Below are 113,401 nucleotides of genomic sequence, written 5' to 3' on the forward strand. Positions count from 1 at the left end.
GCAATTCATGCTAAAATGGTAAGAGGCATCACGATGGTTCCTGCAAAAGGGGCCTTTACTAACGAACAAAAGGACATGCTGATGATCGTGATCACGCGCTACGAACTTTATGATTTAGAAAAAATCATTAAGGAAGTGGATCCAAAGGCATTCACAAACATTCTTCAGACAACAGGCATCTTTGGATTCTTCCGCAAAGAATAGGAGATACGCGCAATGAAGAAACTTTTGTTCATTCTTGGCTTTTTGATTCTTGCAGGCTGCGGCCAAAGTGCTGAACAGCCGGAAGAAAAAGAACAAGCGGAAGAGGTGTCGGGTGATATGGAAGAAAAAGATGTCGAGCTTTCAGTTGAAACGAAAGAAGAATCAGGTGTTGTCCAAATCACCATGACGGTTAAAAACAACTCAGATGAAGAAAAAAACTTTGAATTCTCGTCCGGACAAAAGTACGAAATCATTATTTCCGATCCGAACGGGGCAGAGGTCTACAAATATTCTAAAGGCAAAATGTTTACACAGGCGCTTCAGTATCTAACCATTCCTCCGGGTGAAAGCAAAACCTACCAGGAGACATGGGACATGAAATCAGCAGGAAGCATGCAGGCGGGAGACTATACAGTAACCGCTCAGTTTGCCGGAAAAGCTGAAGGAGCCAAGCCTCTTCAGGAAGTTAAAACCTTTACAGTTTCAGAATAAAACGGCTGCGGTTTATCCGCAGCTTTTTTTGTTCTTTCAGCACTTAAAATCCCCGGAATACAGATTCCGGGGACCGCCATCATACCTACATGTTCTTCAGTTCATCCTGAAGTTCGCTGAGCTGTTTTTGCTCTGCGGGTGAAGCGTTGGCAAATGCGGACATAAGTGCATTTTCGGCTTTTGCTTTAGAATCTGCGTCTACGCTTTCGCCGCCATGCTGCTGAGCCCCGCCTTGCTGTCCGCCATGCTGAGAGCTGTAGTTTTGATGTTCATTGTGATTTGCACCGTAGCTATGGGGCCCATTTTGCTGAGCTCCTTGCTGCGAGCTGTACTGATTTTCTTCAGAACGGTGTTCATGACCATGGTCATGACCCATTTTGCCGGTTAGAACTTCTCCGGCTTTTTCGACTGCTTTGCGTGCTGCCTGAAATAGTTGGTTACCCATAATTTAAAAGCCTCCTAAAGAGGATTTTTCTGCCATTTGAGCTTTGCGCTCTTCTGACTCAGCCATTGTTGTATGATAAGGGAAACGTTCATCATGTTTCGAAACGGAATCTTTACCTTGCTGAACAAAGCGTTTAGATTTATTACTGCTCATGCGAAATTCCCCCTAAGATGAATGGTTGACGCTGCTGCTGCGTCCTCATTATTTTGTCTCATGCGGAGGCGTTTTATGGATGGAAAACTTCACTAAAAAAAGACGCCTTACAGAGATAGGGCGTCTTTTAAGTATACGGCAATGCCGTCTTCTTCGTTTGTTTTCGTTTCGCGGTTTGCGACTTCTTTCAGTTTCGGGATGGCATTACCCATTGCCACTCCCTGTCCTGCGTATTCCAGCATTTCAAGGTCGTTGTCTTCGTCTCCGAAGGCAATAATTCTTTCTGCGGGAATCGAGTAGGAATCGGCAATGATTTTCAGGCCGACGGCTTTGTTCATGCCGCGCTTGATTAATTCGATGACGTGCCAAGGAGCTGCCCAGCGTCTGTGGTCAACAAGCTCTGCATGCACATCCGACAGATAGGTGCGGATGTTTTCCACTTCCTCTTCTGATGCATGAATCAGAATACTTGTCACATCATCACCGAGATTTTTGCGGAGATCTCCCACTGTAATGTCGGATGTATTCATTGTAAATACATCGAGTAATTTTTCGTCATGATAGTGAAAATAAACATGATCGATTATTTCGGCCAGGATGTTTTTCACGTTGTGCTTTTCACATACTTCAACAATCTGTTTGACGGTTTCCACATCGAGAGTAGTGTGGAAAGCTCCCCATTGATCGTCTTTCGGGTGATGGACAAAAGCCCCGTTGAAATTGACAATTGGTGTATCAAGCTCGAGCTCTTCATAATACATGGAGCTTGCTCTGTATGGGCGGCCTGTTGAGATGCAGACGATGTGTCCCGCTTCTCTCGCTTTTTTTAAGATTTCTTTTGAGTAGCCAGAAATCGTTTTATCATCCTTTAATAAAGTACCATCTAAATCGAGTGCAATTAAATGAGGTAGTGTCGTCATAGAAGCTCCTTTATTTTATGATTGGAGGGACGGCTGAAAAACAAAGTCCCCTTACAGTGTATCTTTTTTCCAAGATTATTGTCTACATGTTACACTTATGTTCAGGAAAAGAAAAGAAGTCTTAAAAAGGAGGTATGCCTCATGATCGCTGTTGAAAAAATGAACATAGATGGAATTCCCGTCCTGCACATCGCAAGGGATGCGGATAAAAATAAAAAGACGCCGTTTGTCCTGTTTGTCCACGGCTTTACGAGCGCAAAGGAACACAACCTTCACTATGCCTACCTTCTTGCGGAAAGAGGAATTCGCGTTGCTCTCCCTGATGCTCTTCACCACGGTGAACGAAGCGGGAAAGTTCAGGGTACGGAGTTAAATATGCAATTTTGGAGCATTGTAATAAATGAGATCAAGGAACTCGATGTCATAAAGAGTCATTTTGAAAAAAACGGCCTGATTGATCCCGAAAACATAGGCGTAGCCGGAACATCGATGGGAGGCATCGTCACTCTTGGAGCTCTGACTCAGTATGAATGGATCAAAGCTGCAGCAAGCCTGATGGGCAGCCCTTATTATGAGCAGTTTTCCCGTCAGCAAATACAATATGTACAAAAAATGGGCATGAAGGTTCCTCTTACAGATGAAGAGCTGGAGAAGCATTTTCTCAGCCTCCAGGAATATGACCTCAGCCTGCATACAGAAAAGCTTGCATCACGGCCGCTGCTTTTCTGGCATGGCAAAAAGGATAATGTGGTGCCGTTTGACCCGACTTACACATTTTTCAAGGAAATTCAATCTGCTTATGAGACAAAACCGGAATATCTGAAATTTATTGCCGATACGAACGCCGATCATAAAGTATCGCGCGAGGGACTGATAGCAACGGTTGACTGGTTTGCTGATTTTCTTTGCGGAAGCAAATCAGTTTAGGCCGGTCACTTTGTCAGGTATACTAGATAAGAGGAGTGATAAAAATGGATGAAGCATTGAAAGAGAATATATATGGCGCGCTTGAGCTTGTGGTTGACCCTGAGCTTGGAGTCGACATTGTCAATCTTGGTCTTGTGTATGATGTTGACCTTGATGAAAACGGCACAGCGCTTGTCACAATGACATTAACTTCAATGGGATGCCCTCTTGCAGGCACGATTATCGATCAAGTCAAAACGGCGCTTCGCGATATCCCTGAAATTAAAGAAACAGAAGTGAACATTGTCTGGAATCCGCCATGGACGAAAGACAGAATGAGCCGAATTGCTAAAATTGCTCTCGGTGTTCAATAAGATGTAAATCCCGGTCCTTTAAGGATCGGGATTTTTTTGATTAAAAATATATAAAAATACAATTGATTTTATTTTTATGCAGTATTATAATGGGTACTAAATCTCACATATGTACGATATAAATTAAAGGGTGATTTCAATTGAAGGTAGGTATAATAGGTGCTACAGGCTACGGAGGGAATGAACTATACAGGCTTCTCTCAAAGCATCCGCACGTAAAAGAATGTATTTTATATACATCATCGGAAGCTGAGAAGGCATACAGAGATTCTTATCCCCATCTGACTGGCATAAGCGGGGAAAGCTTAACTGCCATTAACACGGCAGGAATCGATTCCGAAGTGGATGTCCTGTTTATGGCATCCCCTCCCGGTGCAGCGGCAGAGCTGCTGCCTGAGATCTGCATGGAAAAGGTAAAGGTCATTGATTTGTCGGGTGATTTAAGATTAAGAGATTCAAAGACTTATGAAAGCTGGTATAAGCGAAAGGCGGCAGATCCGGCCATCACCCGGAAGGCGGTTTACGGTCTTTCTGAACTGAATAAAGAAGCAATCAGAGGAGCGTCCGTCATCTCAAATCCCGGCTGCTTTCCAACGGCAGCAATCCTTGGACTTGCGCCTGCGGTCAGCGGGGAATTAATTGATGAATCTTCTATTATTATTGATGCGAAAACCGGGGTTTCCGGTGCTGGACGCAAGCCTGGCGCCGGCGTCCATTATGCCGAGACAAATGAGAATTTCAAGATTTATAAAGTAAATGAACACCAGCATATTCCGGAGATTGAACAGGTTCTGTTAGAAATGAACAGCGCAGTAAAGCCTCTTACGTTTCAGACTCACCTTGTTCCGATGACTAGGGGAATTATGACGACCATTTACGCAGGTGCGAAAAGCGGAAGCTTAAATGAGTGGCATGATCTCTATAAGGAGTTTTACAAAGATTGCTATTTTGTAAGAGTGAGGCCGGTCGGGGAATTTCCTTCAACTAAGGAAGTATACGGTTCAAACTACTGTGATATCGGAATTGCCTTTGATGATAGAACAGGCAGGATTACCGTTGTGTCTGTGATTGACAATTTAATGAAAGGTGCAGCAGGGCAGGCAGTGCAGAATTTCAACCTGATGAACGGGTTTGATGAAACAGCAGGTCTTGAAATGGCGCCGCTGTATCCATAAGGAGGCTTATCGATGCTAAAAGTAAAAGAGTCCGCTGGGATTCAGAAAATAGAAGAAGGTTCAGTCACATCACCGAAGGGGTTTAAGGCGGACGGAGTACATACCGGCTTGAGATATGCAAAGAGAGATTTGGGTGTCCTGATCAGCGAGGTTCCGGCAAGCTGTGCAGCAGTTTACACACAGAGTCATTTTCAGGCCGCTCCATTAAAAGTGACGCAGGAAAGCACAAAGGCAGAACAAAAGCTGCAGGCTCTGATTGTAAACAGCGCGATTGCAAATGCCTGCACAGGGGAGCAGGGGCTGAAAGATGCGTATGAAATGAGATCGCTGTGCGCGGAAGCATTCTCATTGAAAGAAGAATATGTGGCGGTAGCATCAACAGGTGTCATTGGAGAATTCCTGAAAATGGACTGCATCCGCAGCGGAGTAGGGGCCGTTTCTCCTGCAAAGCTTGGAGCATCTGCTTTTGAAGAAGCGATTTTGACAACAGACACTGTGACAAAGAAAACGGCCTATGAGATTATCGTCGGCGGAAACAAAGTAACCATCGGAGGGTGTGCGAAGGGTTCGGGGATGATCCATCCGAATATGGCCACGATGCTTGCCTTTATAACGACAGATGCAGCAATTGAAAGCGATGTGCTCCAAGGGGTTTTGGGCGAGCTGACGGATGTTTCGTTCAACCAGATTACGGTGGACGGGGAAACATCGACAAATGATATGGTGCTTGTCATGGCAAACGGCCTTGCAGGCAATGCTATGCTCACTCCGGAACATGAAGATTGGGATGACTTTAAGCTTGGACTGAAAAAGGTATGCGAAGATCTAGCAAAAAGCATCGCAAAAGACGGCGAAGGTGCAACAAAGCTGATTGAAGTGACAGTTGAGGGTGCTGCTTCAGATGAGGAAGCTAGAATAACGGCCAAGAAAGTCGTCGGATCAAGCCTCGTGAAAACAGCTGTTTATGGCTCTGATGCCAACTGGGGCAGAATCATCGGGGCAATCGGGCACAGTGATGCAAAAGTAAATCCAGATGGGATCGGCATCTTTTTAGAAGACCAGTGTCTTTTTCATAATGGCCAGCCGCAGGCATTTTCAGAGGAACTGGCGAAAAAAGCGCTGGAAAAAGAAACGGTTGCCATTCATATCGATCTCCGGGTTGGAAACGGTGAAGGAAAAGCATGGGGCTGCGACCTGACATACGATTATGTCAAAATCAACGCAAGCTACAGAACGTAAGGAGCGGATTATGGAAAGAACAGTGGTGCTGAAATGCGGAGGAAGTACAGTGGATGAGCTGTCAGGCGATTTTTTTGAAAGCCTGCACGAGCTGATCAGTAATGGACACCGGGTTGTCATTGTTCATGGAGGCGGGCCTGCCATCAATGCGGCCTTAAAGTCAATGAATGTGCAGACGGAGTTTATCGGCGGCCAGCGGAAGACGACAAAGCAGGTTCTTGATGTAGCGGAAATGGTGCTTGCAGGACAAATCAACAAACAGCTGGTAAGAGCCCTGCAGCAGCACGGATTTAAAGCAGCGGGCATTGCCGGCTGCGATGGAGGGACTCTGACAGGAGAGCATCTGAATGAACAGGAGCTTGGGCACGTAGGCCAGATTACAGCCGTCGATGACCATCTTATTGAAACACTGCTGAAAGGCGGATATATCCCGGTCATCGCACCGCTAGCTAAAACAAAAGATCACGGCACGCTGAATGTGAATGCGGACACGGCAGCTGCGGCTGTAGCAAGTGCACTTGGGGCAAACCAGCTTCTGTTTGTCACAGATGTAGAGGGCATTATGAAGGAACAAGTCGTCATCCAGCATACAACTCCCGATGAAATAGCAGAAATGATCGGCACAGGCATTATCAGCGGCGGAATGATTCCCAAGGTTCAGGCTGCCATAAAATCACTTTCCCAAACGCTGAAAGAAGTGATGATCGTCAGCGGAAAGAGGAAGTTTGCATCTGAAGCATCCATCTTTGGAACAAAAATAACTGCCGGCAAGGAGGCTGCATTAAAATGACTCATTTATTCCCTACATACGCCCGTTATGATGTTGAAATAAAAGATGCAAAAGGCGCGGTCGCAGTTGATCAGAATGGAAAAGAATACTTGGACTTTATATCCGGCATTGCCGTGTGCAATTTAGGCCATTGCGATGAGGATGTAAAAAAAGCTGTAAAACAGCAGCTTGATAAGGTATGGCACGTTTCCAATCTTTTTCAAAGCTCAATCCAGGAGGAAACAGCCCGGCTGCTTACTGAAAACAGTTCAGGAGATGCGGTCTTCTTCTGCAACAGCGGGGCAGAAGCGAATGAAGCGGCGATCAAGCTTGCAAGAAAGCATACCGGAAAGTCGAAAATCCTGACATTCAGACAGTCCTTCCACGGAAGAACGTTCGCGACGATGTCTGCGACCGGCCAGTCAAAGATTCATGACGGTTTCGGCCCGCTGCTGCCGTCGTTTGAATACCTTCCGTATAACGATTCTAAAGCATTGGAACAGATTGCCGGAGAGGACTATGCAGCCATTATGCTTGAAGTGATTCAGGGAGAGGGCGGGGTCGTTCCGGCAGAGCAGACATTCATGGATGCAGTAAAAAAAGCCTGCACAAGACTTGGAGCCCTGCTGATTATTGATGAAGTGCAGACAGGCATAGGACGGACAGGAAAACCGTTCGCCTATCAGCATTACGGTGCAGACCCCGATATCATTACATCAGCCAAGGGGCTTGCCAATGGATTTCCGGCAGGGGCCATGATCGGGAAAAAAGAGCTGGTTTCCTCCTTTCAGCCAGGCTCACACGGAACCACATTCGGAGGCAATCCGCTTGCAATGGCAGCAGCCAAAGCAACACTTGAAAAAATCTTTGACCCTGTCTTCCTCGAAGACGTGAACAGAAAAGCTGAAAAAATGACAAATCTTCTGAAAAATGTCCTATCAGGTGCAGAAGAAGTGGAAGGAATCAGAGGAAAAGGCTTCATGATCGGCATTCAGCTGAAACAGGAGGCAGCTCCCCTCATTGCAGAACTCCGCTTGAGCGGGCTGCTTGCACTCCCGGCCGGAGCGACAGTGATCAGGCTGCTGCCGCCGCTTACCGTAACAGATGAAGAAATGACTGCAGCTGCAGACATTATCGGAAAAACGTTGAGGAAAACGGCTGGAAGCTTGAGCTAGAACATTGGACTGGGATGGTGCCAGGAGGCGGTGCAAGGCACCAAACAGGGGAAGAGTGCCATCAAAGAACAGAAAATCAGATTTGATGGCACTGAACATCGAGAATGGGACCACCAACGAGCAGAAAATCAGTCTTGATGGCACTGAACATCGAGAATAGAACCATCAACGATCAGAAAATTAGTTTTGATGGCACTGAACATCGAGTATAGTACCACCAACGAGCAGAAACCCTGTTTTGAAGGCACTCAACATCAAGAATAGAACCATCAACAATCAGAAAATCCTGCTTAATGGCACCACCCATCACCACACTAAATTTTTTTACACACCAATGCATAAATATACTTTAATTTATATAAAAATTCATTTCGAGGTGAACGGAACATGAGCGGCTACCTGCTTCTTGAGAACGGCACAAGCTATAAAGGAAATTTAACCGGCGCGGACGTCGGGGGCGAGATCGTTTTTTATACCGGCATGACCGGCTATCAGGAGGTGCTGACAGACCCGTCCTACCAAAATCAGATTATCGTCTTTACGTATCCGCTTATCGGAAATTACGGGATTAATGCTTCAGACTTTGAAAGTGAAAGACCTCAGATTAAAGGCGCTGTCTTTTATGAATGCTGCGAGCATTTTTCCCACTACGAGGCAGCTTACAGCGTGAAGGAGTACTTGAGCAAATGGAATGTTCCGTTTATCAGCCATGTGGACACAAGGTCTGTCGTGAAACAAATCAGAAAGTACGGGACAATGAAAGCAGAGCTTTCGGCCGTAAAAAAAGATCTTTCTATGTTTCCGGAAAAACAGCTGCCGAGCATCAATGAAACTCTTACAACGGCAGGCGATGGGGATGTCCATGTTGCCCTCATTGATTTCGGTTTTAAAAAATCCATTGGGGCTTCCTTTTTAAAGAGGGGCTGCAAAGTGACCACTATTCCTTATACAAAGTTACATGAGCTCAGCTCAGTAAAGCCGGATGCCATTGTTTTTTCAAATGGACCAGGAGATCCGAAGAGTCTTGCCATGTATTTGCCGGCGATCAAGAAAGCGACGGAAGAATACCCTTCACTCGGTATTTGCCTTGGCCATCAGCTGATTGCTCTTGCATACGGGGGAGATACGAAGAAGCTGCGGTTTGGCCACCGGGGAGCGAACCATCCGGTTGCTGATCAGGTTAAGGGGAAAGTGTTCATGACCTCCCAAAATCACAGCTATGTCGTGACGTCGCATCAAGATGCGTTTAAGGTCCGTTTTCTGAATGTGAATGATCAATCAGTGGAAGGCATGCTTCATAAGTCGCTTCCGATTCTGTCCGTTCAGTTTCATCCGGAAGCACATCCGGGACCGGCAGAGAGTGAATACTTGTTTGACGAGTTTTTGGAAATGGTGAAAAAGACAAGGAGAGAAACGGTATATGCCTAAACGACATGATCTTAAAAGCATCTTGGTAATTGGTTCAGGACCTATCATTATCGGTCAGGCAGCAGAATTTGACTATTCAGGAACGCAGGGGTGCATCGCGTTAAAAGAAGAAGGCTACAAAGTCATCCTTGTGAATAACAATCCTGCTACGATCATGACGGATCATGAGTACGCTGATGAAATTTACTTTGAACCTCTGACGGTGAAAAGTCTCACAAAAATTATTGAAAAAGAACGCCCGGACGGTCTGCTTGCGTCGCTCGGAGGACAAACAGGATTGAATCTTGCCGTCAAGCTGCATGAGGCAGGCATTCTTCAAAAATATGGGGTGGAAGTGCTTGGAACGAGCGTCGATTCGATTCAAAAAGGGGAAGACCGGGAGAAATTCAGAAAGCTCATGTATGAATTAAATCAGCCCGTTCCTGCGAGTGAAATCGTGACAGACGCAGAGGGAGCAGTCGCTTTCGCAGAAAGTATCGGCTACCCAATTATCGTCCGGCCAGCCTATACGCTTGGAGGCAAGGGAGGCGGCATTGCGGAGGATGAGAAAAAGCTGATGCAGCTGATGAAAAGCGGGCTGAATGCGAGTCCCATTCATCAGTGCCTCGTTGAAAAGAGCATTGCAGGGTTTAAGGAAATTGAATATGAGGTGATGAGAGACCGCGCCAATACGTGCATAACGGTGTGCAACATGGAAAATATTGATCCGGTGGGTATTCATACCGGTGATTCAATGGTTGTTGCCCCTTCCCAGACATTGACCGATCATGAGTACCAAATGCTCCGGTCTGCATCTCTCACGATTATTTCAGCGCTTGAAGTAATCGGCGGATGCAACATTCAATTTGCGCTTGATCCTGTAAGCAAACAATACTATGTCATCGAAGTAAATCCGCGTGTCAGCCGTTCCTCAGCTCTTGCATCAAAAGCAACCGGCTATCCGATTGCCAAACTTGCTGCGAAGCTTGCTTGCGGCTATACGCTGGATGAACTGAAGAATCCGCTGACACAGTCAACGTTTGCAAGCTTTGAACCTGCACTTGACTATGCAGTGGTTAAATTTCCGAGATGGCCGTTTGATAAGTTTAAAGATGCGGACCGTGTTCTGGGCACAAAAATGAAGGCAACGGGCGAAGTGATGTCAATCGAACGGAACCTGGAGGCAGCGATTCAAAAAGCAGCAGCTTCTCTTGAGCTCGGAAACATTGGAATCTGGCATGAAGATACGGCCGGTCTATCTGATGTGGAGCTTCTGAGCTTGCTGAAATACGCTACCGATCAGCGCTTCTTTGCCATCATGGAGCTATTGAGAAGAGGCGAAACCATCCATGTTATTCATGAAGAAACCGGCATTGATTATTATTTTCTGAACATCTTTGCCTCTCTTATCGAGCTTGAACAGCAGCTGAAGACTTCTTCCCTTGATACAATGACACGCGAGTTTTTCACCCGCATCAAGGAAAAGGGCTGCTCAGATGCATATATTGCCCACGTGCTGAATGAAAAAGAACCGAAAGTGTCAAAGGTGAGAAAATCACTTGGCATTACCGCTAAATATAAGCTGGTAGATACATGCGCCGGGGAATTCGAAGCGAGAACGAACTATTATTACTCTGCGTACTTTGGAGAGTGCGAGCTTGAAAAAGAAGCTTCTCCTCAAAAGAAGAAGGCACTTGTACTGGGTTCAGGCCCCATCCGGATCGGGCAGGGAGTTGAGTTCGATTACAGTGCTGTTCAGGGAATTAAAGCCCTGCAAAAGCTTGGATATGAAGCCATTATGATCAACAACAACCCGGAAACCGTCAGCACGGATTTTGAAACCGCAGACCGTCTTTATTTTGAACCCCTGACAGTAGAGCACGTTATGAATGTGATTGAGGCTGAGGGCATTGATGTGACGATTGTTCAGTTTGGCGGACAAACGGCAATCAATCTGGCTGCCGCCCTTGAGGCCGAAGGAGCGGTTCTCCTTGGGACAGACTCAGAAACCCTTGATATTCTTGAAGAACGTGAACGGTTTTATCACCTGCTTGACGAACTTGAAATCCCCCATCTGCCTGGAGCGACGGCCCATCACGAGGAAGAGGCGCTCGCGGAAGCTGAGAAAATCGGCTATCCGGTTCTGATCAGACCGTCCTATGTGATTGGAGGAAAAGGAATGCTCGTTCTTGAAACAAAAGAGCAGCTTCAAAAGCAGCTGGAAACAGCAGGGAAGCACGCGTTTCCTGTGCTGATCGACCGTTTTGTCATCGGAAAAGAAGCAGAGCTTGATTTAGTGGCTGATGGAACAGGCATTTTCGTTCCGGCGGTGATGGAGCACATTGAGCCTGCAGGAGTCCATTCAGGTGACAGCATGGCGATTATTCCTTCCCGGTCAATCAATGCTGAACTTAAAGCAGACATGCATGAAGCTGCCCTGAAAATCGTGCAGAAACTCCAATATAAAGGCATGATGAATATTCAATTTTTAATAAAAGATGATGAGATTTTCGTACTTGAAGTCAATCCTCGTGCAAGCCGGACTGCACCTGTTGTCAGCAAAGTGATGGATGTGCCTATGATTCGCCTTGCCGCAGAAGCGCTTGACGGAAAAATGCTCTCTCATCATTCCATAGAAGAAAAAGAGTATGTAGCTGTAAAATATCCTGTTTTCTCAAGTCACGCTCTTCAGAATGTTGATTTGCTGCTTGGACCTGAAATGAGGTCAACGGGAGAAGGCATGTGTCTGGCACCGACAATTGAAGAAGCACTCGGCAAAGTATTTGATGAAGAAGGCGGGAAGGAAACAAATGTGTTTTTGGATACGCCTGATCAGCAGCTTCTCAGCCAGATGAAAGACGCAGGAATAACGGCTGTCACAGAAGATTTTGATGAATGGGCCGAAAATGCCCGCAATGGTTTGCTTGTGAGTCTTATGAAGGAACAATCAGCAGATTTAAGGCTGAAAGCATTGGATAAAGGAATTAAAGTGTTCTCAAATCGGGAAACATTTGCCGCTTATCTGCAGGCTGCACAAGATTACAAAGTGTATTCAATAAAAGAATTAACACGAACAGGAGTGAAGGCGTGATGAGTTCAGTGAAACTTGCCCGGGTGGAGTCCTCTTTCTTTGGAAGAGATTGTCTGACCCTGCTTGATTATACAACCGAAGAAATTCTTCACATCATACACGAGGGCATAGAGATGAAAAAAAATCCGATTCAGTCGGTGCTCTCAGGCAAAATCCTTGCAATGATTTTCGAAAAATCATCAACCCGCACCCGTGTCTCATTTGAAGCCGGCATGCAGCAGCTTGGAGGAAATGCTCTGTTTTTAAGCAGCCAGGATCTTCAGCTTGGACGCGGTGAGAGCATTGCGGATACGGCTAAGGTTTTATCGGGTTACGTGGACGCTATCATGATCCGGACATTCCAGCATGAAAAAGTCGAGGAGCTTGCCCGCCACGCATCAATTCCGGTCATCAACGGACTGACCGATACGTATCATCCTTGCCAGGCGCTGGCTGACTTAATGACCATCCTTCAGCTGAAAAAGACATTTAAAGGAACGAAGGTCGCCTACATAGGTGATGGCAACAATGTTGCGCATTCCCTGCTTATCGCATGTGCAAAAGTCGGAATGGATGCAGTCATCGCGCATCCGGAAGGGTATGGGCCAGATCCTGAAGTCATGAAAAAAATCCAGCAGGTCTGTAAACAAACCGGAGCAGCTGTTACGGCTGTCACGAATCCTGCAGAAGCGGTGCAGGGTGCTGATATCGTCTATTCGGATGTCTGGACGAGCATGGGGCAGGAAGAAGAAAATGAAATCCGGCTAGCTGCCTTTGATGGATATCAAATCAACAGCAAACTCATGGCAGGCGCCAAGGCGGACAGCAGCTTCCTTCACTGCCTGCCGGCCCACCGCGGCGAAGAAGTTACAGCCGAAGTCATTGACGGCAGCCAGTCAGCGGTCTTCCAGCAGGCCGAAAACCGGCTGCATGTGCAAAAAGCATTGCTGAAGGAGATTCTTGCTGGATAAAAAGGTTTAAATGTGAGCTCAGTCCGCCCGGTTAAGGGCTGACTGGGCCATTTTTATCTGCAAACACCTTCTGAACATGTATGATCTCTAGCTAATTCTCTGTTTACAGCCAACCTTCCAACATTTACGTACAACAATCGCAAATTAACAACCAACAATTGTGTATTTACTACCAACTTCACCGCTACAGGACTATTACTGCAGACAAAACACCCCCGAATGAAAAGCTCATTCAGGGGTGCTTTCCTCTATCAAGAAAAAAGAGTCAAAATCAAAATAACCGGGCCAACAATAAAGCAATAATAAGCAAAGTACTTCAGATTTCCTTTTTCCATAATGCCCATAAACCACTTCAGTGAAAAATAGGACATGATGAGCGATCCAGCAAAGCCTGCTGCATATGGCATAATGAGCTCATTAAAATGTTCATCTGCCAAAAGATCGCTGATGCCGAGGATCATACCGCCTGCACTGACGGGGATAAACAAAAGGAACGAAAATCTTAGCGCTGTTTCTTGCTTTGTCCCGAGAGCCATGGCTGCTACGATTGTAGCTCCGGACCGGCTGATTCCCGGTATCAGGGCTACAGCCTGAGCAAAACCGATTAAGACAGCATCCTTTACGGTTAAATCTCCGTCTTTTTTATTGCCGCGCAGATTTCGGATTAAATAAAGGGCAATGCCCGTTACAATCAGGGATCCTGCAGCAAGCCTGACATCCTTGCTTGAAAGGACATCTTTAAATAAAATTCCGAGAACAGCGGCAGGGATTGTAGCGATAATCAGATAAAGAATAAATTGAAAATCCTTTTTATTCTCCGGGTTTCTGTTTACTGCGTAACTGGCACCATTGACAGACAGCCTGATGAGGTCTTCACGGTAGATAAGCAAAACAGCAAGGAGCGAGGCAGCGTTAACAAGGAGTTCAAAGCTCAGTCCTTCAATTTTCACGCCAAGAAAGTGCTGGGCAAACACCAGATGGCCGCTGGAGGAGACAGGGATTGGCTCTGTAAAACCCTGAAACAGCCCAAGCAGTAAATATTTCAGTATCAAATAAAAGTCTTCCATAAAGATAAAATCCTCCATTTCCCTTCTTATTTAACTACAGGTAAAAGAAGAGTGTAAAGACAAACTTAACCCGTGTTTTACATGGATTACCCTCGTTTAAACCATACTACAGGTGTATGAAACCTTTAAGGAGGGAATTAATTTGGGGCAGCAGCACCGCTTTAAATCAGGCCAAAAAGCACCTAATAACGGTGTGTATGTAGAAATTGGGGAGACAGGATCAATGGTCAAAAATCCCCGTAAAATAAAGCTTCAGGCAGGAGACCATTTTCCGGAAACGTCAAATGACGACCGTGAATGGACATACCAGCGCAAACCTTGACATCCGGTCATACAAAAAAACCCTACTGTTTTCAGTAGGGTTTTTTGCATGCAGAGTCGAAGTCAGGTATTAATGATGTCCTTCTGCCGATTTGTCAGGAACAATTTCACCCAAGATCAGGATGACAACGGTTACAGCTACAGCGAGGATAGAAGCTGTAACAAAGTTATAGGCGACACCTGTCATAGAAGCAACAACGTATGCCATCATTTGCATTAATAAAAACGTCCAGAAAAAAGTCCAAAAATAGCGCAATCTGTTCACCTCATTCTTCAAACAATTCTATGTCCATATTATCATACATAGATTGAGGAATAAAAGCATTATTTCTGCTGAACGTGACCATTTGATGAACGTTAATGGATGGCGGGACTGGGTATAAATCCATTCGTTTTATGCTAAGTGAACATACGTTGTATAGAGATTCAAAGTACGACTGAAAGGAGGTGGGCAAAGATGGGCATTACAAAACGGTTTTTTCAGCTTGATTCCGAATGGAGCATTATTCACTATCCGTATCAGCCGAATGGGTTTGGGGTCTATATTTTTGGGGACAAAACTCATTTCGTCGATTCGCAAACAAGCTTCTGGCTTCAGCACTATGGAAGAAATCAGCTGCTTGGCGTCCTTCTGGAAGCGGGCTACACGGTCTTTACGTCCAATTTGTACGGGGCGAATTGGGGAAGTCCGAAAGCACTGCAGCTCGCAATGAGGATTTATCATATTGTCATGAAAAAAGAGATATTAAATGAGCGTGTACACATTCTTTGCGAGGGAATGGGCGCGCTTGTTGCAAAGGAACTTATGAAATCAAGCGATAAAATCAGATCTGCTGCCATGTTTAATCCCTGCCTGAATCTAAACGCCCACCTTGAAAAAGAGAGAGAAAACAAATTTTTCTACAAACGGCTTTCCCGCGAAATAGCCCTGGCATATGACAAGGATCCAAAAGAGGCAGGGAGCATGACATTTGATGAAAGCTTTGATACAGCAGACATCCCGGTTCATATATGGCAGCGGATGAACAGCATCACCTACCCTTATCAGGATCACAGCAAAATGTATGAGGAGCACAGAAGCAAGCATGGAAATCCGATTGATCTCACGTTTCATCTTGCCGACAATCAATACAGATTGCATCACTCGGTCGTGAAATTTTTTAAAGAAAATGAAAAAAATTTGTAGCCGGAATCGTTCCTGCATCAGGAACGATTCTTTTGCGCTGTTTTTTAGCATACGATTACTATAACGCTCTTATAAGGAGGATTCGTAACATGAAAAAAGCGTTCATTGCGGGCACCCTGCAGTTTGTCGGTTTTTCCCTCTGCAGCAGGCTGCTTGAAGAGGGCGTATGTGTTGATGGCATCAGCAATGATTATGAGGATGAACTCGAACAGAGAGTTGCTGAAGAAAAGCTGATGATGATCGGGAGAAATGCTCTGTTTCAAAGTGTGGAGTCTGTTCCAAAAGAAAAAGAGCATGATCTTATTTTCTGCTGCATTCAGGATCCTGCTGACAAAGAAAGCAGGATTCATGAAAATCTTCTAAAAGAGTGTGCTTCTCTTTCCCTTACTCACAAGATTCCTCTAGTATTAATTTCATCGATGGAAGTATACGGGGAGAATCAGCTTGTCATTGATAAAAACACGGTACCGGTTCCAACAACTATTAATGGAGCTGCTCATTTAAAGCAGGAACAGACATTGAAAAAGCTTTTTAACCAGTCAGGGCTGCTGAAAATCATCCGGTTTCCAGGTCTTTACGGTCCGTGGCAGCCAAATTCGGGCAGCATTCATAAACGCATTGTTGCTTCTTTAACTGGAGGGAGCCCTGTTCAGGATGAAAGAGAGGAAAGAAGAGACCTGCTTTACATTGAAGATGCTGTTAATGCCCTGATTGAGCTGTCTAAACTTGAAACATTTACAGGAGATACCGTTCATTTGTCGTCCGGAAAAGAAAATCAGTGGAGGGAGGCTGCAATGCTTTTAAATGAAAAAAAGGAGAGCGGGATCGCCTGCAAAGTTTCAGAGGACATAAAATATACTGTGCGCAGGAGCGTATCACTAAAAGAGGGATTAAGCGCCCAAACCGAGTGGATCAGGCAAAACCTTTATATTTTTCAGTCCCTTTAGATAAAATCTCTCATTTGCTTGTTTTTTGGGAAATATATCCTTGTGCCGAATGAACCATACAGTCTAAAATATAGAGGAATCTAGACTAGCACAAGCTTAAAGGAGCTGCTTGCCATGCTGAAGAAAAGTATTCTCTTCGCGATGTGCCTTTTTTTTCTGGCTGGATGCGGACAACCCCGTCAGAATGAGCTGGAAAAAGTAGGCTTGCTTGTACCTGATACGATCAGCGATCAGGTTTGGGGAACGAAAGGATACAAAGGGCTTTTGAAAATACAATCGCAATACGGGGCCGAAGTTTTTTATAAAGAAGGCATGAATAATGAAGATGCCGTGAGAGAAGCCGTCAATGAGATGAGCGGCAAAGGAGTCAATCTCATTTTTGGCCATGGAAGCGAATATGAAGCCTATTTTGAAGGGCTGAATGAAGAATATGAAGATATCCGGTTTGTTTTTTTCAATGGTGATGCAGATGGAGAGAATGTGACGAGCCTTAACTTCAATGCGAATGCCATGGGGTTTTTTGGGGGCATGATCGCCGGGGAAATGACGAGCACCAATAAAGTGGGAATTCTTGCTGCGTATGAATGGCAGCCGGAAATTGACGGTTTTTATGAAGGGGCTTTCTATCAAAACCCTGATATTGAAGTGAAGATTCAATATGTCGAGAGCTGGGATGATGTGCGGACAGCTCTGAATTATACAGATGAAATGCTTGCCGAAGGCGTGGATGTTGTATATCCGGCAGGCGACGGCTATAATGTACCTGTAATCGAAAGAATGAAAGAAAAAGGCCTGTATGCCATCGGCTATGTGTCCGATCAGTCAGACCTTGGAGAAAATACCGTTCTGACAAGCACAATTCAGCATGTGGACAGGCTTTATGAGCTTGTTGCAAAGAAATACGAGGCCGGAGAACTGGCCAGCGGAAATCTCTATTTTGATTTTCATGATAATGTGATAGAAATGGGTACATACAGTCCGAAAGTCGACAAAGCCTTTCAGGAGAAATTAGAGCAGCAAATTGAAACCTACCGGCAAACAGACAAATTGCCAAATCAGCTGTAAAGGAGAAATTTAGAATGAGCCAGGATACTAAAACACTTGAATTTATGCAGATTGCCATGAAATATCTTCCAGAGGCAAAAGCGAAGCTTGATGAAGCAGGAATTGAAATCAGAGCTGAACACCTTCAGCCAATGATGGAGCTTTTAACGAAAGTCATGAACGATGCATACGAACTTGGAAAAAATGAAGCAGGAAAATAAGAAAAAGCGCAGCCGGTGAGATAAGCTGCGCTTTTTTATTTGAGCTTTTGTTTGAAATAATCCAGTATCGGTGAAAACTCTTTTACGACCGGCTTTAATTCTTTTATCGAGTCCATAATGTCATCAATCTGCATGAAAATGCTAAAATAATCGGTTCCGGACTGAGGTTCCTGCTCATCAAGAGCGGGCCTTTTTTCTGTTTCCTCCTGATCTGTGCGCAGCTCACGTCTATCGCCGAACATGAAGGAGTTGAAAAAATCTCCGGACTCATCCGCCTGTCTTTTTTCGCTCAACATAAACACCTCTCTTAGTTTTCCTTACTGACAGTGTATGTTCTGATTCAAAAGCGGAGCGAGGCAAACGCACAGATTTGGATTGAAATTTTGAAAAGAATACGATAAAATTAGTACCAGGTAATAATAATTGATTCTAAAAACAAGCGAAAAAGGAGCTGCATATATGAGTGCTGGAATTATTGGGATTGCACGGTATACTCCGGACCGTACTGTAACAAATGCTGATCTTGAGAAGGTGATGGATACATCAGATGAATGGATCCGCACACGGACAGGTATTGAAGAACGCCGTCTTGCAGATGATGATATGGATACTTCCGATATGGCTTACTATGCAGCTGAAAAAGCGATTGAAAACGCTGGACTGACTGCAGAGGATTTGGATATGATTTTAGTGGCCACTGTAACGCCCGATCAGCCATTTCCTACGGTTGCATGCATGCTGCAGGAAAAACTCGGGGCAAGGAAAGTAGCTGCCATGGACTTGAGCGCGGCATGTGCGGGCTTTATGTACGGACTGATTACAGCTCAGCAGTTCATTGAAACGGGCGCTTATAAAAATGTGCTCGTTGTAGGTGTTGAAAAACTGTCAAAAATTACAGACTGGGATGACCGCAACACAGCCGTCCTTTTCGGAGATGGTGCCGGAGCGGCCGTTGTCAGCAGTGTATCAGAAGGCAAAGGATTTCTTTCTTTTGAGCTCGGTTCAGACGGTTCTGGCGGAAAACACTTATATCAGGATGAAAAAATTGTGATGAACGGCAGGGAAGTTTTTAAATTTGCCGTCAGACAGATGGGTGAATCGAGTGTTAATGTCATTGAAAAAGCGGGCCTTAAAAAAGAGGATGTTGACTTTTTAATTCCGCATCAGGCAAACATTCGGATCATGGAAGCAGCGAGAGAGCGTCTTGAGCTTCCAGTTGAAAAAATGTCAAAAACGGTTCATAAATATGGAAACACCTCAGCGGCATCCATTCCGATTTCACTTGTAGAGGAAATTGAGGCAGGGACGGTCAAGGACGGAGACGTTGTAGTCATGGTAGGTTTTGGCGGCGGATTAACTTGGGGCGCCATTGCTATGCGCTGGGGAAGATAAATTTTCAAAAAAACAAAAAAGGCAGGGTGTATACAGATGACAAACAGGCGAGTTGTTGTAACTGGACTTGGAGCCATTACTCCAATTGGAAGCGATGCAGCGTCCACTTGGGACAATGCAATTAAAGGGGTATCAGGTGTCGGCCCGCTGACGCGGATTGATTCTGCTGATTACCCTGCAAAAGTGGCGGCAGAAATTAAGGACTTTGATGTTGAGAAGTATATGGATAAAAAAGATGCAAGAAAGATGGACCGTTTTACTCAATATGCAGTAGCAGCCTCTTTTATGGCAGTTAAAGATGCAAAGCTTGAAATTACAGATGAGATTGCACCTCGTGTTGGAGTATGGATCGGATCAGGCATCGGCGGGATGGAAACCTTTGAAAATCAGTTTGAAACATTGCTGACAAAAGGTGCAAGACGCGTAAGCCCATTCTTTGTTCCAATGATGATTCCGGATATGGCAGCAGGCCAGGTGTCGATTGCTTTAGGGGCAAAAGGATTTAACTCATGTACGGTAACAGCATGTGCTACCGGCACAAACTCAATTGGTGATGCATTTAAAGTTATTCAGCGCGGTGATTCCGATGTAATGATCACAGGCGGAACAGAAGCACCGATTACAAGAATGGCGTTTGCCGGCTTCAGCGCAAGCAAAGCCCTATCCACAAATCAGGATCCGGCAACGGCAAGCAGACCGTTTGATGCAAACCGCGACGGATTTGTCATGGGAGAAGGAGCGGGAATTCTTGTTCTTGAAGAGCTGCAGCATGCACTCGACCGCGGAGCGCCGATTTATGCAGAAATCGTCGGCTACGGAGCTACCGGTGATGCTCACCATATCACGGCTCCAGCACCTGGAGGAGAAGGCGGCGTGCGCGCAATGAGAATGGCGCTTGAAAACGGCGGCCTGTTACCAGAAGACGTTGATTACGTAAATGCCCATGGCACAAGCACTCCTTATAATGATAAATTTGAGACGCTTGCCATTAAAGAAGTATTTGGAGAGCACGCATACAAGCTTGCCGTTTCATCAACAAAATCCATGACAGGGCACTTGCTTGGAGCAGCGGGCGGTGTTGAAGCCATTCTTTCGATTCTTGCCATCAAAGAAGGCATCATTCCTCCAACCATTAATCTTCATGAAAAGGATCCGGAATGTGACCTTGACTACGTTCCAAACGAGGCAAGAAAAACGGAAGTGAATGTTGCTCTGAGCAATTCACTGGGATTCGGCGGACATAACGCAACGATTATCTTTAAAAAATATCAATGATTTTAAATGCCTCTTTTCTCCGGAAAGGAGGCATTTTCATTTCCCCTTTCACCCTCTCGCCCGCCTCTTCATAAGATACCGCAGAGGGGAGTGCGGATGTTTTATGACTGTAATCAAGACAAATGAATGGCTCGGGGAATCAACCGATCATCTTAAAATTTGCGGACGGCTGAAGCCGTACTTTCATAAAAGCAGCACAAGGGAAATCAGCGGCTATTTGCATTCTTTCGGTATGTACAAAGGGGAAGAAGCAGGTCGCCTGCTCCTTGCAGATTTGAAAAAAAACAAGGTGTGGGATATTGTGAGGGCGGATGAAGCACTGCTCAAAAAGGAATGGTCAGGTCCGGATGTGCCTGTATTCATTCTGCCTGCTGATGCGGCCAACAGGAAAATGCGTGATGAATTTGGCGGGAAATCAGGTCTTGCCTTTCATGATAAACTCTTTTTGTTTCTGTCGGATAACAGCAAAAAAGACATTCAGACAATCCTGACTCATGAATATCATCATGTCTGCAGGCTTGCAAAAGACCCGAAAAAGGAAAGGGACTATACGCTGATGGATGCGGTCATTCTTGAGGGCTTGGCAGAGAATGCAGTCAGGGTGAGGATGGGGGAAGAATATGCAGGATCCTGGACGAAGCGCTATACCAAGGATCAGGTTCAGTCTTTCTATGAGAAAATCTTAAAACCCAATCTTGAGCTGAAAAGCGATTCAAGAAAGTTCACTCAAATCATGTTCGGAACAGGCTTTTATCCAAAGATGCTGGGGTACGCAGCAGGCTATCATATCGTGAAGGACTATATGGAAAAGACAAAAATAAACATGACAGATCTCTTTTTTGTTGGTATTTTTTCCTAGTAAAGACGGGAATTTATTAAAAAAATTACAATATTTTAAAAATTCGCTTGCTTTTGTAAAACTTTTGTAATACTATACAAATATATATTTTCTGACTATTCTATGTTTACAAAAAGTTAAGATGATTTATATAATTAATAAGGGAATTCTTTACATCATAGGGCGGTGAAGGGTATTGTCAGTACTGTTGGAAGTTAAGAATCTGAAAACATATTTTTACAAAAAGAAGCAAGCTGTTCCTGCTGTGGACGGCGTTGACTTGAAAATACATAAAGGTGAGACGGTTGCACTTGTAGGGGAATCGGGATCGGGCAAAAGTATTACCTCTCTTTCGATTATGGGACTTGTGCCAAGTCCAGGAGGAAAGATAGTTGATGGAGAAATTCTGCTTAACGGCAAGGATTTGGCCAAGCTTTCCGAAAAGGAATTGTGCAAGGTGCGTGGAAATGACATCTCAATGATTTTCCAGGAGCCGATGACCTCTCTGAATCCTGTTCTGACCATCGGCGACCAGATCACAGAAGTGCTGATGTACCATCAGAAGCTTCCAAAAAATCAGGCTGTCAAAAAAGCAATTGAGCTTTTGAGATTAGTAGGGTTCAGCCGGGCTGATGAAATTATTTATGATTATCCTCACAGATTATCAGGCGGAATGCGCCAGCGTGTTATGATCGCGATCGCGATGAGCTGCAACCCGAAGCTCCTGATTGCGGATGAGCCGACAACGGCACTGGATGTTACCATTCAGGCACAGATTCTGGACCTGATGAAAGATGTCAGCCAGAAATTTGATACTAGTATTCTCTTAATCACTCACGATCTCGGCGTTGTATCTGAAATAGCCGAGAGAGTAGTAGTCATGTATTGCGGACAGGTAGTTGAAGAAGCGTCCGTAGATGATTTGTTTGATGCACCGCTTCACCCTTATACTCAGGGACTCATGGCTTCCATTCCTTCAATAGACGGAGAAATTGAGAAGCTGAATTCAATTCCAGGCAACGTTCCAACACCGGATAATCTTCCTGCAGGCTGCAGGTTTGCACCAAGATGCCCAAAAGCATTTGATAAATGTTTCAGCGCTCTTCCTGAGTTGACGCAGCATTCAGCTCATCGCTCTGTCCGGTGCTTTTTATATGATGACGAGGAGGCTGCCGTTCAATGAAAGTTGCAGATGCAGAAAGAAAGACAGCGCAGCTGAAAAACGATGAAACGATTCTTCAGCTGATAGATGTACAGAAGCATTTTCCGATCAAATCGGGAATTCTTCAAAAAACGGCAGGGTATGTAAAGGCCGTAGATGGAATCAACCTGACTGTTAAAAAGGGAGAAACCATCGGAATAGTAGGTGAATCAGGCTGCGGAAAATCTACTGCAGGGCGGACGATTATCCGTCTGTATGAGCCAACCGGCGGGAAAATTCTGTTCGACGGACAGGATATCTCCCATTTACCCGAAAGTGAGCTCCGCAAAACCGTCCGGAAAAATATTCAGATGGTGTTTCAGGATCCGTTCGCTTCATTAAATCCGAGAAAAACATTAGGTTCCATCATTAAAGAACCGATGAACACCCATAATCTTTACAGAGGAAAAGAAAGAACTGAAAAAGTAGAAGAGCTGCTTGAAAAGGTAGGATTGAATGCAGCCTTCATCAACCGCTATCCTCATGAATTTTCAGGAGGACAGCGCCAGAGAATCGGGATCGCGCGGGCCATTGCCCTGAATCCTCAGATGGTCATTGCGGATGAAGCCGTGTCGGCGCTTGATGTGTCGATTCAGGCACAAATTATTAATCTATTAGAAGATCTGCAGGATGAGTTTAACCTGACCTATATGTTCATCTCGCATGACTTGAGTGTTGTGAGACACATAAGCGACCGTGTCGGAGTGATGTATCTCGGCAAAATGATGGAACTGGCTGATAAAAACAGCCTCTACTCTGAGCCGCTGCATCCTTATACCCAAGCACTGCTTTCAGCCGTTCCGGTTCCAAGAAAAGCAGGTATGGCAAGACGGGAGCGGATTGTCCTGAAGGGAGAATTGCCGAGCCCGGCAAATCCTCCGCAAGGCTGCGTATTCCATACAAGATGTCCGGCTGCAACAAGCGCCTGCCGCGAAGCCGTTCCGCAATTTAAAGAAGTAAAGAAAAATCACTTTGTTGCTTGCCATCTTTATTGATGGCAAGATCAGCATACATCACGCTCTTGAAGGGGGGAGATGGCAGAAGCCATAACTTGTCAGTCAAGAAATCTAAAAATTAAAAATTTTTAAGGGGGAAATACGAAGTGAAACAACGTAAAGGTTTATTTACACTGCTTAGCTTACTGCTGGTATTCTCTTTGTTCCTTGCTGCATGCAACAGCGGCGCAGGCGACAAACCAGCTTCAGGTTCTGGCGACAAAGACAAACCGGCTGAAGATGCCGGCGAACCGCAAATGGGCGGAGATTTAGTAGTTGGAACGATTGGCGGACCAACATTGTTTAACCCAATGTATTCTACAGATGCTTCAAGCTCTGATATCGAAGGCTTCATCTTTGACGGACTTGTGTCTTCTGACACTGAGTTCAACCCGACTTTGCACCTCGCTGAAAAAATCGACGTGTCTGAAGACGGTTTAACGTACACTGTAAAAATCAGAGAAGACGTTAAATTCCATGACGGCGAACAGCTTACTGCAGATGACGTAGTATTTACATACGGCATCCCTAAAAGCCCTGACTATGTCGGTGAGCGCGGATCTGGTTTTGAATCTTTAGAAACAGTTACTAAAAAAGGCGACTTTGAAGTAGAATTCAAGCTTAACAAGAAAGATGCTTCATTCTACCCTGTTTCTCTAAGCTACGGAATCCTTCCTGAGCATATCCTTGGAAAAGTTCCAGTTGGCGAGCTTGGCGAAAACGAATTCAACACAAAATCTCCAATCGGTACAGGCCCATTCAAATTTGTTGAGTGGAAAGACGGAGAATATGTAAAAGTTGAAAAGAACAAAGATTACTTCCTTGGCGAGCCATACCTTGATTCAATCACGTACAAAATCGTTCCTGACCAGGATGCTCTTCTTGCACAGCTTCAAGCTGGCGATGTTCAATTCACAGAAGTTCCAGGTACTGACATTGAAACAGTAAAAAGCACATTCAGCGGCGTAAAAGTTGAGTCTGGCTTAGGTCTTTCTTACACTTACATCGGCTGGAACCAAAAGAACGACCTTTTCAAAGATGTTAAAGTACGCCAGGCTCTAACAATGGCGCTTGACAGAGAATCTATGGTTTCATCTGTTATGAACGGCGACGGTGAAGTAGCTCACGTTCCTGAGAGCCCGCTTTCTTTCGCATACAGTGACGATGTAACAAAGTTCTCTTATGATGTAGAAAAAGCAAAATCAATGCTTAAAGAAGCTGGATGGGAAGATACTGACGGCGACGGCATTCTTGACAAAGACGGCAAGAAATTCTCATTCTCACTAAAAACGAACCAAGGTAACAAAATCCGTGAAGATATCGCGGTTGTTGTACAGCAGCAATTAAAAGAAATCGGTATCGAAGTTAAGCCTGAGATCATCGAGTTCTCTGCTTTCATCGAGCAGGTTTCAGCACCAAACTGGGATTTCGATGCAATGATCTTAGGATGGAGCTTGTCTACATTCCCTGATCAATATGACATCTTCCACTCAAGCCAAATTGCTGAAGGCTTAAACATGACTGATTACACAAACAAAGAAGCAGACAAGTTAATGGAAGAAGCGAAACAAATTCTTGATCAAGATGAGTATGCTAAAAAGTATGCTGACATCTACAAGCTTATTGCTGAAGACCAGCCTTACACATTCCTGTACTATCCAAACGTTCACCGCGTAATGCCTGAAAATCTTCAAGGCTACGAGTTTAACGCGAAGTCTGAGTACTACAACATCCACAAATGGTGGTTAAAACAGTAATTAGTTACTGAAACACTTCAAGGAACGTGCAGAGGGAAGGGAGCATCCCTTCCCTTGTTTTTATGAAGAGAAATGTGCACATTTCTTACTAATTTCGAAAATTGAACGAGTCTGTTTGTTTCTGGACCCTGTTTTTACCTATAGAAAATTGAGAAGGAAAGGGGAGATCTAGCTGTGCTTACTTATATCGTCCGCCGAACATTGATGGCTATTCCCTTATTGTTAGGTATTACAATTATCTCTTTTGCGATTATCAGACTTGCACCTGGAGACCCGACAACACTTTTAATGGACCCGACTATCAGTCCTGCTGATAAGGCGAAATTTATGGAGAAATACGGATTAAATGATCCTGTACACGTTCAATACTTGAAATGGCTTGGAAGCATGGTGCAGGGTGACTTCGGGACATCTCTTATCCGTAAGGGTGTGCCTGTAAGCGAAATGATCATGAACCGTTTGCCTAATACGCTGTTGCTTATGGTTGTCTCTACTGTTCTGGCTCTGATCATTGCCATTCCTTTTGGCATCATTTCTGCAGCAAGACCTTACACAAAAGTTGATTACACTGTATCTGTCACTTCATTCCTTGGACTGGCTACCCCTAACTTCTGGCTCGGGCTGATTTTAATCATGGTCTTTGCCGTTCAGCTCAACTGGTTCCCGACCGGAGGGACCTCAACCTTGAATGCCGAATTCAGCATATGGGACAGGATTCACCATCTCATGCTGCCTGCATTTGTTCTTGCCTCTGCCGATATGGCGGGCTTGACGAGGTATTCAAGGTCAAGCATGTTCGACGTCCTGAAGCAGGATTATATGAGAACTGCCCGTGCAAAAGGGTTTAAAGAATCGAAAGTCATTATTAAACACGGCGTGCGCAATGGTTTGATTCCAATCATCACTATTTTCGGTCTGATGATTCCTTCCTTTATTGGAGGAGCTGTCGTTGTTGAGAAAATTTTCTCATGGCCTGGAATTGGACTTCTTTTCATTGATTCTGCATTCCAGCGTGATTATCCGGTTATTATGGCGTTAACTGTTATTTCAGCTGTTTTTGTCGTCATCGGAAACTTAATTGCTGACATTCTTTACGCAATCTTCGATCCGAGAATCGAGTACTAGGAGGGGGAGCACAATGGCACAAACAAACCTTACACCGGAAACTTCTGGTCAGCTGGCGGTTCACGGGATCAAAGCGAACCCTGACACGTTAACGAAAATATTCTTCAGAAAGTTTGCCAAAAACAAACTGGCTGTTGCAGGTGCTGCATTCCTGATCTTTATCATCTCTGCAGCCATTCTGGCACCTGTCATTGCACCATATGCTTATGAGACACAGGATTTGACGAAAAGACTGGTTCCGCCAGGCGGAGCCGAGAACTTGCTTGGAACAGACCGGTTTGGACGGGATTTGCTGACGCGTCTGCTGTACGGGGCGCAAGTATCCCTGCTTGTTGGATTTGCTTCCGTGCTTGGATCCATTACAATCGGTACAGTAGTCGGAGCTGTAGCCGGTTATTTTGGAGGCATTATTGATGCCATTCTGATGAGATTTGTTGATATTGTTCTTTCAATCCCGCAAATCTTTCTTCTGATTACGCTTGTAACCATCTTTAAACCGGGTGTAGACAAGCTGATCATCATTTTTGCGGTACTTGGCTGGACGACAACTGCGCGTCTTGTCCGCGGTGAATTTCTGTCGCTGCGAACACGTGAGTTTGTTCTTGCTTCCAAGACAATTGGAACAAAAAGCTTTAAGATTATTTTCTCTCACATCCTGCCGAATGCGATTGGGCCGATCATCGTTTCTGCCACCCTTTCAGTAGGCGGAGTTATTCTTGCCGAGTCAACGCTCAGCTACCTTGGTCTAGGCATTCAGCCTCCGACAGCAAGCTGGGGCAATATGCTGCAGGATGCACAGAACTTTACCATTCTGCTGAAATCACCTTGGTACCCGCTATTGCCGGGTTCATTGATTCTCCTGACAGTTCTTGCCTTCAACTTTGTAGGGGACGGTTTAAGAGACGCGCTGGATCCAAAAGTAAACGAATAACAAGAAGAACAGCCAAGATATTGTTTCTTGGCTATTTTTTATTGTAAAAGTAAAATAGTTTTTCCACGTCCAGCTCCAGCGCCTAGATCCTCTGTCAGAACAAGGCGCTTCCGCTTTTGGATTTTGTCGAAAGAATTCAACCATAAAATGAACGAATTGGAATATATTTTCTTTTCCCTGCCTATACTGAAAGACAAAAGCATCGGAAGTGAGGGGTAAGAAATGTTGTTTCTTCATGATGTATGGGTGAATTGGTTCGAGGGTGAAGAAAACGGGTACAACGTGTGTCATTTTCACGAATGGAGAAAAGACGACAGTGTTGAGCTTTTGGATCAGGTTCCTCTGTTTAGAGTAAATTCGGTTTTATTCCATTATATTGAAAACGATTTGTCGGAGCTGCCGCAGGGACTGCTTAAGGACGCCTTTCAAAAGGCATATATCAGAAAAAATCATGAACGGATTCAGCTTGATTATTGTTTTGTCGTCACAGACGGCGAAGGAATTCTTGCCGTTGATACAATCGGCTACAGTATTCCTGTCCGCAAAAGCCGGCTCATTCCAAGACAGGAACAGCTGGTATATGAAATGATAAAAGAAGTAGAAGCTGAAGAATATACGTATGAGGCAGAAATTCTTGAAAAAGAATTTCACATCCTCTCTCCAAGTCCATCTCAAATGAACGGGCTGACCCGCAAGGAGAGACAGCTTAAGCAGCTGCTGTTTATGGCCCTGGATCAGCTTCAGTCAACTAAGAATGCAGCAGAGGTGAAATACTGGTATACAGAATGGAATCCGTCTATGTACGAAACCATTCAGGATTTAAGCTTTGAGGATGTGTGGCAAAAGCTTTACAATGAGACTGTTTCAGGCTGGAGCCCGAAACACATGATTCTTACAGAAAACTTGATTAAAGGCCAGCCCTTTTTTGAAAAACTGTGGGATATGGAGCATGAATCAAAAGTAAATTGAGACAAGCTTAAAAGAAGCCAAAATTGGCTTCTTTTCTGTTTTTGCATTCTGTCCAGAAAAGAATCCGAAAAAACGTTCCAAAAACTTCAATTTACAGGTAAACAAGCTGAAACAATGGTAAAATGAAAGAAAGTCATTCATTTGAGCGAGGGCATATATGATAAGTGAAAAAGAAAAAGTGGAAGAGCTGCAGGCAGAGATATTCGAATTGAAACGGCAGCTTTGGGAACAAGAAGAACTGATCAGAGAAATTTCTGTTCCGATTATTCCTTCGATCATACCGGAAACCATTCTTGTGCCGATTACCGGGAAGCTTTCATCAGATCGGTTTGATATGATTACATCTAAAATTCTGGAAACATCTCACGCAAATGAAGTTGCCACTGTCATCATCGATTTTACCGCTATATCAGAACGGGAAATCGGGGAGGTTGAACTGTTTGGATCCTATATCCAGCAATTGACGGCTGCAGTAAGGCTCATGGGCATTCAGATTCTGTTCGTCGGTTTTGGCCCTGCTGTCATCCAGCTGTTAATTTCATCTGGCTTATCAAACAGCCAGGACATCAAGACGTTTTTAACCTTCCGGACGGCACTGCAGTACTTAATGATGGAAAAAGGCATGGAATTTGAAAAAATGTAGCAGGTAAAAAAAGGGGGAGAGCTCTTAATGAGCCCTCTCCCGTTTTTATTTTCGTTTTCTTCCAAGACCCATTGCGCTTTCCATCTTTTTAATCATTTTTCCCGCCTGTGCGTTTGCACGCTCAGCCCCGCGGTCAAGGATTTCGTCAAGTTCATCTGATTCAACAAGAGAATAATATTTTTCCTGAATTGGCTGCAGGGCGTTGATCACGGCAGCAGCGGTGTCGGCTTTAAAATCTCCGTAGCCTTTTCCTTCATATTTTTTCTCCAGGTCTTCGATGGAAATGCCTGAGAGAATAGAAAAGATGGAGAGGAGGTTAGATACGCCAGGCTTATTCTCTTTATCAAATTTCACGATGCCCTCTGAATCGGTAACCGCACTTTTGATCTTCTTTTCAATCACTTTCGGATCGTCCAGCAGTGTGATAAATGCTTTCTGGTTTGGATCTGATTTGCTCATTTTTTTCGTCGGATCTGCAAGGGACATAATTCTTGCACCGATCTTTGGAATGCGCACTTCAGGGACGGTAAAGATGTCATTGTATTTTTTATTGAAACGTTCGGCTAAGTCTCTTGTGAGCTCCAGATGCTGTTTCTGGTCTTCGCCGACTGGAACGAGATCCGTTTTATATAGTAGAATGTCGGCAGCCATCAGAGGCGGATAGGTTAACAGTCCGGCAGAAACGGCTTCTTTGCCAGCTGATTTGTCCTTGAACTGAGTCATTCGCTCAAGTTCGCCGATATAGGCCACACATTGCATCATCCATCCAGCCTGTGCGTGTGCCGGAACCTCTGACTGAATGAACAATGTTGCTTTTTCAGGATCAAGTCCTACAGCTAAATATAGTGCTGCAAGGCTTTTTATGCTCTTGCGGAGCTGCAGGCGGTCCTGCGGCTGTGTGATGGCATGCTGGTCAACAATGCAAAAATAGCAGTCATAATCATTCTGCAGGTCAACAAACTGTTTCATAGCTCCGATATAGTTTCCTAATGTGACATTACCTGTGGGCTGGATGCCCGAAAAAATAGTTTTCATATCCTCACTCCTTCTTAAAATAACGCAAAAAAGCCCATTCGTCCCCTTGACTAAAAGGGACGAATGGACCGCGGTGCCACCCTGATTATTTCTGCAGCAGAAATCACTTAGCGTCTTTTATCGCAAGACGAAACGGCTGATCCTACTTTGAAGTTCAGTCAGCTGCTCAAAAGTCCATTCCGCAGTGTTTATTGTCCGCCTTTCACCAGGCAGCAGACTCTCTGAAAAATAAGGTCACTGTGTACTACTCTTTTTCATCGCATTTACATGTTATTTCCTATATTATAGTGGCTTTCGGACTCGTTTTCAACTGTTCAAAAATAATAAACAGCAAGAGCTGCAAGCATTGTAGCTGCAAGAACCAGTCCGGCAAACAAAAACGGGGTATATTCAACCCGCAGGAGTTCAGAGAAGAGTCTCATTTCCTCTACTTCCTTCTTATCAAGGTCCCGGCCTTTGGATTGAAAGGTCCTTCTGAACCCCTGAGTGATGCCGTCAAAAAATCCGCCTTCAGCAACCAGAAGAAATAGGGAAGTAAAGAGCAGAAGCCCGGAAATGTAAAATGAAATATTGATATAATGCAGCAGGCTGATCTCCTGATAGAAAAGCAGCGAAAGTAGCAAGACTAGAACAAATGACACGGTGAAGGCTGATAAAAATAATTTTCGGTTCATAAATACCCTCTTTTTTCTTTTTATATTACTAAATTACGGGGATGATCAATAGTTTTTTTATATTGAAATATATAAAAAAAATTATTGTGAGAAAAGTAATACTACTCAGAATATTGTCAGTTTCCCTGCAAAATAGTTTATTAGCTATTGTTGTATATTGTATACATTTTTAATTTTACTTACAATTTAAAATCTTTACAAAGGCAGTGCTTCTGGCCATTTTTATGTTAAATGAATGAAATATCATGAAGAAATACTGTGGATAATATAGGTATAAAGGACTATTTTTGCTTTAAAAAAGTCTTAATTTTATTGCATTTGTGTAAATTTTATTAAAAAAATGAATGTACAAAAATTCGAAAGCTTGTATAATAGTGTTTGTAAGAATTTTTTAAAAATAAAAGGGAGGGTAATAAATGAAAAAGTCAAAATTTTCATTGCTTTTAGTCCTTTCGCTTGTACTGAGCGTTTTCTTAACTGCTTGCTACGGCGGAGGCGGATCCAGTTCTTCTGATGGAGGAGACAAAGACAAAGACTCTAAAGAAGCAGCTAATGTGCCTCAGGAGCTGAAAGTACTTGAATCTTCTGAGATTCCATCTATGGACTCAGTTCTTGCAGAAGATACAATCAGTTTATCTCAATTAAACAATACGAATGAAGGTTTATACCGTATTGATGAAAACCAGGAGCCAATCCCGGGTATGGCTGACGGCGAGCCGGAAGCTAACGAAGACGGCACTGAGTACACAATCAAAATCAAAGAAGACGCTAAATGGTCTAATGGAGAGCCTGTAACAGCTAACGACTTCGTTTTTGCATGGCAGCGCGCTCTTAACCCTGACACAGGATCTGCTTACGGTCCATACATGATGATGGGTAAAATCAAAAATGCTGAAGCATTATATAATGGTAAAGCTAAACCTGAAGATCTTGGAGTTAAAGCTCAAGACGAAAAGACACTTGTTGTGACTCTTGAAAAACCGATTCCTTTCTTCAAGTCATTAATGGCATTCCCTACGTTCTATCCTCAGAACCAAAAGTATGTTGAAGAGCAAGGCGAAAATTTCGGTAAGAAGTCTGAAAATTTAGTGTTCAACGGACCATTCGCAATCAATGGATGGGAAGGACCTGCTGATACTGAGTGGACTTTAGAGAAAAACGCTGAGTACTGGGATGCAAAAAATGTAAGTCTTGAGAAAATTACGTTCAACGTATCTAAAGATCCTCAAGCTGCAGCTAATGCGTTCGAAGCTGGAGAAGCTGATGTAACTCCTAAGCTTTCAACTCCTGCTGTTATCGCTCAATATGAAGGTGACGACCGTCTTGAAAGATGGCTAGAGCCGACAATCTTCTGGCTTAAATTGAACCAAAAGAACGAAGCTCTTGCTAACGTGAACATCCGTAAAGCAATTGCAATGGCATTTAATAAAGAAGATTTAACGAACGAAATTTTAAACAACGGTTCTAAACCGGCTAACTATGCTGTACCTGCTGAATTTGTTACACACCCTGAAACGGGCGAAGATTTCCGTGAAGTTAACAAGGACCTTCTGACTTACAACCCTGAAGAAGCTAAAAAACTTTGGGAAAAAGGCTTAGCAGAAATCGGCAAGAAAGAAGTTAAACTTGTGTACCTTGGCGGAGACACTGAAACATCTAAAACAGTTGACTCTTATATGAAAGACCAGCTTCAAAACACGCTTCCTGGTTTAACTATCGACGTTCAAAGCGTACCTTTCAGCGTGCGTCTTGACCGTGACAAAACGATGGATTATGACATCCAGGCTGCTGGATGGGGTCCTGACTACCTTGACCCGATCTCATTCTCTGATCTATGGATCACAGATGGCGGAAACAACAGAATGGCTTATTCAAACGAAAAATATGACAAGCTCTTAAAAGACGCTCAAACAACACTAGCTAACGATCCTGCTAAACGTTTTGCTGCTCTTCAAGAAGCTGAAAAAGTACTATTAGAAGAAGATGCGGGTATTGCTCCAATGTATCAGCGTGCCTCAAACCTTCTGATTAACAAAAAGGTTGAAGGCTTTACGTACCACCTTGTAGGACCTGAGTACAGCTACAAGTGGATTAAAATCACAGACGCTGAGTAATTTTTAGTTGCAGTTACCAGAAAAATGATTATAATCAAAAAGAATAAGAAGAGAGTATATACGATATACTCTCTTTTTACCTGCTAAAGAATTGTCGAATTATGTAGATGATTCTGAATTTTTTATATAGTTCCAGGAGGTGCACACATGGTCAAATATTTAGGGCAACGCATCATTTATATGTTAATTACATTAATATTAATTGCCTCTTTCACATTTTTCCTAATGAAACTGATCCCCGGTACTCCATTTAACAGTGCCAAGCTTTCTGACTCGCAAATTGAGATTATGAAAGAAAAATACGGGCTGGACGAACCTGTACCAGTGCAGTATATCACCTATATGACCAATATTGTAAAAGGTGATTTTGGAGTATCTTTCCAATTCGACAACACTCCGGTATCTGAGCTTTTAGCTGCTCGTATCGCCCCTTCTGCAACCCTCGGATTTCAGGCAATGTTTGTGGGAACAATTTTTGGTATTTTTCTTGGTGTCATTGGAGCTCTCCGCCAGAATACCTGGATTGATTATGGTGCAACATTTTTCGCTGTTATCGGTAAGTCGATCCCGTCGTTCGTTTTCGCGGGACTGCTTCAATACTATATTGGTGTTAAAGCCGGCTGGCTCCCTGTTGCCTTCTGGCGCGGACCTGAGTACAGCATTCTGCCGACAATCGCTCTTGCGATGTTCCCGATTGCGATTGCTGCACGTTTTATGAGAACGGAAATGATCGATGTTTTAAATTCTGACTACATCACGCTTGCTAAAGCAAAAGGTGCAAGCTACTTTGAAATTGCGTTTAAGCATGCGCTCAGAAACGCGCTGATTCCTGTTGTAACGGTTCTTGGACCGCTTGCAGTAGGTTTGATGACAGGATCTCTTGTCATTGAAAAGATTTTCTCTGTACCGGGTCTTGGAGAGCAGTTCGTTAAATCGATCACTGTAAATGATTATCCGGTCATCATGGGTACAACCTTGCTGTTTGCATTCCTTTTTGTCGTCATCATTCTTGTTGTCGATATCCTTTACGGCATCATTGACCCACGAATTCGTTTAGCGGGAGGTAAAAAATAATGGCAGAAAAAGAAATCAGCAAAGAATTGTTCCAGCCCGCTAAAATTGATTCCTCTAAGAGTGAAGAGATTAACAAACCAAGTTTAAACTACTGGCAGGACGCGTGGCTTCGCGTCAAAAAGAATAAAGCTGCAGTAGTAAGCATGATTGTCATTGTATTATTGGCGCTGCTTGCTTTTATAGGGCCTGCTGTCAGCGGATATGATTCAGCCCGCCAAAAAGCAACGCACTCCAATCTGCCGCCGCGCATACAGGGACTTGAAAATGTGAGCTGGCTTCCATTCGACGGGACAAGAACCCTTAACAATGGGGAAGAAGTTAATGTTTATGAACAAAAACAAATTAAAGAGTACTACTGGCTCGGAACAGATAACCTTGGACGCGATCAGTTCACGCGTATCTGGAAGGGAACGCAGATCTCACTTTATATCGCTTTCCTTGCAGCCTTTATTGATATGGTGATCGGAGTTGCCTATGGAGCTATTTCAGGCTACTTTGGCGGCCGCATTGACAATGTCATGCAGCGTATTATTGAAGTGCTAATGGGAATACCGAACCTTGTTGTTGTTATTCTCATGATCCTGATTTTGAAACCTGGTATCATCTCAATTACTGTAGCCCTGACCATAACTGGATGGGTCGGAATGGCGCGGGTTGTGCGTGCGCAGGTTCTTAAACTTAAAAATCAGGAATTCGTTCTTGCTTCCAGAACGCTTGGTGCAAGTCACTCGAAAATTATCTTTAAACATTTAATCCCGAACCTGGTCGGTGTCATTATCATCAATACGATGTTCACAATTCCGAATGCGATCTTCTTTGAAGCATTCCTGAGCTTTATCGGTCTTGGACTTCAGGATCCTCTTGCTTCACTTGGAACGCTGATTGATGAAGGATTCAAATCGATGAGAGCATTCCCGTATCAAATGATTTACCCTGCGATCGTAATCAGTGTCATTATGGTTGCATTCAATATGATTGCTGACGGACTGCGCGATGCGCTTGATCCGAAAATGAGAGACTAGAGGGCAGGTGAATAGACGATGGAAAAAATACTTGAAGTAAAAGACTTGCACATCTCCTTCCATACATTCGGAGGAGAAGTACAGGCAATCCGCGGAGTTGACTTTGACCTGAAAAAAGGAGAGACACTTGCTATTGTTGGTGAATCCGGGTCAGGGAAATCGGTTACGACTAAGTCAATCATGCGTCTGCTGCCTGAAAGCAACTCTGAAATTAAAAAAGGCCAGATTCTTTTTAACGGAAAAGATCTTGCTAAACTGAATGACAAACAGATGCAGAAGATTCGCGGAAAAGACATCTCTATGATTTTCCAGGATCCGATGACCTCTTTGAACCCGACTATGATTGTCGGTAAACAGATTATGGAACCCATTGTAAAACATCAGAATATGAGCAAATCACAGGCAAAAGAAAGAGCGATTGAGCTTCTTCGTCTTGTTGGAATTCCAAAGCCAGAGCTTCGGTTCAAACAATATCCGCACCAATTTTCAGGCGGTATGAGACAAAGGGTTGTTATCGCAATTGCTCTTGCCTGCAATCCTAAAGTCTTAATTGCGGACGAGCCGACAACAGCTCTTGATGTTACGATTCAGGCGCAAATTCTTGAACTGATGAAGGATCTTCAGAAGAAAATCGATACATCCATTATTTTCATTACGCATGACCTTGGGGTAGTGGCAAACGTTGCTGACCGGGTTGCTGTCATGTACGGCGGCAAGATAATTGAAATCGGCACGGTCGATGAAATTTTCTACAATCCGCAGCATCCATATACTTGGGGATTAATCAGTTCGATGCCAAGTCTTGATTCTCAGGATCAGGAGCTTTATGCGATCCCTGGAACGCCTCCGAACTTGCTTAACCCTCCAAAAGGAGATGCATTTGCTGCCCGTAATGAATATGCAATGCAAATTGACTTAGAAGAGCAGCCGCCAATGTTTAAAGTGTCTGATACGCATTATGCGGCAACATGGCTGCTTCACCCGGACGCTCCAAAAGTAGAACCGCCGGCAGCTGTAAAACTGCGCCAGCGCAAATTCCCTGAAATCAAGGAGGGAAATTAACACATGCAAAAAGAAAAACTTCTTGAAGTGAAAAATCTGAAACAGCACTTTAATGTAGGGAAATCGAATGAAGTGAAAGCTGTTGACGGTATTTCGTTTGACATTTATAAAGGTGAAACACTTGGACTTGTCGGAGAATCCGGATGCGGAAAATCGACAACAGGCCGTTCAATCATCCGTCTGTATGAAGCAACCGGCGGTGAAGTGAAGTTTGGCGGTGTCAATGTCCATGGAAAAAAATCAAAAGCGGATCTGAAAATCTTTAACCGTAAAATGCAGATGATATTCCAGGATCCTTATGCCTCACTTAACCCAAGAATGAAAGTTTCTGACGTTATTGCCGAGGGAATTGATATTCACGGTCTTGCAAAATCAGATAAAGAGCGCATGGAGCGGGTATATGAACTGCTTGAAACAGTAGGTTTGAACCGTGAGCATGCGAACCGCTATCCCCATGAGTTCAGCGGAGGGCAGCGCCAGCGTATCGGAATCGCCCGCGCGCTTGCTGTAGATCCTGACTTCATTATTGCCGATGAGCCGATTTCAGCACTTGATGTTTCGATTCAGGCTCAGGTTGTCAACCTGATGAAAAAGCTTCAGCAGGAAAAAGGTCTTACGTACTTGTTCATTGCCCATGACCTTTCCATGGTTAAATACATCAGTGACCGCATTGGTGTTATGTACTTCGGAAAGCTTGTAGAGCTTGCAGATGCTGAAGAGCTTTATAACAATCCGATTCATCCTTATACACAGGCCCTATTGTCTGCGATTCCGCTTCCGGATCCGGATTATGAGCGCACGCGCATCAGAAAAAAATATGATCCTGCCCAGCACCAGTACACGGCAGGAGATGAACCGCAGTTCCGCGAAGTAAAACCAGGACATTTCGTTATGTGTTCAGAAGCGGAATTCAAACAATATCAGGCAAAATATACGAACTAATAGTGTTGAAGTGACCTCTTTTAAAGGGGTCGCTTTTTTTGGGTCCATGGGAAATCGTGTATAAAAATTAGCAAATCCTGTTGGAATTTGTAAAAATAAGTCTCATTACATGTATGAACCTCCATACATGTCATTTATAATAAGAAGAAACTAGCCAAAGAGGGGTGGTAACATGGCTTTTTATAAGAAGGTTTTGCCTGCCGCTTTGCTTGCATTCATACCTGTATTAGCAGGGGGACATCAAGCGCAAGCGGAACCTGTTTTAACCGCATCCGTTCATGAATCTAAAGAAATTGTTCATCAGCTGAAAGAGCTTCCTGAAGACATGCCCCGTTTTCTGTTTGATTCAGGTCTCGTGTTTCAATACCCTGATGCAATCAGAGGGATCTATGTGACAGGCCATTCAGCAGGCGGCAGCAAGTTCAGCCAGCTAATAAACCTGATTGATCAAACCGATTTAAACGCTATGGTTATCGATGTAAAAGATGATTTTGGGAATCTGACCTACATGCCTGAAAAAACGTCGCCCTACTACGGGATCAGTAAACAGTACATAAAAGATCCGGTTGCTATGCTTGAACAGCTTCAAAAAAAGAACATCTATCCGATTGCAAGAGTCGTTGTATTTAAGGACTCAGTTCTAGCTCAGCAGAAACCTGAATGGTCATTTCAGGACGGCAGCAGCGTATGGAAAAATGGCAGGGGTGAATCATTTGTTAATCCTTTTATGAAGGAAGTATGGGACTATAATGTAAACATCGCCATTGAGGCAGCTAAACTAGGATTCCAGGAAATACAGTTTGACTATGTACGTTTTCCGGAAGGATTTGAAAACAAAGATGCAGCCCTTACCTACAGCCAGGGCGAATATGGCCAGTTAAAGCAGGATAATGTTCAAAAAAGGGTAACAGCGGTTACGGACTTTGTAGCGTATGCAAAGGAAAAATTGAAGCCGTACGGCGTAAAGGTTTCTGTTGATATCTTCGGATACACAGCAACCCTTCCGGAAGCACCGGGCATCGGTCAGAACTTCTCAAAAATTTCAAGCCATGTAGATGTCATCTCCTCTATGATTTATCCGAGCCACTGGACGTCCTATTTCGGCATAGAAAAGCCCGATCTTAAACCATATGAGCTGATTACAGAATATGCAAAGCTTGAAAAGATAAAACTTGCAGAGCTGAAAAACAGTCCGGTCTCAAGACCATGGCTTCAGGACTTCACCGCCTCTTGGCTTGGCTCCGGCAATTATAAAAAGTACGGAAAAGAAGATGTAGAAGCCCAGATCAGGGCGCTTCAGGATCAGGGAATCAATGAATATCTCTTATGGAACGCCGGGAACAATTATACAAAGGGCGTTGATTATACTCCGTAAAAAAACCGGCCAGGTAATGGCCGGTTTTACTCGTTTTAACCTATTGTTTCCGTCCGCCGACTTTTCTCCAGCCGGCCTGTGTTTTCAGGGTGTGATCCACGTTTTCATTCTTCTTTTTGCCGGCAAAGATGGTTTCTCCAATTCCGTTTGCCATGACTCCCATAAAGGCGGTAATTCCGATAACGAGTGCTGCCACAATCAGAAAATCCATTGCATATTCAGCCAAATCCATCACCATCCCATTATTTACTATATTTTTATAGTAGCTCATGTTTAACACTAAGGAAAGAGGGTATATCTAATTTAGAGAGAAACGAACGTTAATGAACAGCAAGGAGCGGGTCAATGAACTGGTATGAGAAGCTTAATCAATACTTTCCTGTTGAGGAAATGAAATCAAAAGAACATATGGAAACTCTTCTGAAAGAGCGGGGTGATATTTACCATAAAGATGAAGGAGAGCATCACGTTCTCATGTATGCCGAGCTTGATGATTTTATCTTCATTGATTACTTATTTGTTGCCAAGACAGCTAGAGGCCAGGGACTTGGCCATAAGCTGATTGCCAAACTGAAAGAACTTGGAAAACCAATACTTTTAGAGGTGGAACCTGTGGATGAAGATGTACTTGATACAGGCAAGCGGCTGAAATTTTACCAGAGAGAAGGCTTTCAGCATGCAAAAGCGATTGGATACAGAAGAAAATCCCTCGCCACGAATGAAGTCAATCCAATGGAAATTCTGTACTGGTCACCTGATGATGCAACCGAAGAGAAAATCTATGAAGCGATGAAAAAGACGTATTTGCTTATTCATACTTACAAAGATAAAGAATTCTACGGGAAAAAATATCAGGATGTTCAGGATGTCCTGTCGATTAACGACCGTGATGATTCAAAAGACATTTTTGAGGATCTGAATTAATTGAGAATCCGGCTGTCCACTTGCGAATGACAAAACCTGCAGAACGCAGGAATTGGCGAGTGTAAAGAGAGTTTTCCCGTCACTTTACGGAATTGTAACTGTTTTGTCAAACATTTGTATTTAAAAAGTGTATACTTACTTACTTTTCTATAGTATAATCCTTTATAGATATTACTTATTTAAAGTAATTTCAATCTAAATACAATTCATCTTACTTATATAGCAGTATGCTCATTTACACATAAAGGAGTGAAAGGTTTATGGTAACGTTATATACATCACCAAGCTGTACTTCTTGTCGTAAAGCTAAAGCATGGTTGGAAGAACATGAAATTCCTTATACAGAGCGCAACATTTTCTCAGAGCCTTTGTCAGTAGACGAAATCAAAGAAATTCTGCGCATGACAGAGGATGGAACGGACGAAATCATTTCAACGCGCTCTAAGATTTTCCAGAAATTGAACGTGAACGTTGAAACGATGCCTCTTCAAGATCTGTATGATTTGATCCAGGAGCATCCGGGACTTTTGAGACGCCCGATCATTATTGATGAAAAGCGTCTGCAGGTCGGATACAATGAAGATGAAATCAGACGATTCCTTCCAAGAAAAGTACGCACATACCAGCTGCGTGAAGCACAGCGTTTAGTTAATTAACTGACAGAAAACCTTCCTTATCATTTAAGGAAGGTTTTCTTTTTTTTCCATGCGCTGATAGATAAAGCCCGCTGCTGTCAGGAAGAGAATCAGCAAGTACGGAAGCAGCGTACCCATGCTTGGGTGGGTATGGAAGATTGGAGCAAGCTTATGCTCATGAATAATCATTTTGCCGGCCGTATAGGCAAGCATGCCTCCCCCGATGTAGACGAGAGCGGGATATTTGTCCAAAAGCTTTAAAATCAAATTGCTTCCCCAGATCATAATAGGAATGGAGATTAAGAGCCCGATGACGACCAGTACCGTTTTTCCCCCTGCAGCACCTGCAACGGCAATGACATTGTCCATGCCCATCAGCATATCCGCCGCCACAATCGTCTGTACAGCTTTTCTCAGAGACTGGTGGCTTTTAATTTCTCCTTCCTTTTCTTCTGACCCGACAATAAGATGATAGGCGATGTAGAGAAGAAGAATCCCGCCGATCAGCTGTACGAATGGAATCTGAAACAAATAGACCGCGACTGTTGTAAGCAGAATCCGGACGACAATGGCAAAAACCGTCCCGAGCACCACAGCTTTTTTCCTCTGCTTTGGCGGAAGGTTGCGGCTGGCCATTGCAATGACAATCGCATTGTCCCCGCCGAGCAGAAGATCAATGCCGATAATCATAACTAAAGACATGAGAAATTCCTGTTCCATTCAAGTACCTCTTTCTGTGTATTAGACTGCTCGTACCAAGTATATGAACGAAAAGATGAATTATGAGCTTATCCTTCTGGGCAAATAACTGTTTTTGTAAATCCTGAGGTTTTTTTATTTCATTCAGAGCAGTTTTATCATAAAATAGGATTACAAGAAGCTTGAAAGGCAAGTCTCATTTTCAAGACAAGTTTTAAACGCCTGCGAAGCGCTGCGCTGACGATTAAATAGGTGCTGATTTGGGTAAAGTGTAAAAAAGTGCAACTTATTTAGGGGTTTAGTTGTCCCTTCAACATCATATAAAGAAGGGAAGGTTGTAAAGATGGAGATAGAACGTATTAATGAATATACCGTAAAGTTTTATATTTCATATCTTGATATAGAAGAGCGCGGTTTTGACAGAGATGAAATCTGGTACAACCGCGAAAGAAGCGAAGAGCTTTTTTGGGAAATGATGGACGAAGTGCATGACGAAGAAGATTTTATGGTCGAAGGACCGCTCTGGATTCAGGTTCAGGCGCTCGACAAAGGGCTTGAAGTGATCGTGACAAGAGCCCAGCTTTCAAAAGACGGCCAGAAAATTGAGCTTCCCCTGTCTGAAGATAAAGTAAAAGAACTTCCTGTTGATGAAAATATTGAATCCATTCTCGATCATCATTTCAGCGATGACCTTGATGAAAAATCAGAGTCGCAGGAGGAGGAGGAACAGCAGCTTGAGTTCCTTGTGAAGTTCAATGATTTTGAACACCTTATTTCCTTGTCGAAAGTACAGCTCAGCGGGTTTACAAACGCGCTTTATTCCATGGAGAACCGGTATTACCTCTTTGTGGAATTCAATGATGAGCATTCAGACGAAGACATTGAAAATATGCTCAGTGTTATACTCGAGTATGGACAAGAATCACGCATGACGATTCACCGCGTTGCCGAATACGGGAAACAAATTATTTCCGAGGACGCTTTGAGTGTTATTAAGCAGCATTTCAGCTGAAGATTTAAAAGCCGATTTCATTCTGATTGAAGTCGGTTTTTTTTTAGCAGGCAGCTGCCATCATCTTTATAGAGTCAGGGGAATGACATGAAGAATACAGTCCGTGTCTTTTTATTTACAGCATTAATAGGAGTCAGCATTTACCTTCTTCAAAACGTGACAGGCAGTATTTCAAGCGAATGGCTTCTGACGGCTGTGACCGTTTTGTTTACATTTTCCATTATCTTCATCGGATTTGTCATCTTCCTGGAAAACCGCAAGCCATCACAGACGATCACATGGCTCGTTGTCCTCGGAAGCTTTCCGCTGATTGGTTTTCTGTTCTACCTTGTGTTCGGAAGGAATGTAAGGAAGCGGAAACTGTTTGACAGAAAGGCGCTTGTTGATGAAAAAATCATGTTTGAAATTGAAGGGAATCAGCGTTCTTATGAAGATAAGATCGACTTAATGGGAGACCACCAGCAAATGCTTTTCAATCTGGCCCACAGGCTCGGCCATACACCGATTTCATTTGCAACAAGGTCAAAAACATTAACGAACGGGAAAGAAACGTTCGACCATATCTTCAGCGAAATTGAAAAAGCCGAGCATCATGTTCACTTGGAATACTATATTGTCAGACACGATGAAGTAGGCTGCAAGCTTAAAGATCTCCTGATCAAAAAAGCAAAGCAGGGTGTTGAAGTCCGCTTCTTATATGATTCAGTCGGCAGCTGGAAGCTGTCTAAATCCTACATAAAAGAAATGCAGGCAGCGGGCATTGATGTCGTCTCTTTTTTGCCTGTTAGAATGCCGTTTTTAAATAATAAAGTAAACTTCCGCAACCATAGAAAAATCATCGTTATAGACGGAACCGCAGGGTTTGTCGGCGGGCTGAATGTCGGAGATGAATACTTGGGGAAAGATGCGTACTTTGGCTTCTGGAGGGATACGCACTTAATGGTGCGGGGTGAAGCCGTCCGTACTCTTCAAATGATTTTTCTGCAGGACTGGTACTATATGACCGGGGAAAACCTTGTGAAGAAGGAGTATATGACACCTTCTGTGCAGCTGGAAGAACATGAAGGCGGAGTTCAGATTATTGCAGGAGGGCCCGATAATAAATGGGAAGTCATCAAAAATCTGTTCTTCTCCATGATTACATCGGCCAAGGATTCCATTTGGATTGCATCTCCTTATTTTGTTCCGGATGAGGATATTCTTTCTGCGCTTAAGGTAGCAGCCTTGAGCGGTGTGGATGTCAGACTCCTGGTACCTCGCCGTCCCGACAAAAAAATTGTCTTTTATGCGTCAAGATCGTATTTCCTTGAACTGCTTGAAGCAGGGGTGAAGATCTACGAATATAAGGAAGGCTTCATGCACAGTAAAATAGTCATCGTCGATTATGAGCTTGCCTCAATCGGAACAGCAAATATGGATATGAGAAGCTTCCACCTTAATTTCGAAGTCAACGCTTTTCTGTACAGAACAAGAAGCACACAGAAGCTTGTGAATGATTATGAAAAAGATATTTTAGACTCTCATGAGATTATTTTGGATGAGTTTGAAAACCGGCCGTTCAAACAGAAATTGTTTGAATCTATGTCAAGGCTGCTTTCGCCATTGCTGTAGGGCATACCTGAAGAGGTGTGTCTTTTTTTGTGCTTTCTTTTTCCTGTTTATTGTATAATGGAAAAGAATTCTAAATAGGAGCTGATAGATAATCATGCTTATAGCTAAAGATGCTGATGGCAGGCTGATCAATCTGACCTCGATAAGGCACGATCATTCAGATCTCCACCGCATGCGCGAAAAAAAGCATTACTGTCCCGTGTGTGACCATCCCCTTGACCTGAAAGCGGGAAGCATTGTAATTCCTCATTTTGCCCATCAGAAACTGAAATCCTGCCTCATTGACCACGAACCTGAATCAGACTATCACCTGAACGGAAAGATCCAGCTGTACCGATGGCTGAAAAGCCAAAACCTGGTTCAAACAGAAATGGAGCGCTATTTTCCTGAGATTATTCAGAGGCCGGACATTTACGCAGACACAGGCCAAAGGAAGATTGCCGTTGAATTTCAGTGTTCATCCATACCTGCTGTCCAGTTTTACAAACGAACTTCGCAGTATAAGCAGGCAAACATTGAACCGCTCTGGATCCTTGGAGCAAAAAACACGGTAAGATTAAGCAGCACCACCTTTCGTATTTCCCCTTTTCAATGGCTGTTTGCAAAACAGGGTCCTGATATTCTGGCTCCCCCGCATCTCCTGACTTATTGTTCATCCCTTCAGGCTTTTCTTCTCATCGAGCATCTCATCCCATTTTCCAAGCAAGTGTTCACATCCATTCCCGCAGTCAAACCCATCCGTCACATCACCCTCCGTGATGTAACTCCGCAGGCAGTGCCTTCATCAAAAAATTGGATCCAGTGGCTTAACCTCATCAAAATGCACCGGCTTAAACCGCACATCCACTTATCAGAAGAATTGAAATCCCTTCAGCAAACTCTCTATGAAAAAAAGCAGATTCCGCTTTCATGTCTTCCTTCCGAAGCCTTCATTCCTTTAGCGACTGGATATCTTTTTCATACTGCTGTTTATGTTTGGCAAACAAGGATCCTGCTTTTTATAGACTCTTTATCTGGACATTCGGTCTTTCGCCTGGAAGATGCGGTAAATGAAATGAAGCGGGACCGCCATATTGTAAGACGTGATATCACACATATGAAGCACGTATCAATCGGAGCTCCTGTCCGGGCTTACCTGGAAGCACTGACTCATACAGGACTGATCGCGAAGGAAAACAAGTATTCTTATAGAAAAACGGCAGATCTTAAATGGAGTCATAATCAGGAGGAGCTTTTGAAAAGAGACAATGAGCTTTTAAGCAAAAGATAGCTGGAAAAGTATGAACAGGGGTCAGATGCAGCAACCTAAGGACAAACAGAAAAATGGAGGAATGAGTATGTTTTATAAGAAGAAAAAGAAAGCGACTTTATTTGATTTTACCGTAACAGCAGCAAGCACGGGAGCCATTGCGTACATCCTGGCAAAATCGATGCAGAAACACGGGGAAGAAAATCACGGACCCCGTCGGGAAATGTCTGATATAGAGTGAAAATAGCAAGACTCTTCAATTGATTTGATAGAAAATATAGAATATTATTGGAGTAATCATGTTTAAAAGGGGGATATTTCCATGACAGAACAAACAGCTGCAAAAACGCTGCCGAAACGGTCTGAAGTTGCTGCAGAAGATACGTGGAGACTGGAAGATATTTTTAAAAACGACGAGGCATGGGAAGCGGAATTTAAAGAGGTAAAAGCAGCCCTGCCGAAAATGGAAGAATATAAAGGAAAGCTTGGAGATTCTGCAGATGCATTTCTTGAAGCCTTGACGTATCAGGATTCAGTAATGGAGAGACTTGGCAAGCTTTATACATACGCGCATATGAGATACGATCAGGATACCGGGAACTCCCACTATCAGGGGCTGAACGACCGCGCCGCAAACCTTTATACGCAGGCAAGCAGCGTGTCATCCTACATGATACCGGAAATCCTTGAAATGGATGAAGCAAAGATTAAGGAATTTCTTCAGGAAAAAGAAGAGCTGAAGGTGTACGGACATACACTGGATGAAATTAACCGCCAGCGCCCGCACGTTCTTTCAGCCGAGCAGGAAGCCATGCTTGCACAGGCATCGGATGTTCTCAGTTCTTCAAGCAATACATTCGGCATGCTGAACAACGCAGATCTTGAATTTCCATCCATCAAGGATGAAGACGGCGAAGAAGTGGAAGTCACTCACGGCCGCTATATCCGCTTTCTTGAAAGCGAAGACCGCAGGGTAAGAGAAGACGCATTCAAAGCTGTATACGGCACGTATGACAAATACAAGAATACATTCGCAAGCACGTTAAGCGGAGCCGTTAAAAAAGATAATTTCTACGCAACAGTAAGAAACTATTCTTCTGCACGGGAAGCGGCACTCAGCAACAACAACATTCCGGAAGAAGTGTACGAAAACCTTGTGAAAACAGTGAATGACAACCTGCACCTGCTGCACAAGTACATTGAACTCCGCAAAAAAGTGCTGGGACTCCAAGAGCTTCACATGTATGATCTGTTCACACCGCTTGTAAAAGACGTGAAGATGAAGGTGCCGTATGCAGAAGCAAAGGATTACTTGCTAAAAGGTCTTGCTCCTCTTGGAGAAGAGTACATCGCGATTTTAAACGAAGGGTTTGAAAACCGCTGGGTCGATGTTCATGAAAACAAAGGAAAACGAAGCGGCGCCTATTCTTCAGGCACGTACGGAACAAATCCTTATATCCTCATGAACTGGCAGGATAACGTAAATAATCTCTTTACACTTGCACATGAATTCGGGCATTCTGTGCACAGCTATTATACACGCAATTCACAGCCTTATCAGTACGGCCACTATTCAATCTTTGTCGCAGAGGTCGCCTCTACCTGCAACGAAGCACTATTGAATGATTACCTGCTGAAAACAATCGATGATAAAAAGAAACAGCTGTATCTGTTAAATCATTACCTTGAAGGATTCAGAGGCACGGTCTTCCGCCAGACGATGTTTGCGGAATATGAGCATGCCATTCATAAAAAAGCACAGGACGGAGAGCCGCTGACTCCGGATCTTCTGACTGAACTGTACTATGATCTGAATAAAAAATACTTCGGCGAACATTTGACAGTAGATGAAGAAATCGGGCTTGAGTGGGCAAGAATACCTCATTTCTACTACAACTACTATGTCTATCAATATGCAACAGGCTTCAGTGCAGCTACGGCGCTCAGCAAACAGATCCTTGAAGAAGGGGAGCCAGCTGTTAAACGATACATTGAGTTCCTTAAATCAGGAAGCTCTGACTATCCAATTGAAGTTCTCAAAAAAGCCGGCGTAGACATGACTTCCAAAGAGCCGATTGAAGAGGCGCTGAAGGTGTTTGAAGAGAAACTGAACGAAATGGAACAGCTTCTGTCTGAATAAAAGAAAAACCTGCAGCGTTCATGGCTGCAGGTTTTGTTCTTTCTATTCGTCCAGCTCCAGCACCTAGATCCTCAGTCAGAACAAATCCGGCAAAAAAGTCAAAATCGGACTTTTCTGCCGGATTCTCATCTGCCTTTCGGATCTAATCAAGGCGCTTCCGCTTTTGTTCCTAAAACCCTTTAAACGTATTCCGGTGATTAACAAAGTACAAAGTCACAAAGATTGAAACAAACAAAAGCGGCGAAGAAATCAGCAGAGGAAACATTTCCATCAGTCCAAGAACGTTCAGGAAAAAGCTGATAAGCAGGATGACAATGCTGATAAGCAGGGGAATGCGGTTATTCATAATCTCCTCCCGGATTGTCCTTTTTAAAAAACTATGAAGTGCCGGGCATTTTTATGTTTGTGACAAATTTGTGAAATGAAGATCAATGGGTTGTCATAAGTCGACAGAATCTGATATATTATAGATGTGAAATTAATCACAAACAAACATTTACCCCTTTGTTTGACCGTGAAAAATTTCTCCCATCCCCTTTGTTGTCGTTAAGACATACAGAAGACTCCGTATTACCCGTGCGGAGTCTTTTTAATTTATAGTTTGTAAGCGTTTTTTATTTGAGAGTTCAGCATAATGCAGAACTCTTTTTTTGATATGCACATCATCTGGTTTTTTATAGGTGTACAAAGGGAATAAGAAAAAAGACCCGTACATGAGTACAGGGTCCGTTCATCCGATATATCTCCAGAAAGTGCCGTGTTTGAGCGGGACACGTTCTGCTTTTTGAGCAAGCATGTACTTTTTCATTTCCCTCTCTGCATCTTCGTGAGTCATATTGTAGACAGCGGCAATTTCGGCTGTGGCTACAAAACGGTAATAGCTCAGGAAAATTTCAAGCGGGGGAGCGACAGATTTCTTCGGCAGGTCTCCAATCATTTCGGACAGGATGCCTACATACATTTCGTAAGGATAGATCCCGCTAATCTTCAGCCCTTCTTCATCCACATTCTGATTGAAGAACGTAAGAGTTGGATTCTCCTGAACCTCCATCTCGGCAGAAATCTTCAAATCGCATTGAAGTGCTTTCGCGGCGCTTGGCGAGTGAAGGTCTCTTACGAATTCATCCTCATCAAGTCCTACTTCTTTTGCAATCTCAAGGAGAACTTTTTCATCTGAGATGTTTCTCGTTTCCAGAAAGAGAACTTCCTGAAGCTTCCGCAAATATTTGATTCCGGCTTTTCTTCCCTGAAGCTCAGCAGCCTTAACCGCAAGGGATGCTGCAAAGGGCGCTGAGATGCTGCTTTCTGACTTAAGGATGCCGTCGCAGGACATGCCGGTCAGGCTGGCCGTTTTTTCCCATGCTTTTGACTGATTGGCGGGTGTTTTCTTTTTAAATTGATTGAGCGTGTTGATACGGCCGCTGATAATATGTTTTAAAGTGAAAAAACGTCCGTATTCAATCTGGAGTTTTTTAATGATCGGCTCAAGAGCCCAGCATTCAGGACATAAAGGATCGATAAACATGTATATTTCAAGCGGTTTTTTTGAGTTTCCCTGGCAGTGAGAGAAAAAAGGTGCTGTATTCTCTCTGTGGCTTATCATCATTGGTGTATCCCTTTCTCGTGACGTTCTGTGTCAGGTGTGTTCACCATATGCCTGGCTGTAAGCTCCAGCCGTTCAAAAAACCATGCTTGAAATCGTTCATCCAGATCCAGTTCATCCATTGCTTCTTCCATGCAGGACAGCCACGCGCGAGCTCTCTCAGGCGTTATTTCAAATGGCAAATGCCTGGCGCGAAGCATGGGATGTCCGTGTTCTTCTGTATATAAAGACGGTCCGCCCAAGTATTGCGTTAAAAATTGTTTTTGTTTTCTGGCTGTTTCCGATAAATCATCCGGAAAAATCGGAGAGAGCAGAGGATGCTTATGCACTCTTAGGTAAAAGGCATCAACCAGCTGCGAAAGTGCATCTGCTCCGATCGCCTCGTACGGTGTTGCAAATTGATCAGCCATTCCAGTGATCTCCTTTATTTCGTAATAAGCTTATTGTAACAACTGGCTTGCCATTGCTCAAACAAACTGCTCTGAATGTCTTTAGTTCTTTCTCATTATATAAGGAATTATGCTTTTAGGCGACAGGGATTTTTCCAGGCTTCCTGTCATGTAATGGCATTAAAAAAAGCCGATTCATTAGAATCAGCTCTCTATCAGGCGTAATAGGCATCTGTAATTTTCTGCACGTAGCTGCGTGTTTCTTTAAAAGGGGGAATTCCGCCGTATTTATCCACATTTCCCGGTCCTGCATTGTAGGCGGCAAGAGCAAGCGATACGTTTCCGCTGTATTTCGTGAGCATTTGCTTCAGGTATTTCGTGCCGCCTTCCACATTCTGAACCGGGTCAAAAGCGTTGTGCACGCCAAGTGACCGGGCGGTGGCCGGCATGAGCTGCATGAGTCCTGCCGCCCCCGCATGACTGACCGCGTCCGGATTGAAATTTGATTCCTGCCTGATGACTGAACGGATCAATTTCTCGTCAACGTCATATTTGGCTGCCATTTCAGAGATAATGCCGTCAATGTGTGAGGGGGCATTATCCTTTACCGGTTTTGGAGCAGTCTGTACTTCGACCTGATCATATTCTGCAAGCAGCGGCTGAGTCAGCTGGACCGGCAGTCCAATCGGTGTACGGACAGAAACGGAATCGTTCTTCTGGTCTTCGTTGATAAAAGACTGAAAAACATCCTTGAAATAACTATGGGAGGACAGGGGGGATGCCATTGTTTCTTCTCCTGAAAGACTCCGCAATGCCTGCAGCTGCAGGGCTGATTTGAGATGGGTGATATCCATTTGCTTTATACTCCTTACTTGTTTTCCGTCAGAAGTTTTTGGTCGTAAAAACGTTTGATTTTATTAGGGGTTTTGCGAACCGGAATCTGGTGAGAGGCAAGCAGGTTCTGAAAAGAACGAAATCCCTCTTCCGCATGTGTCACTTCAACTTCAATTTCGTAATCCTCTTTATTTAAATATCGGCTGTGATCAAGCACAATTAAGCCTTCATCCGTATTTTTTTCAGCCCTTGAGGTGGACAGCGTGCCGAAAAATCTCAAATTATCTGAATTGACTCCGAGGTTTTGGAGCTGTCTAGTAATGGTTCCCTCTTTCAGCCGTTCATTCGAATTCAGCAGCCCTTCTGCTTCTTCTTTGTTCAGCTGCTGGTGTGTTTCAAGCAGTCCGATTTTTGCAGGCTCTTTCAGTGTAAGCACATAGCTTCCGTTTTTAAAACGGATGCGAAGGGCCGCCCCGCTTGCTTTCAGCTGAAAGTCGGGGGTGTCAAAGTAATGGTTTTCCTGTAATTTGAATGCATCTTTTGTAAAGCCGAAAAAATCGGTCAATCTGTCGAATTCTTGTTTTGTAAGCAGGTTTTTATATTCAATTTCAATTTCCTGGGTCATATACGATGTTCCTTTCAGATCTGACAATATCTTCTTCCATTATCGCAATTAAAAAACGGGTTTTCAATGTTTATCATGTAAAGGGGGAATATGTTAGAATAGACGTGGAATTGATTTGGAAGGAGATTGCTATGAAACAGAGAATTGAAGTAACAGGGGCAGTACGCGAAAATGACCGGATGATCTTTCAGGCACAGCCTTTTGAAGAGTCAGACCTTGCAGGACTGACTGCAGTGGGCCAGGTGCTTGCAGATTCGGATCAGCTTTCATTTATATACATATTGGATTATCAAGAAGAATTTATCTACGCTAATCTTCCTTCAAAGATTTGGCCGGAACTTAAAGAAACACTCGACAGCAGCATACCGGCATATTTGGCGGTCAATGGGCTTGCGATTGAGCTTAAAGATCTTCATGATGAATTATCAGCCCTTCTTGAAAACATTAAAGGAAATGCAAACTACGGGGAAGAAATGGAAAGAAGAGCAGTAGAAACATTCGGTTTAGAAGATTGATACATAAGGGATTTTCTTAAAAGAGAGAACAAAAGCAGTCTATGCTGCAGCTTCGTTTTTTACAAAAGGGGGAAGGTTATGATCGGCAGAAACTGGGAAGTGTTTTTAGCTCCGTACCGCCAGGCGGTGGATGAGCTGAAAGTAAAGCTGAGAGGAACCAGATCTCAGTATGAGTTAGAAGGGACGCATTCCCCAATTGAATTTGTTACAGGCAGGGTGAAGCCAATCGCGAGCATTCTGGATAAAGCGAAGAGAAAAGAAATTCCGCTTGACGCTCTGGAACGCGAGATGCAGGACATTGCAGGCATCCGCATGATGTGCCAGTTTGTTGATGATATTAAAATTGTTGTGGAGATGCTCAGGAAGCGGAACGACTTTAAGATCATTGAAGAACGGGATTACATTACACAGAAAAAAGCAAGCGGATACCGCTCCTATCACGTTGTGGCTGAGTATCCTGTCCAGACGGTTTCAGGGGAGAAGAGCATCCTTGTGGAGATTCAGATCCGGACGCTTGCGATGAACTTCTGGGCTACTGTTGAGCATTCCCTGAATTACAAATACAGCGGGAATTTTCCGGAGGATATTAAAATCAGGCTGAAAAGCTCTGCGGAGGCTGCCTTTCTGCTGGATGAAGAGATGTCTAAGATCCGCGGGGAGATAAGGGATGCACAAGTCATTTTTTCAAGAAAAACGGACAAGAATGATAAATGATGAAAAAAGGGGCATGCTGCTATGAAATTTGCAGTGACATCTAAAGGTGACACGGTATCTAATACATTGATGCATAAAATGAAGGCCTATTTGATGGACTTTCAGCTTGAGTATGACGAGGACAAGCCTGATATCGTGATTTCTGTAGGAGGAGACGGAACGCTCCTGTATGCGTTTCACAGATACCGAAGCAGACTTGATAAAACGGCTTTTGTAGGGGTGCATACGGGACATCTCGGGTTCTATGCAGACTGGGTCCCTGATGAAATTGAAAAGCTTGTGATCGCCATTGCCAAAACGCCTTATCAGGTTGTGGAATACCCGCTTCTTGAGGTCATCATCAGACATAATGACGGCGGACGCGAAGCAAGATACCTTGCTCTCAATGAATGCACAGTGAAGGCCATAGAAGGCTCTCTTGTCATGGATGTAGAAATCAAAGGGCAGCTTTTTGAAACGTTCAGAGGAGACGGGCTCTGCATGTCAACGCCATCCGGCTCGACAGCCTATAATAAAGCACTTGGTGGAGCCATCCTCCATCCCTCTATCCCTGCCATTCAAGTGGCTGAAATGGCTTCCATCAACAACAGAGTGTTCAGAACGGTCGGCTCTCCGCTTGTGCTGCCGGACCATCACACATGTCTGCTGAAGCCGGTTAACGATGTGGATTTTCAAATCACAATCGATCACTTAACTCTTCTCCACAAAGATGTAAAATCGATTCAGTGCAGGGTGGCAAACGAAAAAATCAGATTTGCGCGGTTCAGGCCGTTTCCGTTCTGGAAGCGTGTCCGCGATTCATTTATAACGGAGTGACATGCCTGTGGACGCGTTTTTATTATCATGGACAGTTCCTTCTGAAGACGAAGGCAAAACCATCAAAGACTATCTGAAAGAGAAAAAAATTTCAAAGCGTGCCTTAACGGATATCAAGTTTGCAGGCGGAAGCATCCTGCTGAACGGGGACCATGCGACCGTCCGCGCCTCGCTATCTGCCGGAGATGACCTGAAGGTGATGTTTCCTCCTGAAGAGCCAAGCCCGGGCATCGTTCCGGAAAAAATGAATCTTGATATTGTGTATGAAGACGAATGGTGCCTTGTTATCAACAAACCTCCGTTTGTACCCACCATTCCGTCCAGAGAGCACCCGGGAGGAACCCTTGCAAACGGCCTGCTGGACTATTACAGTGAAAACGGAATCGCTGCAACCATTCATGCTGTGAACCGCCTGGATAAAGATACTTCGGGACTTATGCTTGTCGCCAAGCACCGCTTTGCCCATTCCCTCTTTTCTTCCATGCAAAAGCAGGGAAGCATTAAGCGGACATATGCCGCTTTAGTAGAAGGGGCTCTGACAGAGGAGAATGGAACCATTGATGCTCCAATCGGCCGCAAAGAGGAAAGCATCATCGAACGGACTGTGCGGGAAGACGGGCAGCATGCCGTTACGCATTATAAGGTGCTGTCTTCTGCGGAAAAGTACACCCTTGTAACTCTCCGGCTTGAAACCGGCCGCACTCATCAGATCAGAGTGCATATGGCGTACATCGGGCACCCGCTTTGCGGAGACAGCCTCTACGGAGGGAGCAGGGACCTTATCCGGAGACAGGCGCTGCACAGCAGAGTACTCTCCTTTTTTCACCCGCTTCTTGAGAAGGAAATGACGTTTGAAGCGGAGATTCCAGCAGATATGCAGACAGTGCTTAAAAGCTTATAATTGAAAGAAAACCGCCGTCGATTATGATGGCGGTTTTTTGATAGTGGGAGATGGCATCCTAAGAGAGTTGGCAGTAAAACAAGGTAAGTTGGTTGTTATGCATGGATTGTTGGTTGTAAACCGAATGAATCTGGTTGTGTTGGCCGGATTGTCGGTAGTAATGCACTTTTTTCGAAGAGCGGATCTGCGGCTGACCATGATTTAACTGCCTTGCATCATTCAGGGACGCAAATCAACTGGAAAATGATCAAGATTTTGCTAGAAAAAGAGGCATTTAATGTGGTAAAAAAATTTGGATGGATGAAATGCAACCTTATAAAAAGCACCCTCCGAAATATAGGGGAGTAAAACATGAAAATGCAACCCTATAAAAAGCACCATCGGAAATATAGGGAAGCAAAACATGAAAATGCAACCCTATAAAATGCGTCATCTGAAATATAGGGCAGCAGAATGCAAAAATGCTCCCCTATAAAAAACACCCTCCGAAATATAGGGCAGTAAAACATGAAAATGGAACCCTATAAAATGCGCCATTTGAAATATAGGGCAGCAAAACATGAAAATGCAACCCTATAAAATGCGCCGTCTGAAATATAGGGAAGTAAAACATGAAAATGCGACCCTAAAAATAACTCCCTTCTGAATATAGGGCAGCAAAACCGTATAACGCTACCCTATAATAAATTCCTGCAAAAATATAAGACACCATTCCATCAAAATGAAACCCTATAACCCTTCACATCCAAAATTAAGGGCACCCATAAATCACAACTCCCCCTCACTCCGCCCCGTCCAGCTCCCTGAAACGTGTTTCAACGTAAGGCATGGAAGAGGGGACAGCCACCGTCTCTTTTTCCGGGTACCTGATGGCTGTCAGCATTCCGCCGAACACTGCCCCGGTGTCGATGTTGACGGTGTTCCCGATGAATCTGGCTTTGCGCACCGGCGTGTGTCCGTACACGATAAAGGGTTTTCCGCGGTACAGCTTTGCCCAGTCTCTTCTGACTGGAGTGCCGTCAGGGTTTGTTTGGCCTGTTATATCTCCGTAAAGAACAAATTCCTTGACCTTTTTGTTCGTTTTTCCTATGTAATCTGCCCGGATCCCGGCGTGGGCAATGACAAGTGCTCCGCCGTCCAGCACCTGATAGAGAGGAGCCTGTTCGTAAAGGTTCATGAAGCTTGAATAGATCTGTTTTCGTTCTTCTTCTTCCAGGGACTCAAGCTCGGCCGCGGTAGTTTCGAGTCCGTGGGCGACCTGGACTTTGTTCCCGAGCATGTAGCGGTACAGTTTATTGCAGTGGTTGCCGGGCACATAATACGCTGCCTGATTCTCTATTAAAGCCACAACGGTTTCAATAACCTTAAGCGACTTAGGTCCCCTGTCAGCAAGATCCCCGACAAATGCAAGCTTCCTGTCAGGGTGCAGCGGAATTCCGCCGGTCCAGTCATACCCGAGCTTTTCCGTTAAGCTTTTAAACTCATCAAAACATCCGTGTACATCTCCGATAATATCGAGCTTCACACCTGCCACTTCCTTACTTTTCTCTTTTCTTCATCTTATCAAAAAAGCATCTGGCTTTATTCTTCCATTAAATGCACAATTGCATCCCATTATAAAGAAAAACCCGCTCATGCAAGCGGGTTAATCAAACATATACTTTCTCGTTCTTGACCGGACATTCAGCACAATTCCAATGGCAATCATATAAGTGGCAAGCGAGCTTCCCCCGTAGCTGATGAACGGGAGCGGAAGTCCTGTAATCGGCAGGAGGCCGACGGTCATGCCGACATTCTGGAAAACCTGGAATGTGATCATGCCGATAACGCCTGTACAAAGAAAGCTTCCGAACGGATCGTTGCTTTCAAGTGCAATGTGAACCATCCGGTAGATCAGAAGGAAAAACAGGGAAATGACAACACTTCCGCCAATGAAGCCGAACTGCTCACTGATGATGGCAAAGATGAAGTCCGTATGTCCTTCAGGGAGATATACTTCCAGCTGCTGATAGCCTTTGCCGTATAATTCTCCGGAGCCGATGGCAAGGAGCGATTTAATCAGCTGAAATCCAATATCGTTTGAGTATTCATAAGGGTTCAGCCAGCCGTAAATCCGGTCCAGCTTGTACGAGTTTGTATCAAGAATATATGTGTTGAAAAAACTCGGGAAGGCAAAATAGATGCCGACTCCCATGGCGAAAACGGCAGCACCTGAAAAAACGAAGCCGAGGATGATTTTCCATTTCACGCCAGAAACGAGGATCAGTGATCCGATGATGGCGCAAAAAACCATTGTCATCCCTGTATCCGGCTGTCTCATCAGCAGGAGTATGGGAGGTGCGGCTGCTGCAAATACTTTACCTAATAGGAGCAAGTCGTCTCTCACCGTATTGGTTGCGTATTTCTCCCTGTGATCTGCTATAATTCTGCTGAGCACGATAATCATGAAGATCTTCATTAATTCAGAAGGCTGGAAGTTTCCGATTCCGGGAAGTGTGTACCAGCTTGTGGCACCTTTGATCGGCTCTACAATCGGCGGCGGAAGAATTTCAAGGCCGATGAGCAAAAGCATCCCAAATCCATATAAATACCATGAGAGCTGCTTGAAGCGGTCAAAGTCGATAATCATCGTTCCAATGACGGCGATAATACCGATGATGTACCATCTGAGCTGCAGAAACGCAAAGTTTATATTCTGCAATTTTTCGGGTAAAGTAGGCTGGGCACTGCTTATGGCTACGGCACTGGTCAGTGCCATTAAAAACATAATAAAAATCAGCGTGTAATCCAATTGCTGCTGTGGGGATTTATCTGTGTTCATACGGGATCCCTTTCTTGTACTTTCAGTCATTATATGGTTTGTGCTTAGCTTGCAAGCGAAAATCATCTTTTACAATCTTAGCGAAAATTGACGGTTTTGCAAAGGATTCATTTGTAAATCAGTCAAAAACATGATACCTTATCACAATGAAAAAACGGTTGTGAAGACTGCAGAATGCCTTACCGGCGCATGTTCACAGCGAATAGACGATTTGTATCACAATTTGATGACATTTTGATTTCCCGGTGATTTAGAGACAGGGAGAGGAGGAGATTCTTTATGTCAGAAGAAAAAGAAAAAGTTGTCATCGAGACAGAAACGGTTCTGACTGCACTTGAGAATGAAGACTTTGACGGTTTTCGCTCGCTGTTTTTAGAGCAGCATCCATACGACCAGGCAAAAATGTTCGTAAAGCTAGAACAGGAAGAGCGTTCAAGGGTCTATCAGTATTTGTCTCCAGAAGAGATGGCTGCCCTGTTTGAAAATATTGAAGATGAAGAATACAACTACGAAATGTATCTGTCAGAAATGGATCCAAGGTTTGCTTCGCAAATGCTTGAACACATGTATGCAGATGATGCAGTAGATGTTCTGAATGAGCTTAACAAAGATCAGGTGGCAAGCTACCTGACCATTATGGACGATGAAGCAGCGAAGGAAATCCGTGAGCTCCTTCATTATGAAGAGTTTACTGCAGGAAGTATCATGACGACGGAGTTTATTGCGATTCAGGCGAATCAGACCGTCAAATCGGCGATGCATATTCTTAAGCATGAGGCTCCAGATGCTGAAACCATCTATTATCTGTATGTGATTGACGAAGATAAGCACCTTGCGGGAGTTATCTCCCTCAGAGATTTAATAGTCAGTGACGATGATGTGATGATCGGCGAGATCATGAGCGAGCGCGTCTTTTCCGTCAGTGTGGGGGAAGATCAGGAAGAAGTTGCCCGGAAAATGCGGGATTACAACTTTCTGGCGCTGCCTGTTGTTGACTTTCAAAATCACCTTCTCGGGATCATTACAGTTGATGATATTGTGGACGTTATTGATGAAGAAGCGTCTGATGACTACTCAAAGCTCGCAGGGGTTTCGGATGTAGACTCTATTGACAGAGGTCCTCTCTCTGCTGCTAAAAAAAGACTGCCATGGCTCGTGATTCTATTGTTTCTCGGGATGCTGACAGCCAATCTGATCGGGCAGTTTGAAGAAACACTTGATAAGGTAGCGATCCTTGCTGTGTTTATTCCATTGATTGCCGGTATGGCAGGAAATACAGGCACGCAGGCACTGGCAGTTGCCGTCCGCCGAATTGCCATGGGGGATGAAGAAGAAGGTAACTTTAAAATCATCGCCCGTGAAGCGGGAACCGGTTTAATCAACGGTGCTGTTTGCGGTGTTCTTGTAACAGGCGTCGTGTATTTCTGGAAACACGATCTGTATCTCGGCCTGCTTGTCGGATTATCCATTCTTGCCACGCTGACTGTTGCGACAATTGCGGGAGCGTTTGTGCCTCTTATTATGCACAGGCTGAAGGTCGACCCGGCCGTTGCATCAGGCCCTTTTATTACGACGATTAATGATATTATTTCCATCCTTATTTATTTTGGAATGGCCACTATGTTTATGCAGTACTTAATTTAACTACAGAAATGAGGGAAAAACCTTGCACGGAGCTTCTTTTTCATCACTTGTCATTGTCCTTCTTGCAGCTTTTATCACTCCGCTCATCCTGCACCGCTTTAAAATAAAGGTGATGCCGGTCGTTGTAGCAGAAATTATTATCGGGATTGTGATCGGCAAAAGCGGGTTTGACCTTGTTCAGCAGGATATGTGGCTTGAAACTCTGTCTATGCTCGGATTTATTTTTCTCATGTTTCTGAGCGGTCTTGAAATTGATTTCACAGCGTTTATCGGCGGCAGGAAGAAAGAGGTGCTGCCATCCGGAAAAGAGGCGCCGAATACATTCGTGGTCTCTTTACTCGTATTTGCCGGCATCTTTATTCTTTCCCTGCTGCTCTCTTATCTGTTTGTCCTGATCGGATTTATAGAAAATGCATTCCTGATGACGCTGATCATCTCGACCATTTCACTCGGTGTGGTCGTGCCGACGCTTAAGGATGCAGGCATCATGAAGTCGAACATCGGGCAGATTATCCTTCTTGTCGCCGTCATTGCGGACTTGGTGACAATGATTCTGCTTGCAGTTTTTGCTTCCATTTACGGCGGGGAAAATACGAATATGTGGCTGATGCTCATTTTGTTCGGAGCTGGTGTCGCCCTTTACTTTATAGGCAAAACCTTTCAGAGCAGATCCTTTATTGAAACGCTCTCTAAAGGCACGATTCAAATTGGGACAAGAGCTGTTTTCACACTCATTATTGTTCTTGTTGCGCTTTCAGAAACGATTGGTGCAGAAAACATTCTCGGTGCCTTTTTAGCAGGCGTGCTCGTATCTCTTCTTTCCCCGAATAAAGAAATGGTTCAGAAGATGGACTCGTTCGGGTACGGATTTCTGATCCCGATTTTCTTTGTCATGGTTGGAGTGGACCTTGATATTTGGTCGCTTTTTAAGGACCCTAAAATCCTGATGCTGATTCCGCTCTTATTTATAGCGCTTCTCATTTCAAAAATTGTGCCGATTTACCTTTTGAAAAGATGGTACGATACGAAAACGACTCTTGCTGCCGGTTTTTTGCTCACATCCACTCTGTCGCTTGTTATCGCCGCAGCGACGATTGGAGAACGTGTCAATGTCATTGACTCGCAGATGTCCGGAGCTCTCATTCTGACGGCCGTTCTGACAAGCATCTTTACGCCGATTGGATTTAAAAAGCTTTTCCCTGAAAAACTCGGTTCAAAGAAAAAGCTGAAGGTTGCTTTCATAGGAGCCAATCAAATGACGCTTCCGGTAACGAGAGAACTGAATCCGAATCTGTATGAAACAATCATCTATCATACGCATGTTGATAAAAACGAACAGCAGATTGCCGAATCTCTTTTTCAAATTGAAGAGCTGGACGATTATTCGATTGAGACGCTTCAGGATAAAGGTGTATTTGATTCGGACATCCTTATTGCAGCAACTGGCGATGAGGATGCGAATGCGGAAATTGCCCTGATGGCAAAAGAGCTTGAGGTCGAAAGGGTCATTGCAAGTATTGCTTCGCCTCTGCTTGATGAGCAGCTGAAAGCAAAGAACATTGACGTGTTCTCTGTTCTGCTCTCGACCAAAACCCTGCTCAGAGCCCTGATCGAAGCGCCGGGCATCATGAAAATCCTGACGCACAGCGAATCTGCCCTTTATCAAATCAAAATGAACAACAGACGCTATGATGGAATGGTTCTCAGAAGCTTCCCGTTTACCGGAGACGTCATTTTTGTCCGGATCTTCCGGGAGAATGAGTCGATTGTTCCTCACGGCGATACGGAGCTGAAACGGGGAGATCTGCTGATTTTAACGGGATCATCCGAATATATCGATGAACTGAGGCAGGAGCTTGAGTTTCACAAAAATTAAGCAGAAATTTCCTGCAAAAGCCTTGAAAGATATTTTTATCGTGGTATGATGGGCATGTAAAACATTCAGAAAATTTTATACGATGAACCGCTAGGGGAGCCCTTCATAAGGGCTGAGATCGGAGTGTGACTCCGAGACCCTCAGAACCTGATCTGGTTAACACCAGCGTAGGGAAGTGGTGTAAGGGTCTATTTCATACACCACTTTTCTATGCGAAAAGTGGTTTTTTGCTGTTTAAAAAGAAAAGGAGGATACGTCATGCAATTTTCAAAAGAATGCAGGGAGTACGCAAATGAATGGTGGGAAGGGAGCTTTCACCATCCTTTTGTTAAAGGAATCGGTGACGGGACGCTGTCAAAAGAAAAGTTCAAATTTTATGTGATGCAGGATTCCTATTACTTGACTCATTTTGCCAAAGTGCAGGCGTTTGCCGGTGCCGTGGCTCCTGATCTGCATACAACGTTCAGAATGTCCGTTCATTCTCAGGGGACCTATGAGGCAGAACTTTCCCTTCATCAGCAGTTTTCAAAAATGCTCGGGATAACAGAGAAAGAACGCGCGGAATTTAAGCCGGCGCCTACAGCTTATGCTTATACATCTCATATGTACCGCGCGGTCGCGACTGGAAATCTTGGTGAAATCATAGCTGCTCTGCTGCCTTGCTACTGGCTTTATTACGAAGTAGGAGAGCGCCTGAAGGACTGCAAGCCAGGAGATGCCGTTTATGAAAAATGGATTGAGACCTACCATGGCGACTGGTTTAAAGAGCTTGTTCTTGAACAGGTGAACCGTTTTGATGAGCTGGCTGAAAAAGCAAGCGCTCATGAGCGGATGATGATGAAAGAACATTTTCTGATCAGCTCTATGTATGAATACCGCTTTTGGGATATGGCTGAAAACCTTGAAGCGTGGGGCCGTGCAGATTCTCTGCAGCTGCAAAAATGAAGCTGCACCTTGTAACGGATGGAAAGCATTCTTCAGATTCGCTGATTTCAATCCTCGCAGACGTACATAGATATGCGGATGCCATCCATATAAGAGAAAAAGACAGGTCAGCCGGCGAACTGGCGGAACTTGTGGAGATTCTTGCGCGCAAGGGTGTTCCAAAATCAAAGCTGATCATGAACGGCAGGGTGGATGCGGCCGTGCGCTCGGGACTGGCAAAAGTGCAGCTTCCGGCACATGGGCTGCCTGTAAAGTTTGTTAAAGAGCACTACCCTTACCTCGGCGCAGGATGTTCGGTTCATTCAGTAAAAGAGGCAATAGATCGGGAGAAGGATGGGGCAGACTGGCTGATTGCCGGACATGTATTTCAGACAGATTCAAAAAACGGCCTTGAGCCGAAAGGAATTTCATTTCTTCAAACAATTTGCGAATCTGTATCCATCCCTGTCTATGCAATTGGAGGAGTCGCTCCTGATGTGCTGCCGGAACTGAAAAAGCTGAAAGTCGCAGGAGCAGCGGTCATGTCCTACGTGTTTTCAGCAGACAAACCTGTGGATGCGGCAAAAGAGCTTGCACGAAAGCTGAAAGGAGGAACGGCTGATGAAGACATTCTATGATGCCGGCATCGTCGGGGGAGGAGTCATCGGCCTGATGTCTGCCTATTTTCTGTCAAAGGCAGGCCGTAAAGTAGCCATATTTGAAAAAGGAAAGATTGGCTGCGGGGCATCTTCCGCTGCAGCAGGCATGCTTGGTGCTCATACAGAAACGGAAAAAGCAGATGCGTTTTTCCGTTTTGCAGAAGAGAGCGGGGCTCTTTATCCCGTGCTTGCAGCCGAATTGCTTGAAGAAACAGGCATAGACATTCAGCTCGTTTATAATGGGATGCTCAAACTTGCCATGACGGCTGAGGAAGCTGTTTCCCTAAAAGACAGAGCCTTGAATGAACCGGATGTTGAGTGGCTCTCAAGGGAGTCTGTCCTGAAGAAAGAAAAGAACCTGACAGAGTATCTGCAAGGAGGACTGTTCATTGCAAAAGACGGCCAGGTTTCCCCTCCCGCTCTTTGCCGGGCGCTGGCAAGGGCGGTACAGATAAACGGAGGAACCATATTTGAAGGAGCTGCAGCCGGACGCATGCGCGCAGAGCCTTCGCATTATGAGATTTCCGCTGCAGGAGAGATTCATTTTTGTGAAGCTCTTGTCATTACTGGCGGGACATGGAGCGGCCAGCTGTTTGAGGAATTAGGCATCTCAGTTCCTGTTCACCCTGTTAAAGGCGAATGTCTATCAGTCATGCCGGATGGTTTCCGTTTAGAGTCAACCGTTTTTCATGACAGCTGTTACCTTGTTCCGAAGTCTGACGGGAGCATCGTCATCGGTGCGACGATGGAGGAGGGGAATTGGAGGGCAGAGTCTACAATACAAGGGATGGCTTCTTTGATGGAGAAGGCTGTTTCCATTATGCCGTGCATGAAAAAGAGTGTTTTTCAAAAAGCCTGGGCCGGACTGAGACCGGCAGCGCGAGATGCGAAACCATACATTTTTAAGCATGAAGGCATGAAAAATCTTTATGCCGCAACAGGACATTACCGGAACGGCATTCTGCTTGCGCCTAAAACAGGCGAAATGGTCAGGGATTTGATTTTGAGCCGTCAGGTCAAGCCTGAATATGCAAGAGAGTTTGGATTAAATCGGGGTACAGAGGTGAAATCATGAAAATCAAATTGAACGGCAGCACAGCTGAACTGGATCCGCACATAAAGACAATGGAAGATCTTCTGGCATTTTATCAGCTGAGCCATAAAACGGTCATGATTGAACATAACGAAACAATCCTAGATAAGAAAAGCTATGACAGCGTGATATTAAAAGATGGTGATGTTCTTGAAATGGTTCATTTTGTAGGAGGAGGATGACACATGTTGAAAATTGCAGGGAAGACGTTTAGATCACGGCTGCTTCTTGGAACAGGCAAATATCCGTCTTTTGACATTCAAAAGAAAGCGGCTGAAGTTTCAGAAGCGGAGATCCTGACGTTTGCTGTCCGCAGGATGAATATATTCGAGCCGTCTCAGCCGGACTTGCTAGAGAAGCTTGATTTGACGGCATACACACTTCTCCCGAATACGGCAGGCGCCAAAACGGCCGGGGAAGCGGTCCGGATTGCAAAGCTCGCTAAAGCTTCAGGTCTGTGTGATATGATAAAAGTAGAAGTGATTGGGTGCTGGAAAACACTCCTGCCGGATCCTGTGGAAACGCTTAAAGCAAGCGCGGAACTCGTAAAAGAAGGATTTATCGTTCTTCCTTACACGTCGGATGATGTTGTACTTGCCAGAAGACTTGAAGAGACAGGTGTCCACGCCATCATGCCCGGAGCATCGCCAATTGGATCAGGGCAGGGAATCATCAACCCTCTCAATCTCTCATTTATTATCGAACAGACTGACTTGCCGGTTATTGTTGACGCAGGAATCGGTTCTGCAGCTGATGCAGCGAAAGCGATGGAGCTTGGCGCTGACGGCGTGCTGCTGAACACGGCTGTATCCGGAGCATCAGATCCCGTGAAGATGGCCAAAGCCATGAAGCTTGCGGTCGAAGCGGGAAGACTGAGTTATGAAGCAGGCCGTATTCCTGTTAAATCTTATGCTGTTGCAAGCAGTCCTGAAGAAGGAATGATCACAACTTAAATGGAACGGTACTCAAGACAGCAATTATTCGCCCCTATTGGGGAAGAAGGCCAGAAAAAAATCATAAACAGCCATGTGCTCGTCATTGGAGCAGGTGCCCTCGGCACAGCTAACGCTGAAATGCTGGTACGGGGCGGAGCCGGAAAAGTGACGATTGTAGACCGTGACTACGTCGAGTGGAGCAACCTTCAGCGCCAGCAGCTCTATACAGAGCAGGATGCAAAAGATCGGATTCCAAAAGCCGCAGCTGCTGAACGGAGACTTGCCTCCATAAATAGTGAGGTAATAGTCAGAGGCATTATTGAAGATATAACGTCTGCTTCCATCTTTGATTATTGTCATGATGCGGATATGATCGTGGATGCGACGGATAACTTTGAAACCCGCATGCTGATCAACGATGCTGCTTTGAAGCAGGGAATTCCCTGGGTTTACGGGGCATGTGTCGGAAGCTACGGGCTGACCTATACGCTCCTGCCGGGGGAAGGCCCCTGTCTGAACTGCCTGCTCAAGCAGATTCCTATGGAAGGCCAGACGTGTGATACAGCGGGAATCATCAGCCCTGCCGTTCAAATGACGGCAGCTTACCAGACCGCAGAAGTGTTTAAGTGGCTGACAGGAGAAAAATCAGCGATGAGGAGAGAGATTCTTTCCTTTGATGTCTGGCGGAATCAGTTCAGCAAAATCAGTGTTGCCAAAGTGAAAAATTCATCGTGTCCTTCGTGCGGAGAAAATCCGGTCTATCCATACCTGACCGGGGACAAAAGTGCGAAGACATCCGTTTTATGCGGAAGAGATACCGTTCAGATCAGGCCCGCAGAAGCCCGGAGCCTGGATTTTCAAAGTCTCGCCAAACAGCTGGAACGGGCGGCCCAAAAGATAACGTCCAATCCGTATCTGCTCTCTTTTCAGGCAGGTGAAAACCGGGTGGTTGTTTTTCGAGACGGCCGTGCGCTTATTCACGGTACAAAAGACCAGGCTGAAGCAAGGAGGATTTATCAGAAGTATTTGGGGTAGAAATCAGCGCGAGATTGTTCCCGCATCAATTACATGCTATAATTATAACCAGGTACTAATAACATGTATTAATCGGGAGGATTCCAAATGAACTTATCATTAGCTGGACGCAATGTTGTCGTAATGGGCGTCGCAAATAAACGAAGCATTGCCTGGGGAATTGCACGTTCTCTTCACGAAGCCGGAGCGCGTCTTATTTTTACATATGCAGGGGAACGCCTTGAAAAATCGGTGCGTGATCTGGTTGAGACGCTTGACCGCAGCGATTCAATTGTTCTGCCGTGCGATGTGACAAACGACGCGGAGATTGAAACATGTTTTGAAGCGATTAAAAATGAGGTTGGCGTTATTCACGGCATTGCGCACTGTATCGCGTTTGCCCATAAAGAGGAATTAAGCGGAGAATACATGAACACTACACGTGACGGATTCCTGCTTGCCCACAACATCAGCTCTTATTCCCTGACAGCTGTTGCAAAAGCGGCAAGAGGCCTGATGACAGAAGGCGGCAGCATCGTAACACTTACGTATCTTGGAGGAGAAAGAGTTCTTCCGAATTACAATGTAATGGGTGTAGCAAAAGCGTCGCTTGATGCAAGCGTGCGTTACCTTGCGAGCGACCTCGGAAAAGACGGCATCCGCGTGAATTCCATTTCTGCAGGCCCGATCCGCACCCTTTCAGCAAAAGGCATCAGCGACTTCAACTCGATCCTTAAGGACATTGAAGAGCGTGCCCCGCTTCGCCGCACAACGACTCCTGAAGAAGTCGGCGACACTGCGCTGTTTCTGTTCAGTGACCTTGCACGCGGCATGACCGGAGAAAATCTTCATGTTGATTCAGGCTATCATATTCTTGGATAACAGATCAGAGCTTCCTGCAGGTGTGCGGGAGGCTTTTTTTTATGCTTTTTATAACATAGGCGTGCTTTCAGTAATGGGCCTGGACAAATACGTTCGTTTGAATTTGGCGGATGCAAAGATGTGATAAAATGGAAATAGACGTACAAGCCATCGTTTGAATGGGGGATTTACATGATTATAAAAATGGATATTGCAAACAGAAAAACAGCTGAGGAAGTATTAGCGATTCAAATTCCTTCTTATAAAATTGAGGCAAAATTAATTGGCTCTTATGACATACCTCCATTAAAAGATACAATTGATACCCTGCAGCGATGCGAAGAATGTTTTTATGGCTATTATTCAAAAAATAAGCTATGCGGGGCACTGGCTATGAAAATAGAAAATCAAGAAATGGATATCCATCGTTTGATCGTAGACCCTGACTATTTTCGAAAAGGAATTGCCCAGAGCCTTCTGAGTTATGCTGAAAGACAGGAAGGAATTAAAAGAATCAACGTTTCAACGGGTTCAAAAAATACTCCGGCAGTAAGATTTTACGAAAAGAATGGATTTCAGAAAGTGAAAGAAGTCATTGTAAGTGAACAGATCTCCTTAACGTTTTTTGAAAAGAATGTAATACATGAATAACTGCATAGGGGGAATAACATGAAGCTGCAAACTTTTAATTGGAACAAGATTGACTCGTTTGGTACAGAGCATTTCCGCTTGGTACGAGAAGCCGAGCTTTTGCGCGGATCAGGCAAGGTTACTTATGAAGAGGAAAATGTCCTTTTCCATGCCAATTACGCCTTAGAACTTGATGCCAAATGGAGAACCAGGAAATTGAAAGTAGAGGTTTCCGGTGCAGGAGAACTTGAAATCCTTTCAAATGGCGAAGGAAATTGGTTTCAGCCCGATGGAGCGGAATTAGAAGGTTTATACGGCGCAATCGATGTTGATCTCTCTGTCACTCCTTTTACAAATTCCCTCCCGATTAACCGGCATGAGTGGGAACCTGGCCAGAAAAGGAACTTTGAAATGGTCTATGTGGATGTTCCGCATTTGAGCCTGTTTAAAGTATCACAAACGTACACGTTTCTTGAACAGAAAGGCGGCATAAGAATATTCGCTTATCGTTGCCGTGATTTTGAGTCTTTCATTTATGTAGACACAGCGGGTTTTGTGATTGAATATCCAGATTTATTTATCCGCAAGTCAGACATCCCGGCAGGAGAATTTGATAGAATAAGATAAAAACCCGCTTAGAAAGGACAAACTATGAGCGCATTTCATGATGAAGTAACCATTGATGCCCCAGTTGAAGAAGCATTTGCATTCGCGGCAAATCCGGAGAATGCTGTGCGTTTTATGGAAAATGTGGTAAAAGTTGAAAAGCTGACAGACGGGCCTGCTGCAGCAGGGTCCAAATACCGGGAAACGCGGGAAATCAGAGGAAGACAGGCATCCGCTGTTATTGAATTTACAGAATACGTACCCAGTGCGAAATTTTCCGTCAAGAGTGAAATGAACGGAATGGAAACCGTGTATCACTATTCATTCACCAAGGCGGGAACTCAGACCGTCATCCGCTTTGAGTGCGAAATCACCGCAAAAACGCTCAAGATGAAACTGATCAAGCCTGTTTTTGTGAGAATCATGAAAAAAGAAGACGGCGATCATTTGAAACATCTGAAAAAAGCGATAGAATCACAAAAGCAAAGCGAATAGCCAGCTCCTTTATAATCATAAACCCTGGTACCCGGCATATACTTTCTTGTAAAGCATTTAAACCGGGAGGGAAGCTCGCTTGAAAAAACATCAATCTGTGAAAAATCCTCCGCTGCTGTATATTGTCCAGCCGGAATTTGAACCAGTGCTAACGTCCATGCAGAAAACCTATGTGATGAGAAAAAATCCGCCGGCAGAGGCGGCCGCTCCTGCACCTGCAGAGCCTGCTGCGAATGAGGCGGCAAAAAAAGCTGCGCCTGTTCAAAAAGAGCAAAAACTCTCTAAGCCTCTGCACTCCTTCAATGACTTATCGAATGAAGAAAAATTGCAGCTGCTTCTTCATTTGCCTGACCGCCTGTCGAGTCTCAACTGCAGCATCTCAACAAATGTGCAGACCTATATCGGCAAGGTGACGGAATTTAAAGAGAACTGCGTGACGATAAACGGAGAAAAAGTAAAGCTTGAAGACATTCAGTCTATTACGCTGAAAGGCTTGTAAAAGTGTCCTGCCGGGACGCTTTTTTTTGTTTAAAAAAAGAGCGCCATATTTGGCGCCCTGTGGCATGTTATTGCCCTGACTTAATCATGGAATTCAAGTGTGCTTCTTTAATCCGCTCATATTCAAATGCCTGAGCAAGTTCTTCCGGCAGCATATCTGTTTTTCTGACAAACTTTTCCCGGGCAATGTCATACATCTCATACGGGAACAGCATGTCGATATACATAACCTCTTTCTGTTCGTCAGTCAGAGGATTGACGCTTTCGTATGCATTCATCATCAGCTGAAATCTCGCTTCATCCCACTCGCCTGTTGTATCGAGGAGAGGAATTATCATTTTGCGCAAATCACGGATCGGCAGATCATATGAGACTGTATCAAGGTCAATGACCCAAATTTTCCCGTCCTGCCCAAGGACTGTATTGCCCGCGCCGTAATCCTGGTGGCAGAGAGTAGGGTTAGCGGACTGCTGTTCAATCCACGGAACATACTTGGAGTTCATCAGACGCTCAAGTGTTTCTCTTCCCTGCTTAATGAAGTAATCGATTTCCTGAATATACAGCTGGGAAAAAGGATTGTCTGGAGTGCTTTGCGCGATGAGCTTCCATGATTCCATCTGCTGGCACCTTTTAATGTAATGGTTCGGCCAGCGTCCGAGCTTCTTAAAGACTGGAATCCCTTCCGGCGGATGATAGCCTTCTGACCAGAGGTGAAATTCAGCAAGACCTTTCATGACCACTTCAAGGTCCGGATCAACGGCTAAATCGAATACTCCGCCTTCAATCCAGTCATACAAAACAAACAAAAACGGCCCCTGTTTAGTGAAAAGCATATCGTTTTTGTTTCGGATAATGCCGGGAACCCTGCCGCCTTTTTCTGCTAAGTAGTTTTGAGCATTGATGGAAAAAAGAGCTTTTTTCTCCGGGCGGTGGATCCTCTTGAGACAAACGGGTCCATTTGGAGTATGAATTTTCCACACGAGCGCCATTTGGCCGCCTTGAATAACTTCTATCCGGTCAACAGCCACGTCCCAGCTTGTGATAATATATTCAGCGAGCTTCACAAGCTTCGCTTCCTCTTCAGGAGACATCACATACAGTTCTTCTTCTTCCTTTTCTTCCTTCTTCTCCGCTTTGATTTTCTTACCTTCCGTCACCGTTTTCACTTTAGGTGCCTCAAGCGCAGGAAAAGTTTTTTTCTTCTTTTTTTCTTTTTTTGGTTTTGGTTTTACCTCTGCTGCAGGGGAGACGTTTTCTGCAGTCATGCTGCTCTCTTGCAGAGATTCCTTCTGAACTTCAGCCTCTGGTGCATCTTCTTCTGACTCTGGAGAGAACTGCAGCATGGCGTTTTTTCTGGATTTGCTTTTTCCTCTGTTTTTCTGTCCTTTTCTTTTTCTCACGATATTAAGCTGCTCTTCTTCAGCAGCAGATTCCGCCTTTTCTTCTGGAGTTTCCGTCCGCTGTGGAGTGTTTTTACGGTCAATAAGTGAAAATACATTGAACGTTTCCTCTGAGGATTTCGAGGATCCTGTGTTGTTGTTTTCCTCCAATATGGTCACCATCCCATCCTTTTATTTCATAGACTATGAAACAAAGCCGGTTTTTGTCATGGGGTAAATGCCGGCGTTTTATTGATGAGTTGTCCTTTTTTAGTAATTGCACCAGATTCATTAGGAATTCCGCCTTTTTTTAAATAGTTCCTTAGAGAAAGGCACATAGCTTCCTGTGTTTCCGTATTTTAGGATAAGGGCTTACTAGATGAATGGAGGTACCGTATGAAGATTGCATTAATCGCAACTGAAAAACTTCCTGTTCCCGCGATAAAAGGGGGAGCGATACAGATTTATCTGGATGCCATTGCTCCTCTTATTGCTCAAAAGCATGACGTGACTATACTTTCCATTACTCATCAGGATCTTCCTGATCAGGAGACACGGAACGGGGTTCAATACATCCGATTTGCTGAAAGCGAGTATTTATCTTCGCTTGGCGCGCACTTGAAAAATGTGAAATATGATGTAATTCACTTATGCAACAGGCCGGCGTGGGTTACGGTTCTGCAGGCAGCAGCACCGAACGCGCGCTGGATTTTAAGCGTTCATAATGAAATGTTCGCTGTTGAAAAAATGTCTGATGAAGAAGGAAAAGCTTGTATTGCAGCTGTGTCGCAGATTGTGACGGTAAGCGACTATATCGGACGAACGATTACAGACCGTTTTCCCCAGGCAAAAGGAAAGGTGAAAACCGTTTACTCCGGAGTGGATTTAAAGACTTATTTTCCGGACTGGACGACTGAAGGACGAAGGCTGAAAGAAAAAGTCCGCTCTGAGCTTAATTTGAAAAACCAGAAAGTTATATTGTTTGTAGGAAGACTGAGCAAAGTAAAAGGACCTCATATTCTTCTGCAGGCCATGCCTGAAATTTTAAAGAAGCATCCGGACACTGTGATGGTCTTTATCGGATCAAAATGGTTCGGCGATAACGAAGTAAATAACTATGTAAGGCATTTATATACGCTTGGCGCCATGTATCCTGAAAATGTTCAGTTTATCCAGTTTGTGCAGCCGAAGAACATTCCGACTCTATATGCGATGTCCGATATTTTTGTCTGCTCATCGCAGTGGCAGGAGCCGCTTGCGCGTGTTCACTATGAAGCGATGGCCTGCGGTTTGCCGATTATTACGAGCAACCGCGGAGGAAATCCTGAAGTGATTGATGAGGGCAGAAACGGCAAAGTTATTAAGGATTTTGAAAATCCTGATGCTTATGCAGAGGCCATTATTTCTCTTCTGGACAGTGCGGGCAAGCGGAATGACATGGGAAAATACGGCCGTGCAAAAGTGGAGCGCGATTTCAGCTGGAGCAATGTATCAGGCAATTTGCTCAGTGTGTACGAGAATAGAAGATAGAGAGGGGGAAGCATCTTGGATACAGAAGTCAATCAGCATGAACTGCAAATGGACATTATGAATTTGTACCCTTTTGAGGTGGAATCGATCACCCTGCTGACGAACAAAAGCGGCAGAACAACATGGAAGATTGAGACAGCCCAGGGTGTAAAAATTTTAAAACGCGTTGTGATGAAGCCTGCAAGAATGCTGCTTATTGCAGAAGCACATGAACATCTGCAGGAAAAAGGACTGCCGATTGCCCGCATTCACCGGACAAGAGCAGGTGCCATTTGCGTTGGCGCCGGAAAATCCGCCTACGTCCTTTATGACCTGCAGCAGGGGAAAGAAGTACTCTACTATGATAAAGCGCAGATGCTGAACATCATGGAGTTTATTGGAGCATTCCATCATACGTCACAAGGATATATGCCGGATGAGATGAGCAAAAAGAGAAGCAGACTCGGCAAATGGCATAAGCTTTTCAGATGGAAGCTTCAGGAGCTTGAAGGCAATAAAATGCTGGCTCTTAAATCCGACCAGGAAAATAATCTGCCTGCGCCTGCTGTCATTGACCCCGATGCAGAACAAACATGGCTGCAGGATCCGTTTTCAAAAATGGTCATCGAAACCATTGATGAGATGATTTTGAGGGGAAAACAGGCACTTCAGGAACTTGATGCAGGCCAGTATGATCAATGGACGCTTGAATGCATCGAATCAAGAATGTTCTGCCAGCAAGATTTTACGCTTGCCAGATTCATTGAAACAGAAGAAGGCCTTTCGATGAAAGAACTGCACTCCATCACATCTGATCTGCCGTCAAGAGATCTGAGAGTCATCTTAAATAAAATGATGAAAAAGATGTCAGTCTGGGATTCAGACCTTGTCGTCGAACTTTTGAGAACCTATGACAAAATCCATCCTTTGACGAAAGATCAGTACAAAGTGCTGTGGACTGATTTGAAATTCCCTCATCTCTATTGTTCCATTGTCCATAAATATTTTCTTGGACAAAAGACTTCATGGTCGGATGAAAAATATATCTGGGCGCTGCAGAACATCGTTTCTGTTGAACAGTCCAAACAGGAATTTCTATCTAACTTTGAAGAATTCTATTCTAAGATAAAGGCGCAGGGAGGGTGATACAATGAGTACAAATGAATTTCAGGAGATTCCTAAAGTCGAGCTTGTAAACTTTTCTTTTTCTCCTCCCGGGCCGATGGGGTGGAGTGCTGCAGAGTATGAAACGATGCTTGAAGATCCGGAAACGTTTCTTTCACAGAATAAGTACCGCAAAGAAGAACCGCCAACGGGAGACGTTGAATTGATTGAACTTCCCATAAAGACGCGGAAGCCTCAGGAAGCATACGTGCCGGTACCAGAAACAGTGTTGCCTCCAGTATCTGTTCAGGAACATACACTCGAAGCAACAGCATTTCCTCCTGCAGCTGTTGAGGAAGCAACGCATGAAGCAGCAGGATCTCCTAACACAGCTGTTGCGGAAGAAACACATGAAGCAGAAGTTCCTATAGCATCTATTGTAAAAGAAACACTAGAAGCAGAGACCATTTTAAATGAAGAACCTTCAGAAATAAAACAAGACGTTTTAATGCAACAGCAGGGAGAAGCAGCAAACTTCATTACGATGTCAGAACATGTGTCACAAGATCAAATGGAAGCAGTACAGAAGACAATCAATACTTCCATGAGTCTCATTGAAATGTTCAGCGCGCTCAGCAAGCAGGAGCAATTCAGCGATGAACTTGAATCCGTTCAGGAATCCATGTTCAGATCGAAGAGAAAATCGAAACACCGCAATTCAACGAGAAAAAACAGAGTATTTTTTATGTAAAAAGAAGGATAAGAGCTTTAAAAAAAGCACATCATCATGGTGTGCTTTTTATTATGCTCTCCGTTCTTGTCCTGCTGGAAAGAAACTGGATATGGGTCAAAAAAAAAACGGCTCTCAGCCGAGTTACTGCGCATTCACATAGATCGATTCAAGTTTTGCTGCAGTATGCTGAAAGGAGAAGTTCTTCTCAGCGTACTGCCTTCCGTATTTCCCTAAAGAAACGGCGCCGGTGCTGTCAGCAAGCAGCTGCGAGATGGCTTCAGCAAACGCATTTGTCTGGTCGTATTCTTTGATGATAAGGCCGTTCATATGATGATTGATCACTTCCGCATTGCCCCCGCGGTCGGTTGTAATAATCGGAAGGCCTGCTGCCATGGCTTCGTAATGAATCCGGGCGAGCGGTTCGTGCCACTGGGAGCTGCAGACGAGGAGGTCACCCATGAGAAGGATGTTTGGAATGTCTTCGGATGGAATGTATTTTGTAAAAAGAACATGCTCGCCTAATTTGGCTGCTTCATCGTACAGGAACTGAACATAGTCGTTGATGCCGTCTTCGCTGAACCATTTGCCGCCAACGATGACAAGAACTGAATCGGGGTGTTCCTGGATCACTTGCTTCATCGCTCTGATCAGCAGATGGGGGCCTTTCGTTCTGCTCAGCCTGCCGATGAAGAGAATGGCTTTTTTTCCGTTTAGTCCATACTTCTCTCGCCAGAGTGCTCGTTTTTGTTCTCCTTCGGCTGAATCTCTTTGCAGAAAAGATGAGAAATCAACGCCTGAATAGACCACGTGTGATTTGGCCTCAGCATCAGGATAGCGGAACGTGACCGTCCTCTTGATATATTCGCTGACTGTTGTAATGGCGTCGCACATGCTCAATGCTTCAAGCGCCTGCTCCCGCTTCAATTTTCTAGTGGAAAACATGTCGTTGTGAAGGCTGACAAACAGCTTGCTTTCCGGCGAAGCCTGTTTGTATCGCCAAAGTTCGCCTGGCCGATTGAAGACGTGAATATGAGAATAGAATTTGTCTTTGATATCTCCCGCTGTTTGTTCGTGAAAGGACGGTCTTGGAAACCGGATATACTGTATTCCGTTATGTTCATTTGTATCAGGCAGCAGAGGGTCTGTAATGGAATAGACCGTAACTTCGTGATGCCGGCTGAAATAAGGGAGAATGCCATCGAGCATAAGCTGGATGGCACCACCTTTTACAGCAGGGGACGGCAGTTTTTCTGTGCAGATAAAGGCGATCTTCATAGCGGATCCCCATGCATGATGCGTTTCATATAGTCATATTCTTTTCGCAGTCCCTCTTTCAGCGGCACATCCGGGGAATAGCCGAGCACATTTTTTGCAAGGGAAATATCTGCATGGGTGTGTTTCGGTTCGCCGATTGCCGCATCCAGAAATTGAATATCTGCTTTCCGGCCTGTAATCAGCTCAATCTCTTTGATCAGGTCAATGACGGATGCCCTTTCTTTTCCCCCGATATTAAAGATCCTGCCAATTGTGTGATCAGCATTCATCACAGCAGCGGTGCCTTTCACACAATCATCTATATAGGTAAAATCCCTCGTTTGAGAGCCGTCTCCAAAAAGGGTAAGCGGCTGATCTGTCATGATTTGTTTGAAAAAGCGGTGAAAGGCCATATCAGGTCTTTGCCGCGGGCCGTAAACGGTAAAATATCTGAGGATCACGGCAGGCACTCCAAAATTATGGTTGTAGACAGAGCACAGGTGTTCACCCGCAAGCTTTGTGACGCCATAGGGGGAAAGTGGATCAGGCATCGCGTCTTCAGAAACTTTTCCGTGTTTGTAGCCGTAGATGGAGGACGTAGAGGCATAGATGAATTTCTTAAGTGTTGTGCCTTTAGCCGCTTCCAGCAGTTTTTGCGTCGCCAGAATATTATTTTCTGCATAAGGATGAAAGTCTTTTCCCCAGCTTGAACGAACGCCGGGAATGCCCGCCAGATGATAGACGACATCTGCTTTTTCTATTAGCTCTTTGCAGTCAATTTCCATTATGGATTTTCTGATGAGCTGAAACCGGGGATGGGTTAAAAGGTTATGCAGATTTATGTTTTTTAAAGGCTCCGGCACAGGTCCGATCATGCAATCAATGCCGGTAACGGTATGCGCCTCATTTTCCAGCAGTTTTTCGCATAAATGAGATCCGATAAAGCCTGCACAGCCAGTTACAAGAATGTTCATAGGCGCCCAACTCCTTCATAGATAAGTCCTGCTGCGCGTATCACTTCCGGCACAAGGCAATTTCTCGCATCCAGAAGCGTCTCGCCTTTCATGAGCTGTTTAACCCTCTGCCAGTCAAGATTCTTGATCTCCTGCCAGTCCGTTGCAAGAATCACGATGTCTGCTCCTGTAACCGCATCGTACGGATCACTGGTCTGTTTCACGCCGCTCAAGTGTTCAGGAAGAGTTGCTTTCGGATCATAAGCAGATACTTCACAGCCCGCTTTATTCAGGGCATGAATCAGTGCTGCAGCGGGAGATTCGCGGATATCGTCTGTATCAGGTTTAAAGGCAATCCCTAAAACCGCGGTCTTCACAGCCGGAAATGCAGGAACCAGTGATTTCAGTTTCTCAATGTAAACGGTCAGCTGACTTGCATTCACTGATTGAACCGCATCAAGAATAAGCGCTTCAATGCCGCTGCTTTTAGCTGTGTAGCTTAATGACTGAAGATCTTTCGGAAAACACGAACCTCCGTAGCCGATTCCAGCCTGCAAAAAAGAAGGTCCAATCCGGTTATCCAGGCCAATTCCCCTGGCCACATGCGTAATATCCGCTCCATATTTTTCGCATACTCTTGATATTTCATTGATAAAGCTGATTTTTGCAGCAAGAAATGCATTTGATGCGTATTTAATCAGTTCAGCTCCTTCATAGTTCGTCACCAGTTCAGGGGCATCAATTCCTGCGTACAGCTGTTTCAGCAACTGAAGGACCCGCTCATTTTCCTCGTATAGTCCATAAACCATTCTGTCTGGGAACAGCATATCCTTAAGGGCAGAACCTTCCCTTAAAAACTCGGGATTAGATACAATGTCAAGAAGATCAGGGCCGTAGCCTTTTTCTCTGAGTGAGTTCAGAACAGCACGGTTTGTTCCCGGTGGAACCGTACTTTTAATGAGGATTACTTTATAGGCTGCAATGTTTGCAGCAGCATCTGCCAGCGCTTTATAAAGAAAGCTCAAATTTGAGCTGCCATCTGGAAGGGAAGGTGTCCCCACTGCCAGAACGATTATTTCCGCCTGGTTAATACCTGCAGCGAGATCATCTGAAAAACGGAGCCTGTTTTTATTTTCTTCAATCAGATCCTGAAGTCCAGGTTCATAAATGGGTATCCTTCCGGCCTGCAGCATGGTGACTTTCTTTTTATCCTGGTCGATGCATGATACCCGGTGGCCAAGACTTGAAAGAACGGCTGCCGTTGTCAGGCCCACATAGCCTGCACCAATCACGCACACATTCATTGTAGAAACCCCTTTCTAAAAACCTTCTCCCATAACCTATTATGAAACATGCATAAAACGTTACTGAATCGGGATAAAAACTTGTGAAAGGGTGCTTTTTCTCTGGACAATATGCACCAAAGTCCATAGATGAATAGGCTGACAGCATAAAAGATGAGTGAAGAGGCACAGCTGTGCTCTTAAGAGGAGGAGTGAATCTTTCCAGATGGAAACGATCGCGCACTATCTTATGGAAGATGTGAAGGTCAATCAGCGGTTTATCTACAATCAGATGGTCTATCAGGGAAAATACCGGTCAATTGTCATCGGGCCTTTTCAAAGAAAGGAAGATACGGAGTTTACAATGGACCATTTCTATAATTTGAATGAAATTTCAGATTTGGCGTCTTTTTTCAAGGAACAGGAAGTGGCCGCCATCCACGCACATCACGGCAAGCATGCAGTGGATGTGTTTCCGCTTGCCATGCAGCAGCAGCTTCCTTTTATCATCAGCATTCGGGGATCAGACGGATCTTCTCAAAGTGAAGTTTTATATAATAAGAACTTTTCACGTTACCGGACGATGGTCGCATACAGCAGCCTGTTTGTTCCTGTATGCGAATACCTTGGAAATGAGCTTCTAAAGCTTGGTGTTCCAAAGAACAAGATGAACGTGCTCTACGGAGGAATCGATTTGGATGTGTTCCCCTTTCAAAAACGGATTCCGCCTGAGGACGGCGAATTTGTCATGATATCGGTCGGCAGGCTTGTCCAAAAAAAGGGCCATGAAACCCTGCTTCGCGCCTTTAAAAAAGCCCATGATCAATTTCCGAAAATAAAGCCTAAAATTATTGGCGGCGGGAAAGAACGGCTGAACCTTGAAGCGCTGATAAATGAATTGAATCTGGAAGGGTCGGTTTCGCTTCCCGGGAAAATGAGCCTGTATGACATTGCGGAAGAGTTAAAAAAAGCCCATCTATTTTGTCTGCCCAGCGAAGTGGCTCCAAACGGTGACGTTGAAGGAATACCTAATGCGCTTAAAGAGGCAATGGCAATCGGGCTCCCGGTCATTTCCACCAGACATGCAGGAATACCCGAACTGATTGCGCATCTGAAGACGGGGTATCTAATTGAAGAAAGAAATGTGCAGCAGCTTGCAGACGGAATGCTTTCCTTTCTCAGGTCAAGCGATGCATGGGGAGAGTATACTCATGCAGCAAGAGCGGTCATTGAGGAGAAATTCGATTTAAGGAAGCAGCTGATCAGACAGCATGAAATGTATGAGCGTTTTTTGAAGATGAACAGAAGATAAACGCAGACCGGGGGCTGCGTTTATTTGCGTTCCAGCATATTCCGGTTTGCCCCAAATACTAAGTCTGGAAGGGCGGCAATTTCAGGTCGGGTTAAAAAATCCGTCAGCCGTTCTTTTTCCCGTTCTGTCACTTCCCAATCCACAGGAATGGCGTCCACGATTTCCGCTATTTTCTGTTTGTTTATCGACATGATTTTTTCTGCAAATTCATACAGCGGGTCAGCATCAGGGAGCAAAGAACTGGCCCATTTGTAAACAGGCATATCCAACCGGTAGACTGGCGTGTCCCGAAGAGTATGCATATCCCAGCTGTACATGCCGGGAAAACACCGTCCATGATCAATCATCCAAAAGAAAACGCTCCCATCCTTCTTTTCTTCAAAAAGAATATTCGTACGGCTTCTGTCATTGTTATTGAGCCACTGATCAAAAATAAGCATGCCGGCAAGGGCATCTTCGTTTTGCACATACATAGCTGCTGAAGACTCTTGAAGTTCCTGATAGGATTTCACTTGATTTAGATAAGGAATGGCAAGATGTATTCCAGCCCGGTAAGTTCCGCGGCTGTCAGCCGGAATTTCCCCAAGTGATCGTTCAGACAGTTCTAATGCAGCAGCGGGCAAAACAGGGAGCCCGAGAAGCATCCCGAGCTTTGCCGCCAGCCATTCATTCACTAGTTCCCGCTTTCGATAATCCCGCACTTTGTAAAATTTCACAACATACAGACAATCATCAGTGAACTGAAACAGATGAGCATAATTTCCTTCAAGTGTCTTTACGTATTTGACAGGCTGAAACCCCTGCTGAGACATATCCCATCCCCCTTAAGCCGTTACTCGTCTTCGCTTCCGACCGTTTCATCTCCGAGAGGCATTTCAATGCCGGTGATTTCATCAAGCTCAAAAGAAACGGACTCTCCTCCGTTTTTATAAAAGCGGTCAATTAAGAAGGAGGCCGTGCCGGATTGCTCATCAAAAGATTCAAAGGCTGCCTCATAATAGACTTTTTCTCCAGCGTGGACATTCACTTCGTCGCCTGGTGCAAGTTTTGCAAGCTTCATAGAAATATCATCCTGACTTTCATTGTTGAAAAACAATACTTTGCTCATAATATCCTCCTCAAACGTCCATTTACTAAACAGTATATGTAGGTGAGCCCCGGAAAGTATGGATATTTGACCAGTAAACCGATAACTTCGGCATAAACACTAAAGCAGCTCATAAAATGTAACATCATTCGTTTGAAGAAAAGGAGACATCTATGATAGCATGGATTGATTTTCTATTATTGTTTCTTGCGAGCTTCAGGCTTACAAGATTGCTTGTATACGATAAAATAACCGCCTTTGTCAGACGTCCCTTTCACAGGGAAGCAGAAGAAACGCTTCCCGATGGCAGCACGATTGCCTATATTGAAATAAAGGGAGGGGGCCTTCAGAAGTGGATCGGCGAATTGCTCAGCTGCTACTGGTGCACCGGCATATGGACATCGGCCTTCCTGTACGGAATCTATGTTTACATGCCTGATCTTGCCTCACCGCTTATTTTGATTCTTGCAATTGCAGGGTGTGCAGCGATTGTTGAATCCATTATTGAAAAACTGATTTTTTAATAGAAACCGGGAAGGAGTCTTAATGGGAGACTCTTTTTTGTTTTTTTTCAGTTTATGGCCGGATAAAAAATACCGGCGGATTCCCGGCCGGCTATTGTAGGCTTATTTTATTCAAAGAAGGAATTCCATTTGGGAGCTCTTTTGCATAAACAAATCCGTTTACCGCCGCCGCGCGTTCAGGAGGAAAAGGAAAGGAAATTTCAAAACTTGAAAAGACGAGCGTCTGGCCGGGCTCAACCAGATTTTCTTTTAGGGGTTTCAGCCAGTATTGGCCGTCTGTCCGCACGCGTTCCCGCCAATTTTCATGAACATGCCTCCAGAGAGGTCCGGGTGCGTCATCAAATAGGTTCGTGTCATCCATCTTACGCTGAAGAATGATTTTTCCGCTTAGTGAACCGTAGGAGACAGGCGTAATCTGCAAGCAGATGACCGGCTGCTGAAGAGGCTTATTTCCGGTGTTTTTTATCACAAAATCCCCGAAAACGGTCAATGGCTCATCGTCCTCTTTTGGCAGGAGAATGGATGCCTGAAAGTGGGCTGTTGCCCCAATGACCGGCGCAATGACAGCAGGTTTCGCCTGTTCTTCCTGCATGAGCAGTTTTTTCCGGAGATCAGATGACCGTTTTTTTTCTTCCTCAAGCGCAACTTCGAGGGTCAGAACTTTTTTTTCGAGTTTGAACACTTCTTTTTCAAACTGATCAGTATGAGTGTGAAGAGCCTCATTCAGCTTTTCCTGAAGATACTGGTTGCGGATCAGCTCTTTTTTTACTTGATTGTCTGCCTCGTTCACCAGCTGCTGCATACGGCTCAGTTCAGAACGGTAGTGGAGGATTTGCTGCTGCAGCTGCAGCGTGCGTTCACCTGCATTTTGGCTATCCTGCTTTTTCATGTCGTGAAACTCCTTTCTGAACTTCCTACTGCATATGTATGAAGAAAAGGTGAAAATCAAACCAAAAAAAATAAGAGGCTGTATAAGAACAGCCATCTTATGTTTTTAGTGCACTGGGAAAATATCAGGGCATTGCGGCGGGAATTTGTCTTTCATGTCACATACATTGATTGCTTCTGTCAGCTCTTCGCGAGGCTTGCAGATTTTAGCTTCTACTTCAAGTTTCACATCAGCTTCCATTTGTACGTCTAAGCAGAATGTAATGGATACATCAAGCTGAGAGAATACGTCTGTGCAGACTAATGTTGCGTCACATTCGAAGTAGTTTACGTGACATTCAAGCTCAGTTCCTTCTGGAGCGCAAAGGATGAATGTTTGAGCAGTTGCAAACGGAATCGCTTTTGATTCACAGATGACATCGTCATTTGCGTCAAGAAGCTCAACTGTTACAAACCCTTTTACAAGAACTTTCACTTTTTGCAGTGTTACTTCGTCACCATTTGGAAGGTTTACTGTTACATCTGTGCGTTTGTCATATGGTGAAATTTCCATGCAAAGGAATGATTTGCTGTCGTCGCCTGTGTCGATGCGATTTCCATCTTTATCGCTTAGGAAGCAGTTCACTGTAACGTCTTTAGAACGTCCCTTTTTCTTAAGAAATTTACAGATGTCGTCTGTCTTGCCATCGCAGTCAAACAAATTATCTAGATCGCAGTCATTTACACTGATTAGCGGCAGGTCCACTGGACGTGTAACCCAGTCATACACTTTGCGTGTTTTGATGCATACTTTTTCTTTTTCTTTTCTGGAATGACTCACTGTTGTTTTCCTCCTATCTTAATTTCTCCCGTCCATTTTAATGAACAGATACATTAGGTGTCGGGACTAATGTATAGTATGTTTTTTCCCAATTTGTGTGCCGTGATAAGAGCGGAAATTTAGGTGAATGTCAGTTTCCTGCATAATTCGCCTGCTGGCTGAATTTCATATTAGTAAGGGAATAATTCAATATATGGATGGGGGAGAGGAATGTGACAAATCAGCAGACGGAAAACATCAAAGCCCTTAAAGCAAGAATTACTTATTTGCAGAGAGAGCTTTCCCATACAAGGGCACAGCTGCTTGACTATGAAGATGACGGTTCTTATCAGGAGCTTCTTAAAGAAAATAAAGAATTGAAGGAAAAGGTATCTCTGCTTGAAGGAGAAAACCTTGTTCTATTTGAACTTCTAAAGAAAAACAAGAACTCTGAAGAAGAAAATGATGCAGTCCATGCGGATAAATATTATGATTCCTGGTTTATCAGCAATCTGAAAAACCAGGCGGCAAAAGACAATAAAAAGACAGAAGAGTAGGCTTCAAGCAAGATTATTGGTACTTTCGCTGAAGTCAAAGCCCTTTCTTCTGACATAATGTAGAAATAGGAACAGCAAAGGGAGGATCAGCATGATTTATAAAAAAAGCTCAAAAGCACCAAAAGTAAACAGTGCCGTGTACCATGGCTCTTCCCAATACAGTCAGCAGCAATTAAGCGGCGGCAAAAAAGCAGGCTGCGGCTGCGGCAAGAAAAAAATCGTTGTAAAAGATTAATGGAAACAAATAAACGTCCCCTGATGTCAGGGGGCTTTTATTTTGTCTATGATCTCTTGCGAACAGAGTATAGTCGGCGGGAATAGGCTGGGAGTAGAGGTGAAGTTCATGAGCAAGCTGAGCGGTGAATTTGAAAAGTTTATGGATAATCATTTCGGCCGTCATGATGACATACAAACAAAACATTCAAAATGGATGGGGCAAAAGGAAAAGGATCTTGGTGCCCTTGAGCGTACGGCCGATGCATTTGAAAAACGAATGGAACAGTTGGCAAATGATGCGGAAAGATGGATGTCAGATCAGGAAAAACGCCTTAAAAAGTAAATTTCCGCAAATAGCCTGATGAATCTGTCCAGCCATTCAAAGCTGTCTGACATATGATGTAGAGACGAAAGGCAGAGGGAGGTGGCTAAGATATGGGTTACGGATATTATGGCGGCTGTGGTTACGGCGGCGGTTACGGCGGTGGCGGCTACTACGGTTCTACATTTGTACTAATCGTAGTATTGTTCATCCTGTTGATCATCGTAGGTGCTTCTTTCTACAACTAATTGAACAGCTTTAACTGAGCAGAAGGTACGGGCGAGAGTCCGTACTTTCCTCTTTTTATTGAGGTCGGATTATGAAAAAAGATAGGCACACACAAGACTCAGTTTCATAGGATATATCATCGTAAAGGAGGCAGCAAAAAAATGGATAATCACTTCTTTAAAAACCTTGAAAAGAAAACAGGTGTAAACATGAAGGAAGTTCTTGATCTTGCCAATTCCCTTCAAAACGCCAACTTCAAAGATGAAAATACGGTCCGCGGCGTCATCCGCCGTGTATCCCAAATTGCCAACAAGCCGGTTAATAAAGAGATGGAAGACAAAATTGTAAACAGCATCGTAAACGGCAAAGAAAAACTTGATTTCGGCACAATCTCAAAAATGATCAATAAGAAATAACGAAAAGACCTCTCAGCCGAGAGGTCTTTTTGCGTATTTAGGGTGTAATCAGCCCTCTGATAAACCTTGAAGGTATCGCCCGGCGCCCTCTTCTGTACTGGGGAACCGATACGGAGAGTGACGTCCTCGCTCTTGTCATTGCTACATACATAAGCCTGCGTTCTTCTTCAATCGGCTTTTCATCCCCTTTGCGGAAGGAATCAAGGGCGAAGTCATGAGGCAGTCCTCCGTCAACGGCACCCAAAATATAAACATGCTCATACTCAAGCCCCTTTGCACGGTGCACCGTCATAAGCTGCACCGCATGAGGATCCCGTTTTTGCCGCCACTCTTTTGACTTTGCGGTCATATGATCGGCATGTTCAAGAAGCTCAGCAATCGTTTCGAATTTGCCGGCAAGAACTCGGACATCCTTCAGGTCATCAGAGCCTTTTTCAATGGCGTTGCCTTCATTTCCGCGTTTTTTCAGGAAATCTGAAAAACCCATTTCCTTTTCAATGACATCAATGGCAGCTGCCGGCCGCATCAGACGTAGCTTTTTAAACAGCGGAACGATTTTCTTGATTTTTGCTTTTTGAAACGGCTGCAGGGACTGGAGCTTGGCGAGGGCTTCTACAAATGTACAGTCATGTGTAATGGAAAATGCTTTAAGGTCATTTAACGCGCTTTGTTTAATAAACAGCGCACTCATGACGTGAACAATCGCAGCAGAATCATCGGGATTCAGTCCAAGCCGTAAATAGGCAAGAAGTGATTTGACCATTCTTCTTTCATAAAAAGACAGTCCTTCCTGTTCAATCGTAAACGGGATGCTTGACTGCGCAAGGCGTTCAAAAATGGCCCGTCCCGACGTGTGAGTCCGGTAAAGAACGGCAAAATCGCCTGGCTTTGACCCGCTTTCAAGCTTTTCCTTCATATCATTTACAACAAGCGTCGCCTCTTCTTCTTCATCAAATGGAAAGAAAAACAGGGGAGGTATGTCATTTTGATATTGCGCGTTCATCGCTTTTTGATGCCGCTGCTTATTTTTGGAGATAACGGAATTCGCGCTTGCGACGATCTCATGGCTTGAACGGTAATTCTCAGCCAGTGTCACGATTTTCGCCCCCGGAAAATCATGCTTGAAATTAAGGATGAAGGAGGGATCGCTTCCTCTGAACGCATAAATCGACTGATCATCATCCCCGACGACACAAAGCTGATTTGTACGGGAAGAAAGCATCTTTAAAAGCTCATATTGCACAGGATTAATATCTTGAAACTCATCGACGAGAAAATACTCAAACCTTGCCTGGTAAGCTTTAAGAAGCTCCGGATTTTCTGAAAGTAGCTCATAGCATTTGATAAGCATGTCATCAAAATCGAATTGTCCCTGGGCACTTTTCATTTCTTCGTAGTTTTTATAAAGAGTCAGCACCTGTTCTTCAAATTCGTCAGCAGGCTTGATTTCGCCTGCTGTCAGGTAGGTGTTTTTCCAGTAGCTGATCTGCTGGAGGGCCTGGTCATAAGGGAATTCCTTCTCATTGAGTCCCAGGTCTCTGCCGGCCGTTTTAATGTACTGCTCTTTCTGCCAGTCCCATTTAATCAGATGCTGTCCGTTCCATCTTTCTGGATCGCTGTGCATCAGGATTTTGTAAAAAATGCTGTGAAAGGTTCCGCAGACAAGTCTTCCGGCACCATGTACAGCATGTTCGCTCAGCCGGTGCTTCATTTCCTGCGCCGCTTTGGACGTGAATGTGACGAGCATGATTGAGCCAGGGTCAATGCCCTGCTTTTCCATCATGTATAAAGCCCGTGTTGTCAGAACTCTTGTTTTGCCGCTGCCTGCCCCCGCAAGGACGAGAAGCGGTCCATCTATTGTTGTTACAGCTTCAAGCTGAGTATCGTCCAGGCGTATTTCAAGGACGCTGTTTGCCGCTGATTTTTCTTTGATTTGAAGCGGTCTGTCCATCTTTGCAAGCTGATAAGACTTCCAGCCGGTTTCTTTTTTATCACTGTTCTCTGAAATGGATCTTCCTGCAGGCAGCCTGAAGCCGTTCAATTCCTTATAAACCGCCTCTTTGGATGCTGCCGACTCCTGAACGGCCTGACTATACTGCTCACACTGTTCGTGAACGGAATGATCCGCGTGAATAAAAGCGGGTTCATGTTTAATGCTCATCTGCATTTTCAGCGGCTGGCCGCAGCATGCACAATGAAGTTTTCCGTGCAGGCTTGCTTCATATATCTGCTGATAGCGTTCTCTTGCAAGGTACGGGAGCTGAATGTATTCATCTTTATATTTTCCGCAAATCAATGAAAGTCCCCCCGATTCATTTATGTAAACATCTATTCTCATTTTAAAGTCACAAACCTTATCTTATCAAAAGGAGAGAAAACAAAAAAGGGGCAGGATAATTCGTTTTAAAGGACGAATGTATGGGAATAGTCTCTTAAAAGGGGTGATGAAGATGAGTTTTGCCGTACCGCCAGTGCCTGAACAGTATGTACAGTATGCAAACCGCATGGTGAAACATCAGCAGGATTATGCAAAAGTACCTGGTGCAGCACGCATCACTCTTTCCCTGTACCCAAGAGAAGAGGTAAAAGAAAAAGCCCGGCCGGAGGAAAAACGGACGGACCAAAAAGCTGTAAGCAAGGTGACCGGAAAAGGACTGCTTTTCAGCGAATCCATTTAAAGAGAAGGAAAGAAGTTGAACGCAATGAAATTCATACAGCTCAGCGAAACATGCTATTATTTTGAATCACCGGTAAATATCGGGTATATAAAAAGCGGGGAGAGCGGTATGCTGATCGATGCCGGCCTTGACCGGCAAGCTGCGAAAAAGGTAATCAGCCAGCTTGAAAAACATGAGCTGCCCCTGACTCATCTCTTTATTACACACGCCCACGCTGATCATTACGGGGGAGCTTCATACATACAGGAACAATTGGCTGTTTATACGTTTGCATCAAAAGAGGAAGCTGCGATTCTGCGGAATCCCGTTTTGGAACCGCTTTATTTATTTCATGGTGCGCTGCCGCTCCCTGAACTGCGGAATAAATTTCTTGAAGGACCGCCTATTGCTGTTGATGAAGAGGTGACAGAAGGGACTTATTGGTTTGGGGAGCAGTCATTTGAATGTATCGCTCTTCCTGGACACAGTCTCATGCAGATGGGAGTGCTTTCGGATGGCATTCTATATGCAGCAGATTCCTATTTCGGTGCAGAACAGCTCTTCAAACATAAAATTCCGTATATCATTGACGCGGAGGAAACGCTTCATTCTCTGAACAGGCTCCTGGAACTGAATGCTGCAGGTGCTGTTCCGGGGCATGGAGCCTTTGAGGCATCATTTAAAGACACGGTAAAAGTGAATGCTTCCTATCATTTGAAGGTACTTGATTCACTTGAAAAAAAATTGACCCCATCAGGAATACCATTTGATGAGGTCATTCAAAGCATGTGCGAAGAATATGATGTGGCTGCTGAAAGACTGTCATCGTGGCTTTTATACCGCACGGCCATCACAGCGTATTTGACGAAACTGATAAAAGAAGAGAAAGTAGAGTTTATAATCAGAGATGCGATGCTTTTTGTTCGAAGCAAAAATTAAGAGGTCGGCTTGAATTTCTGGAGAAACAGGCCGTCTCCTTCCAGCCATTCCGCATACAAAACTTCCCTGTAACCGGTAATACTGCGGGAGGCAAGTTCGTTTTTCAGCCATTCCTCTGAGAAGCCGGCCTCATGAACATTATCAAGCAGCACCTCACCGTCAATGATCATCGTAAAAGGCAGGACTGCGCGTTCTATAGGCAAATTGAAATCACTCTTTGTAGGAGATTCAAACTGCTGCTTTTTCAGAAGATTGATGGTTCCGTCCGTTTCAAGCACCGCATAAGCCACTTCTCTTATTGAAAACGCACCTTTTGCTCGAAGCAGGTGCTGCAGCTGATTGATATCAAGCTTGCTTTTCTTCAGGGCTTCACGGTTAATTTCACCACTGTGAATAACAATGGTAGGCCTTCCTTCAAGAAACGCCCTCGTTTTTTTCCACTTTTGCGTGATGATCTCAAGCAGATAAATGAGCACCCCCCACACAGCAATGGCAAACAGAATTTTCAAGATGCCCGTGTCATCATCAAATACCGCATTTCCCACAAGCTCTCCAAGCACTAAAGCGGAGATAAAATCAAACGTTGTAATTTGCGTGATCTGCGTCTTCCCAAGCATTCGGGTTAAAAAAAACAGGCCAATAAAACCAATAATCAAATCCATCCCAGTATGTACAAATTCCATTGGATTAAAATGCAAGAGATCCACGACTTCACCCGATTTCAATAGGAGATGCCATTAGCATGCGCATTTTTGGGGATATTCATGTTTTTGTTTTGGGCAGGTGTGAATGGTGGTTAAGGGTAGATGACCGTTCTGAGCAACGAGGGAAAATAATAAAGTGGATTATGCCGAGTGGAAAATGCGAACCGGAGCTAGCAGCACAAGGCTCAAAAGTGTTCCAAACCGGAGTTTCCAGCAGAAACTGAGTAGATCACAGTCCCAAAAGTGTTCTAAACCAGAGTTAGCAACACAAACAGAGTAGAGCACAGGCCCAAAAGTGTTCTAAGCCAGAGTAAGCAGCACAAACTGAGTAGAGCCCAGTCCCAAAAATGTTTTAAACCAAAGTTAGCAGCAGAAACTGAGTAAAGCACAGGCCCAAAAGTGTTCTAACCCGGAGTAAGCAGCACAAAGTGAGTAGACCACAGGCTCGAAAGTGTTCTAATCCGGAGTTAGCAGATCACAAAGGACACCCGGTACCAGTAAATCCGCGCAAAAATAAAAAAGCAGCACACAGCTGCTTTTTTATCTGATCACTTTATTTCCTTCATCATCGTCACGTGAGGAATTCCCGCATCCAGGAAGGTTTCCTTGGAGACTGTGCGGTAGCCGAGTCTTTCGTAAAACGCTTCTGCATGTGTCTGGGCGTTGAGTTTTAATGTCTGCATGTCCTTTGCAGCGGCAATTTCTTCGAGTTTTTCCATAATCAGTTTGCCGGCGCCTTTTGAACGGTATTCAGGGAGCACGCAAATACGCTCCATTTTGCCGACGCCGTTTAATATTCTGAAGCGGCCTGCTCCGACGGGCTGATCACCGTCGTAAAGGACCACGTGGGAAGCTTCGCGTTCAAACTGGTCAATTTCTTCTTCTTCAGGCACTTGCTGTTCTTCTACAAATACTTTCGTCCGGACATCATAAGCATCCTGAAGCTCTTCATCCGATTTTACAATGCGTACGTTCACTTAGAGGCCTTCCTTTCCAAGGAGAAATGTTTCAAAAACCGTCCATGATCCATTTTCCAGCTGATAGAGAAGGTGGAAACGGTCCACGGTTTCTTCGTGCTGAAAATCAGTCATCTTCAGACTGCCAAGCACGTCCGAATGTTCATCATCCGAAAGCTTCTGTCCGATTGTGATGTGAGGGACAAATGCATATTCCGGCTCAACATCAGAAAAATACTCATCATGAAGCGCATCATACAGGCTTAAAATCTGCTCTGTCGGTTCTACTTTTAAATAAATGACATTGTTTACTGGAGAAAAGGAACTGAACTTTCGGATTGACAGAGTTACGGGCTGATGGTTCTGCGCAATCTGGCGCAGTTCTCTTGAAATATCGCGGATTCGCTCGTCTGTTGCTTCAAATGGCTGCTTCAGCGTCAAATGCGGCGGAATCAGTGCGTAGTTCGGATCGTAGCGCTTTCTGTACGAATTGGCTGCATCCTGCAGTTTTTTTGATGGAAAAATGGCTATGCCGTATTTCATTTTAGTTCCCTCCCATGTTACGAATATGTAAGTAAAGTATATCAAAATCAGCGGCCAAAGCCTATTAAAGCAGTTAAAACATGGACTGCAGTATCTTTTTAATGGCCGGCTGCCAGTAAGTCCATTTATGATCGCCTTCAAATTCTTCATACTGAACCGGAATGCCTCTGTCTGTCATCGCCTGATGCAGAGCCCTGTTCGGCTCAAGGAAATCCTGTTCAGCGCCGTCTGTAGTCTTCACCTCTGTCTCGTTCACACCAATCTGGTGATACACCGACAGCAGTTCAGGCGAGGAGCATTCCTTCACCATTTTGAGTACCGAATCATCCGAGTATGGTGACTGCATGATGACTTTTCCGAATGTGTGCGGATAGGTCAAAGCCGTCATAAAAGATACTGTGCCTGCCAGAGAATCACCGATCAGCGCACGTCCCGCACCCATTTGATAAGTCGGGAATTCCCGGTCTAAAAATGGCACGAGTTCATGCGCCAGAAAGCGGATGTAGGCCGACTGGCGACTGCCGTCAGGATGATATTTTTCCCTGCGGTCATGTACATCACGGTAGGGAATGCCGACTATGATGACATTTTCCATTTTACTGTCTGAAAGCAATTCCTCAGCCTGCCTTGAAATGCGCCCCAGCCTGAAATAATCCTGACCGTCCTGAGCGATCAGGAGGCTGTATTTATATAGAGGGGAATAATTTTTAGGCAAGTAAATGAGCAAGGTCATTTCTTCTTTTAACTCCTGCGAATAAAGCAGCGTCTCCTGTACAATACCTGATTTGACTGTCATGTGTGATACCCCCAAAAGATGACGGACTAACATCCGAAAATAATGATTAAAACGCTTCCATCATTTTAACATGAACAGCGGGAAAATACCTGCATCTTGAGTCATTAGCTTTCGGTTCGTCTCCTGATTTCACGGATGAATGACTCCGCTTCATCAGCATTAAGCAAAACGATTGTGACTTCTTTCTTAAATCCATACAGCAAATCCGCTGAAACAGGTTCTTTTAAACTGATTTTAACAGCGGGTTTCTCTTTCACCAGATCTTGAAGGCTTAAATCAAGAATCTGCCGCTCCTGTTCCTTCGGCCGTTTTTCAGGAAGATCGTTCAGTCCTGCATCACGTATGTGCGCAAGCGGGATGCTGATTTTTTTTGAGATCCCAGCCTGCAGATGCAATGTGTCATCTGACAGGTGATAAGGGCAAAGCCTTATTGCCTGCATGTCTGCGAGGAGAAAAAGCACTCCATATAGATTTAGAATAAGCAATACCCACGAAAGGACGGGGCTAAACGAGTGGAGAAAAAAATGTATCGCAGCCGTTTCCAGCACGATGGCATGAATCAGCATAATCGAAGTAGCAACCGCACTTGTTTTATGGTGGGCGGAAAAGAACGTTCCGCTTCGAACGGGTGCTTTTTTCTTCCATGAAAGAAGCGCGTAATAGAACAGGGAAGCTTCTGTTAAAAGGACGTCCGTCAATTTGTTCCTGGAAATATGATTGCAGACAGCAGATTCCGCTTTCAGGTGAAAATAGGGAAGACCGGATGCTGACAGATAATCTCTTCTGATGAGAGGAATCTTTCTCAATACAAGGACAAGAAGAAACAGCTCTGCTGCGATGAAGATTGATTCAAAAGCCAGAACGGCTGCCGGGAGAAGGGGATGCGCGGCAAGCTGTTCTTCAGGCAGCATAAAATGGGCAAATAAAAAACCGGCTAAAACAACAGGTCCTATATAGGTGAGGGAATACCGTTTTCTTAAAATGAAAAAGTAAGTTAAAAGGGGAATGACAACTAGAAAATCAAGAAGGGATCCAATCAGCGCACCATCAGGAACAGGCTGCATGATTGGAAGACGGTATAGAGCAGCATTTGAAGCCAGAATCAGGACCACAAAAAACAGATACAATCCCCATTTAGGCTTAGTAAGAGTTTGGTTCATATCCTTCGCCGCCTTTCTGTATAGGATAAATATACCATATAATAGTGTAATAAATTGGAAGGATATGTGAATGAATAATGACAGATTTCAACGTGTCATAATTACGGAGAGCAGCTCATATTTCTTAAAAGAAGACAAGCTCCGGGAGTGCTGAAGGTGAAAAAACCGTTCCAGTTTATTGCAAGTATTTATGCAGCCGTTTCGATTTCTTTTTGGGGCATTTCTTTTGTGTCTACAAAAGCTGTTCTCAGCCAGCTTGACCCGTTCACGCTCCTTGTTGTCCGCTTTGGAATTGCTGCGGTCTTTTTGCTTTTTCTGCTTCTGCTTCTAAGACATCCGCTCAAGATGAGCCTCTCGCAAATGCCCGCCGTTTTCATTCTTGCCGTACTCGGGATTTTCGTCCATCAGATCATACAGGGCTCAGCCCTGCAATCGATCGGGGCTTCCGAAGCAGGCTGGATCATTTCTTTTTCGCCGATTTTTACAGCTGTTCTTGCTGCCTTCTTTTTAAAAGAACGGTTTACGCTGTTTAAAGCGGCCGGCATGACGATTGCCATTCTCGGGGTGCTGCTGATTACGTCTTACAGGCAGGGCGGATCCATCGTGTTTCACGTGAACTTCGGTTATATCCTGATGATTTTAAGCACGTTAAACTGGGCGGTTTATTCGATTTTGATTAAAAAACTGGCGATACCGTATTCGGCTTTGACGGTCACCTTTTACACAAGCTTTTTCGGCTTTCTAATGACGCTCCCATTTTTCATCAGGGGAGAAGGCTGGAGGCAGCTGTCCGTTCTGACAGGCGAAAACTGGACACATCTTATGTTTCTCGGGATTTTTGTATCAGCCGTAGCCTATTGGTTCTGGGGGAAGGCGCTGGAAGTCATGGAGGCAACGAAAGTATCCTCCTTCCTTTACTTTGAGCCGCTTGCAACCGTCATTGCCGCTGTGCTCCTGCTGAATGAGCCTGTCCTGCTGGCGAGCGGCGCCGGGGGCATGCTGATCATTGCAGGTGTGATGCTTGTGAATTTTAAGAGAAAAGGTTAAAGGAGTTTGTCAATTTTTGAAGAATGTATGTTAACAGGGAAAGCCTTTTTTCACCAAATTATGCAAAATAAATTGACAATCTTGTAAACTCTTACTATTATAAAAATTAATTCTGACTAATCTTATATGGATTGAGCTGATTGGAAAACCAAAGGCTCCCGCCCCATGTCTATTTGGGCTGGGAGCCTTTTTGAAAAGAAAGCGGATCCATTTTTTTATTCAGGCAGCTGAAAATACAGCAGTGCATTCGAGCACAGGCAAATGACTTAGGAGGATATATATGGAGATATTCTGGTTTTTACCGACAGCAGGAGACAGCAGATATTTAGGTACAGATAAAGGCAAGAGGGAGGTCACCATCGAATATTTGCAGCAGGTGGCAAAAGCGGTGGATACGCTTGGGTTCACCGGAGCACTCCTCCCGACAGGAAAAGCATGCGAGGATTCATGGGTCATCGCATCAAGCCTTATTCCTGTGACAGAACGGATGAAATTTCTGATAGCACTGAGACCGGGCTTTACGCCCCCGACGATTGCAGCCCGCATGGCTTCTACTCTTGACCGTATTTCAGGGGGAAGACTTCTTTTGAATATCGTACAGGGAGGGGACCCTGTTGAGCTGGCAGGAGACGGCCTTCATTTGAGCCATGACAAGCGCTATGAGCAGACAAATGAATTTTTGACGGTATGGAGAAGGCTTTTTGAAGAAGAATCGGTTGATTTTAAGGGAGAGTATTTTGACATTGCAGGCGGCGGCATCCATCATCCGCCTGTGCAAAAGCCTTATCCTCCGCTGTATCTTGGGGGCACATCACCTGCAGCACATGAAGTGGCGGCAGAACACGTTGATTATTATTTGACATGGGGAGAGCCGGTTGAAATCGTGAAAGAGCGAATTGACAAAGTCAGGGAGCTCGCCGCCAAAAAAGGACGCGAAGTGAAGTTTGGCATCAGGCTTCATGTCATTGTCAGAGAAACGGCGGAAGAGGCATGGAAGGCTGCAGACGAACTCATTCAATATGTTGATGAGAGCGTAGTGGAAGCGCAGAGACAAAAATTTGCGCGCTTTGATTCAGTCGCGCAGCGCCGGATGACGGATTTGTCGCTGGACAACAAAAACGCGCTTGAAATCGCACCGGGACTGTGGGCAGGAATTGGTCTTGCAAGGGAAGGTGCGGGGACTGCGCTTGTCGGGGATCCGGACAGCGTGGCCGAAAATATGAAAAAGTACGCCGAAGCAGGCGTAGACACATTCATTATGTCGGGGTATCCGCATCTGGAAGAAGCATACCGCACAGCGGAACTGCTGTTTCCAAAGCTGCCCCTGAAACATAAAACCATCAAACAGGAGGTATAAGATGAACAAAAAGCTCAGCAGCTTCTTAGCGGCAATATTCGTAATGGTCCTTGCTTTAGCCGGGTGCTCCTCGAATGAAACCGGAGGGAGCGGAAAAGACGGAGTGACAGAAATCAGCTTTATCCACTGGCGCGGGGAGGATGCTGAAGTTTTTAAAGAACTGATCAGCAAATTCGAAAAAGAGAATCCAAAAATCAAAGTAAACATGACAGTCTATCCATCTGAAGAATATCAGTCTACTGCACAGACGCTGCTCAGAGACGGTTCAACGGGAGATGTGTTTACATCATTCCCGGGATCTCAATTTGAAATTATTAAAAAAGCAGGCTTTTTCGCTGACCTTTCCAATGAGGAATTTGTTCAGAATTACAACGAAAACCTGATAGAAGCAGGAAAGGCAGACGGCAAACAGCTTGCCGTTCCGCTGCAGCTTGTCTATAACCAGCCTGTCTATAATGCAGGTATTTTTGAAGAACTCGGACTGGAGCCCCCTAAAGACTGGGAAGGATTTTTGGCTCTTTGCGAAACTCTTAAAGAAAACGGCTATACACCTATCGCCTTCCCTGGAGCTGATATTGGCCCGGGACAGCTGATGAACAGCATGATGATGAACAATGCGCCGGACGAAGAGATTTTTGCGAAGCTTATGGCCGGCGATGCAAAATTGACGGATGAGTGGTGGGTCAAGACGCTTTCTCAATTTAAAGAGCTTACTGACAAAGGCTACATTGCTAAAGAAGCCCTCGGCACAAAGCATGACGGAGCCATTGCGCTGATGGCCCAGGAAAAAGCAGGAATGCTTGCAAGCGGATCTTACGCTATGGCCGGCATTAAGCAGCAAAATCCGGACATTAAGCTGCAGCTTCTTGCGCCAATCACAGTTGCTGAAAATGAAGCAAAATACGAGGGTGTTCACACAACCACGTTCATGCTTGCAGTCAACAGCAAATCAGAAAAGCAGGATGCAGCAAAAAAATTCGTGAGCTTCCTTTCTGAATCAGAAAATGCAGGCGAATACGCAAATAAAACCGGCCAGCATGTAACGCTTAAAGATGTCACGTATGAGTCTGAAGAACTGAAAGATACAGCTGTCTGGATGGAAAAGAACACACGGTTCCAGCCGCGCTTTCTGATTCCGAATGCAGATGTTGAAAAAGCGGTGATCGCGTCCATTCAGGCTGTCATCGGCGGAACGGATCCTGAAAAAGCAGCTGCAGAAGCCCAAAAAATTGTTGAGCAGAACTTAAGCAAGTAAACCGGAGAAGAGGGGGAAAGCCCCTCTTCTTCTCATCATGAAAGGAGGCCTTTTCATTGCTGAAACATAACAAATCACTGCTGTTCTTTCTGGCACCCGGCATTCTTGTGTACAGCATCTTTTTTATCTACCCGACACTGAGCGCCTTCTTTTACTCATTTACAAACTGGGACGGCATATCCCCGGATTTTGATTTCGTCGGAGTGACCAATTATATCAATCTCGCGACAAATGATTCTATTTTTGCAAAAGCACTTGGAAACAACGTGAAATTCATGCTGTTTGTCGTTGTTTTTCAAACGCTGTTTTCCCTTGTCTTTGCCCTTTTCCTGATTAAAAACACAAGAACCAATGTTTTTTTCAGGGCACTGTTCTTTTTTCCTACGATTCTATCCTCTGTTTCAGTCGCCTTTATCTGGTCGTTTATTTACGATCCAAACCTTGGGCTCCTTAAAACCATTCTTACAGGGCTGCAGCTTGATTTCCTGGCACAGAACTGGCTGGGTGATGAGAAAATCGCCATTTTTTCAATTGCTGTCGTGCAAGTATGGTTTCATACAGGACAGATGATTATTATCTTTGTTGCCGGTCTTCAGAGCATTCCTGCCGATCTTTACGAGGTGGCCAAAATTGAAGGGGCAAGCAGATGGCAGACGTTCAAAAAAGTCACATGGCCGCTTGTTGCTCCCGCAGCAACCATCGTTGTCGCGTACACAACGATACAATCATTTAAAGCGTTCGATCTGATCTTTGCCATGACGCGCGGAGGTCCGAACTATTCAACGGAGATTATCGCAACCCTGATTTACACAACGGCATTCAGGAGCTTTAAATTTGGCTATGCATCAGCAGAATCCGTTATTTTTATGGCCGTCATTGCCTTGATTACGTTTGTGCAGTTTAAGGCACTGCGCGCAAACAGGGTCGACTACTGAGGAAAGGGTGACGAACGTTGAAAGGAACAAAGTACGGACTTATATTGATCTATGCAGCCATAATCATCATTCCAATCTTCGCCATCTTTTTAACAACGTTTAAAACGATTGCTGAAATGTATGAAAATGTGCTCGGACTGCCTGAACGGTTTTCGGTTTCAAACTACATATCTATTTTTAAGGACCAGTCGATGGGCCTGTATTTTCAGAACAGCTCGGTTGTCACGCTTGTATCCGTCTTTCTGACGCTGTTTTTTGCAAGTCTGATCGCTTATGCCATCACGCGGATCGGCGGTGTTTTCAGCGCTGCTGTGTTCGGTTTTTTCACACTTGGCATGATGATTCCTGCGCAGGTGAACATGATTCCGCTCTATCAGCTGATTTTTCAGCTGAAGCTGACGAACAGTCTTGTGGGACTGATGATCGTCAACATTGCGGCTACCTTGCCTGTTGCTGTTTTCATTCTCACCGGATTCATGAAAACTCTGCCGAAATCGTTGTTTGAAGCAGGATCCATTGACGGCGCCGGGAACTGGCTGATGTACTGCAAAATTGCCCTGCCGCTCTCGCTTCCATCGCTGTCTGCAACAGCCATTTTTCTGTTTGTGATGCACTGGAACGACCTGCTGTACCCTTTGCTTTTCATCACGAAAGATGAATATAAGACCTTGCCGCTTGCTCTGCTTGAATTTCAGGGGGAGTACATGACGAACTATCCGATGCTGTTCACCGGCGTGATGATTGCCTCTGCGCCGCTTATTATTGCCTACATCTTCCTTCAGAAATATTTTATTGCGGGAATGACAGCAGGCTCGGTGAAGGGCTGAGTTTTTTGCCCCAAACCCTTGCATTTATGAAAAAAGTGAGGTAAGGTAATAAAAACATTTAAAAAATTCATACTATTTATTCTTATCCAGAGAGGTGGAGGGTTCTGGCCCTGCGAAACCTCAGCAACCGGAAAAGATCAGGCAGATGCCTGTTCGAACCAAGGTGCTAATTCCAGCAAGCTTGAATGCTTGGGAGATAAGAGGAAGCCAGTTTTGCCGAACCAGCGTCTTCTTCTTATATGAGGAAGGCGCTTTTTATTTTTCCAAAGCATATAAAAAAGCCCGGTCCAGGGCGTGTAAAAGAAGAAATGACAAACAGGATGGTGTTTAATCATGTCGGAACGCATTGAAACAACTTTGGCGCAAATCGGGAATCGCAGTGAAAACATAACGGGAACGGTAAACCCGCCCGTCTACTTTTCAACAGCCTACAGACATAATGGAATCGGGGAATCAACAGGGTTTGATTACATCAGGACAGGAAATCCGACGAGAACGATTTTAGAAAAAGCAATCGCAGATCTTGAGCACGGCGATCAGGGATATGCATTCAGTTCGGGAATGGCAGCCATTCAGACGCTGATGGCCCTGTTTAAAAGCGGGGATGAACTGATTGTCTCTTCCGATTTGTACGGCGGAACATACCGTTTGTTTGAACGGGAATGGCGCAAATACGGCCTTGTTTTCCATTATGCGGATTTTAAAGACGGGGACTGTACAAAGCAGCTGATAAATGACCGCACAAAGGCGATTTTTCTGGAGACTCCGACAAATCCTTTGATGCAGGAAACAGAGGTCAGCGATATAGCCGAAATGGCACGGGAACACAAGCTGCTGCTGATTGTTGATAATACGTTCTACACGCCGATTCTGCAGACGCCGATTTTAGACGGAGCCGATATTGTCATTCACAGTGCTACCAAATATTTGGGCGGACATAACGATGTACTTGCAGGTCTTGTCGTCGCAAAAGGCAAAGAGCTTTGCGAAGAGCTTGCCCAGCACCATAATGCAATCGGCGGCGTGCTCTCCCCATTTGATTCATGGCTTTTGATCCGCGGGATGAAGACACTTGCTTTAAGGATGAATCAGCATGAAAAAAATGCAGGACAGGTTGCAACATTTTTGGAGAACCAATCCGAAGTAACGGATGTTTTATACCCGGGAAAAGGCGGAATGCTTTCGTTCAGACTGCAAAAAGAAGAGTGGGTCAATCCATTTTTAAAAGCACTGAAGACGATAACCTTTGCTGAGAGCCTCGGAGGCGTTGAGAGCTTTATCACATATCCGGCCACACAGACACATATGGATATTCCAGAAGAGATCAGAGCTGCAAACGGCGTATGCAACCGCCTCCTGCGCTTTTCAGTCGGCATTGAACACGCGGGTGATCTGGAGCAGGACCTGCTGCAGGCATTTGAATGTATGAAGGAGGCAGATAAAGTTGAGCAGCGGTAAGTGGACATTTGAGACGAAACTGCTTCACAACAGTCATAAGGCGCAGAAAGATACAGGGGCGGTCAGCGTTCCCATTCATCATTCATCAACGTTTCACCAGTTTGATTTTGACGATTACGGCAAATTCGACTACGGCCGTTCAGGCAATCCGACGCGGGAAACACTTGAACAGGCCATTACTGAACTTGAAGGCGGAACTAGAGGTTTTGCTTTTGCATCCGGGATGGCAGCAATCTCCACCTGTTTTCTGCTTCTTTCAAAAGGAGACCATGTCCTGATTACAGAGGATGTTTACGGGGGAACATACCGGATCATTACAGACGTTCTCAGCAGATTCGGCATCGAGTACAGCTTTGTTGACATGACCGATCTGCATGAAGTGGCTTCTCATATCAGGCCGAATACGAAAGTCATTTACGTTGAAACGCCGTCCAATCCTCTTTTGAAAATTACCGACATCCGGGGGATTACAAAGCTTGCAAAAGCAAACGGATGCCTGACGTTTTTAGATAATACGTTCCTTACACCAGCTTTGCAGCGGCCGATTGAACTCGGCGTGGACATCGTCCTTCACAGCGCCACCAAATTCCTTGCCGGACACAGCGACGTCCTTGCAGGCCTTGCCGTTGTAAAGGGAGAGGAGCTTGCAGCGAGAGTACAGAAACTGCAGAACGCATTCGGAGCCGTCCTCGGCGTCCAGGACTGCTGGCTCGTTCTCCGTGGCATGAAAACATTGAACGTAAGGCTGCAGCAGTCCAGTGAGTCTGCTCGAAAACTCGCAGACTATTTATCCCGCCATAAAGCCGTCCGGAACGTGTACTACCCTGGACTCACGTTTCATCCCGGGCACTCGATCCAGCGGTATCAGGCAGATGGTCCTGGAGCTGTCCTGTCTTTCACACTGGCAGACGAGGATGCCGTCCGCACGCTCGTTAAAAATGTGGAGCTGCCGGTATTTGCGGTAAGCCTTGGAGCGGTCGAATCCATTCTGTCCTATCCGGCCAGAATGTCCCACGCCGCCATGCCAAAAGAAGAACGGGAGCGCCGCGGAATTACAGACGGACTATTGCGCATAAGCGTCGGGCTGGAAAATGCGGATGACCTGATCAAAGATTTTGAGCAGGCGCTTGCAAAACTGCCGGCGAGTGCAGTGGAGAATAAATTAAGAGCTTAAATCTAGCGGAATTAAAAAATACAAGACTCTTAACTTGATGTTAGGAGTCTTTATCAAGTAATGGAGGAAATGCAGATGTACAGCTATGTTTCACACTTGGAGTGCCCAAAGTGCGGTGCCGAGTATTCAGTTAAGGACGTGCAGCAGCTTTGCACATGCGGATCTCCGCTTTTGGTGCGCTACCATTTAGATCAAGTGAAGAGCACGTTAACAAAAGAAGAAATCGGCAGCAGGGAAAACAGTTTGTGGAGATACCACGAGCTGCTGCCTGTTGAGGATCCAAAGCATGTGGTTTCAATGGGCGAGGGCATGACCCCTCTTTTGAAAATGGACAGGCTTGGGGCAGAATATGGCCTAACACAGCTGCTTATGAAGGATGAAGGGCTGATACCGACCGGCTCTTTTAAGGCCAGGGGAGCGGCTGTCGGAATTTCAAAAGCAAAGGAGCTTGGCGTAAGGACCTTTGCGATGCCGACAAACGGAAATGCAGGTGCAGCCTGGTCGCTTTATGCTGCCAGAGCGGGGATGGAGCCATATGTCATCATGCCACTTGATGCTCCGCTCATCACCCGGAAAGAAACCGCCATTTCAGGGGCGAATCTCCATTTAATTGACGGACTGATCAGCGATGCGGGAAAAGTTGTGGCGGAGCTTGTGAAAGATCAAGGATTCTATGATGCTTCTACTCTGAAGGAACCTTACCGCATTGAAGGGAAAAAGACGATGGGATATGAAATCGCCGAACAGCTCGGCTGGGAGGTGCCTGATGTCATTCTTTATCCGACAGGAGGAGGAGTGGGCATTATCGGAATCTACAAAGCGCTCCGGGAGCTGCAGGAGCTCGGCTGGATAAGCAAGGAGAGGATGCCTCGCCTTGTTGCCGTTCAGGCTGAGGGATGTGCGCCGATTGTAAAAGCTTTTGAAGAAGGAAAAGCTGAATCGGAGTTCTGGGAAAATTCGCAGACGGACGCGTTCGGCATTAACGTTCCGAAGGCAATCGGTGATTTCCTTGTACTGGAGGGAATTTATGAAACAGAAGGGAATGCCATAGCTGTATCAGAAGAGGAAATTAGGGCAGAACAAGCCCTGACGGCAAAGCTTGAAGGGTGTTTTATTTGTCCTGAAGGTGCCGCAACATTTGCTGCTGCCCGGAGATTGAAGGAAAGCGGATGGATCAGGGAAGACGAGAAAGTGGTCTGCCTGAACACCGGCCAGGGCATCAAATATCCGGAGACGGTACGCGCAGAGGCGCCGGTTCTGAAAAAAGGCGAAAAGCTCTCACTCTAAACTTCTACTCCATCAGCGGGATTCATATACTGTAGCAATGTACAGGCAGTCTTGTGCATAATCGGCTGTGGAGGTGCAAGATGATTGTTGAAGTAAGTGCTGCAGGAGCTGCGCTCGCCTTTATGTTACTCGTCGCCTATTTAATTCAGACTCTCCGCAAGGGCATGACGACTCTTGATGAGACGAATGAAACGCTTGCGGAAGTAAGGAAAGCGGTCCATGATCTGTCGGGGGAAGCAGAAGAACTTATCCAATCTGCCAATCAGATCACGGTTGATGTGAAAGGCAAGATGAAGACAGTGGAACCGCTGTTTGAATCCGCACAGGACATGGGAGAAGTTCTGAACAGTGTGACCCATACCGTAAAACAGGCGGCATCGGGCTATGGATACGGACTCCCTCCAGTGAAAAACGATGATCCCCCAAACCGTGAGATGAAAATCAGGCTTAAATGAACGTTTCCTCAACAGAATTGAAATGACACATGAAACAGCAGGCACATTCTTTGGAGAATAGTGCCTGCTGTTTTTGTTTTACATGGTATTATTGTAAAAAACAGATAATTTGATAAAAGATGGAAGCCTATATTATTACGAAAAAAGATAAGGAGTGAAGGCATGAAATTGCTGCTTACATCTGGAGGCGTAACGAACCGGAGCATACACAATGCCCTTGTTGACATGCTGGACAAGCCGATCGCAGATTCCACTGCCCTCTGCATTCCTACAGCTATGTACGGACACCCCTGGGTCGGGCCCGGCGTCAAAGTCTGGGAGTTTATCACCGGGAAACCCGGAAATCCCATGGTCGATTTGGGCTGGAAATCTGTAGGCGTGCTGGAGCTCACCGCGCTGCCGAGCATTGATAAAGACCGCTGGGTGCCGCTCGTTCAGGAGACAGACGTCCTGCTGGTGTCTGGAGGCGACGCCCTCTACCTGTGCCACTGGATGCGGCAATCCGGTTTCGCAGACCTCTTGCCGTCGCTTAACGCCGTTTATGTGGGAATGAGTGCCGGGAGCATGGTGATGGCCCCTGAGATCGGAGACTATTTCGTCGGCTGGACTCCGCCCTCTGGAAGAGATGAAACGCTGAGCATGGTTGATTTTTCACTATTTCCTCATCTGGACCACGAGATGCTTCCGGGCAACACCATGGCTGCTGCAGAAAAATGGGCCGGCGGAATCAAGGGACCAGCGTATGCAATAGACGATCAGACCGCCATTAAGGTGATTGACGGAGAAGCAGAAGTTATTTCTGAAGGGAATTGGAAGCAGTTATAGTAGACCATTTGAAAGAATAGGCGAATCAAAAGACACTGCATTAGCCGTTAAACTTTTGTTGAGTGATGATGCAGCATGGGTAAGGTATCTGTATGAAATGGCCCTTTTATGTAATGGGTTGGATTGAAAGACTCGGAACAGTACAAAAAAGAACTCCATTTTAAAATGGAGTTTCCTTTGATAAAATAATATACACTAGCAGTCCCGCATAGTTTTACTTCCAATCCCGTTTCCTTTTTAACTTCCCTCAGAGCTGAATGTCCTCGCCATACTCAACTCGTCCACTCGGAAAGGTCCCTACCAGTGTACTTGAAGTTTATTGCCATCTGGGTCGTAAAAGTGGAAAAAGGCATGACCATTATCTTCTTTTATTTCCTCAACCTTAACTTGATTAAAAATTAAATGCTGATGAAATTTCGATAATTCTCGACTTGTAAAGCCAATGCTAAATTCTTGTTGATTATCAATTGTAAAATGTGCAAATGTTTCATCTTCGGTAGGAACCAAGATAAGTAAGAAAGGTCCTTCATTTACTTTTAAAACTGCAAGTTCTTCAGTAATGTTTAGTAGGTGGAGCCCCAATACATCTCTATACCATTTTGCAGACAGTTCTAAATCTTTAACTGGAATCCTAATATAATGGACTTGTTCAATAAATGATTGACTCAAAGTTTTCTCTCCTTTATTTAATCAGGTGTATGAATTAGTTTCCTGACTAAATACCTATTTAACTGTTGAACTAAAATCTTTTAATTTAATAACTATTATTTCCATATTAACATAATCATGCTAAATTCTGCTTTAATCGGTTGAATGAAAAAACACACCATTTTGGTAGTAAATGGTGTGAGAATTACTTTGCAATTTTCAGTTTTGCACCTTAATATCGGCCCGTTACTCATCATGAAGCCTTTTGTATTGAAAATCCTAATCTAAGCTTCTCTTATAATATACAGCGCAGTAGGAAGCGTTTTGGCATTTCACATACTTACAGCGCTATTAATAGGACAAAAACCAGCTCTCTCAGGTCTTCTGACAAGTTCTCCTGAACAATTAGGACAAACGTTTGACATTTCAATTGTGCAGTCTTCGCAAAAAGTGCATTCATGCACACAGATGTATGCCTTTCCTTTTAAATCTCCATCACATTTTTCGCATATTGTCTTCATTTCTAATCCCATTATTAAAACCTCCAATATTTGAATACTCCTTATTTTAGTTTATCAATGCCGGTTTAAACATACTGTTCTTATGGAATTTAGCCGGTTATACTTAAGAAAATAATGTATTTTATTAGATTGAGATAAAAAAATAAAGGTGGCATCATATGGACCCGATTAATCGTCAAATCCTTACGATTTTGCAGGAAGATGGAAGAGTTTCAATGACTGTACTTGGAAAGAAAGTTTCGTTATCCGTGCCTGCGGTCACAGAAAGGGTCAGGAAGATGGAGGATCAGGGGATTATTAAAGGTTATAAGGCTGAAATTGACAATGTGAAGATTGATAAACCGGTTCAAGCATTCATTTTAATGAAAACGCACCGATGCAGCGCATTTAGAGAATTTTGCAAACAAAATCCTTTGGTTATTGAATGTCACCGGTTAACTGGAGAGTACAGTTATCTTGTTAAAATCGTGACTGGGTCGAATGAGTTATTAGAAGGGTTCATTGATTCGTCCATGGAGTACGGCGAACCGCTCACGATGATGAACCTGTCATCTCCTGTTCCTGATAAAGTTATATAGCCGGATTGAAGGAAGAAGCGGTTCAAGCCTGGTCAAGCTATGAACCGCTGAAGTTATAGTGAATCATGCTGTGGAGTGAATAACGGGACAGGTTATTCACTCCTAAAGCAGATTCACTGCTAACCATCAGTTCTATACATCCTCAGCACATCCTCAGCCCGCTTAACCATTTCTTTTACCAGCTCTTTGGGTTCTTGTACATAAACATCTTCTCCAAGCAGGATGAACTGCTTCGCCATGAACGGAACTTCCTCAAGCGGTGCTAAAGTGTCAATAAATCCGGTGCCGTCCTCATTAATCGTAAGATGATCTGACAGAAAAGGCAGCGTTTTGGACTCTCTTACCCCGTTTTTTGAGAGCAGGACTTTAAGCGGCGCCTGTGTACGCGTTTCTTCTTTCTCCATCCATTGTTTTAACGTTACAGAACTGTTCTGCGCAGGAGCCAATTTTTCAAAAGAAAGAATTCTGTCTGCCCGGAACAGCCGGTCCCCGCCGGATTTCCTGTCATATGCAGGACAGTACCAAAGCCCCCCGGATGAGTATAAACCGTATGGCACGATAGCCCGTTTGGATTGTCCGTTTCTGCTTTCATAGGCAATTCGGATTTCAATCTGTTGCACGGCAGCGTCCAGAAGTTCGTTTAAAAAAGGCACATCCGCTTTGGACGGCGGAGCCCAAAAAGCGACCCGTTCTTTTAACTGATCAATTTTCTCTTTTACAGCAGCAGGAAAAGAAGCATACAGCTTATCAGATGCAGCCTTGATTTCGGACTGAAAAGGCAGGGCGTGCAGGAGCAGGAGGTGCTGATAGGAGAAATAAAGGGCAATTCCCTCGTCCTCTGTAAAAAAAGACGGAGGCAGGATATTGTTTTTGAGAACCGTGTATCCTCCGCCCGGCCCCGGTTCACTATATAAAGGAACCCCCCATGCCTCCAGTTCAGCAAGGTCGCGCTGAACCGTCCTGACACTGATATCGAATTCCGCAGAGAGTTCACCGGCCGTCACTTTTCTCTGCCTGTTGATGTAAAAAAGAATGTTTAGTAATCGCTGTGTTTTTGACATAAAAATTCCCCGCTATTCACGACAGATTCTGTCGCCATTATCTGCTAGGATGATACAGAAGTCAATTTTAGAAAGTGAGATGGACATATGAGAAAAGTGGTTTTATATATAGGAGTCAGTCTTGACGGGTACATTGCACGCAGGGATGGAAGCATTGACTGGCTGGAAGAAGCACAGGGAGAGGGAGACAACGGGTACAGTGAGTTTCTAAAAACAATCGATACGGTCATCATGGGTAAAAAAACATATGATCACGTTCTTCAACTCACAAATCACAAGTATCCATATGAAGGGATGAAAAGCTTCATCTATACAAGAAGCGAATCCAGGACAGAAGGTGACCTGATTTTTACGAAGGAAGAACCGGAAGCACTCATTGACCAATTGAAAAAAGAGGACGGCGCTGACATCTGGATGGTCGGCGGCGCAGAAATTCTCGATGATTTTATGAAAAAAGATCTGATTGATGAATATATCATCACGACCGTTCCAGTCATTCTAGGAGACGGCATTACCTTGTTCAGACCGGGTAATCCCGAAACCAAACTTGCATATAAAAGAACTGTCCGCTTTGGGGACTATGTTCAGTCTCATTACGGCCGGCAATAGAAAGCGAGGCATCTTCAAATTGGAAGATGCCTATGTTGCTTTAAATTATTGTTGTGTTCTTTTCAGATTTTCTAACTTGCCAATCAAGATATCAATTTTTTCGTTTGTAAGTGCAGGGTACTCATCTATACTATCTTTCACATACTTTAATTCATCAGGCAGCTGTTCTTTCTCCCTTGAAAAAAGAGAAGCTGACATTCCTGTTATGACTCCAATAAGGCCAATTCCCACAAACATGAGAAACGCTGCAATAAGTCTGCCGACGGCTGTTTCCGGATAAAGATCTCCATACCCTACAGTCGTGGTAGTGACAACAGACCACCATAGGGCATCCTCAAACGTTTTAAAGCTTGGTTCAACCTCATGCATAGCTGCTGCGCTTAGAAATAATAAAGCAACTACCGTCACAAATATTCTGTCCACTTTGTATTTCTGCGTCAAGATTTCAAGAAGGGAATTCTTTCTTTTAATTAAAACGATCAGCCTGATGACTTTAATAATTTGGACAAGCCTTAATGTCCTGAATAATTGATCAAGCGGAATAATTGCCAACAACTCTAATGGATGCTTTTTCACGTACTGCCACTTGTTTTTGCTGACAACAAAGCGGACTATATAATCTACTAAAAACAATCCCCAAACAAACAAGGATAAAATCCTGTCTTCTTGATCAGGCAAGTTTCCAAATAACGAATAAATGATTAAAGCTGCCAAAAAGATTTCATATGAAAAATACAAGATTGTTCTATTTATTTGTGTACACCTCCAAAACAACTATCAAACAAACAAAATCTCATCCGTCATCCGGTACTCGCTCGGGGTAATGCCTACGTATTTTTTAAAAGTCGAGCTGAAATAGTTCGGTGTGTTGAAGCCAAGTTCATCTGCGATCTGCTCGATTGTTTTGTCTGAATGGCGAAGCATCCAGACGGCACGCTGCAGGCGGACGAAGGTGACATATTCGACAAAGCTCCTGCCCGTTTCTTTTTTGAAAAGTCTGCAGAAGTAGGGAACACTGATGTTTATTTGATTGGCGACTTGTCTGGTTGTTAAATCATGCTGGCAGTTTTCTGCGATATATTTGGTGCATGAGGTGATCAGCGGGTTCTTCGTTATCTCTTCATAGTAGCGGAGCGACAGCCTGTTATAGTGAGGCGTGCGCCTTGCTTTTCGTGCTTCCCTGTAAGAGTGGGAGAGCATAAGGGGTTCTCTGCAGATTGATCCGACGCCTGTGAAAAGATGAATGCCGTGTTTTTCCTTCAATGCTTCTGCTGCCCGGAGGAAAGTCTCTTCGCCTTCCTGAAAGTGCTGAAAGGATGTATAGCCGTGCGGAACCTGGATCAGCATGAGCAGATGTTTTTTATAGGCCAGAAAAGAAGGAAGCACACCTATGGCTGAAAAAGCATCTTTAAACGCAGCCTGAATCAGCATGGGCGCATTTACTGCTGTTTCCCGGGGCTGGTTGTGAATGAATCCCTGAATAAAACAGACCGTGTTTGGGACGCTGTGATCAGGAAAATAGGGGCGTGCGGCAAACAGTTCCTCCTCAGATTTGACTTCGGCTCTGAGAAGTCTTCTGAGAAAAGCTTCCTGAAAGGGAAGAAGCTCGCTGTTTCCTTGCTTGTATGTTTTAGTCATATCACCGTAGTTCGTTATGATTGCGCTTTCATTTGCAGCTGAAGTCAGTACTTTTTTTATGCTTTTAATGAAGGTGTGTTTTTTGACAGGCTTAACGAGCATTGTCTGAAGCTTCATCTCAAGTGCAAGCGGCGATGTTTTCAGCATGGAAGGCTCAATAAGCGGGAAGATAATGCAGTTCTGATGGTGTTTTTTGAGCCGGTGAATTTTAACCCAGTCGAACAGTTTAGTAACTTCGACTACCGTTATCGTAAGCGGATCTCGTCTATGACCGGAAACAGATAGTTCTTCTTTAAGTTCTTCATGGATCCATGCGGCCATTTTCTCTTTTTCGGCAGGTTCCTTAACTTCGAATGTTACGGTATACACGCTTTTATTCCCCGTTTCTATCAGTATGACTCTAGCACTAGTATACATGAAAGAAGGAATATATTAAATATTTATACATTTCTGATAATTTATTGTAAGGTAACGCGCGTTTTGGTCATGTACAATACAATCAAGCAGCAGATTACCAGATAAAAGGGGGAAAGGATCGTGGCAGCAGATTATAAAGATTATGAGTATGTAGAGGCAGGGACAGTGGATGTCCAGGAGCTCACGCCGCTTGATGAGGAGACGCGCCATTTGATGAAAAGCGAGTTCAGCATCGGGTCAAAGCTCACACTGTTTTATTTTGCATTCATTTTGATTATCCCGGTCTTAAACTGGTTCGCACCGGATTTTATGTTCTCTTCTTTTTACGGAGGCATGACGTACGCCTGGTTTTTCACCGGAATCTTTGCGATGGGCATGGCCTTTTTAATTGCATTTATTCATACTTCCCTTTACGAGAAGAGACTGAAGAAGACTCAGACGCCGTCAAGCTCTGTTCAATCTTCTGACGGAAGGAGTGTCAACTGATGGCAGCGTTACTTGAACCGAAAATGCTTTTGACGATTTTCCTGATGGGTACAATCGTGTATATTACGTATCTTACAAAAAGAAACGCAACGGCATCTGAATTTTTCGTAGGAGGCAGAAGCTTCGGGTGGTTTACCAACGGTTCGGCCATTGGAGGGGACTACCTTAGTGCTGCAACGTTTCTCGGAATTGCGGGGCTGACGTTTCAGCTTGGCTATGACGGAGCGTACTATGCGTTCTGTTTCTCGATTGGGCTTACTCTTCTTGCTATTTTCGTAGCGGGTCCGCTCCGCAGATTCGGAGCTTATACAGTAGCCGATTTCCTCGGCTACCGCTTTCACAGCAAGCGTGCAAGACTTGCGGCAGTAGCAGTCGTTCTTGCCATTTCAGGTTTCTACGCAGCACCCCAGCTGCTCGGCGCCGCACAGATCTTGAGCATGTTCTTTGGAACTAGCTATGAGTTTGGCATTATCTTTACGTGCAGTGTCATGATCTTCTACGTTGGTGTCGGAGGGATGAAGGGAACTACCCTGAACCAGGCGCTGGAGCTCTGGATCCGTCTTGGCGCTTTCATCCTTATGGTCGTCGCGGCCATATACGGCGGTCTATATTATGAGCGCATTCTTGCGTCCGTTACTGAATTCACAGGAAGCATCGCCGGAACAGCCGAATTTGCTCCTGATGGCAAAGACATCGTTCATGACGGCCAGACTTGGATTGGAACAGGAAACTATTTTCCTTCTTTCTGGCAGACCATTTCCATGACGATTGGTCTTGCGCTTGGTACCATCGGCCTTCCGCATATTCTCCTGCGCTTTTACACAAACCCGAGTGCAAAGGCTGCCCGGAAATCCGCTCTTATGGCGATTTTAATTGCAAGCGTTTTCTTTCTCTTTGCTGTTTATCTTGGTGCTGTCGGAAGATCAATCTTCCTGAGCGGTTCTGCTGATCCTCAAGTTATGAAGGATCTTGTTGCAGGCGGCAACAACATGGTTATTCCGTCCACAGCACAGGCTCTTGGAGGAGAGTGGCTGCTTGGTCTTGTCATTGCCGGTGCGTTTGCGGCCGTTTTCTCAAACCTGTCAGGACTTTTCATCGCAAGCTCGGGTGCATTGGCGCATGATTTGTATGCTACATTCCTGCGGAAAAACATCTCGCAGAAAGAGCGCGTTATTGCAGGAAAAGTTTCGATTATCGTTCTCGGTATTCTATACGGGGCCCTTGGTCTTCTTGTAAAAGAAGCCTCAATCGGCCACTTGGTTGCACTGGCCTTCACAGTAGCAGCAAGTACGTTTACTCCAATCTTCATCCTTGGCATCTGGTGGAGAGGCATGACTGAAAAAGGGGCGATCGCAGGTCTTGTGCTCGGACTTCTTTCTTCTATGTACATGATCTTCCTGCCGGCAACACTTCCTGAATTCCTGCAATTCAGGGTGCCTGGCCTGATTACCGTGCCAATCGGCTTCTTATCCGTCTATATTGTTTCAAAACTTGACCGGAAAGTGCCGGCAGACGTAAATGACTTTATGAGAAAAGTGCATTCAAAAGAATCAGAGATTGCCTGATGTAAAACGGGGGACCTTCTAAGTGGAGGTCCTCTTTTTGTGCGTTTTTAAACCATTCAAATAAACTATATATATTATAAGATTAGTAGGAATAATAACCTATTTTATAGTAAAAATGGGTATATTTAGATGGTTATCTTGGCACTTATTTCGTCTGGCGAAATAAAGTAAGATACACATTAAGAATCTATCTCTAACCATCAGGAGGCAATGCTATGAAAAAACCAATCCTATCTCTTACTCTGGCAGCAACGCTTGCAATTGGAGCTGTCAGTGTACAGGCTGCTGTAAAGCAGGAGCCTGCGGCAAAAGCGGCTCAGCACTTCCAGGACCCTTTTGAAAAGAAAATCCTAAAGGCAATCAGCGCAGAAAACATCTATGAAAATATTGATTACCTATCAAAAGTTCCGCGTGTGGCTGGAACGGAGTCAGAGGCTAAAGCTGTTCAGTTTATAAAAGAAGAATTTGAATCATACGGGTATAAAGCCGATGTTCAGCCGTTCACATTTTACGGCTATACACCTCCAAGCAGCATCTCCCTTTCAGTAGATGGATACGAGGGTGAATTGAAGCCTCAGGCATTTACTTATTCTGTGAGCGGAAATGTGTCGGGAGAGCTCGTTTTAGCTGGCCTTGGAAAAAAGGACGAGCTGTCTTCACTTGATTTGAGCGGGAAAATTGCCCTTATCAAGCGCGGTGAAATCAGTTTTGCAGAAAAAGTGCTCAATGCAGCGGAAAAAGGAGCTGCCGGGGTCATTATATATAACAATGCAGAGGGACCACTAAGCGGAACCCTTGGAGAACACAATGACAAATTCGTTCCTTCAGCTGCTTTATCAAAAGCTGAAGGTGAAGCGCTGCTTTCACAGATCGGGAAAACAGTTTCACTCTCCATTGTGGGAGCGGAAACGGGTGAAAAAACGTCTCACAATGTAATAGCTGTGAAAAAACCGACTGGCAAAAAATCTGCAGCGAACGATATTATCGTTCTCGGTGCACATCATGATTCTGTTGCGGATGCCCCGGGAGCAAATGATGATGCCTCAGGAACCGCAATGACTCTTGAGCTTGCTCGCGTTTTGAAGAATGTACCGGCAGATACAGAAATACGCTTTGTGACATTTGGTGCGGAAGAAGTCGGACTGCTTGGATCAGAACACTATGTAAGCACGTTATCTGACGATGAAATCAGCCGCACAGTTGCTAACTTTAACCTTGACATGGTTGGGAGCAGAGATGCCGGGGATCTGGTTATGCTGACGCTGGACGGCAAGCCGAACCTTGTCACAGACCTTGCTCAAAAATCGAGCGAAAAACTAAACGGCGAACCGACGCCATATGGACAGGGAGGACGCAGTGATCATGTTCCTTTTGCGGAAGCGGGAATTCCTGCTGCGCTGTTTATTCACAGTCCCTCCGAGCCATGGTATCACACACCTGAAGATTCTATAGACAAAATCAGCAAAGAAAAGCTTCAGGATACAGCGGAAATTGTCGGGACAGCCATTTATGACCTTGCTAGGATGGATCAGATCGGACCAAAACCGAAAAAAGCTCCAAAGGTTAAAGCACCGGATGAGCTCAAAACAGAAGAGAATATCAAGTAGACAGAAAAACAGCCTTCATGCAAGTGAAGGCTGTTTTTGTCCTGTCAGCCGCCTTTGCTAAAAGGAGCCCTCTTTTTTAGAGATCATGTAGCGGATTGTTAAAAAAGGGAGGCAGGCTATTCTCATCTGATGTATGGCTGCAAGCTTTCCCTTTTCAGTCTCTTCTACTCTGAATACCTCATCTAAGGGCAGTTTGAATAAGTGATCTTTCCAGGCGAGATAGATGCCTGCATCAGAGGAAGGGTTCTGTTTTCTGCTTGTCAAAAGCAGTGAATCTCCGGATTTACTGAGCTCGAGTATGCCGATCATAGAGCATCCGGGCAGAGGGAGCGCAATATTCATATAGGTCTCCCCGTCTTTCTGATGATAAGAATAAAGGGCGAGAAAAACCGTTTTTTCATCAATTTGTCTGTGCCACGCTCTGACAGACGGCCTTCCGTCCAAGCCTTCTCTTACCGTATAAATACCGCCGGTCATTTCTTTTTGAGCAGAGGAAAGCGGCAAATGGATTTGTTCTGTACGGCTGCTGATCCAATGATAGAAAAAAGCAAAAGGTTTAAACCAGGTATGCCAGTGCACGGCTGCAAACAAACGGTAGCTGCTTGTATGTTCATAAAAATCTGTAATTGTATCAGTCGTCTTTAAACCGTAAATTTTCATATCATCAACAAGTCCCACATGAATCTGAGCCTCAGCTGCGAGATCCGCCGCATGCTGTTTTCCGCGTATTTTACTTACAGGGAAGGAAGGCAGCGCTGCAGATGCCGGTGTAGACACACTCCATCCTATCACTCCAGCCAACGCAAAAACCCCGCCGTTTAACACGCCGTGAAACTTCAGCATGGTGTCTATGGAAACGGCATATTCGCCGAAAGCATTTCCTGACGCATACGCAAGAGAAAACAGGATGGTGATTCCAAGAGATAAGAAGGAGAGACGAATGAGCCATTTCCCCCGGGGAATGTCCGCTTTAAAAGAATGCCAGATAAGCGCATAAATCCCGGTGATGTATAGAATCACTGAAAAAAGTTCAAGCCATACGGAAAAAGCAATGCCTGCAGCAACAATGACAGGTGAAACGATCAGAATACTGACTGCAGCCCGGTAGACGGTTCCTTTTAACAATCTTCCAAGAAACCCTGCAAAAACCGGAAGCAAAAAGGAAGAGTAGTGAAAATGAATGCCCGTCAGCCACGTGATGATCGGAGAGAATCCAGTATCAACTTCAGCAATATGGGCAAAAAACCAGCCGCCCCCGATCATTAAGGAAATCAGGCCCATGTCAATGGAAAACTCCTCAAATCTTACAAATCCCCTTTTCAGAAAACGCGTGGCGCCATAACTTGCGACAAAGACTGTAAATAGCAGATAAATACCTGCAAGGATCGGACCAGCCGGAGACGGCCCCAGCATGTGCAGGAGCAGAACGGAGCCGTATCCGAAAGGAGCGATCCATTTATACGTTTTGTAAAACCAGTCCTCTTTTTGTATGACTTGTCTTAGCACAAGCGGGACGTAGACAAGCTGGGCTGCAGTAAGAAGCAGATAATACCAGGGCCCTTCATGAAAAGCGGCCGAAAGGAAAAACATCAAACCGCATAATACGGCCGTTTTATAAACGTTCATCAGAAACAAACTCTCCTTCATAGGAAAATACATGACCGATCAGCGGATTTGTCACGTCTACCCGGATAGTAAAGAACCCTTTCGTTTCATTGAACGATTCTTCAACAGATGCCAGACCCTGGAGGATCTTCGGCAGGGGAATCTCAAGCTTTCCAATGACAAGCCTTTGATTTCCGGACTCAATTCTGAGGCTGCCTCGGTCCGTAACATGAAACGTTAAATCAGAGTAAAACAGGCCTGGTTCGCCCAAGTAATCTTTGATGACGTTCCGTTCACCGTCCAGGCTCATCAAAGCGTTAAACCATCTCTTTTTGCCTGGGAAATAAAACACTCTCTCCCAATGAACCTGCTGTTCACCGCCCGCGCCCGTTCTCACGGAATTTACAATCGTAAACGGAATGTTCTCCCCTCTCTCCGGAAAAAGAAGCTTGCATGCGACTCCCCCTAAAAAGAGCGGATACAGCCATTTCGGGCCGCCTGTTATCTTATGCATCATCCCGCTCCCCCTGAATGGAAACTGATATCTCTTTTGAAGAGCAGGATGCAGACGGTGATAGTCTTCTCGTAATACTTCCTGATAAATAGCCATCTGTTTCTCCTTATCTTTTTCTCCTGCAGCTCTTTGCCGAAGGCACGTCTCTGCTTTGAAAAAAGCCGATTCCTGCCAGGACAAAAAGCGCTGCATTAAATGTAATCGGTGTAAAAGGGTGAGTGAGAACACCCGGGTCTGCTAAAGCGGCAGACAAAGCAAGCATTGGGAAAGCAAGAAGCTGGATCCCAAACAGCCATTTCTTTTTTACAGACATCAGCCACAGGATTCCGAATGCTATTTCAGCGATTCCAATACCTGCTGTCAGAAGGGCTGCTTCCTTATATGGCATCTGCAGGAGCTTTTCAGCCATTCCGATTTCTTCAGGGTGCTGAAAGAAAAGCTTTGGGACAGCCCCGTGGTAAGTCCAGACAAAAAAGAAAAGAAACGAAATCACCCAGACGCTGAAAAAACGGAGGTACTGGCTCCCCGGAGTCTCCCCTTTTTCCAGCCACCTTTTTAACACATCAAAGCTTAGCGCGGTTGCCCAGCCGATCATCGGCCTGAACAGAAACCTGTCCAAAATGGCTCCCGCTCTGCCAAATCTGACATCATAATCATATTGTGTTAAAAAAGTGATATTGTCCTGATTTGGTTTGTACTTCCAATAGCCTCTTCCTTCCCTGATCAAAGACCGTTTCTGATCGGTTCCAAAATGCAGGGAAGAGGTTCTTGACCCGTCACGGGCATGAAATTCACCGGCACTTTTTCCAAAGCCTTCTATGCTGAGGCCAAATCCAATATTGGTTTTGTAGGTAAAATGCTGAGGACCGTTTTCTTCTTTTGGCAGATATGTAATAGAGGAAAACCGGAGATCCCATTGTTCATGCAAGTCTGGAGTCTGAGTGGCGTCCCATAGTTTATCCAGTTCCGCTTCTATAGGAATTTCCACATAGACCGGTTTGTTTTTCATCGTATTCACCTCTTTTTTAGAGTATCATATTCATAGACGGATAAATGAGAGATTAAGAGAATTTGTCCACATTTTTACAAAGGGGATGGACGCATATGACACAAATAGGAATCATACGCCACGGGAGAACAGCATGGAACGTTGAGAGAAGAGCTCAGGGCAGCTCGGATATTCCGCTTGATGAAAATGGCATGGAAGAAGCGCAGAAGCTTGCAGACAGGCTGGGTGAGGAAGAATGGGATTTGATCTTTGCAAGCCCGCTGAAAAGAGCAAGACAGACAGCAGAATGTGTGTCCGTAAAGCTTGGGAATCTGCCGATTATCTTTGATGATCGTTTAGTAGAAGTGAATGGCGGACTTATTGAAGGAACAACCGAAGCTGAACGTCTGGAAAAGTGGGGAGAGGGCTGGCGCGGTCTCGACCTCGGCATTGAAAAGACCGATGATGTCATACAAAGAGGAAAAGAGTTTTTGGAAGACCTGCTGAATGAACACCCGGATAAAAAGATTCTGATCGTCAGTCACGGCCTCTTCATAGCCCACTTTCTCAAACAGCTCGTCCCTCAGTTTGAGATGAAGGAAGCTCTGAGAAATACCTCTGTTTCCACCTTGATTAAAGGGGAAAAGGGTTGGTCCTGCGAGATGTACAACTGTACGAAGCACCTTTAACCTGTCACCTGAAAGCAGAAAAAGACAGGAAGCTTGAGCTGGACGCTTGTAAAATAAAGTCAGGAGGTGAGTCATATGCCATCATGGATAAGGTCGATTCAAAACGCGATTGATTACATGGAAGACCATATGCTTGAAGAGCTTGCCATTGAAGATATTGCGGCTGCCGCGAATGCATCAGTCTTTCACTTTCAGCGGACGTTTGCCCTTTTGACAGACTCTTCAGTCGGCGAATATATCCGGCGCAGAAGGCTGACTCTGGCAGCACACGAACTTGCACACAGCAGCACAAAAGTCATTGAG

124 protein-coding genes, 2 riboswitches and 1 other annotated feature (2 of these 127 only partly in view) are annotated in these 113,401 nt (G+C 44.7%); of the genes, 85 read left to right on the top strand and 39 right to left on the bottom strand.

Translation table 11 applies throughout. The features are described from left to right. Positions 1–204 carry the 3' portion of a YitT family protein gene (locus tag JOJ89_RS04840; RefSeq protein ID WP_029282694.1) on the top strand. It extends 639 nt beyond the left edge of the window, so the window shows 204 of its 843 coding nt (coding positions 640–843); its start codon lies beyond the left edge, outside the window; it ends in the stop codon at positions 202–204. A 12-nt stretch (positions 205–216) separates the two neighbouring features. Continuing rightward, positions 217–696, top strand: coding sequence for a BsuPI-related putative proteinase inhibitor (locus tag JOJ89_RS04845; protein ID WP_203289731.1), 480 nt, complete (start codon positions 217–219; stop codon positions 694–696). Between the two features lie 85 nt (positions 697–781). On the opposite strand, the gene JOJ89_RS04850 is transcribed toward JOJ89_RS04845, so the two are convergent. From JOJ89_RS04850 to JOJ89_RS04860, 3 genes are all read right to left on the bottom strand, one after another. Continuing rightward, positions 782–1,141 carry a DUF3813 domain-containing protein gene (locus JOJ89_RS04850; RefSeq protein WP_029282690.1) on the bottom strand — a complete coding sequence of 120 codons (360 nt, stop codon included), beginning with the start codon at positions 1,139–1,141 and terminating at the stop codon, positions 782–784. A 3-nt stretch (positions 1,142–1,144) separates the two neighbouring features. Beyond that, on the bottom strand, positions 1,145–1,294 hold the full coding sequence (locus tag JOJ89_RS04855; protein WP_168713755.1) for a hypothetical protein: 150 nt from the start codon (positions 1,292–1,294) through the stop codon (positions 1,145–1,147). Positions 1,295–1,401: 107 nt separating this feature from the next. Beyond that, positions 1,402–2,214, bottom strand: a complete 813-nt coding sequence (locus tag JOJ89_RS04860; RefSeq protein ID WP_203289732.1) for a Cof-type HAD-IIB family hydrolase — start codon at positions 2,212–2,214, stop codon at positions 1,402–1,404. Positions 2,215–2,355: 141 nt separating this feature from the next. Here JOJ89_RS04860 and JOJ89_RS04865 point away from each other — a divergent pair, with 141 nt between their 5' ends. The 9 genes from JOJ89_RS04865 to argF all read left to right on the top strand — a co-directional run bounded on the left by JOJ89_RS04865 (position 2,356) and on the right by argF (position 13,300). After that, entirely contained in the window at positions 2,356–3,141 is a 786-nt protein-coding gene (locus JOJ89_RS04865; RefSeq protein ID WP_203289733.1) for an alpha/beta fold hydrolase, read from the top strand. A 44-nt stretch (positions 3,142–3,185) separates the two neighbouring features. Continuing rightward, complete coding sequence (locus tag JOJ89_RS04870; protein ID WP_029565125.1) at positions 3,186–3,494, top strand: metal-sulfur cluster assembly factor; 309 nt, start codon at positions 3,186–3,188, stop codon at positions 3,492–3,494. 140 nt (positions 3,495–3,634) lie between these two features. Continuing rightward, positions 3,635–4,669 (top strand): N-acetyl-gamma-glutamyl-phosphate reductase, encoded by a 1,035-nt coding sequence (gene argC, locus JOJ89_RS04875; RefSeq protein WP_203289734.1) that lies wholly within the window; start codon positions 3,635–3,637, stop codon positions 4,667–4,669. A gap of 12 nt (positions 4,670–4,681) precedes the next feature. After that, positions 4,682–5,908, top strand: a complete 1,227-nt coding sequence (argJ, locus tag JOJ89_RS04880) for a bifunctional ornithine acetyltransferase/N-acetylglutamate synthase (RefSeq protein WP_203289735.1) — start codon at positions 4,682–4,684, stop codon at positions 5,906–5,908. A 10-nt stretch (positions 5,909–5,918) separates the two neighbouring features. Next, a complete protein-coding gene (gene argB, locus JOJ89_RS04885) occupies positions 5,919–6,698 on the top strand; it encodes an acetylglutamate kinase (protein ID WP_203289736.1) in 780 nt (259 codons plus the stop codon). After that, entirely contained in the window at positions 6,695–7,852 is a 1,158-nt protein-coding gene (locus JOJ89_RS04890; protein ID WP_203289737.1) for an acetylornithine transaminase, read from the top strand. Before argB ends, JOJ89_RS04890 begins: the two co-directional genes overlap by 4 nt. 387 nt (positions 7,853–8,239) lie before the next feature. Further along, the gene (locus JOJ89_RS04895) at positions 8,240–9,280 is read left to right on the top strand and encodes a carbamoyl phosphate synthase small subunit (RefSeq protein ID WP_203289738.1); all 1,041 of its coding nucleotides are present in this window, start codon (positions 8,240–8,242) and stop codon (positions 9,278–9,280) included. Beyond that, positions 9,273–12,350, top strand: coding sequence for a carbamoyl-phosphate synthase (glutamine-hydrolyzing) large subunit (locus tag JOJ89_RS04900; protein ID WP_203289739.1), 3,078 nt, complete (start codon positions 9,273–9,275; stop codon positions 12,348–12,350). Before JOJ89_RS04895 ends, JOJ89_RS04900 begins: the two co-directional genes overlap by 8 nt. Further along, positions 12,350–13,300 carry an ornithine carbamoyltransferase gene (argF, locus tag JOJ89_RS04905; RefSeq protein WP_203289740.1) on the top strand — a complete coding sequence of 317 codons (951 nt, stop codon included), beginning with the start codon at positions 12,350–12,352 and terminating at the stop codon, positions 13,298–13,300. Before JOJ89_RS04900 ends, argF begins: the two co-directional genes overlap by 1 nt. 251 nt (positions 13,301–13,551) lie before the next feature. On the opposite strand, the gene JOJ89_RS04910 is transcribed toward argF, so the two are convergent. Beyond that, positions 13,552–14,367 (bottom strand): undecaprenyl-diphosphate phosphatase, encoded by an 816-nt coding sequence (locus tag JOJ89_RS04910; RefSeq protein WP_029282667.1) that lies wholly within the window; start codon positions 14,365–14,367, stop codon positions 13,552–13,554. 142 nt (positions 14,368–14,509) lie between these two features. Here JOJ89_RS04910 and JOJ89_RS04915 point away from each other — a divergent pair, with 142 nt between their 5' ends. Next, positions 14,510–14,689: a YjzC family protein gene (locus JOJ89_RS04915; protein ID WP_029282665.1), complete on the top strand. Its 180-nt coding sequence runs from the start codon at positions 14,510–14,512 to the stop codon at positions 14,687–14,689. A gap of 69 nt (positions 14,690–14,758) precedes the next feature. On the opposite strand, the gene JOJ89_RS04920 is transcribed toward JOJ89_RS04915, so the two are convergent. Beyond that, positions 14,759–14,944, bottom strand: coding sequence for a YjzD family protein (locus JOJ89_RS04920; protein WP_029282663.1), 186 nt, complete (start codon positions 14,942–14,944; stop codon positions 14,759–14,761). Between the two features lie 201 nt (positions 14,945–15,145). On the opposite strand from JOJ89_RS04920, the gene JOJ89_RS04925 reads away from it, so the two are divergent. The 4 genes from JOJ89_RS04925 (at position 15,146) to JOJ89_RS04940 (ending at position 18,086) form a co-directional block, all read left to right on the top strand. Continuing rightward, positions 15,146–15,874 carry a hypothetical protein gene (locus JOJ89_RS04925; RefSeq protein WP_029282661.1) on the top strand — a complete coding sequence of 243 codons (729 nt, stop codon included), beginning with the start codon at positions 15,146–15,148 and terminating at the stop codon, positions 15,872–15,874. An 89-nt stretch (positions 15,875–15,963) separates the two neighbouring features. After that, on the top strand, positions 15,964–16,821 hold the full coding sequence (locus tag JOJ89_RS04930) for an NAD-dependent epimerase/dehydratase family protein (RefSeq protein ID WP_203289741.1): 858 nt from the start codon (positions 15,964–15,966) through the stop codon (positions 16,819–16,821). Between the two features lie 114 nt (positions 16,822–16,935). Further along, positions 16,936–17,886 (top strand): BMP family ABC transporter substrate-binding protein, encoded by a 951-nt coding sequence (locus JOJ89_RS04935; RefSeq protein ID WP_203289742.1) that lies wholly within the window; start codon positions 16,936–16,938, stop codon positions 17,884–17,886. 14 nt (positions 17,887–17,900) lie between these two features. Continuing rightward, on the top strand, positions 17,901–18,086 hold the full coding sequence (locus tag JOJ89_RS04940; RefSeq protein ID WP_029282655.1) for a ComZ family protein: 186 nt from the start codon (positions 17,901–17,903) through the stop codon (positions 18,084–18,086). A 35-nt stretch (positions 18,087–18,121) separates the two neighbouring features. Here the strand turns inward: JOJ89_RS04940 and JOJ89_RS04945 are convergent, their stop codons facing one another. Continuing rightward, positions 18,122–18,382: a hypothetical protein gene (locus JOJ89_RS04945; protein ID WP_029282653.1), complete on the bottom strand. Its 261-nt coding sequence runs from the start codon at positions 18,380–18,382 to the stop codon at positions 18,122–18,124. A gap of 163 nt (positions 18,383–18,545) precedes the next feature. Between JOJ89_RS04945 and JOJ89_RS04950 the strand changes: the two genes are divergently transcribed. The 10 genes from JOJ89_RS04950 (at position 18,546) to JOJ89_RS04995 (ending at position 29,212) form a co-directional block, all read left to right on the top strand. Then, on the top strand, positions 18,546–19,478 hold the full coding sequence (locus JOJ89_RS04950; RefSeq protein WP_029282651.1) for a beta-ketoacyl-ACP synthase III: 933 nt from the start codon (positions 18,546–18,548) through the stop codon (positions 19,476–19,478). A 36-nt stretch (positions 19,479–19,514) separates the two neighbouring features. After that, on the top strand, positions 19,515–20,753 hold the full coding sequence (fabF, locus tag JOJ89_RS04955) for a beta-ketoacyl-ACP synthase II (RefSeq protein ID WP_029282649.1): 1,239 nt from the start codon (positions 19,515–19,517) through the stop codon (positions 20,751–20,753). A 103-nt stretch (positions 20,754–20,856) separates the two neighbouring features. Next, entirely contained in the window at positions 20,857–21,612 is a 756-nt protein-coding gene (locus JOJ89_RS04960; RefSeq protein WP_203289743.1) for a DUF2268 domain-containing putative Zn-dependent protease, read from the top strand. Positions 21,613–21,787: 175 nt separating this feature from the next. Further along, positions 21,788–22,774: an ABC transporter ATP-binding protein gene (locus JOJ89_RS04965; RefSeq protein WP_029282645.1), complete on the top strand. Its 987-nt coding sequence runs from the start codon at positions 21,788–21,790 to the stop codon at positions 22,772–22,774. Next, the gene (locus JOJ89_RS04970) at positions 22,771–23,787 is read left to right on the top strand and encodes an ABC transporter ATP-binding protein (RefSeq protein WP_203289744.1); all 1,017 of its coding nucleotides are present in this window, start codon (positions 22,771–22,773) and stop codon (positions 23,785–23,787) included. Before JOJ89_RS04965 ends, JOJ89_RS04970 begins: the two co-directional genes overlap by 4 nt. Positions 23,788–23,894: 107 nt before the next feature. Beyond that, complete coding sequence (locus tag JOJ89_RS04975; protein ID WP_203289745.1) at positions 23,895–25,544, top strand: peptide-binding protein; 1,650 nt, start codon at positions 23,895–23,897, stop codon at positions 25,542–25,544. A 174-nt stretch (positions 25,545–25,718) separates the two neighbouring features. After that, positions 25,719–26,669 carry an ABC transporter permease gene (locus tag JOJ89_RS04980; RefSeq protein WP_029282639.1) on the top strand — a complete coding sequence of 317 codons (951 nt, stop codon included), beginning with the start codon at positions 25,719–25,721 and terminating at the stop codon, positions 26,667–26,669. Positions 26,670–26,682: 13 nt separating this feature from the next. Beyond that, entirely contained in the window at positions 26,683–27,600 is a 918-nt protein-coding gene (gene opp4C, locus JOJ89_RS04985; RefSeq protein ID WP_029565135.1) for an oligopeptide ABC transporter permease, read from the top strand. 222 nt (positions 27,601–27,822) lie between these two features. Continuing rightward, positions 27,823–28,569 (top strand): YjbA family protein, encoded by a 747-nt coding sequence (locus tag JOJ89_RS04990; protein ID WP_029282635.1) that lies wholly within the window; start codon positions 27,823–27,825, stop codon positions 28,567–28,569. A gap of 157 nt (positions 28,570–28,726) precedes the next feature. Further along, positions 28,727–29,212 carry an STAS domain-containing protein gene (locus JOJ89_RS04995; protein ID WP_203289746.1) on the top strand — a complete coding sequence of 162 codons (486 nt, stop codon included), beginning with the start codon at positions 28,727–28,729 and terminating at the stop codon, positions 29,210–29,212. A gap of 45 nt (positions 29,213–29,257) precedes the next feature. Here JOJ89_RS04995 and trpS read toward each other — a convergent pair whose 3' ends face one another. Both trpS and JOJ89_RS05005 read right to left on the bottom strand, forming a co-directional pair. Then, positions 29,258–30,247 (bottom strand): tryptophan--tRNA ligase, encoded by a 990-nt coding sequence (trpS, locus tag JOJ89_RS05000; RefSeq protein ID WP_029282631.1) that lies wholly within the window; start codon positions 30,245–30,247, stop codon positions 29,258–29,260. 52 nt (positions 30,248–30,299) lie between these two features. Then, positions 30,300–30,514: a binding site (T-box leader), on the bottom strand. A gap of 47 nt (positions 30,515–30,561) precedes the next feature. Further along, positions 30,562–30,921, bottom strand: coding sequence for a DUF3899 domain-containing protein (locus tag JOJ89_RS05005; RefSeq protein ID WP_051826957.1), 360 nt, complete (start codon positions 30,919–30,921; stop codon positions 30,562–30,564). Between the two features lie 416 nt (positions 30,922–31,337). On the opposite strand from JOJ89_RS05005, the gene JOJ89_RS05010 reads away from it, so the two are divergent. The 6 genes from JOJ89_RS05010 to JOJ89_RS05035 all read left to right on the top strand — a co-directional run bounded on the left by JOJ89_RS05010 (position 31,338) and on the right by JOJ89_RS05035 (position 38,510). Continuing rightward, the gene (locus JOJ89_RS05010) at positions 31,338–33,035 is read left to right on the top strand and encodes a peptide ABC transporter substrate-binding protein (RefSeq protein WP_029282627.1); all 1,698 of its coding nucleotides are present in this window, start codon (positions 31,338–31,340) and stop codon (positions 33,033–33,035) included. 147 nt (positions 33,036–33,182) lie between these two features. Next, positions 33,183–34,109, top strand: a complete 927-nt coding sequence (gene opp3b, locus JOJ89_RS05015; RefSeq protein WP_029282625.1) for an oligopeptide ABC transporter permease — start codon at positions 33,183–33,185, stop codon at positions 34,107–34,109. After that, positions 34,109–35,131, top strand: a complete 1,023-nt coding sequence (gene opp3C, locus JOJ89_RS05020; protein WP_029282623.1) for an oligopeptide ABC transporter permease — start codon at positions 34,109–34,111, stop codon at positions 35,129–35,131. Before opp3b ends, opp3C begins: the two co-directional genes overlap by 1 nt. A gap of 18 nt (positions 35,132–35,149) precedes the next feature. Continuing rightward, on the top strand, positions 35,150–36,193 hold the full coding sequence (locus JOJ89_RS05025; RefSeq protein WP_029282621.1) for an ABC transporter ATP-binding protein: 1,044 nt from the start codon (positions 35,150–35,152) through the stop codon (positions 36,191–36,193). A gap of 3 nt (positions 36,194–36,196) precedes the next feature. Then, positions 36,197–37,135: an ABC transporter ATP-binding protein gene (locus JOJ89_RS05030; protein WP_029282619.1), complete on the top strand. Its 939-nt coding sequence runs from the start codon at positions 36,197–36,199 to the stop codon at positions 37,133–37,135. 172 nt (positions 37,136–37,307) lie between these two features. Further along, positions 37,308–38,510 carry a putative glycoside hydrolase gene (locus JOJ89_RS05035; RefSeq protein ID WP_029282617.1) on the top strand — a complete coding sequence of 401 codons (1,203 nt, stop codon included), beginning with the start codon at positions 37,308–37,310 and terminating at the stop codon, positions 38,508–38,510. A gap of 40 nt (positions 38,511–38,550) precedes the next feature. Here JOJ89_RS05035 and JOJ89_RS05040 read toward each other — a convergent pair whose 3' ends face one another. Next, complete coding sequence (locus JOJ89_RS05040) at positions 38,551–38,742, bottom strand: hypothetical protein (RefSeq protein WP_029282615.1); 192 nt, start codon at positions 38,740–38,742, stop codon at positions 38,551–38,553. Between the two features lie 113 nt (positions 38,743–38,855). On the opposite strand from JOJ89_RS05040, the gene JOJ89_RS05045 reads away from it, so the two are divergent. Next, positions 38,856–39,434 (top strand): GNAT family N-acetyltransferase, encoded by a 579-nt coding sequence (locus JOJ89_RS05045; protein WP_029282611.1) that lies wholly within the window; start codon positions 38,856–38,858, stop codon positions 39,432–39,434. 260 nt (positions 39,435–39,694) lie between these two features. Continuing rightward, positions 39,695–40,090, top strand: a complete 396-nt coding sequence (gene spxA / locus JOJ89_RS05050; RefSeq protein WP_029282609.1) for a transcriptional regulator SpxA — start codon at positions 39,695–39,697, stop codon at positions 40,088–40,090. 24 nt (positions 40,091–40,114) lie between these two features. Here spxA and JOJ89_RS05055 read toward each other — a convergent pair whose 3' ends face one another. Further along, positions 40,115–40,789, bottom strand: coding sequence for a TerC family protein (locus JOJ89_RS05055; protein WP_029282607.1), 675 nt, complete (start codon positions 40,787–40,789; stop codon positions 40,115–40,117). A gap of 322 nt (positions 40,790–41,111) precedes the next feature. Between JOJ89_RS05055 and mecA the strand changes: the two genes are divergently transcribed. The 5 genes from mecA to pepF all read left to right on the top strand — a co-directional run bounded on the left by mecA (position 41,112) and on the right by pepF (position 46,780). Beyond that, entirely contained in the window at positions 41,112–41,780 is a 669-nt protein-coding gene (mecA, locus tag JOJ89_RS05060; protein WP_029282605.1) for an adaptor protein MecA, read from the top strand. A gap of 87 nt (positions 41,781–41,867) precedes the next feature. After that, positions 41,868–43,391 (top strand): cardiolipin synthase, encoded by a 1,524-nt coding sequence (cls, locus tag JOJ89_RS05065; protein WP_029565139.1) that lies wholly within the window; start codon positions 41,868–41,870, stop codon positions 43,389–43,391. A 94-nt stretch (positions 43,392–43,485) separates the two neighbouring features. Next, positions 43,486–44,661: a competence protein CoiA gene (locus tag JOJ89_RS05070; protein ID WP_203289747.1), complete on the top strand. Its 1,176-nt coding sequence runs from the start codon at positions 43,486–43,488 to the stop codon at positions 44,659–44,661. Between the two features lie 67 nt (positions 44,662–44,728). After that, the gene (locus tag JOJ89_RS05075; RefSeq protein WP_203289748.1) at positions 44,729–44,881 is read left to right on the top strand and encodes a hypothetical protein; all 153 of its coding nucleotides are present in this window, start codon (positions 44,729–44,731) and stop codon (positions 44,879–44,881) included. Positions 44,882–44,962: 81 nt separating this feature from the next. Beyond that, entirely contained in the window at positions 44,963–46,780 is a 1,818-nt protein-coding gene (gene pepF / locus JOJ89_RS05080) for an oligoendopeptidase F (protein ID WP_203289749.1), read from the top strand. A gap of 169 nt (positions 46,781–46,949) precedes the next feature. On the opposite strand, the gene JOJ89_RS05085 is transcribed toward pepF, so the two are convergent. From JOJ89_RS05085 to JOJ89_RS05105, 5 genes are all read right to left on the bottom strand, one after another. Then, positions 46,950–47,126 carry a hypothetical protein gene (locus tag JOJ89_RS05085; protein ID WP_029282587.1) on the bottom strand — a complete coding sequence of 59 codons (177 nt, stop codon included), beginning with the start codon at positions 47,124–47,126 and terminating at the stop codon, positions 46,950–46,952. A gap of 384 nt (positions 47,127–47,510) precedes the next feature. After that, positions 47,511–48,386 carry a ClpXP adapter SpxH family protein gene (locus JOJ89_RS05090; protein ID WP_029282585.1) on the bottom strand — a complete coding sequence of 292 codons (876 nt, stop codon included), beginning with the start codon at positions 48,384–48,386 and terminating at the stop codon, positions 47,511–47,513. Next, complete coding sequence (locus JOJ89_RS05095) at positions 48,383–48,793, bottom strand: globin domain-containing protein (RefSeq protein ID WP_029282583.1); 411 nt, start codon at positions 48,791–48,793, stop codon at positions 48,383–48,385. Before JOJ89_RS05095 ends, JOJ89_RS05090 begins: the two co-directional genes overlap by 4 nt. A 194-nt stretch (positions 48,794–48,987) precedes the next feature. Beyond that, positions 48,988–49,626 carry a lytic transglycosylase domain-containing protein gene (locus JOJ89_RS05100; RefSeq protein ID WP_029282581.1) on the bottom strand — a complete coding sequence of 213 codons (639 nt, stop codon included), beginning with the start codon at positions 49,624–49,626 and terminating at the stop codon, positions 48,988–48,990. A gap of 14 nt (positions 49,627–49,640) precedes the next feature. Further along, complete coding sequence (locus JOJ89_RS05105) at positions 49,641–50,231, bottom strand: CYTH domain-containing protein (protein WP_029282580.1); 591 nt, start codon at positions 50,229–50,231, stop codon at positions 49,641–49,643. 131 nt (positions 50,232–50,362) lie between these two features. Here JOJ89_RS05105 and JOJ89_RS05110 point away from each other — a divergent pair, with 131 nt between their 5' ends. The 4 genes from JOJ89_RS05110 to JOJ89_RS05125 all read left to right on the top strand — a co-directional run bounded on the left by JOJ89_RS05110 (position 50,363) and on the right by JOJ89_RS05125 (position 53,177). After that, positions 50,363–50,746: a UPF0738 family protein gene (locus tag JOJ89_RS05110; RefSeq protein WP_029565146.1), complete on the top strand. Its 384-nt coding sequence runs from the start codon at positions 50,363–50,365 to the stop codon at positions 50,744–50,746. 78 nt (positions 50,747–50,824) lie between these two features. Beyond that, positions 50,825–51,460 carry a GTP diphosphokinase gene (gene yjbM / locus JOJ89_RS05115; protein ID WP_152554693.1) on the top strand — a complete coding sequence of 212 codons (636 nt, stop codon included), beginning with the start codon at positions 50,825–50,827 and terminating at the stop codon, positions 51,458–51,460. Between the two features lie 21 nt (positions 51,461–51,481). Next, positions 51,482–52,276 (top strand): NAD kinase, encoded by a 795-nt coding sequence (locus JOJ89_RS05120; protein ID WP_029282577.1) that lies wholly within the window; start codon positions 51,482–51,484, stop codon positions 52,274–52,276. Positions 52,277–52,283: 7 nt separating this feature from the next. After that, positions 52,284–53,177, top strand: a complete 894-nt coding sequence (locus JOJ89_RS05125; RefSeq protein WP_029565147.1) for an RluA family pseudouridine synthase — start codon at positions 52,284–52,286, stop codon at positions 53,175–53,177. Between the two features lie 781 nt (positions 53,178–53,958). Here the strand turns inward: JOJ89_RS05125 and prpE are convergent. Both prpE and JOJ89_RS05135 read right to left on the bottom strand, forming a co-directional pair. Then, on the bottom strand, positions 53,959–54,702 hold the full coding sequence (gene prpE / locus JOJ89_RS05130; RefSeq protein WP_029565148.1) for a bis(5'-nucleosyl)-tetraphosphatase PrpE: 744 nt from the start codon (positions 54,700–54,702) through the stop codon (positions 53,959–53,961). 120 nt (positions 54,703–54,822) lie between these two features. Next, the gene (locus tag JOJ89_RS05135; protein WP_029282573.1) at positions 54,823–55,998 is read right to left on the bottom strand and encodes an FtsW/RodA/SpoVE family cell cycle protein; all 1,176 of its coding nucleotides are present in this window, start codon (positions 55,996–55,998) and stop codon (positions 54,823–54,825) included. Between the two features lie 279 nt (positions 55,999–56,277). On the opposite strand from JOJ89_RS05135, the gene mgtE reads away from it, so the two are divergent. The 13 genes from mgtE (at position 56,278) to JOJ89_RS05200 (ending at position 67,234) form a co-directional block, all read left to right on the top strand. After that, complete coding sequence (gene mgtE, locus JOJ89_RS05140) at positions 56,278–57,642, top strand: magnesium transporter (RefSeq protein ID WP_029282572.1); 1,365 nt, start codon at positions 56,278–56,280, stop codon at positions 57,640–57,642. Between the two features lie 22 nt (positions 57,643–57,664). Then, positions 57,665–59,518, top strand: a complete 1,854-nt coding sequence (locus tag JOJ89_RS05145) for a monovalent cation:proton antiporter family protein (RefSeq protein WP_029282571.1) — start codon at positions 57,665–57,667, stop codon at positions 59,516–59,518. Positions 59,519–59,600: 82 nt separating this feature from the next. After that, a riboswitch (TPP riboswitch) is annotated at positions 59,601–59,709 on the top strand. Between the two features lie 67 nt (positions 59,710–59,776). Further along, a complete protein-coding gene (gene tenA / locus JOJ89_RS05150; protein ID WP_203289750.1) occupies positions 59,777–60,463 on the top strand; it encodes a thiaminase II in 687 nt (228 codons plus the stop codon). Further along, a complete protein-coding gene (locus JOJ89_RS05155) occupies positions 60,460–61,080 on the top strand; it encodes a thiamine phosphate synthase (protein ID WP_203289751.1) in 621 nt (206 codons plus the stop codon). The genes tenA and JOJ89_RS05155 overlap by 4 nt, the downstream gene beginning before the upstream one ends. After that, positions 61,064–62,176, top strand: coding sequence for a glycine oxidase ThiO (gene thiO / locus JOJ89_RS05160; RefSeq protein ID WP_203289752.1), 1,113 nt, complete (start codon positions 61,064–61,066; stop codon positions 62,174–62,176). The genes JOJ89_RS05155 and thiO overlap by 17 nt, the downstream gene beginning before the upstream one ends. Next, positions 62,173–62,376, top strand: coding sequence for a sulfur carrier protein ThiS (gene thiS / locus JOJ89_RS05165; protein ID WP_203289753.1), 204 nt, complete (start codon positions 62,173–62,175; stop codon positions 62,374–62,376). Before thiO ends, thiS begins: the two co-directional genes overlap by 4 nt. A 3-nt stretch (positions 62,377–62,379) precedes the next feature. Beyond that, positions 62,380–63,147 (top strand): thiazole synthase, encoded by a 768-nt coding sequence (locus JOJ89_RS05170; RefSeq protein WP_203289754.1) that lies wholly within the window; start codon positions 62,380–62,382, stop codon positions 63,145–63,147. Further along, entirely contained in the window at positions 63,148–64,164 is a 1,017-nt protein-coding gene (locus JOJ89_RS05175) for a MoeB/ThiF family adenylyltransferase (RefSeq protein WP_203289755.1), read from the top strand. An 87-nt stretch (positions 64,165–64,251) separates the two neighbouring features. After that, positions 64,252–65,025 carry an enoyl-ACP reductase FabI gene (gene fabI / locus JOJ89_RS05180; protein ID WP_029282559.1) on the top strand — a complete coding sequence of 258 codons (774 nt, stop codon included), beginning with the start codon at positions 64,252–64,254 and terminating at the stop codon, positions 65,023–65,025. 171 nt (positions 65,026–65,196) lie between these two features. Further along, positions 65,197–65,655: a GNAT family N-acetyltransferase gene (locus JOJ89_RS05185; protein WP_203289756.1), complete on the top strand. Its 459-nt coding sequence runs from the start codon at positions 65,197–65,199 to the stop codon at positions 65,653–65,655. 18 nt (positions 65,656–65,673) lie between these two features. After that, positions 65,674–66,261 (top strand): putative glycolipid-binding domain-containing protein, encoded by a 588-nt coding sequence (locus tag JOJ89_RS05190; protein ID WP_203289757.1) that lies wholly within the window; start codon positions 65,674–65,676, stop codon positions 66,259–66,261. 24 nt (positions 66,262–66,285) lie between these two features. After that, complete coding sequence (locus JOJ89_RS05195) at positions 66,286–66,735, top strand: SRPBCC family protein (protein ID WP_203289758.1); 450 nt, start codon at positions 66,286–66,288, stop codon at positions 66,733–66,735. Between the two features lie 79 nt (positions 66,736–66,814). Continuing rightward, the gene (locus tag JOJ89_RS05200) at positions 66,815–67,234 is read left to right on the top strand and encodes a CotO family spore coat protein (protein WP_203289759.1); all 420 of its coding nucleotides are present in this window, start codon (positions 66,815–66,817) and stop codon (positions 67,232–67,234) included. 67 nt (positions 67,235–67,301) lie between these two features. On the opposite strand, the gene JOJ89_RS05205 is transcribed toward JOJ89_RS05200, so the two are convergent. Further along, the gene (locus JOJ89_RS05205; protein ID WP_051827147.1) at positions 67,302–68,324 is read right to left on the bottom strand and encodes a spore coat kinase CotI; all 1,023 of its coding nucleotides are present in this window, start codon (positions 68,322–68,324) and stop codon (positions 67,302–67,304) included. Positions 68,325–69,008: 684 nt separating this feature from the next. Between JOJ89_RS05205 and JOJ89_RS05210 the strand changes: the two genes are divergently transcribed. From JOJ89_RS05210 to JOJ89_RS05220, 3 genes are read left to right on the top strand one after another with little or no spacing between them, the layout of a single operon-like run. Next, positions 69,009–70,142, top strand: coding sequence for a glycosyltransferase family 4 protein (locus tag JOJ89_RS05210; RefSeq protein WP_203289760.1), 1,134 nt, complete (start codon positions 69,009–69,011; stop codon positions 70,140–70,142). 48 nt (positions 70,143–70,190) lie between these two features. Continuing rightward, positions 70,191–71,267, top strand: a complete 1,077-nt coding sequence (locus JOJ89_RS05215) for a CotS family spore coat protein (protein WP_481825271.1) — start codon at positions 70,191–70,193, stop codon at positions 71,265–71,267. A 4-nt stretch (positions 71,268–71,271) separates the two neighbouring features. Then, on the top strand, positions 71,272–71,976 hold the full coding sequence (locus JOJ89_RS05220) for a hypothetical protein (RefSeq protein ID WP_029282543.1): 705 nt from the start codon (positions 71,272–71,274) through the stop codon (positions 71,974–71,976). 123 nt (positions 71,977–72,099) lie between these two features. On the opposite strand, the gene JOJ89_RS05225 is transcribed toward JOJ89_RS05220, so the two are convergent. The 3 genes from JOJ89_RS05225 to JOJ89_RS05235 are packed head-to-tail and all read right to left on the bottom strand — an operon-like array spanning position 72,100 to position 75,469. Next, positions 72,100–73,233 (bottom strand): glycosyltransferase family 4 protein, encoded by a 1,134-nt coding sequence (locus JOJ89_RS05225; protein WP_203289762.1) that lies wholly within the window; start codon positions 73,231–73,233, stop codon positions 72,100–72,102. After that, positions 73,230–74,186 (bottom strand): NAD-dependent epimerase/dehydratase family protein, encoded by a 957-nt coding sequence (locus JOJ89_RS05230; RefSeq protein ID WP_203289763.1) that lies wholly within the window; start codon positions 74,184–74,186, stop codon positions 73,230–73,232. Before JOJ89_RS05230 ends, JOJ89_RS05225 begins: the two co-directional genes overlap by 4 nt. Further along, a complete protein-coding gene (locus JOJ89_RS05235; RefSeq protein WP_203289764.1) occupies positions 74,183–75,469 on the bottom strand; it encodes a UDP-glucose dehydrogenase family protein in 1,287 nt (428 codons plus the stop codon). Before JOJ89_RS05235 ends, JOJ89_RS05230 begins: the two co-directional genes overlap by 4 nt. Positions 75,470–75,674: 205 nt before the next feature. Between JOJ89_RS05235 and JOJ89_RS05240 the strand changes: the two genes are divergently transcribed. Beyond that, positions 75,675–76,760 carry a glycosyltransferase gene (locus JOJ89_RS05240; RefSeq protein ID WP_203289765.1) on the top strand — a complete coding sequence of 362 codons (1,086 nt, stop codon included), beginning with the start codon at positions 75,675–75,677 and terminating at the stop codon, positions 76,758–76,760. A 20-nt stretch (positions 76,761–76,780) separates the two neighbouring features. On the opposite strand, the gene JOJ89_RS05245 is transcribed toward JOJ89_RS05240, so the two are convergent. Beyond that, the gene (locus tag JOJ89_RS05245; protein WP_029282534.1) at positions 76,781–77,572 is read right to left on the bottom strand and encodes a HipA family kinase; all 792 of its coding nucleotides are present in this window, start codon (positions 77,570–77,572) and stop codon (positions 76,781–76,783) included. A gap of 20 nt (positions 77,573–77,592) precedes the next feature. Next, positions 77,593–77,868, bottom strand: coding sequence for a hypothetical protein (locus JOJ89_RS05250; RefSeq protein WP_051865048.1), 276 nt, complete (start codon positions 77,866–77,868; stop codon positions 77,593–77,595). A 152-nt stretch (positions 77,869–78,020) separates the two neighbouring features. Here JOJ89_RS05250 and JOJ89_RS05255 point away from each other — a divergent pair, with 152 nt between their 5' ends. Continuing rightward, on the top strand, positions 78,021–78,371 hold the full coding sequence (locus JOJ89_RS05255) for a DUF1360 domain-containing protein (protein ID WP_029282531.1): 351 nt from the start codon (positions 78,021–78,023) through the stop codon (positions 78,369–78,371). Between the two features lie 91 nt (positions 78,372–78,462). On the opposite strand, the gene JOJ89_RS05260 is transcribed toward JOJ89_RS05255, so the two are convergent. Continuing rightward, entirely contained in the window at positions 78,463–79,260 is a 798-nt protein-coding gene (locus tag JOJ89_RS05260; protein WP_029565161.1) for a hypothetical protein, read from the bottom strand. Between the two features lie 105 nt (positions 79,261–79,365). Beyond that, entirely contained in the window at positions 79,366–80,079 is a 714-nt protein-coding gene (locus tag JOJ89_RS05265) for a BMQ_0737 family morphogenetic spore coat protein (RefSeq protein ID WP_029282527.1), read from the bottom strand. Between the two features lie 212 nt (positions 80,080–80,291). Between JOJ89_RS05265 and JOJ89_RS05270 the strand changes: the two genes are divergently transcribed. The 5 genes from JOJ89_RS05270 to spoVIF all read left to right on the top strand — a co-directional run bounded on the left by JOJ89_RS05270 (position 80,292) and on the right by spoVIF (position 81,797). Continuing rightward, a complete protein-coding gene (locus JOJ89_RS05270) occupies positions 80,292–80,615 on the top strand; it encodes a hypothetical protein (protein ID WP_029282525.1) in 324 nt (107 codons plus the stop codon). 91 nt (positions 80,616–80,706) lie between these two features. Then, positions 80,707–80,850 (top strand): hypothetical protein, encoded by a 144-nt coding sequence (locus JOJ89_RS05275; RefSeq protein ID WP_158001587.1) that lies wholly within the window; start codon positions 80,707–80,709, stop codon positions 80,848–80,850. A gap of 42 nt (positions 80,851–80,892) precedes the next feature. Further along, the gene (locus JOJ89_RS05280) at positions 80,893–81,174 is read left to right on the top strand and encodes a hypothetical protein (protein WP_139015472.1); all 282 of its coding nucleotides are present in this window, start codon (positions 80,893–80,895) and stop codon (positions 81,172–81,174) included. 92 nt (positions 81,175–81,266) lie between these two features. Next, the gene (locus JOJ89_RS05285) at positions 81,267–81,401 is read left to right on the top strand and encodes a YjcZ family sporulation protein (protein ID WP_081414023.1); all 135 of its coding nucleotides are present in this window, start codon (positions 81,267–81,269) and stop codon (positions 81,399–81,401) included. A 141-nt stretch (positions 81,402–81,542) separates the two neighbouring features. Beyond that, the gene (spoVIF, locus tag JOJ89_RS05290) at positions 81,543–81,797 is read left to right on the top strand and encodes a sporulation-specific transcription regulator SpoVIF (protein ID WP_029282521.1); all 255 of its coding nucleotides are present in this window, start codon (positions 81,543–81,545) and stop codon (positions 81,795–81,797) included. Positions 81,798–81,834: 37 nt separating this feature from the next. Here spoVIF and JOJ89_RS05295 read toward each other — a convergent pair whose 3' ends face one another. Then, entirely contained in the window at positions 81,835–84,093 is a 2,259-nt protein-coding gene (locus tag JOJ89_RS05295; RefSeq protein ID WP_035206459.1) for an ATP-dependent helicase, read from the bottom strand. Positions 84,094–84,247: 154 nt separating this feature from the next. On the opposite strand from JOJ89_RS05295, the gene JOJ89_RS05300 reads away from it, so the two are divergent. Both JOJ89_RS05300 and JOJ89_RS05305 read left to right on the top strand, forming a co-directional pair. Continuing rightward, the gene (locus JOJ89_RS05300) at positions 84,248–84,475 is read left to right on the top strand and encodes a hypothetical protein (RefSeq protein WP_029565163.1); all 228 of its coding nucleotides are present in this window, start codon (positions 84,248–84,250) and stop codon (positions 84,473–84,475) included. A gap of 24 nt (positions 84,476–84,499) precedes the next feature. Then, on the top strand, positions 84,500–85,393 hold the full coding sequence (locus JOJ89_RS05305) for an MBL fold metallo-hydrolase (protein ID WP_029282515.1): 894 nt from the start codon (positions 84,500–84,502) through the stop codon (positions 85,391–85,393). Here the strand turns inward: JOJ89_RS05305 and JOJ89_RS05310 are convergent. The 5 genes from JOJ89_RS05310 to JOJ89_RS05330 all read right to left on the bottom strand — a co-directional run bounded on the left by JOJ89_RS05310 (position 85,390) and on the right by JOJ89_RS05330 (position 89,552). After that, positions 85,390–86,076: a DUF421 domain-containing protein gene (locus JOJ89_RS05310; RefSeq protein WP_203290260.1), complete on the bottom strand. Its 687-nt coding sequence runs from the start codon at positions 86,074–86,076 to the stop codon at positions 85,390–85,392. The two genes, JOJ89_RS05305 and JOJ89_RS05310, sit on opposite strands and share 4 nt — an antisense overlap. 569 nt (positions 86,077–86,645) lie before the next feature. Further along, on the bottom strand, positions 86,646–87,074 hold the full coding sequence (locus JOJ89_RS05315) for a GNAT family N-acetyltransferase (RefSeq protein WP_029282511.1): 429 nt from the start codon (positions 87,072–87,074) through the stop codon (positions 86,646–86,648). Further along, positions 87,075–87,596: a YjcG family protein gene (locus JOJ89_RS05320; RefSeq protein ID WP_029282509.1), complete on the bottom strand. Its 522-nt coding sequence runs from the start codon at positions 87,594–87,596 to the stop codon at positions 87,075–87,077. It lies immediately after the preceding gene. A 73-nt stretch (positions 87,597–87,669) separates the two neighbouring features. Next, positions 87,670–88,392: an alpha/beta hydrolase gene (locus JOJ89_RS05325; RefSeq protein WP_029565167.1), complete on the bottom strand. Its 723-nt coding sequence runs from the start codon at positions 88,390–88,392 to the stop codon at positions 87,670–87,672. Between the two features lie 104 nt (positions 88,393–88,496). Continuing rightward, positions 88,497–89,552: a hypothetical protein gene (locus tag JOJ89_RS05330; RefSeq protein WP_029282506.1), complete on the bottom strand. Its 1,056-nt coding sequence runs from the start codon at positions 89,550–89,552 to the stop codon at positions 88,497–88,499. 156 nt (positions 89,553–89,708) lie between these two features. Between JOJ89_RS05330 and JOJ89_RS05335 the strand changes: the two genes are divergently transcribed. The 10 genes from JOJ89_RS05335 (at position 89,709) to JOJ89_RS05380 (ending at position 100,172) form a co-directional block, all read left to right on the top strand. Beyond that, positions 89,709–90,599, top strand: a complete 891-nt coding sequence (locus JOJ89_RS05335) for a DMT family transporter (protein WP_203289766.1) — start codon at positions 89,709–89,711, stop codon at positions 90,597–90,599. Positions 90,600–90,879: 280 nt separating this feature from the next. Beyond that, positions 90,880–91,956, top strand: coding sequence for an FMNH2-dependent alkanesulfonate monooxygenase (gene ssuD / locus JOJ89_RS05340; RefSeq protein WP_051826961.1), 1,077 nt, complete (start codon positions 90,880–90,882; stop codon positions 91,954–91,956). Position 91,957: 1 nt separating this feature from the next. After that, the gene (locus tag JOJ89_RS05345) at positions 91,958–93,211 is read left to right on the top strand and encodes an ABC transporter substrate-binding protein (RefSeq protein ID WP_029282503.1); all 1,254 of its coding nucleotides are present in this window, start codon (positions 91,958–91,960) and stop codon (positions 93,209–93,211) included. Between the two features lie 59 nt (positions 93,212–93,270). Continuing rightward, a complete protein-coding gene (locus JOJ89_RS05350; protein ID WP_029282502.1) occupies positions 93,271–94,146 on the top strand; it encodes a carbohydrate ABC transporter permease in 876 nt (291 codons plus the stop codon). A gap of 17 nt (positions 94,147–94,163) precedes the next feature. After that, positions 94,164–94,973 carry a carbohydrate ABC transporter permease gene (locus tag JOJ89_RS05355; protein WP_203289767.1) on the top strand — a complete coding sequence of 270 codons (810 nt, stop codon included), beginning with the start codon at positions 94,164–94,166 and terminating at the stop codon, positions 94,971–94,973. A gap of 79 nt (positions 94,974–95,052) precedes the next feature. Next, positions 95,053–95,176, top strand: a riboswitch (SAM riboswitch). Positions 95,177–95,306: 130 nt separating this feature from the next. Beyond that, positions 95,307–96,431: a methionine biosynthesis PLP-dependent protein gene (locus JOJ89_RS05360; protein ID WP_029565173.1), complete on the top strand. Its 1,125-nt coding sequence runs from the start codon at positions 95,307–95,309 to the stop codon at positions 96,429–96,431. Continuing rightward, positions 96,418–97,605, top strand: coding sequence for a cystathionine beta-lyase (gene metC / locus JOJ89_RS05365; protein WP_029282499.1), 1,188 nt, complete (start codon positions 96,418–96,420; stop codon positions 97,603–97,605). The genes JOJ89_RS05360 and metC overlap by 14 nt, the downstream gene beginning before the upstream one ends. Positions 97,606–97,674: 69 nt before the next feature. Then, positions 97,675–98,892 carry a threonine synthase gene (locus JOJ89_RS05370; RefSeq protein ID WP_203290261.1) on the top strand — a complete coding sequence of 406 codons (1,218 nt, stop codon included), beginning with the start codon at positions 97,675–97,677 and terminating at the stop codon, positions 98,890–98,892. Between the two features lie 80 nt (positions 98,893–98,972). Further along, on the top strand, positions 98,973–99,347 hold the full coding sequence (locus JOJ89_RS05375) for a DUF948 domain-containing protein (protein WP_051826963.1): 375 nt from the start codon (positions 98,973–98,975) through the stop codon (positions 99,345–99,347). Between the two features lie 162 nt (positions 99,348–99,509). Beyond that, on the top strand, positions 99,510–100,172 hold the full coding sequence (locus JOJ89_RS05380; protein ID WP_029282496.1) for a Type 1 glutamine amidotransferase-like domain-containing protein: 663 nt from the start codon (positions 99,510–99,512) through the stop codon (positions 100,170–100,172). Between the two features lie 297 nt (positions 100,173–100,469). Here the strand turns inward: JOJ89_RS05380 and JOJ89_RS05385 are convergent, their stop codons facing one another. Continuing rightward, positions 100,470–100,841 (bottom strand): VOC family protein, encoded by a 372-nt coding sequence (locus JOJ89_RS05385; RefSeq protein ID WP_029282495.1) that lies wholly within the window; start codon positions 100,839–100,841, stop codon positions 100,470–100,472. A gap of 311 nt (positions 100,842–101,152) precedes the next feature. Then, a complete protein-coding gene (locus JOJ89_RS05390; RefSeq protein WP_029282494.1) occupies positions 101,153–101,353 on the bottom strand; it encodes a DUF1272 domain-containing protein in 201 nt (66 codons plus the stop codon). Between the two features lie 146 nt (positions 101,354–101,499). Between JOJ89_RS05390 and JOJ89_RS05395 the strand changes: the two genes are divergently transcribed. Beyond that, positions 101,500–101,919 carry an Lrp/AsnC family transcriptional regulator gene (locus JOJ89_RS05395; RefSeq protein ID WP_203289768.1) on the top strand — a complete coding sequence of 140 codons (420 nt, stop codon included), beginning with the start codon at positions 101,500–101,502 and terminating at the stop codon, positions 101,917–101,919. Between the two features lie 119 nt (positions 101,920–102,038). Here the strand turns inward: JOJ89_RS05395 and JOJ89_RS05400 are convergent, their stop codons facing one another. Then, a complete protein-coding gene (locus JOJ89_RS05400) occupies positions 102,039–102,980 on the bottom strand; it encodes a helix-turn-helix transcriptional regulator (RefSeq protein WP_203289769.1) in 942 nt (313 codons plus the stop codon). Positions 102,981–103,067: 87 nt separating this feature from the next. Here JOJ89_RS05400 and JOJ89_RS05405 point away from each other — a divergent pair, with 87 nt between their 5' ends. Further along, the gene (locus tag JOJ89_RS05405; RefSeq protein ID WP_203289770.1) at positions 103,068–103,589 is read left to right on the top strand and encodes a dihydrofolate reductase family protein; all 522 of its coding nucleotides are present in this window, start codon (positions 103,068–103,070) and stop codon (positions 103,587–103,589) included. A 45-nt stretch (positions 103,590–103,634) separates the two neighbouring features. Here the strand turns inward: JOJ89_RS05405 and JOJ89_RS05410 are convergent, their stop codons facing one another. Both JOJ89_RS05410 and JOJ89_RS05415 read right to left on the bottom strand, forming a co-directional pair. Further along, positions 103,635–104,303 carry a potassium channel family protein gene (locus JOJ89_RS05410; protein WP_203289771.1) on the bottom strand — a complete coding sequence of 223 codons (669 nt, stop codon included), beginning with the start codon at positions 104,301–104,303 and terminating at the stop codon, positions 103,635–103,637. A gap of 63 nt (positions 104,304–104,366) precedes the next feature. Continuing rightward, a complete protein-coding gene (locus tag JOJ89_RS05415) occupies positions 104,367–105,596 on the bottom strand; it encodes a helix-turn-helix transcriptional regulator (RefSeq protein WP_051826965.1) in 1,230 nt (409 codons plus the stop codon). A gap of 168 nt (positions 105,597–105,764) precedes the next feature. On the opposite strand from JOJ89_RS05415, the gene JOJ89_RS05420 reads away from it, so the two are divergent. From JOJ89_RS05420 to JOJ89_RS05430, 3 genes are all read left to right on the top strand, one after another. After that, the gene (locus JOJ89_RS05420) at positions 105,765–106,130 is read left to right on the top strand and encodes a DUF485 domain-containing protein (protein ID WP_203289772.1); all 366 of its coding nucleotides are present in this window, start codon (positions 105,765–105,767) and stop codon (positions 106,128–106,130) included. Beyond that, the gene (locus JOJ89_RS05425) at positions 106,127–107,695 is read left to right on the top strand and encodes a sodium/solute symporter (protein WP_029565178.1); all 1,569 of its coding nucleotides are present in this window, start codon (positions 106,127–106,129) and stop codon (positions 107,693–107,695) included. The genes JOJ89_RS05420 and JOJ89_RS05425 overlap by 4 nt, the downstream gene beginning before the upstream one ends. A 215-nt stretch (positions 107,696–107,910) precedes the next feature. Beyond that, positions 107,911–109,302 carry a M20/M25/M40 family metallo-hydrolase gene (locus JOJ89_RS05430; RefSeq protein ID WP_203289773.1) on the top strand — a complete coding sequence of 464 codons (1,392 nt, stop codon included), beginning with the start codon at positions 107,911–107,913 and terminating at the stop codon, positions 109,300–109,302. Between the two features lie 57 nt (positions 109,303–109,359). Here JOJ89_RS05430 and JOJ89_RS05435 read toward each other — a convergent pair whose 3' ends face one another. Genes JOJ89_RS05435 through JOJ89_RS05445 form a run of 3 tightly spaced genes read right to left on the bottom strand, consistent with a single transcriptional unit; the run spans position 109,360 to position 112,430 of the window. Then, complete coding sequence (locus JOJ89_RS05435; RefSeq protein WP_203289774.1) at positions 109,360–110,928, bottom strand: YndJ family protein; 1,569 nt, start codon at positions 110,926–110,928, stop codon at positions 109,360–109,362. After that, on the bottom strand, positions 110,915–111,517 hold the full coding sequence (locus tag JOJ89_RS05440) for a DUF4166 domain-containing protein (RefSeq protein ID WP_203289775.1): 603 nt from the start codon (positions 111,515–111,517) through the stop codon (positions 110,915–110,917). Before JOJ89_RS05440 ends, JOJ89_RS05435 begins: the two co-directional genes overlap by 14 nt. Before the next feature lie 10 nt (positions 111,518–111,527). Continuing rightward, a complete protein-coding gene (locus JOJ89_RS05445) occupies positions 111,528–112,430 on the bottom strand; it encodes a DoxX-like family protein (RefSeq protein WP_203289776.1) in 903 nt (300 codons plus the stop codon). A gap of 95 nt (positions 112,431–112,525) precedes the next feature. Between JOJ89_RS05445 and JOJ89_RS05450 the strand changes: the two genes are divergently transcribed. Then, complete coding sequence (locus JOJ89_RS05450; protein WP_203289777.1) at positions 112,526–113,098, top strand: histidine phosphatase family protein; 573 nt, start codon at positions 112,526–112,528, stop codon at positions 113,096–113,098. Positions 113,099–113,173: 75 nt separating this feature from the next. Next, positions 113,174–113,401, top strand: the 5' portion of a protein-coding gene (locus tag JOJ89_RS05455) for an AraC family transcriptional regulator (protein WP_242524665.1). It continues 630 nt past the right edge of the window; 228 of the gene's 858 nt are visible here — the first part of the coding sequence; its start codon is at positions 113,174–113,176; its stop codon lies off the right edge, out of view.

Source organism: Metabacillus sp. cB07 (assembly GCF_016839225.1).
GTDB lineage: Bacteria > Bacillota > Bacilli > Bacillales > Bacillaceae > Bacillus_P > Bacillus_P indicus.

Bases quoted from the DNA above. Each gene is read 5' to 3' on its own strand.
- JOJ89_RS04845 (WP_203289731.1), top strand. From the start codon at position 217: ATGAAGAAACTTTTGTTCATTCTTGGCTTTTTGATTCTTGCAGGCTGC.
- JOJ89_RS04850 (WP_029282690.1), bottom strand. From the start codon at position 1,141: ATGGGTAACCAACTATTTCAGGCAGCACGCAAAGCAGTCGAAAAAGCC.
- JOJ89_RS04855 (WP_168713755.1), bottom strand. From the start codon at position 1,294: ATGAGCAGTAATAAATCTAAACGCTTTGTTCAGCAAGGTAAAGATTCC.
- JOJ89_RS04860 (WP_203289732.1), bottom strand. From the start codon at position 2,214: ATGACGACACTACCTCATTTAATTGCACTCGATTTAGATGGTACTTTA.
- JOJ89_RS04865 (WP_203289733.1), top strand. From the start codon at position 2,356: ATGATCGCTGTTGAAAAAATGAACATAGATGGAATTCCCGTCCTGCAC.
- JOJ89_RS04870 (WP_029565125.1), top strand. From the start codon at position 3,186: ATGGATGAAGCATTGAAAGAGAATATATATGGCGCGCTTGAGCTTGTG.
- argJ (WP_203289735.1), top strand. From the start codon at position 4,682: ATGCTAAAAGTAAAAGAGTCCGCTGGGATTCAGAAAATAGAAGAAGGT.
- argB (WP_203289736.1), top strand. From the start codon at position 5,919: ATGGAAAGAACAGTGGTGCTGAAATGCGGAGGAAGTACAGTGGATGAG.
- JOJ89_RS04890 (WP_203289737.1), top strand. From the start codon at position 6,695: ATGACTCATTTATTCCCTACATACGCCCGTTATGATGTTGAAATAAAA.
- JOJ89_RS04895 (WP_203289738.1), top strand. From the start codon at position 8,240: ATGAGCGGCTACCTGCTTCTTGAGAACGGCACAAGCTATAAAGGAAAT.
- JOJ89_RS04900 (WP_203289739.1), top strand. From the start codon at position 9,273: ATGCCTAAACGACATGATCTTAAAAGCATCTTGGTAATTGGTTCAGGA.
- argF (WP_203289740.1), top strand. From the start codon at position 12,350: ATGAGTTCAGTGAAACTTGCCCGGGTGGAGTCCTCTTTCTTTGGAAGA.
- JOJ89_RS04910 (WP_029282667.1), bottom strand. From the start codon at position 14,367: ATGGAAGACTTTTATTTGATACTGAAATATTTACTGCTTGGGCTGTTT.
- JOJ89_RS04925 (WP_029282661.1), top strand. From the start codon at position 15,146: ATGGGCATTACAAAACGGTTTTTTCAGCTTGATTCCGAATGGAGCATT.
- JOJ89_RS04930 (WP_203289741.1), top strand. From the start codon at position 15,964: ATGAAAAAAGCGTTCATTGCGGGCACCCTGCAGTTTGTCGGTTTTTCC.
- JOJ89_RS04935 (WP_203289742.1), top strand. From the start codon at position 16,936: ATGCTGAAGAAAAGTATTCTCTTCGCGATGTGCCTTTTTTTTCTGGCT.
- JOJ89_RS04940 (WP_029282655.1), top strand. From the start codon at position 17,901: ATGAGCCAGGATACTAAAACACTTGAATTTATGCAGATTGCCATGAAA.
- JOJ89_RS04945 (WP_029282653.1), bottom strand. From the start codon at position 18,382: ATGTTGAGCGAAAAAAGACAGGCGGATGAGTCCGGAGATTTTTTCAAC.
- JOJ89_RS04950 (WP_029282651.1), top strand. From the start codon at position 18,546: ATGAGTGCTGGAATTATTGGGATTGCACGGTATACTCCGGACCGTACT.
- fabF (WP_029282649.1), top strand. From the start codon at position 19,515: ATGACAAACAGGCGAGTTGTTGTAACTGGACTTGGAGCCATTACTCCA.
- JOJ89_RS04960 (WP_203289743.1), top strand. From the start codon at position 20,857: ATGACTGTAATCAAGACAAATGAATGGCTCGGGGAATCAACCGATCAT.
- JOJ89_RS04970 (WP_203289744.1), top strand. From the start codon at position 22,771: ATGAAAGTTGCAGATGCAGAAAGAAAGACAGCGCAGCTGAAAAACGAT.
- opp4C (WP_029565135.1), top strand. From the start codon at position 26,683: ATGGCACAAACAAACCTTACACCGGAAACTTCTGGTCAGCTGGCGGTT.
- JOJ89_RS04990 (WP_029282635.1), top strand. From the start codon at position 27,823: ATGTTGTTTCTTCATGATGTATGGGTGAATTGGTTCGAGGGTGAAGAA.
- JOJ89_RS04995 (WP_203289746.1), top strand. From the start codon at position 28,727: ATGATAAGTGAAAAAGAAAAAGTGGAAGAGCTGCAGGCAGAGATATTC.
- trpS (WP_029282631.1), bottom strand. From the start codon at position 30,247: ATGAAAACTATTTTTTCGGGCATCCAGCCCACAGGTAATGTCACATTA.
- JOJ89_RS05005 (WP_051826957.1), bottom strand. From the start codon at position 30,921: ATGAACCGAAAATTATTTTTATCAGCCTTCACCGTGTCATTTGTTCTA.
- JOJ89_RS05010 (WP_029282627.1), top strand. From the start codon at position 31,338: ATGAAAAAGTCAAAATTTTCATTGCTTTTAGTCCTTTCGCTTGTACTG.
- opp3b (WP_029282625.1), top strand. From the start codon at position 33,183: ATGGTCAAATATTTAGGGCAACGCATCATTTATATGTTAATTACATTA.
- opp3C (WP_029282623.1), top strand. From the start codon at position 34,109: ATGGCAGAAAAAGAAATCAGCAAAGAATTGTTCCAGCCCGCTAAAATT.
- JOJ89_RS05025 (WP_029282621.1), top strand. From the start codon at position 35,150: ATGGAAAAAATACTTGAAGTAAAAGACTTGCACATCTCCTTCCATACA.
- JOJ89_RS05030 (WP_029282619.1), top strand. From the start codon at position 36,197: ATGCAAAAAGAAAAACTTCTTGAAGTGAAAAATCTGAAACAGCACTTT.
- JOJ89_RS05035 (WP_029282617.1), top strand. From the start codon at position 37,308: ATGGCTTTTTATAAGAAGGTTTTGCCTGCCGCTTTGCTTGCATTCATA.
- JOJ89_RS05040 (WP_029282615.1), bottom strand. From the start codon at position 38,742: ATGGATTTGGCTGAATATGCAATGGATTTTCTGATTGTGGCAGCACTC.
- JOJ89_RS05045 (WP_029282611.1), top strand. From the start codon at position 38,856: ATGAACTGGTATGAGAAGCTTAATCAATACTTTCCTGTTGAGGAAATG.
- spxA (WP_029282609.1), top strand. From the start codon at position 39,695: ATGGTAACGTTATATACATCACCAAGCTGTACTTCTTGTCGTAAAGCT.
- JOJ89_RS05055 (WP_029282607.1), bottom strand. From the start codon at position 40,789: ATGGAACAGGAATTTCTCATGTCTTTAGTTATGATTATCGGCATTGAT.
- mecA (WP_029282605.1), top strand. From the start codon at position 41,112: ATGGAGATAGAACGTATTAATGAATATACCGTAAAGTTTTATATTTCA.
- cls (WP_029565139.1), top strand. From the start codon at position 41,868: ATGAAGAATACAGTCCGTGTCTTTTTATTTACAGCATTAATAGGAGTC.
- JOJ89_RS05070 (WP_203289747.1), top strand. From the start codon at position 43,486: ATGCTTATAGCTAAAGATGCTGATGGCAGGCTGATCAATCTGACCTCG.
- JOJ89_RS05075 (WP_203289748.1), top strand. From the start codon at position 44,729: ATGTTTTATAAGAAGAAAAAGAAAGCGACTTTATTTGATTTTACCGTA.
- pepF (WP_203289749.1), top strand. From the start codon at position 44,963: ATGACAGAACAAACAGCTGCAAAAACGCTGCCGAAACGGTCTGAAGTT.
- JOJ89_RS05085 (WP_029282587.1), bottom strand. From the start codon at position 47,126: ATGAATAACCGCATTCCCCTGCTTATCAGCATTGTCATCCTGCTTATC.
- JOJ89_RS05090 (WP_029282585.1), bottom strand. From the start codon at position 48,386: ATGATGATAAGCCACAGAGAGAATACAGCACCTTTTTTCTCTCACTGC.
- JOJ89_RS05095 (WP_029282583.1), bottom strand. From the start codon at position 48,793: ATGGCTGATCAATTTGCAACACCGTACGAGGCGATCGGAGCAGATGCA.
- JOJ89_RS05100 (WP_029282581.1), bottom strand. From the start codon at position 49,626: ATGGATATCACCCATCTCAAATCAGCCCTGCAGCTGCAGGCATTGCGG.
- JOJ89_RS05105 (WP_029282580.1), bottom strand. From the start codon at position 50,231: ATGACCCAGGAAATTGAAATTGAATATAAAAACCTGCTTACAAAACAA.
- JOJ89_RS05110 (WP_029565146.1), top strand. From the start codon at position 50,363: ATGAAACAGAGAATTGAAGTAACAGGGGCAGTACGCGAAAATGACCGG.
- yjbM (WP_152554693.1), top strand. From the start codon at position 50,825: ATGATCGGCAGAAACTGGGAAGTGTTTTTAGCTCCGTACCGCCAGGCG.
- JOJ89_RS05120 (WP_029282577.1), top strand. From the start codon at position 51,482: ATGAAATTTGCAGTGACATCTAAAGGTGACACGGTATCTAATACATTG.
- JOJ89_RS05135 (WP_029282573.1), bottom strand. From the start codon at position 55,998: ATGAACACAGATAAATCCCCACAGCAGCAATTGGATTACACGCTGATT.
- mgtE (WP_029282572.1), top strand. From the start codon at position 56,278: ATGTCAGAAGAAAAAGAAAAAGTTGTCATCGAGACAGAAACGGTTCTG.
- tenA (WP_203289750.1), top strand. From the start codon at position 59,777: ATGCAATTTTCAAAAGAATGCAGGGAGTACGCAAATGAATGGTGGGAA.
- JOJ89_RS05155 (WP_203289751.1), top strand. From the start codon at position 60,460: ATGAAGCTGCACCTTGTAACGGATGGAAAGCATTCTTCAGATTCGCTG.
- thiO (WP_203289752.1), top strand. From the start codon at position 61,064: ATGAAGACATTCTATGATGCCGGCATCGTCGGGGGAGGAGTCATCGGC.
- thiS (WP_203289753.1), top strand. From the start codon at position 62,173: ATGAAAATCAAATTGAACGGCAGCACAGCTGAACTGGATCCGCACATA.
- JOJ89_RS05170 (WP_203289754.1), top strand. From the start codon at position 62,380: ATGTTGAAAATTGCAGGGAAGACGTTTAGATCACGGCTGCTTCTTGGA.
- JOJ89_RS05175 (WP_203289755.1), top strand. From the start codon at position 63,148: ATGGAACGGTACTCAAGACAGCAATTATTCGCCCCTATTGGGGAAGAA.
- fabI (WP_029282559.1), top strand. From the start codon at position 64,252: ATGAACTTATCATTAGCTGGACGCAATGTTGTCGTAATGGGCGTCGCA.
- JOJ89_RS05185 (WP_203289756.1), top strand. From the start codon at position 65,197: ATGATTATAAAAATGGATATTGCAAACAGAAAAACAGCTGAGGAAGTA.
- JOJ89_RS05190 (WP_203289757.1), top strand. From the start codon at position 65,674: ATGAAGCTGCAAACTTTTAATTGGAACAAGATTGACTCGTTTGGTACA.
- JOJ89_RS05195 (WP_203289758.1), top strand. From the start codon at position 66,286: ATGAGCGCATTTCATGATGAAGTAACCATTGATGCCCCAGTTGAAGAA.
- JOJ89_RS05205 (WP_051827147.1), bottom strand. From the start codon at position 68,324: ATGTCTCCTGAAGAGGAAGCGAAGCTTGTGAAGCTCGCTGAATATATT.
- JOJ89_RS05210 (WP_203289760.1), top strand. From the start codon at position 69,009: ATGAAGATTGCATTAATCGCAACTGAAAAACTTCCTGTTCCCGCGATA.
- JOJ89_RS05215 (WP_481825271.1), top strand. From the start codon at position 70,191: ATGGACATTATGAATTTGTACCCTTTTGAGGTGGAATCGATCACCCTG.
- JOJ89_RS05220 (WP_029282543.1), top strand. From the start codon at position 71,272: ATGAGTACAAATGAATTTCAGGAGATTCCTAAAGTCGAGCTTGTAAAC.
- JOJ89_RS05225 (WP_203289762.1), bottom strand. From the start codon at position 73,233: ATGAAGATCGCCTTTATCTGCACAGAAAAACTGCCGTCCCCTGCTGTA.
- JOJ89_RS05230 (WP_203289763.1), bottom strand. From the start codon at position 74,186: ATGAACATTCTTGTAACTGGCTGTGCAGGCTTTATCGGATCTCATTTA.
- JOJ89_RS05235 (WP_203289764.1), bottom strand. From the start codon at position 75,469: ATGAATGTGTGCGTGATTGGTGCAGGCTATGTGGGCCTGACAACGGCA.
- JOJ89_RS05240 (WP_203289765.1), top strand. From the start codon at position 75,675: ATGGAAACGATCGCGCACTATCTTATGGAAGATGTGAAGGTCAATCAG.
- JOJ89_RS05245 (WP_029282534.1), bottom strand. From the start codon at position 77,572: ATGTCTCAGCAGGGGTTTCAGCCTGTCAAATACGTAAAGACACTTGAA.
- JOJ89_RS05250 (WP_051865048.1), bottom strand. From the start codon at position 77,868: ATGAGCAAAGTATTGTTTTTCAACAATGAAAGTCAGGATGATATTTCT.
- JOJ89_RS05255 (WP_029282531.1), top strand. From the start codon at position 78,021: ATGATAGCATGGATTGATTTTCTATTATTGTTTCTTGCGAGCTTCAGG.
- JOJ89_RS05260 (WP_029565161.1), bottom strand. From the start codon at position 79,260: ATGAAAAAGCAGGATAGCCAAAATGCAGGTGAACGCACGCTGCAGCTG.
- JOJ89_RS05275 (WP_158001587.1), top strand. From the start codon at position 80,707: ATGATTTATAAAAAAAGCTCAAAAGCACCAAAAGTAAACAGTGCCGTG.
- JOJ89_RS05285 (WP_081414023.1), top strand. From the start codon at position 81,267: ATGGGTTACGGATATTATGGCGGCTGTGGTTACGGCGGCGGTTACGGC.
- spoVIF (WP_029282521.1), top strand. From the start codon at position 81,543: ATGGATAATCACTTCTTTAAAAACCTTGAAAAGAAAACAGGTGTAAAC.
- JOJ89_RS05300 (WP_029565163.1), top strand. From the start codon at position 84,248: ATGAGTTTTGCCGTACCGCCAGTGCCTGAACAGTATGTACAGTATGCA.
- JOJ89_RS05305 (WP_029282515.1), top strand. From the start codon at position 84,500: ATGAAATTCATACAGCTCAGCGAAACATGCTATTATTTTGAATCACCG.
- JOJ89_RS05310 (WP_203290260.1), bottom strand. From the start codon at position 86,076: ATGGAATTTGTACATACTGGGATGGATTTGATTATTGGTTTTATTGGC.
- JOJ89_RS05320 (WP_029282509.1), bottom strand. From the start codon at position 87,596: ATGAAATACGGCATAGCCATTTTTCCATCAAAAAAACTGCAGGATGCA.
- JOJ89_RS05325 (WP_029565167.1), bottom strand. From the start codon at position 88,392: ATGACAGTCAAATCAGGTATTGTACAGGAGACGCTGCTTTATTCGCAG.
- JOJ89_RS05330 (WP_029282506.1), bottom strand. From the start codon at position 89,552: ATGAACCAAACTCTTACTAAGCCTAAATGGGGATTGTATCTGTTTTTT.
- ssuD (WP_051826961.1), top strand. From the start codon at position 90,880: ATGGAGATATTCTGGTTTTTACCGACAGCAGGAGACAGCAGATATTTA.
- JOJ89_RS05345 (WP_029282503.1), top strand. From the start codon at position 91,958: ATGAACAAAAAGCTCAGCAGCTTCTTAGCGGCAATATTCGTAATGGTC.
- JOJ89_RS05360 (WP_029565173.1), top strand. From the start codon at position 95,307: ATGTCGGAACGCATTGAAACAACTTTGGCGCAAATCGGGAATCGCAGT.
- JOJ89_RS05370 (WP_203290261.1), top strand. From the start codon at position 97,675: ATGCAGATGTACAGCTATGTTTCACACTTGGAGTGCCCAAAGTGCGGT.
- JOJ89_RS05375 (WP_051826963.1), top strand. From the start codon at position 98,973: ATGATTGTTGAAGTAAGTGCTGCAGGAGCTGCGCTCGCCTTTATGTTA.
- JOJ89_RS05380 (WP_029282496.1), top strand. From the start codon at position 99,510: ATGAAATTGCTGCTTACATCTGGAGGCGTAACGAACCGGAGCATACAC.
- JOJ89_RS05390 (WP_029282494.1), bottom strand. From the start codon at position 101,353: ATGGGATTAGAAATGAAGACAATATGCGAAAAATGTGATGGAGATTTA.
- JOJ89_RS05395 (WP_203289768.1), top strand. From the start codon at position 101,500: ATGGACCCGATTAATCGTCAAATCCTTACGATTTTGCAGGAAGATGGA.
- JOJ89_RS05400 (WP_203289769.1), bottom strand. From the start codon at position 102,980: ATGTCAAAAACACAGCGATTACTAAACATTCTTTTTTACATCAACAGG.
- JOJ89_RS05405 (WP_203289770.1), top strand. From the start codon at position 103,068: ATGAGAAAAGTGGTTTTATATATAGGAGTCAGTCTTGACGGGTACATT.
- JOJ89_RS05430 (WP_203289773.1), top strand. From the start codon at position 107,911: ATGAAAAAACCAATCCTATCTCTTACTCTGGCAGCAACGCTTGCAATT.
- JOJ89_RS05435 (WP_203289774.1), bottom strand. From the start codon at position 110,928: ATGAACGTTTATAAAACGGCCGTATTATGCGGTTTGATGTTTTTCCTT.
- JOJ89_RS05440 (WP_203289775.1), bottom strand. From the start codon at position 111,517: ATGGCTATTTATCAGGAAGTATTACGAGAAGACTATCACCGTCTGCAT.
- JOJ89_RS05445 (WP_203289776.1), bottom strand. From the start codon at position 112,430: ATGAAAAACAAACCGGTCTATGTGGAAATTCCTATAGAAGCGGAACTG.
- JOJ89_RS05450 (WP_203289777.1), top strand. From the start codon at position 112,526: ATGACACAAATAGGAATCATACGCCACGGGAGAACAGCATGGAACGTT.